111 protein-coding genes, 6 tRNA genes and 1 pseudogene (1 of these 118 only partly in view) are annotated in these 112,964 nt (G+C 60.0%); 31 read left to right on the plus strand and 87 right to left on the minus strand.

What is annotated here, in order from left to right:
* Positions 1-159: 159 nt before the first annotated feature.
* The gene (locus tag C2E19_RS21530; protein ID WP_129394992.1) at positions 160-1,212 is read left to right on the plus strand and encodes an NAD(P)-dependent alcohol dehydrogenase; all 1,053 of its coding nucleotides are present in this window, start codon (positions 160-162) and stop codon (positions 1,210-1,212) included.
* 8 nt (positions 1,213-1,220) lie between these two features.
* On the opposite strand, the gene C2E19_RS21535 is transcribed toward C2E19_RS21530, so the two are convergent.
* From C2E19_RS21535 to C2E19_RS21580, 10 genes are all read right to left on the minus strand, one after another.
* Positions 1,221-2,024 (minus strand): IclR family transcriptional regulator, encoded by an 804-nt coding sequence (locus C2E19_RS21535; protein ID WP_129394993.1) that lies wholly within the window; start codon positions 2,022-2,024, stop codon positions 1,221-1,223.
* A gap of 60 nt (positions 2,025-2,084) precedes the next feature.
* Entirely contained in the window at positions 2,085-3,395 is a 1,311-nt protein-coding gene (locus C2E19_RS21540; RefSeq protein ID WP_129394994.1) for an MFS transporter, read from the minus strand.
* 182 nt (positions 3,396-3,577) lie between these two features.
* On the minus strand, positions 3,578-4,726 hold the full coding sequence (gene dgoD / locus C2E19_RS21545) for a galactonate dehydratase (RefSeq protein ID WP_007903915.1): 1,149 nt from the start codon (positions 4,724-4,726) through the stop codon (positions 3,578-3,580).
* A 45-nt stretch (positions 4,727-4,771) separates the two neighbouring features.
* Positions 4,772-5,392 (minus strand): 2-dehydro-3-deoxy-6-phosphogalactonate aldolase, encoded by a 621-nt coding sequence (locus C2E19_RS21550; RefSeq protein ID WP_129394995.1) that lies wholly within the window; start codon positions 5,390-5,392, stop codon positions 4,772-4,774.
* A 19-nt stretch (positions 5,393-5,411) separates the two neighbouring features.
* Positions 5,412-6,401 carry a 2-dehydro-3-deoxygalactonokinase gene (locus C2E19_RS21555; protein WP_129394996.1) on the minus strand — a complete coding sequence of 330 codons (990 nt, stop codon included), beginning with the start codon at positions 6,399-6,401 and terminating at the stop codon, positions 5,412-5,414.
* Positions 6,402-6,555: 154 nt separating this feature from the next.
* Entirely contained in the window at positions 6,556-7,077 is a 522-nt protein-coding gene (locus C2E19_RS21560; RefSeq protein ID WP_129394997.1) for a hypothetical protein, read from the minus strand.
* A gap of 1 nt (position 7,078) precedes the next feature.
* Positions 7,079-7,807: a hypothetical protein gene (locus tag C2E19_RS21565; protein ID WP_129394998.1), complete on the minus strand. Its 729-nt coding sequence runs from the start codon at positions 7,805-7,807 to the stop codon at positions 7,079-7,081.
* A 5-nt stretch (positions 7,808-7,812) separates the two neighbouring features.
* The gene (locus C2E19_RS21570) at positions 7,813-8,307 is read right to left on the minus strand and encodes a PAAR domain-containing protein (RefSeq protein WP_129394999.1); all 495 of its coding nucleotides are present in this window, start codon (positions 8,305-8,307) and stop codon (positions 7,813-7,815) included.
* Entirely contained in the window at positions 8,304-8,966 is a 663-nt protein-coding gene (locus C2E19_RS21575; protein ID WP_129395000.1) for a hypothetical protein, read from the minus strand. Before C2E19_RS21575 ends, C2E19_RS21570 begins: the two co-directional genes overlap by 4 nt.
* Positions 8,967-9,125: 159 nt before the next feature.
* Positions 9,126-9,605: a GNAT family N-acetyltransferase gene (locus tag C2E19_RS21580; RefSeq protein ID WP_129395001.1), complete on the minus strand. Its 480-nt coding sequence runs from the start codon at positions 9,603-9,605 to the stop codon at positions 9,126-9,128.
* Between the two features lie 220 nt (positions 9,606-9,825).
* Here C2E19_RS21580 and C2E19_RS21585 point away from each other — a divergent pair, with 220 nt between their 5' ends.
* From C2E19_RS21585 to C2E19_RS21600, 4 genes are all read left to right on the plus strand, one after another.
* Positions 9,826-10,479, plus strand: a complete 654-nt coding sequence (locus C2E19_RS21585) for an HD domain-containing protein (protein WP_129395002.1) — start codon at positions 9,826-9,828, stop codon at positions 10,477-10,479.
* Between the two features lie 109 nt (positions 10,480-10,588).
* Entirely contained in the window at positions 10,589-11,785 is a 1,197-nt protein-coding gene (locus C2E19_RS21590; protein WP_129395003.1) for an MFS transporter, read from the plus strand.
* A gap of 82 nt (positions 11,786-11,867) precedes the next feature.
* Positions 11,868-12,209: a hypothetical protein gene (locus C2E19_RS21595; RefSeq protein ID WP_129395004.1), complete on the plus strand. Its 342-nt coding sequence runs from the start codon at positions 11,868-11,870 to the stop codon at positions 12,207-12,209.
* 44 nt (positions 12,210-12,253) lie between these two features.
* The gene (locus C2E19_RS21600; RefSeq protein ID WP_129395005.1) at positions 12,254-12,508 is read left to right on the plus strand and encodes a hypothetical protein; all 255 of its coding nucleotides are present in this window, start codon (positions 12,254-12,256) and stop codon (positions 12,506-12,508) included.
* A 176-nt stretch (positions 12,509-12,684) separates the two neighbouring features.
* Here C2E19_RS21600 and C2E19_RS21605 read toward each other — a convergent pair whose 3' ends face one another.
* The 27 genes from C2E19_RS21605 to C2E19_RS21740 all read right to left on the minus strand — a co-directional run bounded on the left by C2E19_RS21605 (position 12,685) and on the right by C2E19_RS21740 (position 37,683).
* Positions 12,685-13,614 (minus strand): PfkB family carbohydrate kinase, encoded by a 930-nt coding sequence (locus C2E19_RS21605; protein ID WP_129395006.1) that lies wholly within the window; start codon positions 13,612-13,614, stop codon positions 12,685-12,687.
* Positions 13,607-15,073: a cytosine permease gene (locus C2E19_RS21610; RefSeq protein WP_129395007.1), complete on the minus strand. Its 1,467-nt coding sequence runs from the start codon at positions 15,071-15,073 to the stop codon at positions 13,607-13,609. The genes C2E19_RS21605 and C2E19_RS21610 overlap by 8 nt, the downstream gene beginning before the upstream one ends.
* A 172-nt stretch (positions 15,074-15,245) precedes the next feature.
* A complete protein-coding gene (locus C2E19_RS21615; RefSeq protein WP_129395008.1) occupies positions 15,246-16,244 on the minus strand; it encodes an ADP-ribosylglycohydrolase family protein in 999 nt (332 codons plus the stop codon).
* Positions 16,241-16,954 carry a GntR family transcriptional regulator gene (locus C2E19_RS21620; RefSeq protein ID WP_129395009.1) on the minus strand — a complete coding sequence of 238 codons (714 nt, stop codon included), beginning with the start codon at positions 16,952-16,954 and terminating at the stop codon, positions 16,241-16,243. Before C2E19_RS21620 ends, C2E19_RS21615 begins: the two co-directional genes overlap by 4 nt.
* A 298-nt stretch (positions 16,955-17,252) precedes the next feature.
* Positions 17,253-18,221: an L-arabinose ABC transporter permease AraH gene (gene araH / locus C2E19_RS21625; protein WP_129395010.1), complete on the minus strand. Its 969-nt coding sequence runs from the start codon at positions 18,219-18,221 to the stop codon at positions 17,253-17,255.
* 12 nt (positions 18,222-18,233) lie between these two features.
* Entirely contained in the window at positions 18,234-19,778 is a 1,545-nt protein-coding gene (gene araG / locus C2E19_RS21630; RefSeq protein ID WP_129395011.1) for an L-arabinose ABC transporter ATP-binding protein AraG, read from the minus strand.
* Positions 19,779-19,831: 53 nt separating this feature from the next.
* Positions 19,832-20,836: a substrate-binding domain-containing protein gene (locus C2E19_RS21635; RefSeq protein WP_129395012.1), complete on the minus strand. Its 1,005-nt coding sequence runs from the start codon at positions 20,834-20,836 to the stop codon at positions 19,832-19,834.
* 135 nt (positions 20,837-20,971) lie between these two features.
* Positions 20,972-21,790, minus strand: coding sequence for an SDR family oxidoreductase (locus tag C2E19_RS21640; protein WP_129395013.1), 819 nt, complete (start codon positions 21,788-21,790; stop codon positions 20,972-20,974).
* Between the two features lie 270 nt (positions 21,791-22,060).
* Positions 22,061-22,936 carry an SMP-30/gluconolactonase/LRE family protein gene (locus tag C2E19_RS21645; protein WP_129395014.1) on the minus strand — a complete coding sequence of 292 codons (876 nt, stop codon included), beginning with the start codon at positions 22,934-22,936 and terminating at the stop codon, positions 22,061-22,063.
* Between the two features lie 130 nt (positions 22,937-23,066).
* Positions 23,067-23,783 carry a FadR/GntR family transcriptional regulator gene (locus C2E19_RS21650; protein WP_129395015.1) on the minus strand — a complete coding sequence of 239 codons (717 nt, stop codon included), beginning with the start codon at positions 23,781-23,783 and terminating at the stop codon, positions 23,067-23,069.
* Between the two features lie 175 nt (positions 23,784-23,958).
* Positions 23,959-24,519: a DUF1285 domain-containing protein gene (locus C2E19_RS21655; RefSeq protein WP_129395016.1), complete on the minus strand. Its 561-nt coding sequence runs from the start codon at positions 24,517-24,519 to the stop codon at positions 23,959-23,961.
* A 16-nt stretch (positions 24,520-24,535) separates the two neighbouring features.
* Positions 24,536-25,141 carry a DUF4823 domain-containing protein gene (locus tag C2E19_RS21660; RefSeq protein ID WP_129395017.1) on the minus strand — a complete coding sequence of 202 codons (606 nt, stop codon included), beginning with the start codon at positions 25,139-25,141 and terminating at the stop codon, positions 24,536-24,538.
* Between the two features lie 169 nt (positions 25,142-25,310).
* Positions 25,311-26,279 (minus strand): GTP 3',8-cyclase MoaA, encoded by a 969-nt coding sequence (locus C2E19_RS21665; RefSeq protein WP_129395018.1) that lies wholly within the window; start codon positions 26,277-26,279, stop codon positions 25,311-25,313.
* 137 nt (positions 26,280-26,416) lie between these two features.
* On the minus strand, positions 26,417-27,055 hold the full coding sequence (locus C2E19_RS21670) for a TetR/AcrR family transcriptional regulator (protein WP_007908276.1): 639 nt from the start codon (positions 27,053-27,055) through the stop codon (positions 26,417-26,419).
* Positions 27,056-27,499: 444 nt separating this feature from the next.
* Positions 27,500-28,291, minus strand: coding sequence for a TatD family hydrolase (locus tag C2E19_RS21680; RefSeq protein WP_129395019.1), 792 nt, complete (start codon positions 28,289-28,291; stop codon positions 27,500-27,502).
* A gap of 15 nt (positions 28,292-28,306) precedes the next feature.
* Positions 28,307-28,663 carry a PilZ domain-containing protein gene (locus tag C2E19_RS21685; RefSeq protein ID WP_129395020.1) on the minus strand — a complete coding sequence of 119 codons (357 nt, stop codon included), beginning with the start codon at positions 28,661-28,663 and terminating at the stop codon, positions 28,307-28,309.
* Between the two features lie 42 nt (positions 28,664-28,705).
* Positions 28,706-29,689, minus strand: a complete 984-nt coding sequence (locus C2E19_RS21690; protein WP_129395021.1) for a DNA polymerase III subunit delta' — start codon at positions 29,687-29,689, stop codon at positions 28,706-28,708.
* A complete protein-coding gene (tmk, locus tag C2E19_RS21695; protein ID WP_129395022.1) occupies positions 29,682-30,314 on the minus strand; it encodes a dTMP kinase in 633 nt (210 codons plus the stop codon). Before tmk ends, C2E19_RS21690 begins: the two co-directional genes overlap by 8 nt.
* A gap of 19 nt (positions 30,315-30,333) precedes the next feature.
* Positions 30,334-31,515 (minus strand): endolytic transglycosylase MltG, encoded by a 1,182-nt coding sequence (gene mltG, locus C2E19_RS21700; protein ID WP_129395023.1) that lies wholly within the window; start codon positions 31,513-31,515, stop codon positions 30,334-30,336.
* Between the two features lie 3 nt (positions 31,516-31,518).
* Positions 31,519-32,334 (minus strand): aminodeoxychorismate lyase, encoded by an 816-nt coding sequence (gene pabC, locus C2E19_RS21705; protein ID WP_129395024.1) that lies wholly within the window; start codon positions 32,332-32,334, stop codon positions 31,519-31,521.
* Positions 32,334-33,578: a beta-ketoacyl-ACP synthase II gene (gene fabF, locus C2E19_RS21710; protein ID WP_053122604.1), complete on the minus strand. Its 1,245-nt coding sequence runs from the start codon at positions 33,576-33,578 to the stop codon at positions 32,334-32,336. Before fabF ends, pabC begins: the two co-directional genes overlap by 1 nt.
* A gap of 111 nt (positions 33,579-33,689) precedes the next feature.
* Entirely contained in the window at positions 33,690-33,926 is a 237-nt protein-coding gene (acpP, locus tag C2E19_RS21715; protein ID WP_003442511.1) for an acyl carrier protein, read from the minus strand.
* A 196-nt stretch (positions 33,927-34,122) separates the two neighbouring features.
* The gene (gene fabG / locus C2E19_RS21720) at positions 34,123-34,866 is read right to left on the minus strand and encodes a 3-oxoacyl-ACP reductase FabG (protein WP_007908254.1); all 744 of its coding nucleotides are present in this window, start codon (positions 34,864-34,866) and stop codon (positions 34,123-34,125) included.
* Positions 34,867-34,882: 16 nt separating this feature from the next.
* Positions 34,883-35,821, minus strand: coding sequence for an ACP S-malonyltransferase (fabD, locus tag C2E19_RS21725; protein WP_129395025.1), 939 nt, complete (start codon positions 35,819-35,821; stop codon positions 34,883-34,885).
* Positions 35,822-35,944: 123 nt separating this feature from the next.
* Positions 35,945-36,955 carry a phosphate acyltransferase PlsX gene (gene plsX, locus C2E19_RS21730; RefSeq protein ID WP_129395026.1) on the minus strand — a complete coding sequence of 337 codons (1,011 nt, stop codon included), beginning with the start codon at positions 36,953-36,955 and terminating at the stop codon, positions 35,945-35,947.
* A 4-nt stretch (positions 36,956-36,959) separates the two neighbouring features.
* A complete protein-coding gene (rpmF, locus tag C2E19_RS21735; RefSeq protein WP_008152339.1) occupies positions 36,960-37,142 on the minus strand; it encodes a 50S ribosomal protein L32 in 183 nt (60 codons plus the stop codon).
* 13 nt (positions 37,143-37,155) lie between these two features.
* Positions 37,156-37,683, minus strand: a complete 528-nt coding sequence (locus C2E19_RS21740; protein ID WP_007908248.1) for a YceD family protein — start codon at positions 37,681-37,683, stop codon at positions 37,156-37,158.
* Positions 37,684-37,788: 105 nt separating this feature from the next.
* Between C2E19_RS21740 and C2E19_RS21745 the strand changes: the two genes are divergently transcribed.
* Entirely contained in the window at positions 37,789-38,367 is a 579-nt protein-coding gene (locus C2E19_RS21745) for a nucleoside triphosphate pyrophosphatase (RefSeq protein WP_129395027.1), read from the plus strand.
* A 94-nt stretch (positions 38,368-38,461) separates the two neighbouring features.
* On the opposite strand, the gene sppA is transcribed toward C2E19_RS21745, so the two are convergent.
* The 3 genes from sppA to rluC are packed head-to-tail and all read right to left on the minus strand — an operon-like array spanning position 38,462 to position 41,084.
* On the minus strand, positions 38,462-39,451 hold the full coding sequence (gene sppA / locus C2E19_RS21750) for a signal peptide peptidase SppA (RefSeq protein ID WP_129395028.1): 990 nt from the start codon (positions 39,449-39,451) through the stop codon (positions 38,462-38,464).
* A gap of 24 nt (positions 39,452-39,475) precedes the next feature.
* Positions 39,476-40,138: an HAD-IA family hydrolase gene (locus tag C2E19_RS21755; protein ID WP_129395029.1), complete on the minus strand. Its 663-nt coding sequence runs from the start codon at positions 40,136-40,138 to the stop codon at positions 39,476-39,478.
* On the minus strand, positions 40,125-41,084 hold the full coding sequence (gene rluC, locus C2E19_RS21760; protein ID WP_129395030.1) for a 23S rRNA pseudouridine(955/2504/2580) synthase RluC: 960 nt from the start codon (positions 41,082-41,084) through the stop codon (positions 40,125-40,127). Before rluC ends, C2E19_RS21755 begins: the two co-directional genes overlap by 14 nt.
* Before the next feature lie 699 nt (positions 41,085-41,783).
* Here rluC and rne point away from each other — a divergent pair.
* Positions 41,784-45,008 (plus strand): ribonuclease E, encoded by a 3,225-nt coding sequence (gene rne / locus C2E19_RS21765; protein ID WP_129395031.1) that lies wholly within the window; start codon positions 41,784-41,786, stop codon positions 45,006-45,008.
* A gap of 192 nt (positions 45,009-45,200) precedes the next feature.
* Here rne and C2E19_RS21770 read toward each other — a convergent pair whose 3' ends face one another.
* From C2E19_RS21770 to C2E19_RS21825, 12 genes are all read right to left on the minus strand, one after another.
* A complete protein-coding gene (locus tag C2E19_RS21770) occupies positions 45,201-45,797 on the minus strand; it encodes a nucleotidyltransferase family protein (protein WP_129395032.1) in 597 nt (198 codons plus the stop codon).
* Positions 45,794-46,774 carry an XdhC family protein gene (locus C2E19_RS21775; RefSeq protein WP_129395033.1) on the minus strand — a complete coding sequence of 327 codons (981 nt, stop codon included), beginning with the start codon at positions 46,772-46,774 and terminating at the stop codon, positions 45,794-45,796. Before C2E19_RS21775 ends, C2E19_RS21770 begins: the two co-directional genes overlap by 4 nt.
* Positions 46,774-49,095: a xanthine dehydrogenase family protein molybdopterin-binding subunit gene (locus tag C2E19_RS21780; protein WP_129395034.1), complete on the minus strand. Its 2,322-nt coding sequence runs from the start codon at positions 49,093-49,095 to the stop codon at positions 46,774-46,776. The genes C2E19_RS21775 and C2E19_RS21780 overlap by 1 nt, the downstream gene beginning before the upstream one ends.
* Complete coding sequence (locus C2E19_RS21785; RefSeq protein ID WP_129395035.1) at positions 49,092-49,562, minus strand: (2Fe-2S)-binding protein; 471 nt, start codon at positions 49,560-49,562, stop codon at positions 49,092-49,094. Before C2E19_RS21785 ends, C2E19_RS21780 begins: the two co-directional genes overlap by 4 nt.
* A 412-nt stretch (positions 49,563-49,974) precedes the next feature.
* Complete coding sequence (gene murB / locus C2E19_RS21790; protein ID WP_129395036.1) at positions 49,975-50,994, minus strand: UDP-N-acetylmuramate dehydrogenase; 1,020 nt, start codon at positions 50,992-50,994, stop codon at positions 49,975-49,977.
* The gene (locus tag C2E19_RS21795; RefSeq protein ID WP_129395037.1) at positions 50,991-51,455 is read right to left on the minus strand and encodes a low molecular weight protein-tyrosine-phosphatase; all 465 of its coding nucleotides are present in this window, start codon (positions 51,453-51,455) and stop codon (positions 50,991-50,993) included. The genes murB and C2E19_RS21795 overlap by 4 nt, the downstream gene beginning before the upstream one ends.
* The gene (gene kdsB / locus C2E19_RS21800; RefSeq protein ID WP_129395038.1) at positions 51,455-52,219 is read right to left on the minus strand and encodes a 3-deoxy-manno-octulosonate cytidylyltransferase; all 765 of its coding nucleotides are present in this window, start codon (positions 52,217-52,219) and stop codon (positions 51,455-51,457) included. The genes C2E19_RS21795 and kdsB overlap by 1 nt, the downstream gene beginning before the upstream one ends.
* Complete coding sequence (locus tag C2E19_RS21805) at positions 52,216-52,401, minus strand: Trm112 family protein (protein WP_003174668.1); 186 nt, start codon at positions 52,399-52,401, stop codon at positions 52,216-52,218. Before C2E19_RS21805 ends, kdsB begins: the two co-directional genes overlap by 4 nt.
* Positions 52,402-52,423: 22 nt before the next feature.
* Positions 52,424-53,434 carry a tetraacyldisaccharide 4'-kinase gene (lpxK, locus tag C2E19_RS21810; protein ID WP_129395039.1) on the minus strand — a complete coding sequence of 337 codons (1,011 nt, stop codon included), beginning with the start codon at positions 53,432-53,434 and terminating at the stop codon, positions 52,424-52,426.
* Positions 53,434-53,862 carry a biopolymer transporter ExbD gene (locus tag C2E19_RS21815; protein WP_103307264.1) on the minus strand — a complete coding sequence of 143 codons (429 nt, stop codon included), beginning with the start codon at positions 53,860-53,862 and terminating at the stop codon, positions 53,434-53,436. Before C2E19_RS21815 ends, lpxK begins: the two co-directional genes overlap by 1 nt.
* Positions 53,859-54,494 carry a MotA/TolQ/ExbB proton channel family protein gene (locus tag C2E19_RS21820; RefSeq protein WP_129395040.1) on the minus strand — a complete coding sequence of 212 codons (636 nt, stop codon included), beginning with the start codon at positions 54,492-54,494 and terminating at the stop codon, positions 53,859-53,861. The genes C2E19_RS21815 and C2E19_RS21820 overlap by 4 nt, the downstream gene beginning before the upstream one ends.
* 101 nt (positions 54,495-54,595) lie before the next feature.
* On the minus strand, positions 54,596-56,830 hold the full coding sequence (locus C2E19_RS21825) for a DNA internalization-related competence protein ComEC/Rec2 (RefSeq protein WP_129395041.1): 2,235 nt from the start codon (positions 56,828-56,830) through the stop codon (positions 54,596-54,598).
* 135 nt (positions 56,831-56,965) lie between these two features.
* Between C2E19_RS21825 and C2E19_RS21830 the strand changes: the two genes are divergently transcribed.
* A complete protein-coding gene (locus C2E19_RS21830) occupies positions 56,966-57,484 on the plus strand; it encodes a DUF2062 domain-containing protein (protein WP_129395042.1) in 519 nt (172 codons plus the stop codon).
* A gap of 133 nt (positions 57,485-57,617) precedes the next feature.
* On the opposite strand, the gene C2E19_RS21835 is transcribed toward C2E19_RS21830, so the two are convergent.
* The 5 genes from C2E19_RS21835 to C2E19_RS21855 form a co-directional block, all read right to left on the minus strand.
* The gene (locus C2E19_RS21835; RefSeq protein ID WP_129388636.1) at positions 57,618-58,565 is read right to left on the minus strand and encodes a transposase; all 948 of its coding nucleotides are present in this window, start codon (positions 58,563-58,565) and stop codon (positions 57,618-57,620) included.
* A 243-nt stretch (positions 58,566-58,808) separates the two neighbouring features.
* Entirely contained in the window at positions 58,809-59,588 is a 780-nt protein-coding gene (locus tag C2E19_RS21840) for an ABC transporter permease (RefSeq protein WP_129395043.1), read from the minus strand.
* The gene (locus C2E19_RS21845; protein WP_129395044.1) at positions 59,585-60,517 is read right to left on the minus strand and encodes an ABC transporter ATP-binding protein; all 933 of its coding nucleotides are present in this window, start codon (positions 60,515-60,517) and stop codon (positions 59,585-59,587) included. Before C2E19_RS21845 ends, C2E19_RS21840 begins: the two co-directional genes overlap by 4 nt.
* Before the next feature lie 124 nt (positions 60,518-60,641).
* Positions 60,642-61,265, minus strand: coding sequence for a glutathione S-transferase family protein (locus C2E19_RS21850; RefSeq protein WP_129395045.1), 624 nt, complete (start codon positions 61,263-61,265; stop codon positions 60,642-60,644).
* A gap of 43 nt (positions 61,266-61,308) precedes the next feature.
* Entirely contained in the window at positions 61,309-61,968 is a 660-nt protein-coding gene (locus tag C2E19_RS21855; protein WP_129395046.1) for a transglutaminase family protein, read from the minus strand.
* Positions 61,969-62,216: 248 nt separating this feature from the next.
* Here C2E19_RS21855 and C2E19_RS21860 point away from each other — a divergent pair, with 248 nt between their 5' ends.
* Positions 62,217-64,664: an acyl-CoA dehydrogenase gene (locus tag C2E19_RS21860; protein WP_129395047.1), complete on the plus strand. Its 2,448-nt coding sequence runs from the start codon at positions 62,217-62,219 to the stop codon at positions 64,662-64,664.
* Positions 64,665-64,738: 74 nt separating this feature from the next.
* On the plus strand, positions 64,739-65,146 hold the full coding sequence (locus tag C2E19_RS21865; protein WP_129395048.1) for a PA2817 family protein: 408 nt from the start codon (positions 64,739-64,741) through the stop codon (positions 65,144-65,146).
* Between the two features lie 76 nt (positions 65,147-65,222).
* On the opposite strand, the gene C2E19_RS21870 is transcribed toward C2E19_RS21865, so the two are convergent.
* Positions 65,223-66,221 carry a LysR family transcriptional regulator gene (locus tag C2E19_RS21870; RefSeq protein ID WP_129395049.1) on the minus strand — a complete coding sequence of 333 codons (999 nt, stop codon included), beginning with the start codon at positions 66,219-66,221 and terminating at the stop codon, positions 65,223-65,225.
* Between the two features lie 90 nt (positions 66,222-66,311).
* Here C2E19_RS21870 and C2E19_RS21875 point away from each other — a divergent pair, with 90 nt between their 5' ends.
* The 4 genes from C2E19_RS21875 to C2E19_RS21890 all read left to right on the plus strand — a co-directional run bounded on the left by C2E19_RS21875 (position 66,312) and on the right by C2E19_RS21890 (position 70,366).
* Positions 66,312-66,938 carry an alanyl-tRNA editing protein gene (locus C2E19_RS21875; RefSeq protein WP_129395050.1) on the plus strand — a complete coding sequence of 209 codons (627 nt, stop codon included), beginning with the start codon at positions 66,312-66,314 and terminating at the stop codon, positions 66,936-66,938.
* A gap of 91 nt (positions 66,939-67,029) precedes the next feature.
* Positions 67,030-67,800, plus strand: coding sequence for a 2OG-Fe(II) oxygenase (locus C2E19_RS21880; RefSeq protein WP_129395051.1), 771 nt, complete (start codon positions 67,030-67,032; stop codon positions 67,798-67,800).
* Between the two features lies 1 nt (position 67,801).
* On the plus strand, positions 67,802-68,440 hold the full coding sequence (locus C2E19_RS21885; protein ID WP_129395052.1) for a LysE family translocator: 639 nt from the start codon (positions 67,802-67,804) through the stop codon (positions 68,438-68,440).
* 186 nt (positions 68,441-68,626) lie between these two features.
* Positions 68,627-70,366 carry a dipeptidase gene (locus tag C2E19_RS21890; RefSeq protein ID WP_129395053.1) on the plus strand — a complete coding sequence of 580 codons (1,740 nt, stop codon included), beginning with the start codon at positions 68,627-68,629 and terminating at the stop codon, positions 70,364-70,366.
* A 140-nt stretch (positions 70,367-70,506) separates the two neighbouring features.
* On the opposite strand, the gene C2E19_RS21895 is transcribed toward C2E19_RS21890, so the two are convergent.
* From C2E19_RS21895 to C2E19_RS21920, 6 genes are all read right to left on the minus strand, one after another.
* Positions 70,507-70,582, minus strand: a tRNA-Gly gene (locus tag C2E19_RS21895).
* A gap of 2 nt (positions 70,583-70,584) precedes the next feature.
* A tRNA-Glu gene (locus tag C2E19_RS21900) sits at positions 70,585-70,660 on the minus strand.
* A gap of 57 nt (positions 70,661-70,717) precedes the next feature.
* Positions 70,718-70,793 (minus strand) — tRNA-Gly (locus tag C2E19_RS21905).
* Positions 70,794-70,796: 3 nt separating this feature from the next.
* Positions 70,797-70,872: transfer RNA gene (locus C2E19_RS21910), tRNA-Glu, on the minus strand.
* 104 nt (positions 70,873-70,976) lie between these two features.
* Positions 70,977-71,052, minus strand: a tRNA-Gly gene (locus C2E19_RS21915).
* Between the two features lie 2 nt (positions 71,053-71,054).
* A tRNA-Glu gene (locus tag C2E19_RS21920) sits at positions 71,055-71,130 on the minus strand.
* Positions 71,131-71,514: 384 nt separating this feature from the next.
* Between C2E19_RS21920 and C2E19_RS21925 the strand changes: the two genes are divergently transcribed.
* Complete coding sequence (locus C2E19_RS21925) at positions 71,515-72,273, plus strand: hypothetical protein (RefSeq protein WP_174823946.1); 759 nt, start codon at positions 71,515-71,517, stop codon at positions 72,271-72,273.
* 133 nt (positions 72,274-72,406) lie between these two features.
* On the opposite strand, the gene C2E19_RS29440 is transcribed toward C2E19_RS21925, so the two are convergent.
* The 4 genes and pseudogenes from C2E19_RS29440 to C2E19_RS21940 all read right to left on the minus strand — a co-directional run bounded on the left by C2E19_RS29440 (position 72,407) and on the right by C2E19_RS21940 (position 76,827).
* Positions 72,407-73,288, minus strand: coding sequence for a methyl-accepting chemotaxis protein (locus tag C2E19_RS29440; protein ID WP_372238488.1), 882 nt, complete (start codon positions 73,286-73,288; stop codon positions 72,407-72,409).
* Positions 73,268-74,374: pseudogene (locus C2E19_RS29445) on the minus strand (HAMP domain-containing protein); the annotation flags it as partial. The gene C2E19_RS29440 and the pseudogene C2E19_RS29445, both read right to left, overlap by 21 nt.
* Positions 74,375-74,482: 108 nt before the next feature.
* Entirely contained in the window at positions 74,483-75,877 is a 1,395-nt protein-coding gene (locus C2E19_RS21935; protein WP_129395056.1) for a PLP-dependent aminotransferase family protein, read from the minus strand.
* Positions 75,878-76,065: 188 nt separating this feature from the next.
* The gene (locus C2E19_RS21940; protein ID WP_129395057.1) at positions 76,066-76,827 is read right to left on the minus strand and encodes an SDR family oxidoreductase; all 762 of its coding nucleotides are present in this window, start codon (positions 76,825-76,827) and stop codon (positions 76,066-76,068) included.
* A 103-nt stretch (positions 76,828-76,930) separates the two neighbouring features.
* Between C2E19_RS21940 and C2E19_RS29035 the strand changes: the two genes are divergently transcribed.
* Positions 76,931-77,068, plus strand: a complete 138-nt coding sequence (locus C2E19_RS29035; protein WP_164979445.1) for a hypothetical protein — start codon at positions 76,931-76,933, stop codon at positions 77,066-77,068.
* Positions 77,065-78,072, plus strand: coding sequence for an NADP-dependent oxidoreductase (locus tag C2E19_RS21945; RefSeq protein ID WP_129395058.1), 1,008 nt, complete (start codon positions 77,065-77,067; stop codon positions 78,070-78,072). Before C2E19_RS29035 ends, C2E19_RS21945 begins: the two co-directional genes overlap by 4 nt.
* A 125-nt stretch (positions 78,073-78,197) precedes the next feature.
* Here C2E19_RS21945 and pyrF read toward each other — a convergent pair whose 3' ends face one another.
* Complete coding sequence (gene pyrF, locus C2E19_RS21950; RefSeq protein ID WP_161986598.1) at positions 78,198-78,896, minus strand: orotidine-5'-phosphate decarboxylase; 699 nt, start codon at positions 78,894-78,896, stop codon at positions 78,198-78,200.
* Between the two features lie 283 nt (positions 78,897-79,179).
* Here pyrF and C2E19_RS21955 point away from each other — a divergent pair, with 283 nt between their 5' ends.
* The 3 genes from C2E19_RS21955 to xopAW all read left to right on the plus strand — a co-directional run bounded on the left by C2E19_RS21955 (position 79,180) and on the right by xopAW (position 82,079).
* A complete protein-coding gene (locus C2E19_RS21955; protein ID WP_129395059.1) occupies positions 79,180-79,941 on the plus strand; it encodes a response regulator in 762 nt (253 codons plus the stop codon).
* Positions 79,941-80,990 carry a HAMP domain-containing sensor histidine kinase gene (locus C2E19_RS21960; protein WP_129395060.1) on the plus strand — a complete coding sequence of 350 codons (1,050 nt, stop codon included), beginning with the start codon at positions 79,941-79,943 and terminating at the stop codon, positions 80,988-80,990. Before C2E19_RS21955 ends, C2E19_RS21960 begins: the two co-directional genes overlap by 1 nt.
* 231 nt (positions 80,991-81,221) lie before the next feature.
* The gene (gene xopAW, locus C2E19_RS21965) at positions 81,222-82,079 is read left to right on the plus strand and encodes an EF-hand domain-containing protein (RefSeq protein WP_129395061.1); all 858 of its coding nucleotides are present in this window, start codon (positions 81,222-81,224) and stop codon (positions 82,077-82,079) included.
* A gap of 137 nt (positions 82,080-82,216) precedes the next feature.
* On the opposite strand, the gene C2E19_RS21975 is transcribed toward xopAW, so the two are convergent.
* From C2E19_RS21975 to C2E19_RS22015, 9 genes are all read right to left on the minus strand, one after another.
* Complete coding sequence (locus tag C2E19_RS21975) at positions 82,217-83,269, minus strand: AI-2E family transporter (RefSeq protein WP_129395062.1); 1,053 nt, start codon at positions 83,267-83,269, stop codon at positions 82,217-82,219.
* 69 nt (positions 83,270-83,338) lie between these two features.
* Positions 83,339-84,145: a DUF4892 domain-containing protein gene (locus C2E19_RS21980; protein WP_129395063.1), complete on the minus strand. Its 807-nt coding sequence runs from the start codon at positions 84,143-84,145 to the stop codon at positions 83,339-83,341.
* 115 nt (positions 84,146-84,260) lie between these two features.
* Entirely contained in the window at positions 84,261-85,115 is an 855-nt protein-coding gene (locus C2E19_RS21985) for an alpha/beta hydrolase (RefSeq protein ID WP_129395064.1), read from the minus strand.
* On the minus strand, positions 85,112-85,918 hold the full coding sequence (locus C2E19_RS21990) for an alpha/beta fold hydrolase (RefSeq protein ID WP_129395065.1): 807 nt from the start codon (positions 85,916-85,918) through the stop codon (positions 85,112-85,114). The genes C2E19_RS21985 and C2E19_RS21990 overlap by 4 nt, the downstream gene beginning before the upstream one ends.
* Before the next feature lie 277 nt (positions 85,919-86,195).
* Complete coding sequence (locus tag C2E19_RS21995) at positions 86,196-86,639, minus strand: hotdog fold thioesterase (protein WP_095051070.1); 444 nt, start codon at positions 86,637-86,639, stop codon at positions 86,196-86,198.
* A 31-nt stretch (positions 86,640-86,670) separates the two neighbouring features.
* Complete coding sequence (locus C2E19_RS22000) at positions 86,671-88,326, minus strand: AMP-binding protein (protein ID WP_129395066.1); 1,656 nt, start codon at positions 88,324-88,326, stop codon at positions 86,671-86,673.
* A gap of 167 nt (positions 88,327-88,493) precedes the next feature.
* Positions 88,494-88,946, minus strand: a complete 453-nt coding sequence (gene sixA, locus C2E19_RS22005) for a phosphohistidine phosphatase SixA (RefSeq protein ID WP_095188633.1) — start codon at positions 88,944-88,946, stop codon at positions 88,494-88,496.
* Entirely contained in the window at positions 88,943-89,290 is a 348-nt protein-coding gene (locus C2E19_RS22010; protein ID WP_129395067.1) for a DUF4389 domain-containing protein, read from the minus strand. The genes sixA and C2E19_RS22010 overlap by 4 nt, the downstream gene beginning before the upstream one ends.
* A gap of 33 nt (positions 89,291-89,323) precedes the next feature.
* Positions 89,324-90,349: an NAD(P)H-dependent glycerol-3-phosphate dehydrogenase gene (locus tag C2E19_RS22015; protein WP_129395068.1), complete on the minus strand. Its 1,026-nt coding sequence runs from the start codon at positions 90,347-90,349 to the stop codon at positions 89,324-89,326.
* A 196-nt stretch (positions 90,350-90,545) separates the two neighbouring features.
* Between C2E19_RS22015 and C2E19_RS22020 the strand changes: the two genes are divergently transcribed.
* The 6 genes from C2E19_RS22020 to C2E19_RS22045 all read left to right on the plus strand — a co-directional run bounded on the left by C2E19_RS22020 (position 90,546) and on the right by C2E19_RS22045 (position 98,085).
* Positions 90,546-92,669 (plus strand): TonB-dependent siderophore receptor, encoded by a 2,124-nt coding sequence (locus C2E19_RS22020; RefSeq protein ID WP_129395069.1) that lies wholly within the window; start codon positions 90,546-90,548, stop codon positions 92,667-92,669.
* Position 92,670: 1 nt separating this feature from the next.
* Positions 92,671-93,603 (plus strand): ABC transporter substrate-binding protein, encoded by a 933-nt coding sequence (locus tag C2E19_RS22025; protein ID WP_129395070.1) that lies wholly within the window; start codon positions 92,671-92,673, stop codon positions 93,601-93,603.
* On the plus strand, positions 93,600-95,504 hold the full coding sequence (locus tag C2E19_RS22030) for a response regulator (RefSeq protein ID WP_129395071.1): 1,905 nt from the start codon (positions 93,600-93,602) through the stop codon (positions 95,502-95,504). Before C2E19_RS22025 ends, C2E19_RS22030 begins: the two co-directional genes overlap by 4 nt.
* 247 nt (positions 95,505-95,751) lie before the next feature.
* A complete protein-coding gene (gene fabA / locus C2E19_RS22035; protein WP_010211704.1) occupies positions 95,752-96,267 on the plus strand; it encodes a 3-hydroxyacyl-[acyl-carrier-protein] dehydratase FabA in 516 nt (171 codons plus the stop codon).
* A gap of 11 nt (positions 96,268-96,278) precedes the next feature.
* The gene (gene fabB / locus C2E19_RS22040; protein ID WP_008087472.1) at positions 96,279-97,499 is read left to right on the plus strand and encodes a beta-ketoacyl-ACP synthase I; all 1,221 of its coding nucleotides are present in this window, start codon (positions 96,279-96,281) and stop codon (positions 97,497-97,499) included.
* Between the two features lie 397 nt (positions 97,500-97,896).
* Complete coding sequence (locus C2E19_RS22045; RefSeq protein WP_129395072.1) at positions 97,897-98,085, plus strand: hypothetical protein; 189 nt, start codon at positions 97,897-97,899, stop codon at positions 98,083-98,085.
* A 70-nt stretch (positions 98,086-98,155) separates the two neighbouring features.
* Here C2E19_RS22045 and C2E19_RS22050 read toward each other — a convergent pair whose 3' ends face one another.
* From C2E19_RS22050 to C2E19_RS22080, 7 genes are all read right to left on the minus strand, one after another.
* Positions 98,156-98,698 carry a DUF2058 domain-containing protein gene (locus C2E19_RS22050; protein ID WP_129395073.1) on the minus strand — a complete coding sequence of 181 codons (543 nt, stop codon included), beginning with the start codon at positions 98,696-98,698 and terminating at the stop codon, positions 98,156-98,158.
* 25 nt (positions 98,699-98,723) lie between these two features.
* Complete coding sequence (gene mazG / locus C2E19_RS22055) at positions 98,724-99,557, minus strand: nucleoside triphosphate pyrophosphohydrolase (protein ID WP_129396162.1); 834 nt, start codon at positions 99,555-99,557, stop codon at positions 98,724-98,726.
* A gap of 125 nt (positions 99,558-99,682) precedes the next feature.
* Entirely contained in the window at positions 99,683-101,926 is a 2,244-nt protein-coding gene (gene relA, locus C2E19_RS22060) for a GTP diphosphokinase (protein WP_129395074.1), read from the minus strand.
* 101 nt (positions 101,927-102,027) lie between these two features.
* Positions 102,028-103,404, minus strand: coding sequence for a 23S rRNA (uracil(1939)-C(5))-methyltransferase RlmD (gene rlmD, locus C2E19_RS22065; protein ID WP_129395075.1), 1,377 nt, complete (start codon positions 103,402-103,404; stop codon positions 102,028-102,030).
* Positions 103,404-104,306, minus strand: a complete 903-nt coding sequence (cysM, locus tag C2E19_RS22070) for a cysteine synthase CysM (RefSeq protein WP_026000780.1) — start codon at positions 104,304-104,306, stop codon at positions 103,404-103,406. The genes rlmD and cysM overlap by 1 nt, the downstream gene beginning before the upstream one ends.
* 255 nt (positions 104,307-104,561) lie before the next feature.
* The gene (locus tag C2E19_RS22075) at positions 104,562-105,986 is read right to left on the minus strand and encodes a sensor histidine kinase (RefSeq protein WP_129395076.1); all 1,425 of its coding nucleotides are present in this window, start codon (positions 105,984-105,986) and stop codon (positions 104,562-104,564) included.
* Entirely contained in the window at positions 105,973-106,695 is a 723-nt protein-coding gene (locus tag C2E19_RS22080) for a response regulator transcription factor (RefSeq protein ID WP_129395077.1), read from the minus strand. The genes C2E19_RS22075 and C2E19_RS22080 overlap by 14 nt, the downstream gene beginning before the upstream one ends.
* Before the next feature lie 219 nt (positions 106,696-106,914).
* Between C2E19_RS22080 and C2E19_RS22085 the strand changes: the two genes are divergently transcribed.
* Both C2E19_RS22085 and C2E19_RS22090 read left to right on the plus strand, forming a co-directional pair.
* A complete protein-coding gene (locus tag C2E19_RS22085; RefSeq protein ID WP_129396163.1) occupies positions 106,915-109,668 on the plus strand; it encodes a response regulator in 2,754 nt (917 codons plus the stop codon).
* A gap of 83 nt (positions 109,669-109,751) precedes the next feature.
* Positions 109,752-110,741, plus strand: coding sequence for a 2-hydroxyacid dehydrogenase (locus C2E19_RS22090; RefSeq protein ID WP_129395078.1), 990 nt, complete (start codon positions 109,752-109,754; stop codon positions 110,739-110,741).
* 12 nt (positions 110,742-110,753) lie between these two features.
* Here C2E19_RS22090 and C2E19_RS22095 read toward each other — a convergent pair whose 3' ends face one another.
* On the minus strand, positions 110,754-111,227 hold the full coding sequence (locus tag C2E19_RS22095) for a hypothetical protein (RefSeq protein WP_129395079.1): 474 nt from the start codon (positions 111,225-111,227) through the stop codon (positions 110,754-110,756).
* A 133-nt stretch (positions 111,228-111,360) separates the two neighbouring features.
* Between C2E19_RS22095 and C2E19_RS22100 the strand changes: the two genes are divergently transcribed.
* Both C2E19_RS22100 and C2E19_RS22105 read left to right on the plus strand, forming a co-directional pair.
* A complete protein-coding gene (locus C2E19_RS22100; protein ID WP_129395080.1) occupies positions 111,361-111,795 on the plus strand; it encodes a hypothetical protein in 435 nt (144 codons plus the stop codon).
* Positions 111,795-112,199, plus strand: a complete 405-nt coding sequence (locus tag C2E19_RS22105) for an META domain-containing protein (protein WP_129396164.1) — start codon at positions 111,795-111,797, stop codon at positions 112,197-112,199. Before C2E19_RS22100 ends, C2E19_RS22105 begins: the two co-directional genes overlap by 1 nt.
* A gap of 95 nt (positions 112,200-112,294) precedes the next feature.
* On the opposite strand, the gene C2E19_RS22110 is transcribed toward C2E19_RS22105, so the two are convergent.
* Positions 112,295-112,762: a TlpA disulfide reductase family protein gene (locus tag C2E19_RS22110; RefSeq protein WP_129395081.1), complete on the minus strand. Its 468-nt coding sequence runs from the start codon at positions 112,760-112,762 to the stop codon at positions 112,295-112,297.
* 113 nt (positions 112,763-112,875) lie between these two features.
* Between C2E19_RS22110 and arsC the strand changes: the two genes are divergently transcribed.
* Positions 112,876-112,964 carry the 5' end (the start) of an arsenate reductase (glutaredoxin) gene (gene arsC, locus C2E19_RS22115; protein ID WP_129395082.1) on the plus strand. Its footprint extends 265 nt past the window's final position, so 89 of the gene's 354 nt are visible here — the first part of the coding sequence; the start codon lies at positions 112,876-112,878; its stop codon lies beyond the right edge, outside the window.

Raw genomic sequence — 112,964 nt, forward strand, 5'->3', positions numbered from 1 at the left:
GGCATGGAAGCATCATCGCAGATCCTTTTGCCAATGCGACCGATCAAACCCGCATGCCGGAGGATTAGGCATGAGACCCGGAGGAATCGTCATGGCCGGACCGTCAGTCGACGCCCAGAATGCGCCGCCTCACTTGTTCCTGCTATTGCGAGGTTTCACATGTACACCGCCATCGGCTATGCCGCCCAATCGGCCACCACGCCCCTCGCCCCGATGAAATTCGAACGTCGCAGCCCGCGCGCCGACGACGTCGCGATCGAAATCCTCTACTGCGGCGTCTGCCATTCCGACATCCATCAGGCACGCAACGAATGGGGCATTGCCGTTTACCCGTTGATGCCCGGCCACGAGATCGTCGGAAAAGTCACCGCCATCGGTGCGAATGTCACCCGACACAAAGTAGGCGATCTGGTCGGTGTCGGCTGCATGGTCGACTCGTGCCGCAGCTGCGAAGCCTGCCAGCAGAACCTCGAGCAATACTGCCTCGAAGGTCCGACCATGACCTACGCCACCCCGGACCGGGTCGACGGCAGCAACACCATGGGCGGTTATTCGGACAGCATCGTCGTCAGCGAACACTTCGTCGTGCGCATCCCGGAAAAACTGGCTCTGGCCAGCGCTGCGCCGATCCTTTGCGCCGGCATCACCACCTATTCGCCGCTCAAGCACTACGGCGTCAAGGCTGGCGACAAGGTCGGGATTCTCGGCATGGGCGGTTTGGGCCACATGGGCATCAAGTTCGCCAAAGCCATGGGCGCTGAAGTGACGTTGTTCACCCGTTCGGCGAGCAAGGCTGAAGAAGGTCGTCGTCAGGGCGCCGATCACGTGATCGTTTCCACCGACGCCGAGCAGATGAAAGCGGCCGCCGGTTACTTCGACTTCCTGCTCGACACCATTCCGGTGCAGCACGATCTGAACCCGTACCTCGACACCCTGCGTTTCGACGGCGTGCACATTCTGGTCGGCCTGATCGAGCCGATTGATCCGCCAGTGCACGCGGCGAAACTGGTACTGGGTCGCCGGGTATTGGCCGGTTCCTTGATCGGTGGCGTCGCCGAAACCCAGGAAGTGCTGGATTTCTGCGCCGAACACAACATCACCTGCGACATCGAAATGCTCGACATCCGCCAGATCAACGAGGCTTACGCCCGGATGATCGCCGGCGACGTGAAATACCGTTTCGTCATCGACATGGCGACGCTCAAGGTTTAAATCCGCCCTTATACCTTCAAGCCGAGCTCCGCCGATAGCCGGGCTGTGACCCCTTTGATCAGGGGAATCAGCTCGGCCATTTTTTCCAGCGGCATGTACGGCACGGTGCTGGCGATACTGATCGCCGCCACAATGCCTTTGCTCGCATCGCGAATCGGCGCCGCCACGCAGCGGATCGACGGTTCGTTGTCCTCCAGATCGAAGGCGTAGCCACCGGCGACATATTCGGCCATGCGCTGTTCGAGCTGTTCCCACGACTGCTGGGGATGCTGCGGCCAGAACTGACTTTTCCCACCTACCGGCAGGCTGATGTCGTACAGCCGTTGCCAGTCTTTCGGCGAGTCATCGAGCATCAACGCCTTGCCGATCCCGGTACGCGCCAGCGGCATGCGATGGCCGACCCGTGAACGCATTTCCGGACCGTTGCGCCCCGGATTCTTCAGCAGATACAACACCTCATCGCCTTCACGAATGCCCAAGTGCACGGTGTCACCGGTCAGTGCCGACAACTCGTCCAGATACGGTCCGGCCAAGGTCACCAGCGGCAACTCTTCACGCGCCTGAAATCCCAGCTCGATCAGCTTCGGCCCCAACAGGTAACCGACTTGCGGCACCACACGCAGATAGCGTTCATCAACCAGGCAACTGGCCAGACGATGGGTGGTGCTGCGCGTGGTGCCGATCAGCCGGGCAATTTCCTTGAGATCGCGGGCGCCACTGGCCACCGCTTGCACCACCCCCAAGCCGCGCAACAGCGTCTGGGTGCCGGTGGGTGCGGCGTCCTTGGTTTTTTCCGGAGCGTCTTCCTGCATATCCAGCCTTTACCGTTGAGCGAGGGAACGGGCGGCATTATGGTCGCCCGACGCAGACCACTACAACTCGATACGCTCGACCTTGCCGACCAGCAGCACGTAGGACAATGCACCGATCAATGCGAGAACCGCGATATAGGTGATCGCCGGCGCGAACGAATCGCCGCTGGCAAGGAAGCCGATCACGATCGGCGTGGCAATCGCCGACAAGTTACCGATGAAGTTGAACACCCCGCCGGTCAGCCCGAGCAAGCGTGCCGGCGCCAACGTCGAGACCAGCGACCAAGTGATCGAGGCCAGACCGTTGCCGAAAAACGCCAGCGCCAGGAAAGCAATCACCAACGGCGTCGACTCAACGAAATTCGCGCCGATGATGGAAGTGGAAATCAGCAGCCCGCCAATGATTGGCAACTTGCGCGCAAACCCGACGGTGCAGCCGCGCCGAATCAAAAAGTCGGAAAAGAACCCCGAACACAGCACGCCGATGAACGCGGCCAAAAACGGCAACGACGCCAGCAGGCCGGACTTGATGAAGTCCATGCCGCGATATTTCACCAGATAAGTCGGGAACCACGTGAGGAAAAACCACAGCGTCGAATTCAGGCAAAACTGGCCGAGGTAGATGCCCCACAACTTGCGTTTGGTCAGGACGATACCGAGATCGGTCCAGCTGAATCTGGCCTTGACCTTGGCGGTCTCCCGCTGAATATCGACCAGACCACCGCCCTCGCGGATCAGGTCGATTTCGGCGTCGTTGGCGCCTTTGAAATCCCGTGGCTCGCGATACACCGCGTACCAGATCGCCGCCCAAATGATGCCGACTGCGCCGGTCGCGACGAACACCATGTGCCAGCCGAATTCGTGTTGCAGCCAAGCGAGTACCGGGGTCAGGAATGCCAGACCGACGAACTGCCCCGATGTGTAGAAACCAATGGCCGTGGCACGTTCGCGCTCGGGAAACCATGTCGTTACTACGCGGCTATTGATTGGATACGCCGGCGCTTCCAGCGCGCCGACCGCCATGCGCAACACGAACAACGCGATGAAACTGGCAGCGAAACCGAGCATCACCGTGGCAATCGACCACAGCAGGAGCGCGACACTGTAAAGGATGCGCGGCGGCACGCGATCAACCAGCCAGCCGCCGGGGATTTGCATGGCGGCGTAGGTCCAGCCGAACGCTGAGAAGATCAGGCCGACGTGAATCGGATCGATACCCAGCTCACTGGTCAGGGCCGGCGCGGCAATCGACAGGTTGCTGCGGTCGAGGTAGTTGATGACCACGGTGATGAACAGCAACACCATGATGAAAAACCGCTTGCGACTGGGCGTGACTAAAGACGCCTGCCCGGTGAGGGTTTGCGGTTGCATGGGGAGAGCCTCTTTTTATGTTTATTGAGGTCATGACGCAAATCTCCCATCCATGGAGATCACAACTGTGGGAGCGAGCCTGCTCGCGAAGGCGTCGGATCAGTCACATCAATGTCGGATGTGACATAGCATTCGCGAGCAGGCTCGCTCCCACAAGGGATTGGTGTTGAGTCAGGCAGGACTCACCACTCGGCAAAGCTGCCATCGGCATGGCGCCAGATCGGGTTGCGCCAGCGATGCCCGACCGCCGCACGCTCAATCACGTATTCCTCGTTGATCTCAATACCCAGCCCCGGCCCGTTCGGAATCTTCACGAAACCTTTGTCGTAATCGAACACCCGTGGATCCTTCACGTAGTCGAGCAAGTCATTGCTCTCGTTGTAATGGATGCCCAGGCTTTGCTCCTGGATAAACGCGTTGTAACAAACCGCGTCCAGTTGCAAACACGCCGCCAGCGCAATCGGCCCCAGCGGGCAATGCAGCGCCAGCGCCACGTCGTAGGCCTCGGCCATGTTGGCGATCTTGCGGGTTTCGGTGATGCCGCCGGCGTGCGAGGCATCCGGCTGGATGATGTCGACGTAACCTTCGCTCAACACGCGTTTAAAGTCCCAACGCGAGAACAGGCGCTCGCCGAGGGCAATCGGCGTGCTGGTCAGCGGTGCCAGTTCTTTCAGCGCTTCGTAGTTTTCGCTGAGCACTGGCTCCTCGATGAACATCAGTTTGTACGGATCGAGTTCCTTCATCAGCACTTTGGCCATTGGCTTGTGCACGCGGCCATGGAAGTCGACGCCGATGCCGACATTCGGCCCGACCGCATCACGCACGGCGGCAACGTTGGCCAGCGCCAGATCGACTTTCTCGAAGGAGTCGAGGAATTGCAGCTCTTCGGTGCCGTTCATTTTCACCGCGGTGAAACCACGGCTCACCGCCTCTTTCGCCGCACGCGCGGTGTCGGCCGGACGGTCGCCACCGATCCACGAATACACGCGAATCTTGTCGCGCACCTGCCCACCCAGCAGATCACTCACCGACACACCGAGCGCCTTGCCCTTGATGTCCCACAGCGCTTGATCGATCCCGGCCAGCGCACTCATGTGGATCGCACCGCCACGGTAGAAACCGCCGCGATACAGCACGGTCCAGATGTCTTCGATATTGCGTGGGTCTTTGCCGATCAGGTAGTCGGACAATTCTTCGACGGCAGCGGCGACGGTGTGCGCGCGGCCCTCGACCACAGGCTCGCCCCAACCCGTCACGCCCTCATCGGTTTCGACCTTGAGGAAGCACCAGCGCGGCGGCACGATGAAGGTGGTGAGTTTGGTGATTTTCATCTTTTGTCTCTCTTATAGATGTAGCGCACGCAGCGCCAAAAAGTCTTAGCGAAGGGCCTTCCACGCGGCCACGTAGGCCTTGGCATTCACCGCCACTTGCTCCGGCGTCATGCCCGGCTTGAACAGGCCAGAACCGAGACCGAAACCTTTCACACCGGCGTCGATAAACGCCTGCATGTTGTCCGGCGTGATGCCGCCAACGGGCGCCAGCACCGTCCCGGACGGCAACACCGCAAGCCAGGCTTTGACGACCGCCGGGCCCATCTGCTCGGCCGGGAACAGCTTGAGAATGTCCGCACCCTCCTCCAGCGCCGCGAACGCTTCGGTCGGCGTCGCAACACCCGGCGACAGAAACAGCCCCGCCGCTTTTGCTGCGCGCAACACTTTGGCATCGCTGTGCGGCATGACGATCACCTGGCCACCGGCGTCTTTCACCAAGTCGACCTGCTCCGGCGTCAGCACCGTGCCGGCACCGATCAGGCAATCGGCGGGGAGAGCCTTACGCAGGATGCGGATACTTTCGTACGGCGAAGGGGAATTGAGCGGTACTTCGATGACGCGAAATCCGGCCGCGTACAGGACTTCTCCGACAGCGGCGGCTTCCTGCGGATGCAGGCCACGCAGAATCGCGATCAGACCGTTTTGCGCCAGTGCTTGCTTGAGCATGTCAGGCCTCCAGTCAGGGTTAACGGGATGAGGAATCGATCAGTCCGGCGGCCAGCGCCAGTTGCCACAGACCACGCTCAGTGGCCTGCTCGGCCAGCGTCACGTCGGCGAAACCGCAGGCATCGAGGGCACGGCTGTAGCGCGCACAGAGTTGCGCGTTGCCGATGAGGATGATCGAAGGAAGATTGCTGTTGTTGCGGCGACGTCGCTGAACCGTGGCGAGCGCCACCAGTTCATGGCCGATCATCAGGCCGGACAGATAGTCTGCCTGCGCCGTCGGGCTGAGTTCGCCGGTCAGGCCCAGGGTGCGGGCGCTGAACAAGGTCGACAGCACGCCGAGTTCGCCGTCCGCCGACTGCGCACTCTGCACGCCACGGTCAAACGCCTGAGCATCGAACGCTGCGCCTTGCTGTTGAGTGCGACCGAGAATGCTGTGTTCGCTGAGCACGGCGAATACTTCGCCGGTCATGAACGTATCGAAATGAGTGATGCAGCCATCGACCACCTCCACCCACTTGGAGTGGCTGCCCGGCAGACCGATCAGCAGATCATTGCCCGCTTCGACCGGCAGATTCTGCAGAACGCCAAGCACCTGGGTTTCTTCACCACGCATCACGTTCGGCAGCGTCGAGCGCTGAATCACGCCCGGCACGATATGCACGAGTTTGCCGCGAAGACTGACAACTGTTTGTAGGGAGTTTCCGAGATTGGCGACATCTGCCGGCGTCTCGCAATAGGCCGCTTCACGCCAGCCCTGCGCACTGCCGACCATGCCGCAAGCGATCACCGGCAGATCCGGCTGCGCCTCGAGCCAGTCGCCGCACGCTTCATCGAAGGCCAGTTCAAAACCATCGGCGCATTCGCGACCGTTGATGACTCGCGCGGTCTTGGGCAACTGCATGATCCCGGACGACAGCGCGCGCTGCTCCAGCACCACACCGTCCGCCGCGAGTTTGTAAGCACGTAATGAGGTCGTCCCCCAGTCGAGCGCGATCAATTGCGCCAGCATCGCTTCACCTGTTTTGTTTTTGGCAGTGAGTGCGACGGACTATAGACCTCTCAGACGGGAAATCTCAATATGTAATTTTGCATCCCATATTTTGGGATTTTGATTTCTGCCCACCTTCCTCGAACAAATCCGTGATTCACCGTTATCAAGATCCTTACTGACGCTCTATCGCCTGCACGAAAACACTGGCAGGAATACTCATCGATTTTGAGTAATACGGACCGTAAGCGTAGGCCGCAGTCCTGAACTTACATGCCACGACCTGACGCGCGCTCAATACCCTCAACAGTTGTTTGTTATTGAAGTACGTACTCAGCGTTCCGCCGTCCGGCGTATGCACCGCAGAGACCTCAGCCGAATACACATATGGCCCCGCAGCAGATTCATTTAATACCGCTACGACCTCCCCTTCGAGATACCGGGTCAGGTCCTGTTTTGTTTCGAAGAAGCCACTCTCATCCAATGAACAGATCAAGACATTGCCAACCTGATGTTGGCCGGCATTGATTTCGAAAAATCGCAACAGATCAGTCATTGAACTGAAGCGAATATCCAGAAGAGCACTGTCTCCAGGCTTGGCAACAGAAACAAATTCAATTTCGGACTCTGGGACTGGCACTCTTTTTGCGCACGAAGCACACAAACAGAGGACAAGAATTGCAAACAACATTCGCATATCAAGACTCCAGATATTTGATCATTTTTTCAGCGATGAGATCACATGCGGACTGTTCGCCAAGAATCCTCGCCTTGAACATTACGCCTGCATCTTCGTGGTTGGTGTCTACCGCTTTATTGATATCAGGACCCGAAGTCATCATCCAGCGTTCTCCCATCTCGGCGACGTCATCGGACTGATTGGGTTTGGCCGGTGCAGCCAATATATTGATCCAGTACTCTGCACCAGGCTTCGGGGTGGTGGCGTAGATGTCTGAAATCAGCCAGACACCCAATCCGCCGCCCACTGGATCAAGAGTGACCAAGGACTTCACCGTAAATCCCTGTTCTTTGAGTATGGCTGCCAGATGGGCGCCGTTCCATCCTCCCAGACTGTGACCAACGATACTTATATAAATTGATTTATCACCTTTCAGATAACTCAGCACATACTTTTCTATGTCCTTCTTGCCGCGCACATCCTTATAACTAAGGTACACCGACTTCACTTTTTCAATTTGCGCGTCGTTGAATTTCTTAGGCAATAGAACCTGCGCACTGGTTACGTTACCGTGAGGTGGTTGATCTTGATAATACTGTTCCTTGTCTCCAGCCCCGCCAATGAAAAACACCACGATTTTTTTGATTTTGATTGCTACAGATTTTACTGTCTGGTCGGTTTTGCAAGTCAACTCATGACTCGCCACCTCGTTTTTGCAATCTTTGAGTGCAGGGTTTGCAACTTCCATTTCGATCACTCTACAAACAGTTTTATAGTTTCGGCCAAATGAGAGCTGACCATATGAGTAAAGCCCTGCTCATTGGTGATCCCGTGTTCCATGCTCCCATCGCCCCGCTGAATCACATAAGGGTGGTCGGGCACAGGCTCGCCAGTTGCTTCATTCACTACTTGCAAACTGTCCGTAAAATGCACCGGCATCGGCAATAACCCACTAAACGCCGCGCCTCCGCCACTCTGTCCAATAATCACCGTCCCCGAACCACCGACCACGACATTGCCATGGCCGCCGGTACTGTCGAGCATTGCGGCATTCAAGCCGTTGATGAAAACCGTGCCGGAAACTGCCCCGGTAATCGGGCTGCCGCACGCCGATTTATCGGTCATGCGCGCAGCCGCAAGGCCATCGAAGAAGACGTCGGGCGAGCCGGAGACGATCGGGTTGGTGCCATGGCCTGGCAACGGGCAGGCGGTCGGGTCGGTGACGCGTGCAGCGGGTTTACCACTCAATTCAAAGCTCCTTGCTTCGGGGATTCCGGGTGTGGCTGATGGATATCGATGTCGGTTACGGCGAAGCGCCAGCGGTTGTCGACGGGGTCGCACAGGGCGTGGCAATGCTCACGGTTATCAGGGGATGTAGCCGATTGCAGATGTTGCCAGGCTTCCTCGACATGCCACGCCAGCTCGGCAGGCGTCGCGTCGTCCAAATCGTTGAGCCAGGCGTTGTAGTTGCGCAGGTGATTGCGTTCGTAAGTCGATTGCAGCAAATCGGCCATTTGTGTGCCGAGGTGCAGATGATGTTCGGCCGTCCAGTGACCGATCTCGGAATAGGCGTACCAGCCCATCGGCATCAACCCGCCGTCCTTGATCAGCGAATGCCCGGCAGGGGCGACGAAACCGCAACAGATGTGCAGCGTCAGCCAGCCTTGTTGGGCGTCGATAAACGCCGTTGGATCGAAGGTGCGCAGCGGTATCACACGGTACTCGGCGAGCCCGGCGCTGCGCGTCATCAACTCGGCATCAAGGCGTGACACGAACGCACGAATGGCTGTACCGCCTGTGCGATTGACGACGCAGAGAATATCTACCGGTTGACGTTGGGGGTTGTCGGTCGAGCCTGAGTTTTTCACCAGGCCATACAAACGCATTGACGCCCGTAGTCCGCTCATCGCCAGTCACTCGTTGACGCAGCGAAGGCTCCACGGGCGTGGAGGAATTGTGCCAGAGGCATTGCAGGTGTCATCCATGAGCGCGCAAAAATGGCGCGTAGAATGCCGGACTAGAGCGCTGGCGACAATCGAATTAGCATTGGATTGCCATCATTGTTTTCAGCCCTCGGCGAACTCGCGGAGAATCTTGCCATCCATGCGGTAGCGCACCCATTCCTCTTGGGGTTGCGCACCGAGGGATTTGTAGAAATCGATCGCTGGCGTGTTCCAGTCGAGCACGCTCCATTCGAAGCGGCCGCAGTCGTTGTCGCAGGCGATTTTCGCCAGGTGGCGCAGCAGGGTTTTGCCGGCGCCGCCGCCGCGTTGTTCGGGGGTGATGTAGAGGTCTTCAAGGTACAGGCAGTTGCTGCCCAGCCAGGTCGAATAGCTGAAGAAAAACACCGCAAAACCGATCGGCAGACCGTCGCGCAGGCAAATCAGGCCGTGGGCGGTGGCACCTTCGCCGAACAGGCTGCGCTCGATGTCGGCGACGCTGGCGATAACTTCGTGGCGGGCCTTTTCGAAATCGGCGAGTTCAGTGATGAAGGCGAGGATTTGCGGGGCATCGCTGGGGGTCGCCGGGCGGATTTCGATCGTCATGAACGGGCCTTGTCGGAAAAGGAAAACACCATACTAAGGCTGTGGACGGCGCTCGTCACACTCCAAACCTGATGAGGAACCCTGTGGCGAGGGGATTTATCCCCGTTGGACTGCGCAGCAGTCCCATTTTTTAGGGCCGCTTCGCGCCCCAACGGGGATAAATCCCCTCACCACAGAAATATCATCAACTGAAAATCTACGACAGCCAGTAAGGATGCTTATGAACGATGCTGCTTTCGCACCACTGATTTCACTCGCCGCCGAGTTACTGCCCCACGCTCTGGAAATATCGGACGACGGTGCGCACGACCTCGCGCATTTGCAGCGTGTCTGGCACAACGTGCGCACGTTGCACGAAGAAGAAGGTGGCGATCTCCAGATATTGCTCGCGGCCGTGCTGCTGCACGATTGCGTGGCCGTCGAAAAGAACTCGCCGCTGCGCTCACAAGCCTCGCGTCTGGCCGCAGAAAAAGCGTCGTCAGTGCTCGCCGGGCAGGACTGGCCCGGCGAAAAAATCGCCAGCGTCGCCCACGCCATCGAAGCGCACAGTTTCTCCGCCAGCATCACCCCGCTCACCCTTGAAGCAAAAATCGTCCAGGACGCCGACCGTCTCGACTCGCTCGGCATGCTCGGTGTCGCGCGCACGTTCTACATCGCCGGGCGCATGGGTTCGGCGCTGTACGACCCGCAGGATCCCCAAGCGAAGCAACGCGACTACGACGACAAGCGTTTTTGCCTCGATCATTTCCAGACCAAACTGCTGCACCTCGCCGACGGTTTCCAGACCGCTGCCGGCCAGCGTCTTGCGCAAATTCGGCATCAGCGGCTGAAGGGCTTCATGGAGCAATTCATGGAAGAAATCGGCAGCGTCTGATCGTTTACTCCGGTCAATGCTGAAGCTAACTTCGCCAACCTCAGACCTAACCCGCGCAGGCGACGTGTTAAACAGATGACGCTCATTTTTCCGGTCAAGGAACCGCGTCATGTCGCAAGCAACACCCCAGGTCTCAGGCAAGCTGTTCGGCCTGTTCTGCCTCGCCAGTTATCTGTTGTCGCTGTCGTATGGCTCGACGTTTTTGCTGTCGCTGCTGATCGGTTCACGCGGTGGCAATGAACACGATGCTGGCAGCGTGATTTCGGCGGCGATGGTCAGTACGTTTGTCGCGGTGCTGGTGTCCGGGCACTTGTCCGACATGCTCGGCGCAGCGCGTTCGATTGCGCTGTTCGGGCTGCTGCTGATGGCGGCGAGCCTGGGTTTTGCGATGACGCCGGGGTTCGGTCCTCTGCTGCTGTTGTCTGGATTGCTGCTGGGTTTGGGCTGGGGTGTTTTCTACACCTTGGGGCCGATCATCGTCGCCAGTCTGGTGACCCCAGCGCAGCGCGCGAAATATTTCGCCTTGCTCTCCGGCAGCATGATGACCGGCATCGGCAGCGGACCATTGCTCGGGCGCGCAGCCAGCGCGTTGGGCTTGCCGGTGACATCGGCGTTCTATCTGGCGGCGCTGGCCAGCCTGATCGGTGTGCTGCTGTTCTGGCGTCTTGGCGCACGATTGCAAAGTACCCAAGCGACATCAGCCGCGAAAATCAGCTGGCAGGCGACCACGCAAGTACTCGGCTCGCGCGCGGTGTTCCCCATCATCATGGTTGCTCTCGGTGGGTGCGTGTTTGGTGGTCTGTCGAGCTTTCAAACAAGCTACGCCGCCGCCCGCTCGCTGGATTATTCGTTGTTCTTTCTGGGTTTCATGAGCGCGGCCATCAGCAGCCGTATGTTGATCGCAGGCTATGTGGTCAAGCGTGATCCGCTACGTGCATCGTGCCTGTTGTCGGGATTGATGCTCGCCGCCATCGTGCTGTTCGCCTTCGGTGTGCACAGTGGATTCACCTACCTGCTGGCGGCGCTGATGCTCGGTGTCGGTTATGGCCTGACGTATTCGGTGATCAATGGCCTCGCCGCCAATGAAGCACCAACCGGCACCACTTCGCAGGCATTGCTGCTGTTCAGTCTCGCGTACTTTATCGGCGTGTTCGGCTTTCCGTTGCTGGCCGGGAAAATCATCGTTGAACAGGGCATGGCGACGCTGCTGCTCACGGTATTGGCCGTGGCGCTGGCGAACTGGCTGATCACCGTGGGTCGTCTGCTCTGGCGTCGACTCAACGTCAAAACGGCGACGGCGCTCTAGACCGTTCGTCGTTCATCAGGCACCAATCCGATCACCGGGCAGACCAACGACAGGTAAGGATTCCAATCACTGGAGAAGCCCTATGATCTCGTCAAGGTTGACCGCTTTCGTATTCAGCGCCCTGCTCTGCCCTGCGGTTTTCGCCGCATCCGCCACCGCTGCGGGCACCGGCCCTACCGATCCGACCCCGCCCCGCGCGCCCGCCATCAACAGTGCTCCCGGTATGAATACCGATGGCTCCGGCGTGCCCTTGATCAATCAGCCGCCCGCCACCGGTACTGATCCGCGCACCCAGGGCAGTGACCCGGGCCGCCAGGGCGGGATGAACACCCCCGACGCCCCGGCAACGCCAGACAACGCTGGCCCCGGCATCGGCTCGAAAACCACCACAGGTGGGTCCGGTTCCGAAGGCTCCGGGCAGTAGTTCGCCGACGCGAGCGTCCTATTCACATCAATGAAGAGGTAACCATGAACGTCGATAAAAACCTGGAAAAAGAAGTCCTCACCCGCCTGCTGCACGCCCACCCGAGTGGACTGGGCAAGGAGGTGCTGGACAATTACCGGGGCGAAAAGCTCGTGGCCAGCGCCCTCGCCGCCTTGCAGGATCGCGGACTGATTCACCACGGTCATGTGACCTGCAACGAGGCCGGCGAACACTCGTTAAACCTGCCGATCAAGCTCAGCGCGGCCGGAGTTGAAGCGGCGCGAAAACTCGATAGCTGAGCAATGTGATCGTGTGATCGTGTGATCGTGTGATCGTAAATCATGCAGGAGCTGCCGCAGGCTGCGATCTTTTGACTTTGAAGATCAACAGATCGCAGCCTTCGGCAGCTCCTACAGTAAATTTATGTGCGACACAGATCCACTGTGGGAGCGGGCTTGCTCGCGAAGACGGTTGATCAGACGCCGCCGGACTCGCGGATAAACGCATCCACCTCAGCCGCCCCCGGCGAGGTCGCCGGCCCCCAGCGCGTCACCGCCAAAGCCGCCGCCGCATTCGCCCGCCGCGCTGCTGCGTACGCCGTCAAGCCCTGCGCCAACCCGGCGACAAACACCCCGGCATGCGCATCGCCAGCACCATTGCTGTCCAGTGCTTTCACGGCAAACCCCGGCACATGCCGACGCTCGTCGCGCTGATCAATCCAGCAGCCCTGCGGCCCGTCACGCACCACCATCAGCACCTCTTTGGACAGATGCTCCGCGAGTCGATCCAGCGCCACCGCGATGTCTTCAGCACCGGTAAACCGCAGTGCTTCAACACTGTTGCTGGTCCACACATCGATGCGCGGCAGCAACGCCTGCATCATCGGCGAATCCGGTGATTCCACCAACGGGCCCGGATCGAACACCACGTTGATCGAGTCCGGCAGCGCCAGCGTCCAGTCGAGCAGCGCCTGCGCCTTGCCTGCGTGCAGCAGGCTGTAGCCGCTGAGATAAACGTAATCGCCCGCCTCGGCCGCGACACTGTTCAAATCCTCCTCGGTCACCTCACCTTCAGCGCCGATGTAGGAAATGAAACTGCGCTCGGCCGAGGCATCCGTCAGCGCTACGCACAAACCGGTGTCACGCGACGCCGGTTCACCGATGCCGATGTGAATGCCTTCAACATTCATCGCCTCCCGCGCCAGATCGCCGAAACGCCCAGTGCCATGCCGACCGAGATACACCACCGGCAAGCCATTACGCACCGCCGCCGCCATCACGTTGAAACCGCCACCGGCTTCGAAACCCGCCGATTGCGCGAGCACATCGCCACCAATCTGCGGCAATTTTTCCACGGCCATGACCAGGTCGATGATGACCTGGCCGGTGTGCAACATCTTAGGCATGAGCATTCTCGGTTTGCGCGGCGCGGCGATCTTTCGCCCCGCCGAGGACGAAGTAAATGCCACCGGCCACAACGAAGGTCACGATCCAGCCGAGGCCGTTGTGCCCAAGCCACGAGTCGGACAGGAAGCCTTTGAACCAGACGTTTTGCGCCGTGGTGCCGATGGTGGTGAAACTGAAACCGAGCACGATGGCAATCGCCCACGCGCCGAACGCACGCCACTCGATGCCGCCGCGATACCAGTAGGCGCTGCTCGGGCTGACGTCGAGCAGGTCTTTCGGGCTGTAGTAGTGACGGTGAATCAGGTCGACGATGAAGATCCCGACCCACGCGGTAATCGGCACCGCGAGCAGCGAAATGAACGTGATGAACGGACCATAGAAGCTGTCGGCGATCAGCATGAAGTAGATCGAGCCAGCGAAGATCGCGACGATATCGACCACCACCGCATAGACGCGTTTGACCTTCAGGCCCAGCGTCAGCGTGGTCAAACCGGCGGAGTACACCGACAGGTTGTTCGACAGCAGCAGACCACCGAACGCGGTGATCAGGTACGGCACCGCCATCCAGGTTGGCAGCATGTCGCGAATCGCCACGATCGGATCAGTCGCCGAAGCGAGATCGTTGTTGCCAACCGACAGCAGTCCGCCGAGGGTGATCAGCAACACCAGTGGTATGCCCGCGCCGAATGCCGCTGAAGCAACCAGGCGCACGGCTTTGACGCTGCGATGCTGATAGCGCGACATGTCAGCGCCAGCGTTGGCCCAACCGATGCCGGTGCCGGCGGCCATGGTGCCGATGCCGATGATCATTGCGCTCATCGGCGCGGGCGTGGCGTTGAACACCGCGCTCCAATCGATGGTTGCGCAGAGGAAGCCACCGACCAGAAGGTTCAGCGCGCCGAACACGTAGGTCGCCCACTTCTGGATCACCAGCAGCGTCGCGTGGCCGAGGCCGGAGACGGACAGCGTCAGCAGCACGAAAATCGCGATGAAGATCAGCGTCAGCACCGGCGCACTTTTCGCTTCGACCGGCGAACCGAACAGGATCGAGCACAACGACAACAGCACGAATGCGGCGGTGGTGGTGTTGACCGTTTCCCAACCGAGACGCGACATCAGCGAGACCAGGGTCGGGCCGATATTGCCGCGCACGCCGAAGATTGCGCGCGACAACGTCAGGCTCGGCGCGCGACCACGGCGACCGGCAATCGAGATGATCCCGACCACCGCAAACGAACCGGCGGCGCCGATGATCGCGACGATGATTGCCTGCCAGATCGCCAGCCCGCGAAACGCGACCAGCGTGGCGCCCAGCGGCAGACCGAGAATGGAAATATTGGCGGCGAACCAGACCCAGAACAATTGCAGCGGATGACCGTTGCACTCGGCTTCCGGCACCGGTTCGATGCCACGGGTTTCCAGTTGCCCGGCGCTTTGCCCGGCGTTTGCTGAACTCATGAAAAATGCTCCTGTTGCCATTCTTGTGTTTATGGGCAATTCATTAACCTGCACCTCTCCCCTGTAGGAGCTGCCGCAGGCTGCGATCTTTTGATCTTGATTTTGTGGCGCCCCGAAGTCTGCTGAAGATCAACAGATCGCAGCCTTCGGCAGCTCCTACACATGGGTGTCCTCAGCGCAGGGTGAGGAGTCCTTTCACAAGGGGTTCCAGCTCCAGATCATTGACGGTTTTGACTGTCTCGATCATCTCGGCAGGCCAACACTCAAGCCCCAGGCAGGCCCCGAGCATTGCGCCGAGAATCGCCGCGATGGTGTCAGTGTCGCCACCCAGGCTTGCCGCCATGCACAACGCCTCGAACGCGTTCATCTCACCGATCGCCACTTGCTGCGCCAGCGCGAACGAGACCACCACCGACTCCTGCGACGCCACCGATGTACCGATCACGTCGTAGAGCAAATCTGCGAGCAGCGCTTTGTCGCTGTCGACACTGATGCTGCGCGCCCAACTGATGCGCGAACCGATGCGCCCACCGGCGACCCAGTGCCCGTGCGCTTCGGCTTGCTGAGCGATTTGCTGACCGAGGTTCAACGCCTCGCCCAGGTCCACGCCGTTGATACCGGCGGACACCACCGCCGCCACCGCCGCCGCGCTGGAAATGCCCAACGTGGTGTTGTGAGTCACTTGACAGGCCTGCACCACCGCCGCAATAAAACGCTGCGGTTCGGCCACGTCTGCCGCGATACCTACCGGTGTGATGCGCATTGCCGCGCCGTTGGTGGTGCCGTAGCGCCCGGCCTCTTCCGGCGAATGGCCGGCGAGGATCATTTCGATGGCACGCTTGGTCGACGGCCCGAGCAAATCCTGCGAGCCCTTGGCCTGCATCGCGGCTTCCCACTCGATCAGGCGTTGCGCGAGGATCGCCGGTTCGATGCGGCCCTGGCCTTCGACCAGCAACTCGCCGACCAGAATCGCCTGTTCGGTGTCATCGGTGATCGAGCCTTTGGGCATGTTCGCGGCGATCGGTTGCAAGGGACCGGCGTCCTGCAGATCGGTGATCTTGCCGAAACGAACCTTGATGGTTTCGCGATTCAGCGATTGCGTCGGCATGCCCAGCGCATCACCGAGGGCCAGGCCATAAAACGCACCAAGGGCACGGTTGAGCTGGGTCATTTCGATTCTCCAAATTGCAGGTGCAGACGGAAATGCACCGGGTCGAGCAGGCTTTCAACCTGTTCCATGAAACGGTTCTGCCGGTCGTAAGTGGTGCGCAAGGCTTTGAGGAACACCGTGCCTTCCGGACGTCCGAGCAGTTCAGCGTCGATGGCGTTCAACGGCTCGGCGCCGATCCATTGATCACCGCGCTCGCCGATATAACCGTAAGCGGCCAGGGTGATGGTCAGGGAATTGTCGATCAGACCGACGCGCGGCAAGCTTTCCAGGCCTCCGGTCGCCGGCATCAAAGAACGTTCAAGGGACACCAGCGTGCCTTCGGTGGAGCGGCGACGACGGTCGAGGGTGATGAATTGGTCGGTGCCAAAACGCGACAGCAAGTCGGGCCGGGTCACGGCTTCCAGGCGCAACACTTCGGTGTTGATCATCGCGCCGCTGTCGGCCAGCGCCTGCGCCCAGCCGCTGCGTTGATCGAGGGCGACACCGTCAAACGTGACGATCGAGCCAACTCCGCTTTGCGTGGCGATGTATTTACGCCGCTTCAGTTCGGCCAATGCTTCGCGCAACGTGCCACGGCTGACGTTGAATTCTTGAGCCAACTGATGCTCGCCGGGCAACAGAAAGCCGTCCTCCATGAGGCCGCTTTCGATGCGCCGGACGAGTTCGTCGACCACCCGTTGTTTCTTGTCAAATCGTACCTGTCTAATCATGTACAAAGTGATAACCGAAACACACGCGGGCGGGCAAGGAAAATTTGGGGGATCGGACGGAAGGCGGGAAGATCAACAGCACCCTCACCCTAGCCCTCTCCCGGAGGGAGAGGGGACTGAATGGGGGATATTTGGGATATACATCGACCTGAAAGTGCTTCACCGAATCCACAATCGACTCGAAAGTGCTTTGCCGAATCCATAATCGACCCGGTCTTCCAGGTCGATGCAGGAAGCAAGACACCTCGGTCGGCCCCCTCTCCCTCCGGGAGAGGGCTGGGGTGAGGGGCTCTTGATCTCAGCGTTGCTTGAGGCGGTCGATGACCACGGCCAGCAGCAAAATCGAACCGCGAATAACGTACTGGTAGAAGGTATCGATATTCTTCAGGTTCATCGCATTCTCGATGATCGCCAGAATCAACACCCCGGCAATCACATGCCGAATCATGCCAATCCCGCCGCTCAGCGACACCCCGCCCAACACGCAAGCAGAGATCACCGTCAGCTCGAAACCCTGGCCAATCATCGGCTGCCCGGAGGTCATCCGCGACGCCAGAATCACCCCGGCCAACGCACCGATCACCCCATGCACGGCGAAGATAATGATCTTGGTCCTGTCAACGTTCACCCCGGCCAGCAACGCTGCTTCCTGGTTGCCGCCGATGGCCATGGTGTTGCGCCCATAGGTGGTGTAATTCAGCAGCCAGCCGAAAAACAGAAAGCAGACAATGGTGATCAGGATCGGTACCGGCACGCCGAACAACTGGCCGTTACCGAAGACGAAGAACGATTCCTGCGACACGCCCACCGCTTTGCCGTTGGCAAAAATGTACGCCAGACCGCGAACGATCTGCATGGTCGCCAAGGTGGTGATCAACGCATTGACCCGCAACTTGGCGATCACGATGCCGTTGATCAGCCCGACAATCAGGCCCATCACCAATGCCGCGCACACGCCAAGAAACACGCTATTGGTGTCACGCATCACTACGGCTGCGACCACCCCGGCGCAGGCAATCACCGAGCCAACCGACAAGTCGAAATGCCCCGACGCGAGGCAGTACAGCATCGTGCACGCGGCAATCCCGGTAGTGGAAATCGCCAGGCCCAGACCGCGCATGTTCAGCGGCGAAAGGAAGTTGTCGATCAGCAGCGTGCAGGCGATGAAGATGCCGATCGCCGCCAGCAACATCACCCAGTCATCGAGGAAGCGGCGCATGTCCAGTGGTTTGCGCTCGGTCGGCAGGGTTTCTTTCTGGGTTGTCATCATAGTCACCTCTCAGTTCGCCACGCCGTCAGCGCGGTGGCGCGGCAAAGCCATTTGCAGCAAGTTGGATTCATTGGCCTGGTCACGGCTGATTTCGCCGCGCAGGGCGCCTTCGCAGAGCACCAGAATGCGGTCGGAAATGCCCATTACTTCCATCAGGTCGCTAGACACCACGATCACCGAAATGCCCTCGGCGGCGAGGTTATGGATGATCTGGTAGATCTCGGCCTTGGCGCCGATGTCGATGCCGCGCGTTGGTTCGTCGAGCAGCAGGACCTTCATCGGCATCGACAGCCAGCGGCCGAGAATGGCCTTCTGCTGATTACCGCCGGAAAGGAATTTGATCTGCTGGCCGGCGTGCGGTGTTTTCACTTTCAGCGCTTTGATTTGCTTGTCGGCGTTGCCCTTTTCCCAGATGCCGCGCAGCAGGCAACCGAGACCGGAATTGGCCCCGCGCGCACTGATATTGATGTTCTCGGCAACGCTGGCCAGCGGGATGATGCCTTCCTTCTTGCGATCCTCCGGACACAGCAGAATCCCGGCGGCAATCGCGTCGCGCGGAGAGCGCAGCTTCAGTTCATGGCCGCGCAGTTCAAGGCGCCCGGCACTGTGACGTTCCAGTCCGCTGAGCAGGCGAAACAGCTCGGTGCGCCCTGCCCCGACCAGTCCGAACAGGCCAAGGATTTCACCTTTGTGCGCTTCGAAACTGATCGGCTCACGCAGGCCCGGACCGAGCAAACCGTCGACCTTCAGCGCCACGGCGCCGCGTGGGCGATGGCGGTAATCGTAGATGTCCTGAATGTCGCGGCCGACCATGCAGGTCACCAGTTGATCGTGGCTCAACTGGCTCATGTCGTCGAAGGTGCGCACGTAGCGACCGTCCTTGAACACGGTGACGGCGTCGCAGATGCGGAACACTTCTTCCATCCGGTGCGAGACATAAAGCACCACTTTGCCCTCGTCGCGCAGACGGCCGATGATCGCCATCAAACGGTCGATTTCGCGGGCCGAGAGGCTGCTGGTCGGTTCGTCGAATGCGATGACATGAGCGCCACGCGAAAGAGCCTTGGCGATTTCCACCAATTGCCGCTGACCGAGAGACAGGCGTCCGACCTTGGTCTGCGGATCGATTTCGTCGGCCAGGCCTTTCAGGCAATTCAACGCTTGCTGGCGCAGTGCGCCGCGATTGATCAGACCGAAACTGGCCGGCAGGTGGCCGAGAAACAGGTTTTCGGCGACGGTCATTTCCGGCACCAGATGCAGCTCCTGGTGGATCACCGCGACGCCGCTGCCAATGCTGTCGGCGGTCGACTTGAACGCCATGGTCTGCTCGCCGATCTGCAACTCGCCGCTGCTCGGAATGTAAGCGCCACCGAGGATTTTCAGCAGGGTTGATTTGCCGGCACCGTTTTCGCCCATCAAGGCATGAACCTGGCCCGGATGCGCGACGAAGCTGATGGCGTCCAGCGCCTTCACCCCAGGAAAGGTTTTACCGATCCCGTTGAAGCGCAGGCTGCCGCTGGAGCTGTGTTGTTGGGTCTGTACTTGCGCATGCATAAAGCCACCTCTTCACACCGAAAAACGGCCCGGCTGCCCGGGCCGTCGCTGCATCAGTTCCACAAGCCGATTTTTTCCAGCTCTTGCTTGAAGTTCTCGCGGGTGATCAGGGTGACGTCGTCCATCGCGGTGTACTTCGGCGGTTCTTTACCGGTGGTGACCCACTCGAACATCATGCTCGCGGTGTTGTAGCCCTCGATGTGCGGGCTCGGCAGCATCGAACCGAAAAAGCCACTGTTAGGCTTTTTCAGTTCGCCGATGGCGTCGGTGCCGTTGATACCGATACCGATCACATTCGCCGCAGCAAAACCGGCGGCTTCGGTAGCGCGTACGCCGCCGAGTACGGTGTTGTCGTTCATGCCGCCGATGATCAGGTTTTTCGCAGCGCCCGGCAGTTTCACCAGTGCCGAGTTGGTGGCGTCCATGCTGCCCGGTACGTCGAGGGTTTTCAGCGCAGCGAAGAGGATGTGGTCTTTCGGCAGGCCGGCGTCTTCAAGGGATTTCACCGAGCCGTCGGTGCGCTTCTTGCCGGTGTCGAGTTCGTTGTAGGTGTTGACCACAGCGTAAGTGTCTTTCCAGTCCCAGTTACGCTTCTTCGCTTCGGCAACCATCGCGTTGCCCTGCTTCTGGCCAACTTCGAACGCAGCCATGCCGAGGTACGGCACGTCTTCCATGAACTTGCCGTTGGCGTCGACGAAACGGTCATCGACGGCAATTACTTTCAGGTCATTGAGTTTGGCTTTGGCCATGATTGCCGGGCCGAGCGACACGTCCGGCGGGCAGATCACGAAGCCCTTGGCGCCATTGGCAGCGAGGCTGTCGATGGCCGAGAGGGTTTTCTCGCCATCCGGCACGGCGATCTTGATCAGTTCGAAGCCCTTGTCCTTGGCGGCTTTCTCGGCGAAGGCCCACTCGGTCTGGAACCACGGTTCTTCCGCCTGCTTGACCAGAAAACCGATCTTCACGGTGTCGGCAGCGAGCAGCGAACTGCTCAGGCTGAACGCGGTAACCGCGAGTGCGGCACCGCACAGGGTACGAATCCCGAAACGACGTTTCATAAGCTGACTCCTTGTTATTTTTTTTGAGCAATGTTTGAAAAGCGTTAAAGCGTGTTCCTGCAAAGCCTGTTGAAAATAGTCATATCGTATGATGATTGGATTTCAAGCGGACTCATCCACACAAAACCCGTTCAATCAGTCGTGGTACATCACCGAGCGACCACCATCGATGGTGATGCATGACGCGTTGATGAACGGTGCTTCGTCGCTGGCCAGAAATACCGCAGTCATCGCCACTTCGAGCGGCTGGCCGATACGCTTCGGCGGGTGCAGATCGAAGGCGCGCTGGCGCTCAGCGTGCGGGTTGGCGAACCCGTTCCAGTAGTCGACGTTCAGTTGCGTTTCGACATAGCCCGGCGCGATGGCGTTCACGCGAATGCCCTTGGCGGCGTACTCGATCCCGAGCGCGCGGGTCAGGCCGAGCAAACCGTGCTTGGCCACCGGGTACGGAAAGCAGCCGGGGATAATGTGGCTGGAATGGGTCGAAGCGATGTTGATGATGCTGCCAACGCCCTGTTCGATCATTTGCGGCAGCACGGCTTTGCAGCCAAACCAGGCGCCATCGAGGTCGATGGCAAAACAGCGATGCCAGTCTTCATCGGTCATTTGCAACGGATCACGGAATACGTTGACCCCGGCGCAGTTGACCAGCACGTCGATGCGCCCGTGCAACTCGACGGCGCGTTTGGCCATGGTGTGCAGATCGTGCTGACGCGAGACATCCGCCTTCAGCGCCTGCACATCAAAGCCCTGCCCGCGCCAATGCGCGGCAACCTTCTCGACCTTTTCGGCCTGGATATCGCTGATCACCAATTTCGCTTGCTGCGAGGCGAACGCCGCAACGATCGCTTCACCGATGCCTTGCGCAGCGCCGGTCAGCAATACCACCTTGTTTTTCAGACGCTCGCCCTTCGGCGGTGCGGGCACCGGCGGCAGGGAAAGAGGTTCAACCATGGATCTGGACTCCTGTTTCGCAGGCACAAAAAAACCGGGCATCTGACGATGTCCGGTCTGGCAGGCGTTTGAAACAAAACAGGCAGGCGCGACCGACAGCCTGGGGCTGTTGCGAGACGCGGACTCCACACGGGAGTGCGATAGAGATTCGCTGCATCACTTCACCTGTTTTGTTCTTTTTAAGTGTGAGTGCGTGTTACTGCTGGAGCCGACTATAAACCCGACCGCCAAATAATCTCAATATATAATTTTGCATCCCATATTTTGGGATTATCCGGCGAAGCGTGTGCAGAGCTTTCCTGGCCCATCGACGCGCATCGACAGCACTGCACCGTCGAGCGGATGCTCATACGGACTCTTGGCGCTGGTGATGTACAGGGTTTTCAAGTCTTCACCGCCGAAAACACAACTGGTCGGGCGGCTGATCGGCAGGTCGATTTTGCGATCGACCTTACCGTCAGGCGTCAGCCGTAGCAGGCAACTGCCATCCCAGCGCGCATTCCAGATATAGCCCTCGGCGTCCATCGCCGAACCGTCCGGACCACCCTGCTGATCGGGGCCGTACCAGACTTGTGCAGCATCGAGATTGCCATCGGTGTGAATGAAATAACGGTGCAGCGTGCTGTCGAGACTGTCGCCGAACAGCAACGTGGTGCCGTCGTCGCTCCACAACAGCGTGTTGGGAATGCCCAGGCCGCGCAGTAATGGCGTGACGCGCTTGTCCGGATCAACCCGGAACAGGCCACCGGAGCGGCGAGTGATCGGCAGATCCTCGCCGTTTTCGCCGATGTTGTTTTGCATGGTGCCGAGCCACAGGCGACCTTGGCCATCGCAACGCGCTTCGTTTGGACGGTTGCCGGGTTGCGGGTCGGCGACGCAGAACAACGTCAGACGCGGTTCGAGGCCGGGAGAGTCGAGGTCGAGGCGGTAGACGCCGCTGCTCAGGGTCACCAGTGCATCGCCGCCGGCGCAGGGGATGAACGCGGAAACGTGCTCGGGCATCTGCCAGATCTGCACGTTCTGGCCGATCAGGCGCAGGGCCTGCTTGCCGGCGATATCAACCCAGTACAGCGCCTGGGTCGGCGCGTCCCAGAACGGGCCTTCGCCGAGTTGGGCGCGGTGTTGGGTCAGGGCGGTCCACGTCATATCCATTCCTTCTTTGTTGTTGTTTTACTGTGGGAGCGAGCCTGCTCGCGAAAGCGTCGTGTCAGTCGATGCATGAGTTGCCTGATACACCGCCTTCGCGAGCAGGCTCGCTCGCACAGGGAAATTTGTATTAACCGGCTTTTTTGTCGGCCATGACTTTCGGGTAGAAACGTTTGATCGCCAGGTCTGCGTTGTCGATCAGGGTCATGCACGCCCACACGCCGCGAGCGGAATCGCGGGCGACGATGGCGTCGGCCATGTCTTTGTGGATCGGCAACGTGCGGCGCAGTTCATCCGGGTCGGCGGCAGAGACTTCGAACGACACCGCGAGCAATGCGCCGAGCGCCGGGACCATTTGTTCGATGAATTGATTGTGGCTCGCGGCGAGAATGCATTCGTGGAAGGCCTGATCCGCGCGGTTGTAATCGATGCCGCTGTCGACGGCGCGCTCAAGGGCGTTGTAAGCCAGTTGCACCGCTTCGATCTGTTCGAGGGTTGCCCGCTCACAGGCCCAGCGCACGGCCATCGGCTCGATGGTGCGACGCAGGTCGAGCAAGTCATCGACGAAGTTCTCCGGCAAACCGTTGCGCGACAGCCAACCGACGACTTGCGGATCGAACAGGTTCCAGCGCCGCACCGGCAGCACGCGGGTGCCGACTTTCGGCCCGACTTCGAGCATGCCTTTGGCAACGAGGGTTTTGATCGCTTCACGGATGACGGTGCGGCTCACCCCGAGTTGCTCACCGAGGTCGGCCTCGACCTTGATGGTCTGCCCCGGTTTGACCTGGCCGGCGGCGATCCAGCTGCCGAGCCAGTCGACCGTGGATGCATGAAAGCTGCTGGACATGAACACCTCAAAGCGGAACGCGATGGGTGATCAAGCTAATCATCATATGATTAACAGTCAACACAAAACCCAATGTGGGAGGGGGCTTGCTCCCGAAGGCGGCGTGACAGTCACCCAAAATATTGACTGATACAACGCATTCGGGAGCAAGCCCCCTCCCACATTTAATTCTTTATCAGGGTTCGAGGCCGATGCGGAAGAACTCGCCGCCGCTCCACACGCCCAACCAGCGCTGGCCATCAATCTCACGACTGACCGCCAGCTCCACCAGTTGGTAGAAGACATTGCGGTGAATCAGCGCTTCAAGGTTGCTGCGCACATGCACGTAGGGCGCAGGCTCTTGGGTCGCCGGATCGATCTCGACGCGAATCGGATGCTCAGTCCCGGCTTCGGCGGTTTCTTCAACGTTGGTGGTAAAGCGCAACAACTGCGCCTCCCCCTCGCCTTCAACCTCGACGGCAACCGCCACAAACGGCGCATCGTCAACCTTGATCCCAACCTTCTCGACCGGTGTGATCAGGAAATAGTCATCGCCATCGCGGCGCATGATCGTCGAGAACAACTTGACCATCGGCTTGCGTCCGATCGGCGTGCCCTGGTAATACCAGGTGCCGTCGCGGGCGATGCGCATGTCGATGTCGCCGCAGAAGTCCGGGTTCCACAAGTGCACCGGCGGCAAGCCTTTGGTTTTCGGGATCTGTCCCAACAGGTCATTGGCTTTTTGCGGGCCACTCATGGCGTACTCCTTGAAATTACTGGTCGCCGATGCCCAGCAGACTGCGCGCGTATTGCGCCAGCGGCGGGCCGATCAGGTCTTCGGGTTTGCTGTCGTGGAACGTCAGTAAACCGCCACGACTCTTGATCCGTGCAGTATCAATCAAATACTGGGTGCTGGTCTCGATCAACATGATCTGAATCACCCCGCCGTCGATACCGAGACGATCAACTGCCTCCTGATCGAGCCACTCATCGGAGTTGCCGATACGGTCGTCTGCCTTGGCGAAACGGGTGTACAGCAGATAATGCGCACCGGCATCGCGGGCTTCGCCCATCGCCTGGTCGAGGCCTTCCGGCGCACGGGCGCGGCGAACCATCGGGAAGTATTCGACGAAGCCCTTGAAGGCTTCTTCGGCCACTACGTTGGGACGCGGGTAAGAACCGCCCGGCGGGGCAAACGCGCCTTGGGCGATGTAGATGAACGAATCCGGCTGAATGCGGAAGTTGTTCACGCGACGGCTGTCGCTATGGTCCAGCAACCCTGCATCGCTCATCTGGTAGCGAGTGCCCTCGGCCATATCGCTGACAGTCATACAGCCGCCAAGCGCCAAAACGGCCAGCAGCAAAACCAGGCTACGCATCCTATTCCTCCAGAGGCCGGTGACGGAAAACCGGCGAATGGCCATTGGATGCAGCTTTTGCGCCAGCTCTGTTTTTTCGTTGTTAGTTAGATCGTATTCGCGAGCAAGCCCGCTCCCACACGGGAACACATTCCAACGTGGGAGCGGGCTTGCTCGCGAAAGCGGTTTTTCAACCGCCGATGATCTTCATTACTGTGGCGCCGCCGGAAAACGCCACTTCCTGCTTGTCCCCCAACGCTTTGACCAGCAAGCGCTGGAGCGCCGGCAACGCCTGATGGCGCGGCTTATCAAGCAGATCGCCGACGTAATGGCGGTTGCTCGACGACAGGCAACCGTGCAGCCACCCGGTCGACGACAAACGCAACCGCGAGCACGTCCGGCAAAACGGCACGCTCTCGTTGGCGATCACCCCAAAATTGCCCAGGCCGGAAATCGCATAGCGCACGGCGGTGGCGTCAACGGGCGCGTCGGTTTGCGCATACTCATAACGCTCGCCAATCAGCGCCAGCAACTGCTGGAGGCTGACGAACTGTTGCAGGAACGCGTTGTTGTCCTTGGCCAGGTGGCCCATGCGCATCAACTCGATAAAGCGCAGTTCGAATCCGCGCTCCAGGCAGTAATCGAGCAACGGCATGACCTGATCGAGGTTCTGTCCGCGCAACGGCACCATGTTGACCTTGATCTTCATCCCCGCCGCTGCCGCCTGATCCATGCCATCGAGCACAGTGGCCAGATCGCCGCCGCGAGCGATGCTGCGGAACGCGCTGGCGTCGAGGGTATCGAGGGAAACGTTGATGCGGCGCAGACCGGCATTCACCAGCAGCGGGAGTTTTTTCGCGAGGAGCTGACCGTTGGTGGTCAGGCTGATGTCTTCCAGGCCCATCTTGCCGACAGCGGTCATGAACGATTCGAGCTTGGGACTGACCAGCGGTTCACCGCCAGTGATGCGCAGCCGTTCGATACCGGCAGCTTCGATCAGGTACGCCACGCCACGCGCCATGGCTTCGGCCGACAATTCATCCTGCGCAGCCACCAGCCGCTTGCCGTTGGGCACGCAGTAGGTACACGCGTAATTGCAGGCTGAGGTCAGGCTGATGCGCAAATTGCGAAAACGCCTGCCTTGACGGTCAACGATCATGATCACTCCGGCGATAGAATTTCGAGCCGCTAAAACTTGACTCACAAATCAAGTTTTAGCAAGCCCTATGCCTGAGTATATTCCTGCGGTACTGCGTCATGTAGCGAAATCATGGCGCAATAAGGCAGCTGAATGGCTCAGCTGCTCGGGGTTTCCGGGTCGCGCTTGCGCTTGTTGCCCATGCGCACGCCGATGTCCATCAGGAACTGGAAGAAACCTTCCTGATCTTCCAGCACATTGCTCCAGAACGGCGAGTGATACAGCGCAACAGCGCCGTGCACCAGCGCCCAGGATGCGCAGTAATGGAAATACGGCGGCACGTCTTCAAGCTTGCCTTCGCTGATGCGGCCCTTGATCAGCAAGGTCAGACGTTCAAAGTTCGAGGCACGGATCTTGTGCAGTTCCTCGACCATCTCCGGCACCTGATTGCCCTTGACCACCTTCTCTTCGAGACGGTCGAACAGGCGATAGCGTTGCGGATCGCGCATGCGGAATTCGAAGTAGGCGCGGGACAGCGCTTCCTTGTCCTTGTCGACATCCGCCGAATGCAGCAGCTCGTTCAAATCGCGCTCGTAGTCGAGCATCAGGCGCAGATAGATCTCCGCCTTGGATTTGAAGTGCTTGTAGATCGTGCCTTTGCCGATACCCACGGCATCAGCAATCATCTCGACGGTGACACTGTCTTCACCTTGGTCGAGGAACAGCTTGAGCGCGGTATCGAGAATTTCTTGCTCGCGGCGACGAAACTCACGGACCTTACGAGGTTCTTTGTGCATAAGAAAAGGTCTGAAGGGTCAAAATTCGAAGCCGCGTATTATGCCTAACTTGCGCAAAAATGCACGGATCATCCGACCATATCTGTGTTTCTTGTTCGTTTTGAGAACGTTTTGGGCGCAATGAGAACTCAACTGAAGCGAACGTATTCCAAATTTGTTTAAAAACCCCGACCGGCTCACTGGACTGCACGCCAGACTGATCAATACTTGAACTGTCGGGCGACATCTCCCCCAAGTGTCGCGCCGATAAAGGTACCAAGGGACCGCGTGCCTTTGTTTTACTCCTAATGGTCTTAACCCGGATTCACCCCCCAGAACCCGGGTTTTTTTTGCCTGCGATTTGACTTCTCACGCAGCTCGCCCCTGTAGGAGCTGCCGCAGGCTGCGATCTTTTGATCTTGCCTGTCAAAATCAAGAACAAAAGATCGCAGCCTTCGGCAGCTCCTACACGGCAGATTTAACGGAGGCCAGCGGGAACAGGCGCTTGAAGTTCTCAGTGGTCTGCTCGGCAAAGCGCTCGTAGTTTTCACCACGCAGCATCGCCAGGAATTCCGCCACCTCGCGCACATACTGCGGCAGGTTCGGCTTGCCGCGATAAGGGATCGGCGCCAGATACGGCGAGTCGGTTTCCACCAGCAGGCGATCGGCCGGCACCTTGCTCGCGACATCGCGCAACGCATCGGCATTGCGGAACGTGACGATACCCGACAGGGAAATGTAATAACCCATGTCCAATGCCGCTTTGGCCATGTCCCAGTCCTCGGTGAAGCAATGCAGCACACCGGCCTGAGGTAACGCCGCCTCACGCAGCAACTCAAGGGTGTCGGCACGCGCGCCGCGGGTGTGGATGATCACCGGTTTGCCCGTCTGCTGCGCCGCTTGCAGGTGCAGACGAAACGACGCCTGCTGCAATTCGGCAGCTTCGGGTTCGTAGTGATAGTCGAGACCGGTTTCACCGATTGCCACCACTTTCGGATGATCAAGCTCGTGCAACAGCCAATCCAGCGCTGGCGCTGCGCCCGGCTGCACATCCAGCGGATGCACGCCCACCGAGCAATCGACGTCGTCATAACGTTCAGCCAGGGCTTTGACGTCGGCGGCGTTGTCGGCACTCACGCCGATGCACAGAAAGTGCCCTACTCCGCGCTGCCGGGCGGCATCGAGTGCGGCATCCAGCGAGCCGTCATGGGCGGCGAGGTCGAGACGATCAAGGTGACAATGGGAATCTACGAGCATAAAAAAGACGGCTACTTACATCGTATGAGTGGGACGGTCGGACTTCAGCGCTCCGGCCAGATGGGTTTCGATGCGACTGCGCGCGGTGTTGTCGCCATCGTTGAACTGCACGCCGACACCGGCGGCGCGGTTGCCTTGCGCACCTTTCGGAGTGATCCAGGTGACTTTGCCGGCGACCGGAATCTTCTCTGCCTCGTCCATCAGATTGAGCAGCATGAACACCTCATCGCCCAACTTGTAGCTCTTGTTGGTCGGGATGAACAGACCGCCGTTCTTGATGAACGGCATGTAAGCGGCGTAGAGCACCGACTTGTCCTTGATGGCCAGGGACAAAATGCCGTTGCGCGGCCCGGGACTGACAGGCTCATTCATGCTGACCTCCACTGCTGATGTTCAGAGTCTAGGTACACATTGTCATCTTTGGCCAGGCAAACTCGCCCATTGCACCAACAACGCTTCCAGCAGCAACGCCGGATTGAGGTTGGCCTTGCTCATGACCTTCTGCCGCTGGGCGAGAATCCAGTCCTGAATGTCGAGGACTTTGCCCTGCGCGCTTTTCTGCGCCAGATACTGCACGACCTTGCGCATGTCGGTCAGACCCAGGCCTGCCTCGTCCTGAGTCAATTGATAACGCAGGATCAGGCTCGACCAGTCACAGAACCAATCGAACAGACGCAGCATCGGAATGCTTTTCCATTCTTCGGCCAATTGCGTCGGCGATTGCTGCTGCTTGAGCAACTTCTTCACGCCTTCGACCACTTGCGCGCGCTGTTCGCGCACGCCTTGGGATTGCAGATTGACCGCCATCAATGGCGAACCGGCGGCCAGCGTGAGCAATTCGACACGTTCGTCCTGCGAACACTCCGGCAGGGCCTGAGCCAGCCATTGCAGGCTCATCGCCTCACCCGGTAACGGACAGGCCTGTTGCACGCAGCGGCTCTTGATCGTCGGCAACAAACGACTGGTCTGGTGACTGACCAGCAACAAAACGGTATTGCCAGAAGGCTCTTCAAGGCTTTTGAGCAAGGCGTTGGCGGCGTTGATGTTCATCGCCTCGACCGGCTCGATCAGCACCACTTTGCGCCCGCCTAGCTGCGCCGTCTGCACGACGAAACTGACCAGATCACGCACCTGATCGACCTTGATCGCCTTGTCGGCTTCTTCAGGTTCGAGGATGTAGTTATCCGGATGACTGCCGGCCCTGAGCAGCAGGCAGGATTTGCACTCGCCGCAGGCTTGCGGTGTCGGCCGCTGGCACAACAGGCTGGCCATCAGACGCTCTGCCAGCGCACGTTTGCCGATCCCGGCCGGGCCGTGCAGCAAATAGGCGTGGGCGTGCTGTTTACGCCCGGCCAGTTGCTGCCAGAGACTGTCTTGCCACGGATAGGCCTCAGCCACGGGCCAGCTCCAGCAAGTTCGGCAACAAGGTATCCAGCGATTGTTGAACCTTGGCCAAAGGCTGACCGGCGTCGATGCGCACATAGCGCGCGGGATCGGCTTCGGCGCGCTTGAGGAACGCGTTGCGCACGGCTTCGAAAAACGCCCGGCCTTCCAGCTCGAAGCGATCCAGACGGCCACGGGCACTGGCACGCGCCAGGCCGATTTCCACCGGCAGATCGAAAATCAGCGTCAGGTCAGGTCGCAGATCGCCCTGGACAAAGGTCTCCAGCGCCGCGATACGCTCCAGCGACAAACCGCGGCCACCGCCCTGATAGGCGTAAGTCGAATCGGTAAAACGATCGCACAGCACCACCGCGCCACGCGCCAGCGCCGGGCGGATCACTTCGGCCAGATGCTGCGCGCGTGCGGCGAATACCAACAGCAGCTCGGCATCCGGGGTCATGACTTCGTCTGCCGGCGCCAACAGCACCTCGCGAATTCGCTCGGCCAGCGGCGTACCGCCCGGCTCACGGGTCAGCACCACCTCGATACCGGCGGCGCGCAGGCGCTCGGCGAGGTATTCGCGGTTGGTGCTTTTGCCGGCGCCTTCCGGGCCTTCCAGGGTAATAAACAAGCCAGTCACAGGCAGTCCTTAATCAAAGTCATTGCGCGTTTTGTGGAGCGGCGGCTGCCGGTTCCGGAGTCGGCGCTGGCTCCTGCGGCGGAACTTGCGGCAACGCTTCCGGCGCAGTATCCGGAGAGGCCGCAGGAATCGCTTCCTCGGCAGCCGGCGCCGCTTCGGGCGCTGCTGCCGGGGCCGGACTGGAACGGTAATCCGCCCGTCGTTTGAGCTGGAATTCACGCACCGCACTGTTGTGCGCATCCAGGTCATCGGAGAACACATGGCTGCCATCGCCACGCGCGACGAAGTACAGGCTCGTCCCTTCCACCGGGTTCAGCGCTGCGTGAATCGCTTCACGGCCGACCATCGCGATCGGCGTCGGCGGCAGGCCGGGAATCACGTAAGTGTTATACGCCGTCGGCTCCTTCAAATGCGCGCGAGTCAACTTGCCGGTGTAGCGATCACCCAGGCCATAGATAACGGTCGGATCGGTCTGCAACTGCATGCCAAGAGCCATGCGCCGCACGAAGACGCCAGCGATTTGCCCGCGCTCCTGTGGCACACCGGTTTCCTTTTCGACCAGCGAGGCCATGATCAACGCCTGATAGGGTTCCTTGTACGGCGCATCGGCCGAACGTTTTTCCCACTCATTAGCCAACACTTCGTCGAGACGTTCGAAGGCTTTCTTCAGCAGCTCGGCGTCGGACATGCCACGCACGAAACGGTAGGTGTCAGGGAAGAAACGCCCTTCAGGAAACAGGCCCTTATGGCCAATCTTGGCCATGACATCGGTGTCACTCAAACCATTGAGGGTCTGAGTGAGTTTTTCGTCTTTGGCCAACGCCGCGCGCACTTGATGGAAATTCCAGCCTTCGACCAATGTCAGGCTGTACTGAACTACATCGCCACGCTTCCACAAGTCGATCAGACCGTTGACGTTCATGCCCGGCTGCATGCGGTATTCACCGCTGTGGATCGGCGTGCCGGCGAGGTTGAAGCGCCAGTAGACCCGAAGCCAGAACGCGTCCTTGATGACGCCATCGGTTTCGAGTTCGAGGAAAGTACGGGTCGGCGTCGAGCCTTTCGGCACATCCAGCAGTTCTTCCTGCGTGATGTTCAGGGGCTGTTCCAGCGCGGAGTGAATCTTCCAGGCGCTGGCGCCCAACAGCAGCCCTGCCAGAACCAGTCCGGTTTCCAGCAGCAGCAAAAGTTTACGTCTCACGAATCAGGCATCCAGTAGGGCGCGGGCAATGGTTTGCAGTTTACGGGTGAGCGGGCCAACCGGCCAGCTCAGTGCAGCGTAGGCGCGTACCGGCCAGACGCCATAAACGCTGTTGCAGACAAATACTTCATCGGCCCATTGCAGCTGTTCGAGGCTGATGTCGGCGATTTGCGTGGGGATAGCCAATGACTCGGCCTGAAACAATATTTCGGCGCGCATCACCCCGGCCACGCCGCAACGCTTCAAGTCCGGCGTGAGCAACACACCGTCACGCAGCAGAAACAGATTGCTGAAGACACCTTCGATGACTCGACCGGCCTGATCGAGCATCAAGCCTTCGGCGTGCTCGCTGTCCTGCCATTCGGCACGGGCAAGAACCTGTTCCAGTCGATTGAGGTGTTTGAGTCCGGCGAGCAATGGCTGATGAGACAACCGCGTGCTGCACGGAAACAGGCGAATGCCTTGCTCCGCGTTTACAGCGGGATAAGCCGCCGCAGGGTTGCCTTGCAGAATGCGTCGGCCCGGCGCCGTAGGATCGGGCGCATAACCGCGCAAACCGTCGCCACGGGTGAGTATCAGCTTGAGCACGCCCTCACCCATCGCTGCCGCGTAGCTCAGCAGTTCATGGCGAACCAATTGGATATCGGCGGCGATGGCCAGACGCGAGCAGCCATCGGCCAGTCGCGTCAGGTGTCGATCGAGCAGAACGGGCTGGCCGTCATGCACAGCGATGGTCTCGAACAGACCATCGCCGTAAGCCAGGCCGCGATCTTTCAGCGACAGACTGTCAGCCGGTTGACCGTCGACCCAGCTGTCCATCAGCCTGCAAACCGGCGGAATGCCAGGGTGCCGTTGGTGCCGCCAAACCCGAAGGAGTTGGACAGCACGACGTCGATGTCCATGTTGCGCGCAGTGTGCGGCACAAAATCGAGATCGCAGCCTTCGTCCGGCTCGTCGAGGTTGATGGTCGGCGGTGCGACCTGGCTGTTGATCGCCAGCACACTGAAAATCGCTTCGACCGCGCCCGCCGCACCCAGCAAGTGACCGGTCATCGACTTGGTCGAGCTGACGGCCAGTTTGTAGGCGTGCTCACCGAACACCGACTTGATCGCGTTGGCTTCGGCAAGGTCGCCGGCCGGAGTCGAAGTACCGTGGGCGTTGATGTACTGCACCTGATCGACGTTGATTTTCGCATCGCGCAGCGCATTGGTGATGCAGCGTGCGGCACCGGCGCCGTCGGCGGGTGGCGAAGTCATGTGGAACGCATCGCCGCTGGTACCGAAGCCGATCAGCTCGGCGTAGATGGTCGCACCGCGCGCCTTGGCGTGTTCCAGCTCTTCGAGAACCAGTGCACCGGCGCCGTCGGAGAGTACGAAGCCGTCACGGCCCTTGTCCCACGGACGGCTGGCGCGGGTCGGTTCGTCGTTGCGCGTCGACAGCGCACGGGATGCGCCGAAGCCACCCATGCCGAGACCGCACGCGGCCATTTCGGCACCGCCGGCAATCATCACGTCGGCTTCGTCGTACATGATGTTGCGCGCCGCCATGCCGATGCAGTGCGTACCGGTGGTACATGCGGTGGCGATGGCGTAGTTAGGTCCCTGTGCGCCCAGATGGATCGACAGGAAACCGGAAATCATATTGATGATCGAGCCTGGCACGAAGAATGGCGAGATTCGCCGCGGGCCCGTCTCATGCAGGGTACGGCTGGTTTCTTCGATGTTGGTCAGCCCGCCGATCCCCGAACCCATGGCCACGCCAATGCGTTCACGGTTGGCGTCGGTGACTTCCAGGCCGGAATTGCGCACGGCCTGAAAGCCGGCAGCGAGACCGTACTGAATGAACAGGTCGAGCTTGCGCGCTTCCTTGACCGACAGGTATTCCTCGACATTGAAGCCCTTTACCGAGCCGCCAAAGCGGGTGGAATAGGCAGAAAGGTCGGTGTGTTCGATCAGACCAATGCCACTGCGGCCAGCCAGAATGCCCTGCCAACTGCTCGGCACATCCGTGCCCAGTGGCGACAACATACCCATACCGGTGACTACGACGCGTCTACGCGACACAGCACTCTCCTTTTTCAAATGACGACGACTTTGCATCAGACCTAAAGAAAAAACCGCACGCCATGATGGCAGTGCGGTTTTTCCATGACAGCAAACAACGATTACAAGCTATTACGCCTGATGGTTAGTAACGTAATCGATTGCAGCTTGTACAGTAGTGATCTTCTCAGCTTCTTCGTCAGGGATTTCGGTCTCGAATTCCTCTTCCAGAGCCATCACCAGCTCAACGGTGTCAAGGGAGTCGGCACCCAGGTCTTCTACGAAGGAAGCGGTGTTAACCACTTCTTCTTCTTTAACACCCAGTTGCTCGGCAACGATTTTCTTGACGCGCTCTTCGATGGTGCTCATACCTTGTTTTCACTCCTAATGGACAAATTCAGGCAGCTGGCCAGTGGGTAAGTGTATAGAAAGACTTTTCAGTTTTTCAACTGAAAGCTTCACTCCTCAAACCCTGCGGCCCTCTGCCTATAAATAGATTGCAGCTTTATAACGGATTTTAGACAGCTCGTATGACATTTTTTTGAAGCAATCCGTCACATTTTACTTACATGTACATCCCACCGTTCACCGGGATTGTAGCCCCAGTGACGTATGCCGCACCGTCGGATGCAAGAAAAGCGACCACAGACGCGATCTCTTGAGCTTGCCCCAGACGACCCAGCGGAATCTGCGTCTGCAAGGCTTCACGCTGTGCTTCAGGCAGCTCGCGGGTCATATCGGTGTCGATAAACCCTGGGGTTACCGAGTTGACCGTAATCGAACGCGAACCGACTTCACGCGCCATTGCACGGCTGAAACCTTCCAGACCGGCCTTGGCGGCTGCATAGTTTACTTGGCCAGCGTTGCCCATGGCACCCACCACCGAGCCAATACTGATAATTCGACCCCAACGTGCCTTGGTCATACCGCGCAAAACGCCCTTGGACAGGCGGAATAGACTGTTCAGGTTGGTATCGATCACGTCGTACCACTCATCGTCTTTCATGCGCATCATCAGGTTATCGCGGGTGATACCGGCATTATTGACCAGGATCGCCACCGGCGCACCGAACTGCTCCTGAATGCTCGCCAGCACTGCGCTGACCGATTCATCGCTGGTAACGTTCAGCTCAAGGCCAGTGCCCTGAATACCGTTTTCCTTCAGGGTTGCCGCAATGCGCTCAGCGCCCGAAGCGGAAGTCGCGGTGCCAATAACGATGGCGCCCTGACGACCCAGTTCCAGCGCGATAGCCTGGCCGATACCGCGGCTTGCGCCGGTGACCAGTGCAACTTTACCTTGCAGACTCATGCAAGTTTCTCCTGATTCAGGCTTGCGCTGCACGGGCGGCAGCGAAAGCGTCTGGGGTATTGAGGTTGGAAGTCGCGACGCCTTCGGCGCAACGTTTGTTCAGACCGGCCAGCACTTTGCCCGGGCCGCATTCGACCAGATCGGTCGCGCCTTTGGCAGCGAGAGTCTGTACCGACTCGACCCAGCGCACTGGCTTGTAGAGTTGTTCGAGCAGATCGCGCTTGAGGGTTTCCAGATCAGCCGGCACTTGCGCGCTGACGTTCTGTACGACCGGGATCTGCGGCGCCTGCCAGTCGATGGCGGCGATGGACTCGGCAAAACGCTCAGCGGCCGGACGCATCAGTTCGCAGTGCGACGGCACGCTGACTGGCAACGGCATGGCACGCTTGGCGCCACGCGTCTTACAGCCTTCAATGGCGCGCTCGACAGCAGCCTTGGCGCCGGCGATCACTACCTGGCCCGGGGAGTTGAAGTTCACTGCACTGACCACTTCGCCTTGTGCAGCTTCTGCGCAGGCTGCCAGCACGTCAGCATCTTCCAGACCGAGAATGGCAGCCATGCCACCCTGCCCGGCCGGAACGGCTTCCTGCATCAGTTGACCACGACGCTCAACGAGCTTGACCGCGTCAGCCAGTGTCAGGCTGCCAGCGGCAACCAGCGCGCTGTATTCACCCAGGCTGTGACCGGCAACAAAAGCCGGACGCGCGCCACCTTCAGCCAGCCACAGACGCCACAGGGCGATCGAAGCGGTCAGAATGGCCGGTTGGGTCTTGTCGGTTTGATTGAGCAGCTCTTCCGGACCCTGCTGGGTCAGCGCCCACAGGTCGTAACCCAGAGCATCGGATGCTTCTTTGAAAGTTTCGAGGATCAACGGGTATTGCGCGCCCAGCTCGGCCAGCATGCCGAGGGACTGCGAACCCTGTCCTGGAAAGACGAATGCGAGGGAAGCAGACATGTAACAAGCCCCTAATGATCTTGTCGTCGGAAAATGACGCCCCACTTGGGGACGCAAGAAACTGACAGTTGGATGGCCCTTTGAACCGGGCGGTCACATTTAAGCATTGTCCGACGAAAACGCCTAAGACAACAAATCCTCCAGGCGACCGTGGAGGCGCTCGGGCAGATTCTCCTGAATCTCGATCAGCGCCCGCTGGATCGCACTTTGAAAGCCCTGAACCCCGGCCGAACCGTGACTTTTCACGACGATGCCCTGCAAGCCGAGAAAGCTTGCGCCATTATGTCGCGCCGGCGCCAGGTCCGCCTGCAAGCGCTTCATCAATGGCAGCGCCAAAGCACCGACAACACGTGAGGCGAAGTTCTTTTTGAACAGCGCCTCGATACGCGCAGCAATCATCGTCGCCAGACCTTCGCTGGACTTGAGCAGGATGTTGCCGACAAAACCGTCGCACACCACAACATCGGCCTCACCACGATACAGGCCATCGCCTTCGATGAAGCCGATGTAGTTGATGCCACGAGCAGCCTGCAACAACGTCGCCGCGAGCTTGACCTGCTGATTGCCCTTGATGTCTTCAGTGCCGATGTTCAGCAGCGCCACACGCGGGCGGTGGATACCCAGCGTCTGCGCCGCCACCGAGCCCATCACCGCAAACTGCAGCAGATGCTCGGCACTGCAATCGACATTCGCGCCCAGATCGAGCAACTGACAAAAACCCTTCTGTGTCGGAATCGCCGCCACCATCGCCGGGCGATCAATACCCGGCAAGGTTTTCAGCACAAATCGCGACAGCGCCATCAGCGCACCGGTGTTACCGGCACTGACACACGCCTGAGCCTTGCCGTCACGCACCAGTTCGAGAGCGACACGCATCGACGAATCCGGCTTGCCACGCAGGGCCTGGGCAGGTTTTTCGTCCATGGTGATGACTTCGCTGGCCGCAACAATCGTCAGGCGCGCGCGATCGGCAGCCGATTGGCCGTGGATCAGTTCTTCAAGAAGGGAGGGTTGACCGACGAGGGTCAGGTGCAGCGAGGGCGTAGCAGACAGGCAAGCAAGGCTGGCCTGAACAATGCTGCGGGGACCGAAGTCCCCGCCCATTGCGTCAATCGCGATGACTTGAGCAGACAAGTGATTACTCGTCAGCGCCCTTGTCGATCACTTTACGGCCACGGTATACGCCTTCTGGCGATACGTGGTGACGCAGGTGAATTTCACCGGTGGTTTTTTCTACAGACAGAGTGCTTGCCGTCAGGGCATCGTGCGAACGACGCATGTCACGGGCAGAGCGGGATTTTTTGTTCTGCTGAACAGCCATAATTGATTAACTCCTAAACGTTTGGGTCACGCTTTAACTGCGCCAATACACTGAACGGGTTGGACCGCGTTGACTCGTCCTCGCTCGGTTCGGGCTCATCGAGACCCGCCGGCTGCTGGCATTCTTCCGGATGATGAGCAGGCACAATGGGCAAGGCGAGCAGAAGCTCCTCCTCGATCAGTGACTGCAGATCCAATGGATCTTCGCCCAGTTCCAGCACGTCATAACCTTTCGGCAACGACTGGGTATTCGCACCCTCTTTCACCACAGCATAACTGCATTCGCTGTGGATCGGCAGGGTGACCAGCTCAAGACAACGCTGGCAAACCATTTTGACCTCGGTGTCGATAAAGCTGTGGATAACCACAGATTTACGTTCATCTCGTTCAAAAACGAATTTCGCCTGCACCGTACCGACATTGTCGGAAAGCGGGTCGCAGAGTCTCTCCAAATCGGCCAGCAGCATTTCACCTTGAAGGGTGGTGCCACGATCAGCCAATTTGCGCGGGTCAACGTGAGGTGGAATCGGGTCATTCAACATAGGCGCAGCATTATAGGGATGCACCCACCCATGTCAAAGGAAATTGTGCCCTGTCCGTCACTTGCGTGCCTCCGCTAGAATTCGCACCTGCCTCAGGAGACGCGAATGCTGCCTTTATTACTCGCTTCAAGCTCGACCTATCGTCGCGAATTGCTCGCCCGCCTGCACCTGCCGTTCGTCTGCAGCTCGCCGGATATCGATGAAAGTCATCGCCCGGGCGAGTCCGCCATCGAACTGGTCAAACGCCTTGCCGAGCAAAAAGCCCGGGCATTGGCTGACAGTCACCCCGCCCACCTGATCATCGGCTCGGACCAGGTGGCCGTGCTCGGCAAGCAGATCATCGGCAAGCCGCATACCTTCGAGAAAGCTCGCGAGCAACTGATGGCGGCCAGCGGCGCCAGCGTGACCTTCCTGACCGGCCTGGCCCTGCTCAACAGCCAGACAGGCGAGTGCCGGGTCGATTGCGTGCCGTTTACCGTGCATATGCGCCAACTCGACCAGGCGCGCATTGAGCGCTATCTGCGCATCGAGCAGCCGTATGACTGCGCAGGCAGCTTCAAGGCGGAAGGACTGGGGGTGAGCCTGTTTCAGTCGACCGAAGGCCCGGACGCGACCAGCCTGATCGGTTTGCCGCTGATTCGCCTGATCGACATGTTGCTGGCTGAAGGTGTGCAGATCCCTTAAAGCAAAAGATCGCAGCCTGCGGCAGCTCCTACAGGGATTTACCTTCCCATGCAGGAGCTGCCGCAGGCTGCGATCTTTTGACCTTTACAACGAATCAGCGCAACGAAGGCCCGTGGAAACCCATCCACATCGCCAACTGCTCAGCCACACTGGCACCGAGCTTCTTCGAGAACCGATCAAACGGCGATTCCTGAACGGTGAAGTCCACCAGCTCCTTCTCGCCAATCACATCGCGCGCCACCGAGCTGGCATTGCCCAGCCCGTCGATCAAGCCCAGCGGCAGCGCCTGCTCGCCTGACCAGACCAGCCCGGAGAACAACTCCGGATGTTCTTTGTCCTTCAAGCGATCGCCACGCCCCTGCTTGACGCTGTTGATGAACTGCTTGTGCGTCGTATCCAGCACACTCTGCCAGAAGGCCGTCTCTTCAGGCTTCTGCGGCTGGAACGGATCGAGGAACGACTTGTGCTCGCCCGAGGTGTAGGTGCGACGCTCAACGCCTAGCTTCTCCATGGTGCCGACAAAACCATAACCCGCCGCCGTCACACCAATGGAGCCGACCAGACTCGCCTTGTCGGCGTAGATCTGATCCGCTGCGCTGGCGATGTAATAGGCACCGGACGCACCGAGATCGGAAATCACCGCATACACTTTGATATCCGGATGCAGGCCACGCAGACGCTTGATCTCGTCATAGACATAACCCGACTGCACCGGACTGCCGCCAGGGCTGTTGATGCGCAGGATGACGCCCTTGACCTTCTTGTCCTCGAACGCGGCACGCAGGCTGCCGACGATGTTGTCGGCACTGGCCGGTTCCTTGTCGGCGATCATTCCAGTGATGTCGATCAACGCGGTGTAGTTCGGCCCGCGCGTGGCGCTTTTTTCCATATCCATCAGCGGCGTGAACAGAATCAACGCCACAAACAGATAAACAAACGTCAGCAGCTTGAAGAAAATCCCCCAGCGACGCGAACGACGCTGCTCCTGCACGCCAGCCAGCAGCGTTTTTTCCAACAGCTTCCAGCTTTTCTGGTCACCGTCGTCGGCACTTGCCTTGGCCGGTGCTTTCCATTCGTCGGTCATGCCATCCACCCCAGCAAAAACGTATTAAGCCCGCTGCGCCAGCCAGGCATGCAATTCAGAAAAACGGTCGATCGACAGGCGCGGTTCGAACTGCTGCAGCGATTCGATCGATTGCGCGCCGTAACTGACCGCCACCGAATCCATCCCGGCGTTACGCGCCATCAGCAGATCGAACGACGAGTCACCAACCATCAATGCCTGCTCCGCACGCACACCACAATGCGCAAGGATCTGTTCCAGCATCAGAGGGTGCGGCTTGCTCGCAGTTTCATCGGCAGCACGGGTGATATCGAAATATTCTTCCCAGCCATTGGCCTTGAGCACGCGATCCAGCCCGCGACGATTTTTGCCGGTCGCCACAGCCAGGTGATAACCCTGCTCGCGAAAGGACGCCATCGACTCGACGACGCCTTCGAACAACGGCGAAGGCACGGCTTCGGCGGCGATGTAGTGATCGGCGTAATACTCGCGAAACAAGGTCATTTCAGCGTCGCTGATTTGCGGATACAAGGTGCGGATCGCCTCGGGCAGACCCAGGCCGATGATGCCTTTTACGGCGAAATCATCACGCAACTCGAAGCCGGAACGCCCGGATGCAGAGTGCATCGCCTCGACGATCCGATGAATTGAATCGGCCAGCGTGCCGTCCCAATCGAAAATCAGTAGCTTGTAATCAGATGGGCGCACTCAATCGCTCCACGGTCTTGGCCCACATTTCGTCGACCGGTGCTTGCAAGGTCAGCTTGCCACCGTCCGGCAGCGGCACGGTCAGCATGTAGGCGTGCAGAAACAGACGCTTGCCGCCCAGGTCGCGAATTTCCTTGGTGAAACCTTCATCGCCATACTTGCTGTCGCCAGCGATGCAATGGCCGGCATGCAGAGTGTGCACGCGAATCTGGTGGGTACGACCGGTAACCGGTTTGGCCTCGACCATGGTGGCGAAATCACCGAAGCGGCGCAGCACCTTGAACATCGTCAGGGCTTCTTTGCCTTCTTCGTTGACCTCAACCATCCGCTCGCCAGAACGCAAATTGCTCTTGAGCAATGGCGCGCTGACTTTCTTGATCGAGGTCGCCCAGTTGCCGCGCACCAGCGCCATGTAGCGCTTGTCGACGCCGTCGCCACGCAATTGTTCGTGCAAGTGGCGCAACATGCTGCGCTTTTTCGCGATCATCAGCAGGCCGGAGGTGTCACGATCGAGACGGTGCACCAGTTCCAGCTCTTTGGTATCGGGGCGCAACTGACGAAAGGCTTCGATGACGCCGAAATTCAAGCCGCTGCCACCGTGAACCGCAATGCCTGCGGGCTTGTTGATCACGATCAGGGCTTTGTCTTCGAAGACAATCGAGGCTTCCAGGCGCTGCAACAGGCCTTGGGCCAGTGGCACCGGTTCGTCGCGCTCAGGCACGCGAACGGGCGGCACGCGCACGATATCGCCGGCCTGCAGCTTGTATTCGGGCTTGATCCGACCTTTGTTCACACGCACTTCGCCTTTACGCAAAATCCGGTAAATCAAGGTCTTGGGCACGCCTTTGAGCCGGGCGAGGAGAAAATTGTCGATTCGTTGGCCGGCATACTCCGGCGAGACTTCAAGCAATTGAACGCCTGGAGTCGAAGGGGCAGTAGTTGTCATGCCGCGGATGATAACAATTTTTATGGAATTGAAGCACTTAATCATTGCTGCTATAGTCGCGAACGCCGCCAAAAGCGGCCTGGACAGAGGAATAACGGTCAAAAACCGGCCCTGACCAACGCAATTCACCAGGACGCGAGGCCGTCCTACGGGGCTTTCGCTACGTAACGGTGGAGTTTGCAGTTGTAACAAGCGCAGGTGACATGAGGCCTGAATTACACCGTCGAGCAGAGTTTTTACTCGCCTGACAGGCACACATTCAAGGCCAGTTCACAAAGTGCAGTCAGCTGCAGATGACCCCGAGCGAAAGCTTCGGAAACATCGCCTGAATTAGCCATGATGCGTGACCTCCCCTATCGGAGCTCACGGTAAATGCCAACCCGCTGCGGATTCTGCGCGCGGCAGCACCCGAATTATCAGGGATACGTGTAGGGTGGAGATGCACAACCGCTGGACTGTGTAGCAATAGGCTTTATCAAGACGCTTCATCTCGTCCACAGCCGCTGGTTGATTCCTCCTCCTGACTGAGTGCTTAAGTAGCCACAGCAAGCAGGACGCGTACGTCGCGATATCGGCCCAATTGGTCGCACATCGCTGGACACGGGAATGGCCAACCACTCCCGACGCACCTGACACCGACCGTGAGAAGTCGTGTGTGCCGAACGCCGTTTCCGGCAGCCCGGAAACCGACGGTACTACATGAAAAGAATGCTGATTAACGCAACTCAACCCGAAGAGTTGCGTGTTGCACTGGTAGATGGCCAGCGCCTCTACGACCTGGACATCGAATCCGGTGCACGCGAGCAGAAGAAGGCCAACATTTATAAAGGCCGCATCACTCGCATCGAACCAAGCCTTGAGGCTGCCTTTGTCGATTTCGGCTCTGAGCGCCATGGCTTCCTGCCCCTCAAAGAAATCTCCCGCGAATACTTCAAGAAAGCCCCTGAAGGCCGCGTCAACATCAAAGACGTCCTGAGCGAAGGCCAGGAAGTCATCGTTCAGGTCGAAAAAGAAGAACGTGGCAACAAGGGCGCAGCCCTGACCACCTTCATCAGCCTGGCCGGTCGTTACCTCGTGCTGATGCCGAACAACCCGCGTGCCGGCGGTATCTCCCGTCGCATCGAAGGCGAAGAGCGCAATGAACTGCGTGAAGCGCTGAACGGCCTGGTTGCACCGGCCGACATGGGTCTGATCGTGCGCACTGCAGGCCTTGGCCGCAGCAGCGAAGAAATGCAGTGGGACCTCGATTACCTGCTGCAACTGTGGACCGCTATCAAAGAAGCATCGCTGGATCGTTCCGCGCCATTCCTGATCTACCAGGAAAGTAACGTGATCATCCGCGCCATCCGCGATTACCTGCGCCAGGACATCGGCGAAGTGCTGATCGACAGCGTTGAAGCTCAGGACGAAGCCCTGACCTTCATCCGCCAGGTAATGCCGCAGTACGCCAGCAAGATCAAGCTGTACGAAGACAGCGTGCCGCTGTTCAACCGTTTCCAGATCGAAAGCCAGATCGAGACCGCTTTCCAGCGCGTCGTTGAACTGCCTTCCGGCGGCTCCATCGTTATCGATCCGACCGAAGCCCTGGTGTCCATCGACATCAACTCGGCGCGCGCCACCAAAGGCAGCGACATCGAAGAAACCGCTCTGCAGACCAACCTTGAAGCCGCCGAAGAAATCGCCCGTCAGTTGCGCCTGCGCGACATCGGCGGCCTGATCGTCATCGACTTCATCGACATGACCCCTGCCAAGAACCAGCGCGCCGTGGAAGAGAAAGTCCGCGAATGCCTGGAAGCCGACCGCGCTCGCGTGCAGATCGGCCGTATCTCGCGCTTCGGCCTGCTGGAAATGTCGCGTCAGCGCCTGCGTCCATCGCTTGGCGAAAGCAGCGGCATCGTCTGCCCGCGTTGCAACGGCACCGGCATCATCCGTGACGTTGAATCGCTGTCGCTGGCGATCCTGCGCCTGATCGAAGAAGAAGCCCTGAAAGACCGCACCGCCGAAGTTCGCGCACAAGTGCCGATCCCGGTGGCCGCGTTCCTGCTCAACGAAAAACGCAACTCGATCACCAAGATCGAACTGCGCACCCGTGCTCGCATCGTCATTCTGCCGAACGATCACCTCGAAACGCCGCACTTCGAAGTGCAGCGTCTGCGTGACGACAGCCCGGAAGCCGCGACCAACCAGTCCAGCTACGAAATCGCTGCTGCCGCTGCCGAAGTCGAAGAAGTCCAGCCAGCCGCTGCGACCCGCACCCTGGTTCGCCAGGAAGCCGCGGTCAAGACTGCACCGGCCCGCGCCAACGCTCCGGTTCCAACCGAAGCCGCCGCCGCTCCGGCTGCACCGGCACCGGCGCCAGTGGCCGTGCCAGAGCCAAGCCTGTTCAAAGGCCTGGTGAAATCGCTGGTCAGCCTGTTCGCCACCAAAGAAGAGCCAGCCGCTCCGGTTGCCGTTGAAAAACCGGCTGCCGAGCGTCCGGCCCGCAACGAAGAGCGTCGCAACGGTCGTCAGCAGAGCCGCAACCGTAACGGTCGCCGCGATGAAGAGCGCAAGCCGCGCGAAGAACGAGCACCACGTGAAGAACGTGCACCGCGCGAGCCGCGTGAAGAGCGCGCGCCACGTGAAGCCCGTGAGCCGCGTGAAACTCGCACCGAAGCACCGGTAGCCCGCGAAGAGCGCGCACCACGTGCCCCACGTGAAGAACGTGCACCACGCGCTCCGCGTGAAGATCGCAAGCCACGTGGCGAGCGTGAAGAACGCGTACGTGAACTGCGCGAGCCACTGGACGCCGTTCCAGTTGCTGCAGCTGCCGTTGCCGTAACTGCTGAAGAGCGTCCAGCCCGTCAGCCACGTGAAGAGCGCGCACCGCGTCCGCCGCGTGAAGAGCGTCAACCACGCGCCGAGCAGGCCGTTGCTGCCGTTGCTGAAGAAGAAGTGATCACTGCTGAAGAGCAACTGCCGGAAGACGGTTCGGAGAACGCCGAAGGCGATCGTCCACGTCGTCGCTCGCGCGGCCAGCGTCGTCGCAGCAACCGTCGTGAGCGTCAGCGTGATGCCAACGGCAACGTGATCGAAGGTTCGGAAGAATCCGAATCCGAGTCCGAAAATGCTGAAGAGCCAAGCACTGCCGATCTGGCTGCCGGCCTCGCAGTAACTGCCGCGGTTGCCAGCAGCGTGATCAGCGCTCCGGCTGAAGCACAGGCCCACGAGCAAGCTGAACGCGCCACTGCCGCTGTGCAGGAAACTGCGCCAGTGGAAGCGCCGGTTGTTGAAGCGACCACTCCGGTAGAAGTGATTGCTGCTCCGGAAGTCGAAGTGGCACCGGTTCAGGAAACCCTGCCTCAGGTCGAGCCAGCACCCGTTGTGGTTGCCGAGTCGACGGTTGAAACCGTTGCTGAAACCGTGACCGAAACCGTGCGTGAAGTTCGTGAAGAACAGACCGCCTTCAACTGGGTTGCCGAGCCGGCTGTGACCGAAGCACCAGCACCTGTTGCTGAAGCTGAAGTCCCGCAAGCCATGGTTTCCGAGCCAGTGGTTGCGGCCGCCGAACCTGCTCCAGCGCCAGTCGTTGAAGCTCCGGTGGTTGAAGCGCCTGCAGTTGAAGCGCCGGTAGTTGCCGAAGCCCCAGCTCCAGCAGTTGAAGCACCGGCTCCGGTCAGCGCCCTGGCAGCAAACGGCCGCGCGCCAAACGATCCACGTGAAGTGCGTCGTCGCAAGCGTGAAGAAGAGCGTCTGCAGAAGGAAGCCGAACAGGCTGCCGCTGCTGCTCCGGTTGCTGAAGTGGTCGAGGCAGCTCCTGCCCCGGTCGCTGAAGAGGCGGTTGTTGAAGCGGTCATCGCTGAAGCACCACGCTCCGTTCAGGACGCGGTAGAGCATCACCAAGAGGCCGAGGAAAAACAACACGAGCCTAAACCTCTCGTGTAATTCCCGAAGCCGTTAAAAAGCCCCGCCCGGTGAAAACCTGGCGGGGCTTTTTTATGCCTCAACTTTAAGCCAAAGCGCTATCCAATGTGGGAGCGGGCTTGCTCGCGAATGCGGTGTATCATCCACCATTATTGTTACCGGCAGACCGCATTCGCGAGCAAGCCCGCTCCCACAGGGAATTTGTGTGAAAGTTCAGGTATGGGGGAAAACCAATGCCTGCGGTACATCGATATCCCACAACACCCCGGGATCATCCACCGTCACCTCAATCACCCGGCCCTGCTCGAACAACGGCCGAGCCCCGCGATCACCGCTCAGCGCCAGCAACCCCGCACCAAACGACCGGCCAAACCCCACTGGATGCCCAAATTCGCCATCCTGCACCGGCACGCTCACCGCATCATCAGCTATGGCTGCGATCACCCGCTCAATACTCGACGGCAAGATAAACGGCATATCCCCCAGCACAATCAGCCAGCCATCCGCCTGAGGACAAGCCGCGACACCGGCCGCAATGCTGTCGCCCATCCCGGTCGATTCAATCGAGACGACATCGCAACCATAAGCCTGCGCCATGCGCATCGCCTGCGGTCGCGCCTCGGTCGTCACCAGCACCCGCTTGTCGAGAGCGGCCGGCAGATTCACCAGCACCTGCTCGATCACTGAACGCACCGCGCCGTCGCGACCGGTGCAATCGGCCAGCAACTTGTCCTTGTCAGCACCCGCCACCTGACGAAAGCGACTGCCCTCGCCCGCCGCCAGCACAATCACTGCGATGGATCGACTCATGCGTCCTCCATTGATTTTTTCTGTTTCAACTCGACGCCGTTCTTGATTGCGACGATTTCCGCCAGCAAGGACAAGGCGATCTCCGCCGGCGAATGACTGCCGATATGCAAACCGATGGGGCCGTGCAATCGATCAATCGCCTCCACCGACAAGCCTAGCTGAGCGAGATTCTCCCGGCGCTTCAGACTGTTGACCCGCGAACCGAGCGCGCCGACATAAAAGGCTGGCGAATCCAGCGCCGTGAGCAGTGCCATGTCATCCAGCCGTGGGTCATGCGTCAACGCGACAATCGCCGTACGTTCGTCGGTCTGAATGCTCAGCACCGCTTCATCCGGCATGCCTGCAACGAAACGTCCGTGATGCTCTTCCCAGCCATAGACGAACTCGGTACGCGGATCACAGATCAGCACTTCAAAATCCAGCAGTCGCGCCATGTCCGCCACATAGCGCGACAATTGCCCGGCACCGATCAACAACAATCGCCAGCGCGGGCCGTAGATCGCGCGTAAGGTCTTGCCGTCGAATTCGAGCGAATCGGTTTTGCTCGCCGCCGACAGCGCAACCTCACCGGTTTCGATGTTCAGCTCACGGGCGACGATTTCATGCGCCTCGCAACGCGCCAGCAACTCGGCGACCCAATGGGGATCGCCGACCCGCTCCTCGGTTAAACGCAATGTACCGCCACACGGCAAACCAAACCGCGCAGCTTCTTCACGGGTGACACCGTAGGTGATCAGTTGCACCGGCGGCCCGTCGACAGCAATCCGCCCGTCGTGCAGACGCGCGATCAAATCATCTTCGACACACCCACCCGACACCGAGCCGATCACCACGCCATCCTCGCGCAATGCCAGCGTCGCACCGGGCGCCCGGGGCGCGGTGCCCCAGGTCTGCACGACACTGAACAGCACCACCCGTTGCCCGGCGCGGCGCCATTCGAGAACGCTGCGCAGGACATTGAGGTCGACGCTGTCCATTACGCCTCTGCCTTCTGCCAGCCTTGCAACTGATAACGCACCGGCAGATTGCGGATGCGCTTGCCGGTAGCGGCGAAGATCGCATTGCACAGCGCCGGCGCAATCGGCGGCACACCGGGTTCACCAACACCGCCCAGCGGCACGTCGCCCGGTGGCGTCACCAGGTGCACCGCGACCTCCTTCGGCGCCAGCGACATGCGCGCTACTTCGTACATGTGGAAGTTGTCCTGCTGGACCTTGCCGTCCTTGAAGCTGATTTCACCCAGCACCGCATTACCCAGGCCCATTACGCAAGCGCCTTCGAACTGCGAGCGAATGCGCTCAGGGTTGATCTGCGGCCCGCAATCCACGGCGATATCTGCCTTGTGCACGATCAGCGTGCCGTCGTCTTTAACTTCGACTTCGATCACCGCCGCCACGTAAGTAACGAAGCTGTAATGCACTGCCAGCCCGAGACCACGGCCCTTGGCCAGTTTGCGCCCCCAACCGGCAGCTTTCGCGGCAGTTTCCAGCACGGCGCGCATACGCCCGGTATCGATCGGATAACGCTCGGGAGATTCACCGTAGTTCCACTCCTCGCTCAGCGTGCGCGGGTCGATCTGGCGATCAGGGCCAAGGAGTTTGATCTGGTACTTGAGTGGATCTTCACCGGCCTTGTGCGCCAGTTCATCGACAAAACTCTGGATCGCGAAACCATGGGGAATGTTCGACACCGAGCGATACCAGCCAACCCGCGTGTGCACGCTAGCCTCGGGATTTTCCAGGCGCACATTGGGGATCGCATAAGCCATGTTGGTGAAGCCCATGCCCAGCTCGAATGCCGCTTCATGGTTCATGCCCGGCGCGAACAGCGCGGTGATGCTCGGCGCCACGGTGCGATGCAACCAGCCGGACGGCATACCGTCCTTGCCGACGCCAGCCTTCAGGTACTCGGCAGACACGGTATGAAAATACGAGTTGTGGATGTCGTCCTCGCGCGTCCACTGCACCCGCACGGCTTTGCCGGGAAACTCCTTGGCGAGGACCGCCGCTTCGACAACGAAATCGGGTTTCGACTTACGCCCGAAACCACCGCCAAGCAGCGTGACATTAAAGGTGACGTTGTCGAACGGCAGGCCAAGGCGCTCGGCAATTCGCTCGCGGGTGACTTGCGGCGCCTGACTCGGCGCCCACGCTTCACAGACGCCGTCCTTGTAGCGGGCGATAGCAACCATCGGCTCCATCGGTGCCTGCGCCAGATGCGGCAAATAGTAGGACGCTTCGAGGGTGCTGGCCGCGCTGCTCAAGGCCTTGTCGATATCACCGGTGTTGCGCACCACTTTGCCGGGTTTCAGCGAAGCGGCTTCCAGCTCCTTGCGATAGGCAATCGAGTCGTAACTGGCATTCGGGCCGTCATCCCATTCGATCTTCAGCGCCTCACGGCCCTTGATCGCTGCCCAAGTGTTGCTGGCCACCACGGCCACACCACCTAGCGGCTGAAACTCGGAAGGTAACGGACGGCTTTCGATCTGGATAACTTTGAGCACGCCGGGGACTTTCAGCGCGGCGCTGTCGTCGAGCGATTTGACCTTGCCGCCATACACCGCCGGACGGGCAATGGTCGCGTACAACATGCCGTCGAAATGCACGTCGGCGCCATAGACCGCGCGCCCATTGACGATGTCTGCACCGTCGATGGCCTTGGTGCCTTCTTTGCCGATGTAGCGAAATTCCGACGGCTGCTTGAGGCGCAGACTGTCACGCGCTGGAACCGCCAATGCGCTGGCTGCAGCGGCCAGTTCGCCATAACCCAGCTCGCGCCCGGACGGTGTATGAAGGACTTTGTGCAATTGCGCGCGGCATTCGCCGACAGGGACTTGCCACTGCGCAGCCGCAGCCTGCTCGAGCATCGTCCGCGCTGCTGCGCCACATCGCCGCATCGGTTCGTACCAGTGACGCATGCTGCGCGAACCGTCGGTGTCCTGGTTGCCGAAACGCACTTCATCGCCCGGCGCCTGCTGCACTTTGACCTTGGCCCAATCGGCGTCCAGCTCATCGGCGACAACCATGCTCAGACTGGTGCGCACGCCCTGACCCATCTCCGAGCGGTTGCACACGACGGTAACGCTGCCGTCGGCGGCAATGCTCACATAGACTTTCGGATCGTCGATCCAGCCATTGGGCATGCCATCGGCGCCGAACTGCTTCGGCTTGTCTTCGGCCAATGCGTCCTGCCAGCCCCAACTTGCGGCCAGCACCAATGCGCCCGTCGCGCCGACGCCCTTGAGGAAACCCCGGCGACTGAGATTGCTCAGGGCGAAATCATTCGGCAGACGGCTCATGCCTTGGCCTCCTTCAGATGCGTGGAAGCCTGGCGGATCGCGGTTTTGATGCGGTTATAGGTGCCGCAGCGGCAGATGTTACCGACCATCGCTTCTTCGATCTGCTCGTCGCTCGGGTTCGGGTTGGTCTTGAGCAACGCCGTGGCCGACATGATCTGGCCGCCCTGACAGAAACCACATTGCGCGACCGCCGTGTCGAGCCAGGCTTGCTGAACGACTTGCCCGATCGGGTCGGCATGCAGGTTGTCGATGGTGGTGACGTTCTGCCCGATCACCGAGCCGATCGGCGTGATGCAACTGCGCGCCGGCAAGCCGTCGATGTGGATGGTGCAGGCGCCGCACAGGCCCATGCCGCAGCCGAATTTGGTGCCGTTGTAGCCGGCGACGTCACGGATTGCCCAGAGCAGCGGCATGTCTTCCGTGACATCGAGTGGATGGTCCTGGCCATTGAGTTTCAGGGTAATCATGGGCACGCCCGCATATTTTTGGTGGTTATGGGGTCGAGCAATCTGCCGCCGTTGAATCAGCGGTGGTTCACGCAGATCGACTCAGGCTAATCGGCCGATACACATCAGTGAAGCTGAACACTGAACCTGTGGCGAGGGAACTTGCTCGCGCTGAACTGCGCAGCAGTTCTCTGCTTTGAGCGAGGGGCGCTACGCGTCCCAGCGGGAGCAAGCTCCCTCGCCAAAGAATTCATTGCTTGCTGATCTGCATCTGACCGGAGGCTCTCTTGTGCCGACGCGAACGTCTGCAACGGGCCTTTGGTGGAGCAAATGACGGTTATCGTTAGCTCGCTAAGTTAACCCAGCGTTAACAAAAAAGCCCTGCACTTTTTAATCAGTGCAGGGCTTTGGATGGCGCCTTGAAAGCGTAGCCTCAATACCGATTGGGCTCCATCTCCAGGTCGACATTGAAACGTTCGGCAATGTCTTTCTGGATACGCTGCGCCAGATCGAGCAATTGCAGGCCGGTTGCCGCGCCGTAATTGACGAGCACCAGCGCCTGCAATTTATGCACGCCGGCGTCGGCTTCGCGGAAACCTTTCCAGCCAGCACGCTCGATCAGCCAGCCGGCGGCAAGCTTCATCCGCCCGTCCGCTTGTGCATAGGCCACCACGTCCGGGTGCTGCTGTTTGATCTGCGCGACGATGGCCGGCGACACCAGCGGGTTCTTGAAGAAGCTGCCGGCATTGCCGAGTACCGCCGGATCCGGCAGTTTTTCGCTGCGGATGCTGCAAATGGCACGGCTGACGTCGGTCGGCGTCGGTTGTTCGATGCCCTGCTCGGTCAGGCGCTGACGCACCGGGCCGTATTCCAGGTGCAGATGAGCGACGCGATCCAGTTTGAAACGCACGCGCAGAATCAACCAACGCCCCGGCTGCTGTTTGAACAGGCTGTCGCGGTAGGCGAAGTTGCATTCTTCGAGCGTAAAATCGCGCAGCTCGCCAGTCTGGCGATCCAGTGCAGTCAGCCCGGCGAACACATCCTTGATCTCGACACCGTAGGCACCGATATTCTGCATCGGCGCAGCGCCAACGGTGCCGGGAATCAGGCTGAGGTTTTCCAGTCCGGAAAATCCTAGCGCCAGCGTGTGCTGCACAAACCCATGCCACGGCTCGCCCGCTTCTGCCTCGATCACCACGCGGTTGCCGTCATCGCTGACAACACGAATGCCACGGGTGGCCATGCGCAGCACCAGCGCCGCAATGTCGGCAGTCAGCAGCAAATTACTGCCGCCGCCGATCACCAGCAACGGCACGTCGTGAGCAGTGGCATAGGCCAGTGCTTCACGGACATCGGCGTCGCTATGGGCTTCGGCGAACAGTTGCGCGCGAACATCCACGCCAAAACTGTTGAACGGTTTCAGGGAAACCTGCGGTTGCACCTGCAAACTCATAACCGGCCCTTCACTTCGATCAACAATTGGTCACACGCAGCTTCAATCAGATCGAGCACCTGCTCGAAACCTTGATCGCCGTCGTAATACGGGTCCGGCACTTCATCGACCAGACCGGCATAGCGACGCAAGAACAAATCCAGTTCGGCCTTGCCGGTGGAAGGCTGCAAAGCCTTGAGGTTGCGCAGGTTGCTGTTGTCCATCGCCAGAATCAGATCGTAACTGGCGAAATCGGCGCGAGTGACCTGCTGCGCGCGTTGCGCCGACAGGTCATAGCCGCGCACCTTGGCCGCGGCCTGGCTGCGTTTGTCCGGCGGATTGCCGACGTGCCAGTCACCGGTGCCGGCGGAAGCCACTTCGACCTGATCCGCCAGCCCCGCAGCGCGCAGCTTGTGGCGCAACACACCTTCGGCCGTGGGCGAACGGCAAATATTGCCCAGGCACACAAACAGAACGCGCATCAGGCCTCCAGCAGGCGACGAACGCGCTCGAGGTCTTCAACCGTGTCGACACCGGTCGGCGGCGCGATCAACGCATCGGCGACATGAATACGCACGCCGTGCCACAGGGCACGCAATTGCTCCAGCGATTCGGTGTTTTCCAGCCAGCACGGGCCCCAGCTCACGAAGTCCTGGAGGAAACCGGCGCGGTAGGCATAAATGCCGATGTGACGACGGTACGGCACGCCTTGCGGCAATTGCTCGCGGCTCTTGGCGAACGCATCGCGCGCCCACGGCAAGGTCGCGCGGCTGAAGGTCAGCGCCAGACCGTTGATGTCGCTGACCACCTTGACCACGTTCGGATTGAACAGAGTGTCGACGTCCTCGATCGGCTCGGCCAGCGTGGCCATGCGCGCTTCGGTGTGGGCGGCCAGATTGGCGGCGACCTGATCGATCACGCTCGGCGGGATGAGCGGCTCGTCACCCTGCACGTTGACCACGATCGCATCCGGCGCAAGGCCCAGTTTCGTCGCGACCTCGGCCAGACGATCAGTGCCGGAATTGTGATCTTCACGGGTCAGCACCACTTCGGCGCCAAAAGCCTTGCAGGCTTCGACGATGCGCGCGTCGTCAGTGGCGACCACCACACGACTGGCGCTGCTTTTGCTCGCCTGTTCCCAGACATGCTGGATCATCGGCTTGCCGGCGATGTCCAGCAGCGGTTTGCCCGGCAGACGGGTCGAGGCGAAACGCGACGGGATGACAACGGTGAAGGCGGTGGTCATTTATCCAGACGCTCGTCGGTGGTCAAGGTGCGCGCTTCGCTTTCGAGCATCACCGGGATGCCGTCGCGGATCGGGTACGCCAGGCCGGCACCCTTGCTGATCAGTTCGGTCTTGTCGGCGCTGAGCTTGAGCGGGCCTTTGCAGATCGGGCACGCGAGGATGTCGAGCAATTTGGTGTCCATGAACATTCCCTGGATAAAAGAGTTAAGGCAAAAGCCGATCCGGCAGCAGGCGCATCAACTGTGTGTCGAACCAGGCCACGAAGGCCGGCGACGGCACGGCATCGACCGCCAGATACCACCAGTCGGCAGCAGCGAAGGCACGGCACTTCACCGCGTCCTTTTCGGTCATCACCAACGGCAACGACGGTGTGAAATTCAAGGCCTGCACGCTGTATTCGGCGTGGTCGGCAAACGCATGCGGGACTGCTCGCCAGTCTAGCGCTTCGAGGGTATTGAAGAAACGTTGCGGATTGCCGATCCCGGCGACCGCGTGTACGGCCTGACCCGACGGAAAATGCTCGAGCGGCTGGCGCTCGCCACTGCGCAAATTGACCAGCGCGGTGGGTTGCAGGCGGAAAGCGAAGCCGTCGTCGCGGTCTTCAGTGGCACCGTTGAACAGTACGCCGTCGACGCTTTGCAGACGTTCGATCGGCTCACGCAACGGCCCGGCCGGCAGGCAGCGTTTGTTGCCGAGACCACGGGCGGCGTCGATCAGCACCAGCTCCAGATCCCGCGCCAGACGATAATGCTGCATACCGTCATCAGAGAGGATCAGATCCAGCGGTTCGCTGGCGAGCAAGGCTTTGACGGCGGCGCTGCGATCGGGGTCGATCATCAACGGCACGCCGGTGCGCTGGACGATCAGCAGCGGCTCGTCACCAGCGATGTCAGCGGTTTGCTCGGCTTCAACGCGCCATGGCAATTGCGGCGGCTTGGCGCCGTAGCCACGACTGACCACACCGACGCGCAAACCGCTGCGTCGGCAGTGTTCGATCAGCCACAGAATCATCGGTGTCTTGCCGGTGCCGCCAACAGTGATGTTACCGACCACAATCAAAGGCACCGGTGGCTGATAGATCTCACCCTCACCGTCGAGAAAACGCTGACGTTTGTTGACCACCACGCGGCGATACAACAGTTCCAGCGGCCGCAGCAGCGCCAGGGCCGGGTGCCCCTGATACCACGCGGCGAGCAAACGATCGGCCAGGCTCATCAGGATTTCGGCGCCGCCTCAACCGTGGTCATGCGCAGATGGCTGAAACCGAGCTTGCCGGCCGCGTCCATGGCGGTGATCACTGATTGATGCTGAGTCTTGCCATCGGCACTGATCGACAACGGCATGTTGGTGTCACCGTTGGATTCTTTCTGCATCGCGTCCATCAGGGTCGCCAGATCGTTTTTCGGCAGAACCTTGTTGTTCACCGAAAACACGCCTTCAGCGCTGATGGCCACGTCGATCTGCTTGAGTTGCTGATCTTCGGCCGGCGAGCCGCTGACCGCTTCCGGCAGATCAACGCGCAGCTGGGTTTCGCGGGTAAAAGTCGTGGTCACGACGAAAAACAGCAACAGGATAAACACCACGTCGATCAGCGACGCGAGGTTGATGTCTATCGTTTCCCGAGGTTTGCGACGGAATTTCACGCGCGCCCCTCGGTCAGGTCGACGTCACGGTCGCCCTGCACCACTTCAACCAGTTTGATCGCTTCCTGTTCCATGCCCACCACCAGCTCATCGATGCGGCGTTGCAGGAACCGATGGAAGAACACCGCTGGAATACCGACCATCAGGCCTGCAGCGGTGGTAATCAGTGCCTTGGAGATACCACCGGCCAAAACCGAAGCGTTGGTGGTCATGCCGGAACCGGTGAAGGCGCTGAAAATATCGATCATGCCCAGCACGGTGCCGAGCAGTCCGAGCAACGGCGACATGGCGGCGATGGTGCCCAGCGCGCTGACGTAGCGCTCGAGTTCATGAATCACCCGCGCGGCGGCCTCTTCAATGCACTCTTTCATGATCTCGCGACCATGCTTGGAGTTGGCCAGACCGGCGGCGAGGATTTCCCCCAGCGGCGAGTTGGCGCGCAATTCCTTGAGTTTTTCTTTATTGAGCTGTTTGTCCTTGATCCAGACCCAGACCTGACCCAACAGGTGCTCGGGGGTGACGCGACTGGCGCGCAGGGTCCACAGGCGTTCGGCGACAATCGCCATCGCCGCGATGGAACTCAGAATGATCGGCAACATCATCCAGCCGCCGGATTTGACCAATTCCCACACAGTGACAGTCCCCTCGAAAAAGTGCGCCACTTTACCATACCGGTCAGCGATTAAGACCCGCCGCCCCGACGACCGTGACGGGGTATTCGCCGGCGCCCCGATCAACGGGCGACTGCGGGCGGATCTCGCCAGAAACGCCGCTGTTGACGCATCGTCCACGGCGGTTTGAAGCGGCCCAATTGCAGATGAATGGCGCCTTGTTCAGCGCTGTCATAAATGCGCAGACCCTGTTTGCGATAACGCGCGAGCACGGTCGGGTGCGGATGGCCGAAGGAGTTGCCGTGGCCCCGGGAAATCAGCACCGACTCGGGCTGCAACGTTTTCAGCAGGGCCATGGATGAAGAGCTGCGGCTGCCATGATGCGGCGATTGCAACCATTGCGTCGGCACCGCCAGCGGGCTGTCGAGCAGGCTACGTTCCGCGTGGGTATCGATGTCGCCGGTCAGCAGGATGCGCTCGCCATTGGCTTCGATCTGCAATACGCAAGAACGCTGATTGCTGTCCTCGGCATCCGACCATTGCCAGAGCTGAAAATGGACGCCGTCCCATTGCCATTGCCGGCCGGTTTCACACTCTTCGGCACGCAATGCGGCGGGCAATCCCGGAGGATCGCCGCTGACCACCCGACGCAGGTTGATCCCGCGCATCAGCACCAGCGCGCCTCCGGCATGATCGGCGTCCGCGTGGCTGAGCAACATCAGATCAAGTTTTGCCACGCCCAGCTTGTGCAAGGCTGGCAATACCACGCGCTCGCCGAGGTCGAACTCGCCAAAGCGCGGGCCTGCGTCGTAGAGCACGGTGTGATGACGGGTACGGATCAGGATCGCCAAGCCCTGGCCGACATCGAGTTGCCAGATGTCGGCCATTCCTTCGGCGAGCCGTTCGCGCGGCGGCATCAGCAGGATCAGCAGCAACGGCCAGCCCAATACACGCATCGGCACACCGCGCGGCAACAGCAACAGCAAGGCGCCGAGACTGCCCAGCGCCCAGACCCACACCGGCAATGACGGACCAATCCAAGCGGGCCATTGCCCGGCGATCACAGCCAGGCCGCGAAACAGCCAATCGACTAAGCCACCGGCCAGCCACAACAAGCCTTCGCCGACATAAGGCACCGGCAACAACAGCGTCCCGAGCAATGCCGGAGGCAGTACCACGAGACTGACCCAAGGCACCGCGAAAAGATTGGCCAGCGGTCCGCTCACGCTGATCGGCAAATTCAGCGCCAGCAACACCGGGCACAGGCCGATCGCAATCAACCATTGCGCCCGCGTCCAGGTCTGCCACCAGCGCCACGCGCCCAGCCGCGCGCCAAACGTAAAAATCAGCACCGCCACCGCAGCGAAGGACAACCAGAAGCCGGGACGCAGACTCGCCAGCGGATCGAACAGCAGCACCGCGTTGAATGCGAGCAACAATGGCCACCACGCACCGAGATGGCGAAAACGCAGACGCCACAGCAGCACCAGCGCGACCATCACGCAGGCGCGCTGCACCGGCACGTCGAACCCGGCGAGCAATCCGTAACCGAGCGCTGCCGCCAATGCCAGACCACAGGCCCACGGCAGCCAGGGCCAACGCAATGGCCATATTCCTAGGCGCGCCAGCCCGGCAATCAATCCGTACATCAGCGCCGCCAGCAAACCGATGTGCTGGCCGGAAATAACCAGCAAATGCACAGTGCCGGTGTCCTGCAGAACTTGCCAGTCTTCGCGACTGAGGCCCGAACCGTCCCCCAGCACCAGCGCGGCCAGTGCGCCGCCGCGCCCTTGCGCATCCACCTCAAGCAAGCGCTGCCGGATGCTGTCCCGCCAGGCGCCGCGAGCCGGCGCCAGACGCTGGCCATCCTTGATCGTCCCGGTCGCACCGATGCGTTGCGCCAACAGCCACGCTTCATAATCGAAGGCGTCCGGATTGAGCAAACCCACGGGACGTTTCAGCTTCACCGCCAGTCGCCAACGCTCGCCGCTGTTGACCGCAGGCCCGGCGTACCACGCCAGACGCATTAATCTCGGCAGCTTGTCGTGACGCGAGCGTGCATCAGCCAACTCGAAACGCACCACGCCGTCGCCGTTCTGCGGCAGCCCGACCACTCGTCCTTCCAGCCAACGGGTCTCGCCATCCAGTGCGACGGGCAAACTATCGTCCAGCGCCCACTGCGCGCTGACGCACGTCCACGTCAAACCAAACAACAGAAAGGCCAATGGATAGCTGCGAAATTGCAGCACCAGCAAACCTGCGACCGGCAACGCCAGCATCAACCAGACCGGCGGTAAGGCCGGCATAAAAACCGGGGCCAGCAAACCGACTGCCAGCGCCATCATCCCTGTGCGCATAAGCCCGTCCTTGAGAGTCCCGCACTTAGGCATAGCGGGTGTTCGGCAGGAGCGTCGTCAACAATTGTCACAAAGTCTGAATGGGCCGCTCGTAGAATCCAGACATACTGCCGCCTTAACCGACCGAGAAGCCTTATGCCCCGGCGCTTATTCAAACGTTACATGCCCGACCCGACGAGCATCAGGGAACACAAATCCTTACGCTTTCTCGGCAAGTTGCTGCATGACCCGAACCTCTGGCACCTCAATCGCCACTCGGTCGCGCGGGCGATGGCGGTTGGCCTGTTTGCCGCGTTCCTGCCGATTCCCGCGCAGATGCTGGTGGCTGCAGCGCTGGCCATCACGGTGCGGGGGAACATGCCGATTGCCGTCAGCCTGGTCTGGCTGACCAACCCGATCACCATGCCGGCGGTATTCTTTTGCACCTATCAGGCCGGGGCGTGGTTGATGGATGTACCCGCGAGGCATCTGCCCGATGAGTTGACCTGGGAATGGATCAGCAGTCAGCTGTCGACGCTGTGGCAGCCGTTTTTGCTCGGTTCGGTGGTGTGCGGCCTGGTACTCGGTGCGCTGGCCTACTTCGTGGTGATGATGTATTGGCGCTGGTGGGTGGCGCGGCAGTGGGCGCGGCGCAAGAAAAACCGAAAGCCCTGAACGCAAAACGGCCTCCGCAAGGGAGGCCGTTTTGTTTTGTGGCGTCTGCATTCGCGAGCAGGCTCGCTCCCACAGAAGATCTTCAGCACAACATAGATCTAATGTGGGAGATTCTATGGTTGAGGGGAAGCCCTCAACCTCCCTTCGGCTGGTATTCGCTTTGCCCCTTCAGCAGCGCGAATACGACTCGCGCAAGCTTGCGAGCCAATATCACCAGCGCCTGTGTCGTACTGAACCCACGGTTTCTTTGCTCCTCGTAGAAGCTTTTCCAAGCCGGTGTACGGCTGGCCGACATGGCTGCGTTATGGAGCAGTCGCCGGGCCTCTGGGTCTCCGCGTTTGGTCAGGCTCCGGCGACCGTCCTTTTGTCCTGACTGCGACACGCGCAAATCCATCCCCAAAAACGCAATAAATGCATCCGCGTTTTTGAAGTCGCCCCGCTGAAATGTTGCGATCAAACGGGCTCCGGTCAAAAAACCAATACCTTCAACTTTTGTGCAGCGCTTCAGATCTGCGAGCAGCCCAGCCTCTTTTAATTGATCGTTGATCATCTTCTCGACCAATGTTTCGAGCCTCTGCATTGAGGCCACTTGCTCAGCAAACGCGCTTTTGAGCAGCGGTTCATTCGCCCAGCTTTGCACCAGACCAACCCGTGCCTGAACCAGCGCTGCACGACGGCGGAAAAGGCTCAGAAGGCGGCGATATAAAGGCGATGGCGGGATCCAAGGATGAAGCTCTTCGTATTCGTTTTTTAGATAACGAGCGAGCAGCTTGGCGTCCAGCGCATCGGTTTTGGCGCGAACTTTCACCCCTATTCGGTAATGACTCAACGCGTAGCCATCGACCATGTAAATCGTGCACCCGGCTTCATGGGCCAGATCGGCGAACGCCAGGTGATAGATGTTGGTCGATTCGATAGCCAAATCAACAGGTGCAGGCAAGGCTTTCAGCCATTTTTTGATGGCTGTCTTGTCATTGGAAATAGTCTCGAGCAGATCCAGCTCGGCCTGATAGATGACCAGTTCATTCTTGGCGACATCCACGCCCACAATAGGCTTTACGACAGAAACCGGCATTGCCATTGAACATCCCCCGAGATATGGTTTTGAACACTTGAAGGGCTCACCCAGGGGCGCAGGCTTGTTCCTATCGTCGGTCCTGGCCAGATGCATTCTTTATCGGCGCTTGGGTGAAAGGAGGAGGGGCGAAATCTCCCACGGATCTGTACTGCGTCAACAGTCAGAATCTGGCTTTGTCCCTCCTCCTCCCTTCAAGTCCCAGCATACAAGCGAGCCTGCTCGCGAAGAAGTCGACGCGGTTTTGGATCAGGTACGCATCCCGCGCCCACTCACCAGCAGCCGTGCACAACCGAGATACAGCACCACCGTCGCCACCAGCATGAAGGTGATCGCAATGCCGATCTTGATATCCGACACACCGAGAATGCCGTAGCGGAAAGCGTTGACCATGTGCAATACCGGGTTGGCCAGCGACACGGTCTGCCAGAACGGTGGCAGCAAGGTGATCGAGTAGAACACGCCACCCAGGTACGTCAGCGGGGTCAACACGAACGTCGGGATGATCGAGATATCATCGAAATTGCGCGCAAACACCGCGTTGATGAAGCCCAGCAACGAGAAAATCGTCGCCGTCAGCACCACTACCAGAATGGTCACACCGAGGTGATGCACCTGCAAATCGGTGAAGAACATCGACAGAATCGTCACGATCACGCCGACCATCAAACCGCGCAGCACGCCGCCACAGGTGTAGCCGATCAGAATCGTGTGCGGCGACACCGGCGAGACCATCAACTCTTCGATAGAACGCTGGAACTTGCTGCCGAAGAAACTCGAGACCACGTTGCCGTAGGAGTTGGTGATCACCGACATCATGATCAGCCCCGGCACGATGTACTGCATGTAGGTGAAGCCACCCATGTCGCCGATCTGCCGACCGATCAGGTTACCGAAAATCACGAAGTACAGAACCATGGTGATCGCCGGCGGCAGCAGGGTCTGCGGCCAGATCCGCGTGAAGCGTTTGACCTCGCGGTAAACAATGGTCTGCAGGGCGACGAGGTTGGGACGGAATTCGGAACTCATACCGCCACCTTCGACAGATTTTTCTCCACCAGGGACACGAACAGCTCCTCGAGGCGATTGGTTTTGTTACGCAGGCTCAGCACTTCAATATTCTGCTGCGCCAACTGGGTGAACAACGCCGTGATGCCCATGGATTTGTCGACCTGGACTTCGAGGGTATGGCCATCGATCAACCGCGCAGGGTAGCCGAGCAATTGCGGCGTGGCGCTCAGGTCGTTTTTAAGGTCGAGCAAGAAGGTTTCCACGTGCAACTGGCCCAGCAATTGTTTCATGCTGGTGTTCTCGACGATGGTGCCGTGGTCGATGATGCCGATGTTGCGGCACAACTGCTCAGCCTCTTCCAGATAGTGCGTGGTGAGGATGATGGTGATGCCTTTCTGGTTCAGCTCGGTGAGGAACGTCCACATCGAACGGCGTAGCTCGATGTCGACGCCTGCGGTCGGTTCATCGAGGATCAGCAGGCGCGGTTCATGTACCAACGCGCGGGCGATCATCAAGCGCCGCTTCATGCCGCCGGACAGCGAACGCGATGGCACGTCGCGCTTGTCCCACAAGCCCAGTTGGGTCAGGTACTGCTCGGCGCGTTCCTTGGCGATTTTCGCCGGAATGCCGTAGTAACCGGCCTGGGTCACGACGATGTCGAAGGTCTTTTCAAACTGGTTGAAGTTGAATTCCTGCGGCACCACGCCGATCGAGCGCTTGAGCTGCGCAGGATTCTTGTCCAGGTCATGACCGAAGATATTCACCGTGCCGCTGGTCTTGTTGACCAGGGTCGAGAGGATGCCGATGGTGGTGGATTTGCCGGCGCCGTTAGGGCCGAGCAAGGCGAAAAAGTCACCTTCGGCGACGTCCAGATCGATACCACTCAAGGCCTGGAACCCGTTGCCGTAGGTTTTGGTTAGCTGCCGGATGGACAGAGCGGAACTCATATCTGATTTACGCACCATTGAAGGGATAAAAGGAGACGGCGGCGATGAATCGAACCGCAGCGCAAGTGCGCAATGGTGCTTGCCGCCGCCGCACAAGTACAGTCAAGTGTGTCGATAGTAGGTATTAAGTCAACGCGGTCATGACCGCTTTTTCGTAGGCCGGGCGTTGCTTCAGGCGCTCGTACCAGGCTTGCAGATGCGGTTGCGGCGCGCGCTCGATAGGCATCTCGAACCAGGCATAAATGAAACTGCCCAATGGAATGTCGCCCATGCCGATGTCTTGACCGGAGAGATACGCTTGGCTGACCAACGCCTCGTCGGCCATGCTCAGCAACTCGTTGCATTCCTTGATCGCGGCATTGATGGCCGGCCAGTCCTGCTTGTCTGCCGGCGTGCGCAGAACACCCCAGAATACGGTGCGGAACGGACCGGCAAAACTCGACGTGGTCCAGTCCATCCACTTGTCAGCGATGGCGCGGGCTTGCGGATCCGCCGGATACCAGGCGCTGTCGGGCGCATGTTTGGCCAGCAGGTAACGAACGATGGCATTCGATTCCCACAGCACGAAGCCGTCATCCTCGATCACCGGCACCCGACCGTTCGGGTTCATCGCCCGGTACTCTGGCGTGTCGACTACACCGAAGGCGCCACCGGCATCGATCGCTTCGTAAGCCAGACCGAGCTCTTCGGCAGCCCACAACGGCTTCCTGACATTCGATGAGTTTTTCCGTCCCCAGATCTTCAGCATGACCGGCTCTTTTCAAATGAGTGGGCAGGCAGCATACGCCGGATCAGGCACCGCTCAAATCACTCTGCATATCGCCGAGCAATTGCGGCTGCAGATCGGTGAACAGATGCGGATAGCACTTTTGCAGATGTTCGAAGAAGAAGGTTTCCGGGACATCGGCGAATTGCCCGTGATCGACCAGATATTCCATCAATGGCGCACCGTCGCGGTTGAACGGATGGAAAACGCTGTGGTTGACGCCGTCGAATTCCAGCGGCGCAACGTTGAACAATTCGCAGAGTTTCTGGTTGAACGCGGGTGTCGCTTTTACCCAGCGTTCATTGAGGAAAAACTCGGTATAGCCGTGCATGGCGAACATATCGCTTTTCAACAATTCGAGCAGACGTGGCGTCGATAAATGATTCTTCACGTCGGCCAGACCGATGCGCGCCGGGATCCCGCAATGCCGTGCACAACCCGCGAGCAGCGTGGCTTTCGGTACGCAATAACTCTCCCGTGTCGCCAGCGCATAACTGCCGCGCAAGGTCTGCGGATCACGGCTGAAGGTGTAGGGGTTGTAGCGCACTGCCTCACGCACCGCGTAATAAAGATTGATCGCCTGCGCGAGCGGATCGCGGCTGGCCCCACGGTGCTGTTCGGCGAACTCCACCACCGCCGGGTGGTCACTATCGATGAAGCGGCCGGGACTCAGATACTCGTGCATGACGACAATCTCCTGAATGAGTCTGGAGTCTAGCGACAGCTTCAGCACAGAGATAACGACGTTTCGGCCAAACTTGGACGCAAAGACGCGGATCGACCGAACGATTTCTTACACGTGTTGCCCACCGAACCTACGAAAACCATCCGGGGTTTCCCACGATTTCAATCACCTTGGTCTGACCACCCGGTTTTGCAGATGCCGTCTAAGCTCTGGAGGGTCGATTTGCCTTGGTTCACGGAGGACTGAATATGCTGTTGTTGTGGATACTGGTTTTGATTGTCGGCGTGGCCTATCTCGCCCACCGGCGTATTTCGCCTCTGCCTGCATTGGGCATCGTCGCGGTCTACCTTTTGGCGATGGGTATTTTCAGTCACGCGCCGGGCTGGCTGTTGCTGGTGTTGTGGGTCGTGCTGGCGGTGATCGCCGCGCCGTTGTTGCTACCTGACCTGCGCCGCAGACATTTCAGCGCGCCACTGTTCAACTGGTTCCAGAAAACCCTGCCGCCGATGTCGCAGACCGAACGCGACGCGATCGATGCCGGCACTGTCTGGTGGGATGGCGAGCTGTTCAGCGGCCGTCCGGACTGGGAAAAACTGCTGGCCTATCCGAAGGCGCAACTGAGCGAAGAAGAACAGGCGTTCATCGACGGCCCGACCGAAGAACTCTGCGCGATGGTCACCGACTGGCAAATTGGCCAGTCGATGGACCTGCCGCCCGAAGCCTGGGCGCATATCAAGGAACATGGTTTTTTTGCCCTGATCATCCCGAAGGAGTTTGGCGGTAAAGGCTTCTCTGCCTATGCCCACTCGCAGGTGGCGATGAAACTCGCCACCCGCAGCGGCGACCTCGCCTCCACGGTCATGGTGCCAAACTCCCTAGGCCCGGCCGAACTGCTGCTGCATTACGGCACCGACGAACAACGCAATCACTACCTGCCCCGTCTGGCCCGTGGCGATGACATTCCGTGCTTCGCCCTCACCGGCCCACTCGCCGGTTCCGATGCCGGCGCGATGCCCGACACCGGAATCATCTGCAAAGGCGAATGGGAAGGTCAGGAAGTCATCGGCCTGCGCCTGAACTGGGAAAAACGCTACATCACCCTCGGCCCTGTCGCCACCCTCCTCGGCCTCGCGTTCAAGGCGTATGACCCGGAACATTTATTGGGTGACAAGGAAGATCTCGGCATCAGCCTCGCGCTGATCCCGACCGATACCGCCGGTGTCGAAATCGGTCGTCGTCACTTGCCACTGGGCGCGGCATTCATGAACGGCCCGAACTCCGGCAAGGACGTGTTCATCCCGCTGGACTTCCTCATCGGAGGTCAGGAGATGCTCGGCAAAGGCTGGATGATGCTGATGAACTGCCTGTCGGTGGGGCGCTCGATCTCGTTGCCGGCCGTCGGCACTGGCGCAGCCAAATTCACCAGCCTGGTGACCGGCCAGTACGCGCAGATTCGTGAACAGTTCAACGTGCCACTGTCGGCGTTCGAAGGCATTCAGGAAGCCATGGCACGCATCGGCGGCAACGCGTGGATGATGGACGCCGCGCGCATGCTCACCGCCAACGCGGTGGACCTCGGCGAAAAACCGTCGGTACTGTCGGCGATCCTCAAATACCACCTGACCGAACGCGGTCGCGAATGCATCAGCCACGCCATGGACGTGCACGGCGGCAAGGCGATCATCATGGGCCCGAACAATTACCTCGGGCGCAGCTGGAACGGTGCACCGATCTTCATCACCGTGGAAGGCGCGAACATTCTTTCACGCAACCTGATGATCTTCGGTCAAGGGGCGATTCGTTGCCATCCGTTCGTGCTCAAGGAAATGGCCTTGGCCGGTCGCGAGGACAAGGACCAGGCGCTGAAAGAGTTCGACGGCCTTCTGCTCAAACACATCGGTTTCGCCGTGAGCAACGCCGCCAGCACGCTGGTGTTGAACCTCGGCTTCGGCCATTTCGAGCACGCACCGGGCGACAAGATCAGCCAAGGCTACTTCCGTGCACTCAATCGTCAGGCAGCGGCATTTGCCATGCTGGCTGATTTCAGCATGATGCTGCTCGGTGGCGAGCTGAAACGCCGCGAACGCCTATCGGCGCGTCTGGGTGACGTGTTGAGCAACCTGTATCTGGCCTCCGCTGCGCTCAAGCGTTATCACGATCTGGATTCGCCGGCGTACATGGAGCCACTGTTCCGCTGGGCGATGGAGGAAAGCCTCGGTCAATCGGAACGTGCGCTGGATGAATTGCTGCGCAACTTCCCGAACAAGGTCTTCGGCTGTCTTCTGCGCGTTATCGTCTTCCCGTTCGGTCGTCGCCACACCGGGCCCTCAGACAAACTCGGTGCCGAAGTGGCAGGCGTGATCGGTCGGGCCAAGGGCGATCCGGCGCTGGAAGAGCTGCTCGCCGGCTGTTACCGCCCGCAATCGGCAGACGATGCGGTCGGTGCGTTGCAACACGCCAGTGATCTGCTGAATGCTGCGCAACCGCTGCACAAAAAACTGCATACCTCGCTGAAAAGCGGTCAGGTCAAACCGGCCGCAGGCGAACACGCCATCGATGCAGCGCTGGAGGCTGGCGTGTTGCAACCGGTGGAAGCGCAGAGCCTGCGCGATGCCGAAGCGGCGCGGCGCAAGGTCATCGATGTCGATGATTTCGACAAAGAGGAACTGAAACAGGCAGAGGGCAAAGTCCGCTGATCCTGAGACCCATGTCCAAGCGGGCGCAGGAGCTTTATACTCCCGCGCCCGTTTTGCTCTTGAGGACTTATCTCGTGTCCAACGTCGTTGCCGATCATCTTGTGTTGCTCGACCACCTGCGCAGTATCCTGGTCGCCGTAGGTGAGGCCGAACAGGTTCCCGAAGAAAGCCATGCCCTGTTCCTGGAGCGCTTCGACGAACTGCTGGCGTCGCTACCGATCGAACCGATCGAAAGCCAATACCTGGGCCAGGACATCCTGACTCAAGTGATTACCCGTTACCCGCAAATTGCCCACCTGATCCCGCGCGATCTGTTGTGGTTCTTCGCCGGTGATTGCCTGCACTACCTGTCCGATGAAGAAATCGACATGTATCAGGCGCTGGAAGAACGTCGCTACGAAGCCGAACAGAACGATGAACCGTTCGACTGGAACCAGGAAAAGCAGTTGCTGGCGATGTCTGCTCAGGACAGCAAGCACTGATTCATTCGTTGATTGAAGTCAAAAGATCGCAGCCTTCGGCAGCTCCTGCAGGGGGCTGCGATTTTTTGCTTTTGCGTTACAACAATCCCTCGCTTTCCGGCAGCTCGTACGCCATCGCGGCGTTACTCGCACTGCCCGACTTCCCCGGCTTGCTAAGCGTCGGTTCTTTCTCCAGACACTCCACCAGATAGTCGATAAACACCCGCAGTTTCGGCGGCAGATAGCGCGTCGGCGAATGCAGCAGCCAGAGCCCGCCGTGGTAGGAAGCCAGGAACGTCCAGTCCGGCAACACCTGCACGACCAACTTCTGCTCCAAGGCATAACGCGCGGTGAAATACGGCAGGCTGCCAATACCGATGTGCTGCAACACCGCGCCCAAGCGGACGCCGGTGTGGTTGGCGGCGTAACGACCGCGCACCCCGACCGTGACGGCTTTGCTGCCTTTCTTGAATTTCCAGCGCGCATCGCTCGGCGTTTCGCCCAGATAAATGCAGCTGTGGTTAAGCAAGTCATGAGGATGAGTCGGTGTGCCGTGTTCAGCCAGATATTGCGGTGTGGCGCAGAGCAAATGGTCGATGGTCAGCAGCTGACGACCCACCAGACCCGCCGGTGGTCTATCGGTGATGCGGATCGCCAGGTCGACATGGTCGTCAATCAGATCAATTTGCCGATCTTCCAGCAACAACTCGACGTCGACCTTGGGGTAGCGCCGCAGAAACTCGGGCATGTGCGGATGAACCACAAAACGCCCCACCGCTTTCGGCACACTGACGCGCACCAGCCCTTCCGCTTCATGGGTGAACTGGCCGCTGATTTCCATCACGGACTTGGCGGCGCTGACCATCTCCTGGCAGCGCTTGAATACCTCTTCGCCACCATCACTCAAACGCAACTTGCGCGTCGTGCGTTGCAGCAACCGCGTGGCCAAGGCTTTTTCCAGTCGAGAAATGCTGCGACTGACCGCTGAGGGTGACGAACCGAGCTGTCGGGCGGCTTCTGAAAAGCTGCCGGTCTCCACGACCTTGACGAAAATCGCCATTTCACCGAGTAGTGGCAGCGGTAGATTTATGCTCACAGCGCACAAGTCCTTTGATGTTTGAACGGATTATCACGTTATTACACGATTCATATAATAAAAATAGAAACTTTAATAAGGGCATGGAATATGACGCTTCGCCTCTTTTTCCATAGTGATGACCTCAAGGCCAATGTGGAAGTCCTCGACTGCACGCCCCACGAGAACGAATTTGCCGTAGTGCTGCGCGCCACGCTGTTCCATCCGCAAGGCGGCGGCCAGCCATGCGATACCGGCTGGATCGGTGAAGCCCAGGTGCTGCGCGTGGTCCAGGATCCAGACCGGATCATTCACTTTGTCGACCGACCGGTTGCGCTGGGCATGACTGCTATTCGGGTTGATGAAGAGCGCCGCCGCTTCAACACCCGCATGCATTCGGCCGGGCATCTGATCGGGCATTTCGTCCAGGCCATGGGCTGGATGCCGATCAAGGCGCACCACTGGCCGGACGAAGGGCGGGTGCAATTCAAACCCGGCGATGGTGCTCAGGAAGTCGACGCCCAAACCCTTCAGATCGGCATCGAGCAATGGATCGCACACGATCTGCCACGCCTGACGTCCCTACGCGAAGGCGCGCGGGAAATCGGCTTCGGTGAACTCCCGGCTTATGGCTGCGGCGGCACCCACGTACGTAGCCTGAAGGATCTTGGCACAGTCACGATCGCGTCCCTTTCGCAGAAGAAAGGCACGTTGTCCGTCCACTACAGCGTGGATTGAGCATTTTCGGACGCTGCCCTCGCGCAGCGTCCGGCGCCGGGGAACCGCACTCGCAGGTTCCGTTGACTATCGATAGATGGACCTAAATAACATGATGCTAGACGTCGAGCGTCTCGATGAGACGTGCATAAAAAAACTGGCCAACGAAGAAGTCCTCGCCATCCGCGTCAAAGGCTTTCTGCCCGAGCCGCTGGCGATCGAGATTGGCGACAAGATCCTTGCTCCAGGCTTTGAGGGCTACATCAACGCACCCAGCATCGGCCGCATCGGCATGGCGTTTTACGAGGCGGAAAACCAGCCGCTGCTGATCGAAGACTACTTCGAGCGTGCCACCAGCAACATCGCCGAACTGCGCAATCGCTGTGCGCCCTACTCGTCGCCGGTAGACACCTTGCGCTGCATGTTCGACGAATCATGGCCGGCCGGTGCGCATCTGGAAAACCTCTACGGACGCAAGATGTACGTCGGCCTTTCACGCGTGGTGAAGCCCGGCGTGTGCTTTCTCGCCCACCACGACATCTTTGCCAAAGATGCGCCGGACAGTTTCCAGGCCCGCAGCCTCGAGGCGCAGTTCGCCTGCAACGTTTACCTGAACATGCCGACTGACGGCGGCGCATTGCAGATGTGGGACGACGACATCACCCCGGACCAGTTCGACGAGATGCGTGGCGACAGTTACGGCATCGACCCGGCGCTGCTCGGCCCGCCAACCCTTGAGGTGCGGCCGCAGCCCGGCGACTTCATCATGTTCAATTCGCGCTGCATGCACTCGGTGACCCCGGGCGTGGCGGATCCGCGCTTGAGCCTTTCCTTCTTTGTCGGCTATCGCGGCAATGCTTCACCCCTGACCTTCTGGAGCTGAGATGTATTCGAATTACCTGGGCGAGTTTCTGGCGCTGGCTACTATCCACTTTCTCGCCGTGGTTGCTCCCGGCCCGGACTTCGCCGTGACCATCCGCCAGAGCGTGCGCTTCGGGCGGCTGGTGGGGATTTGCACGGCATTGGGCATCGGTGCGGGGATTTCCGTGCACGTGCTGTACACCCTGCTCGGCGTTGGCGCGCTGATGCACACCACCCCGTGGTTGCTGACCGTGGCCAAAGTGGTGGGCGCTGCCTACATTGTCTACCTCGGTGTCAGCCTGATCCGCAGCAAACCGAAAACCAGCCTTGAAGGTGAAAAAGCTGCGGAAGAACCGCTGGTTGAGCAATCGTTGTTCAAGGCGTTCAGTACCGGTTTCCTGACTAACGCCACCAACCCCAAGGCCACGCTGTTCTTCCTGGCGATCTTCACCACGATCATCAGCGCCAGCACACCCCTGCAAATCCAGGCGTTCTATGGCTTGTGGATGTGTTTTGTAAACGCCTTGTGGTTTGTGATCGTCGCGCTGTTTTTCTCCAGCAACAAGGTGCGACTGCTGTTCATGCGCATGGGCCACTGGTTCGAACGCAGCATGGGGGTGATCCTGATTCTGTTCGCCGGGCGCTTGATGCTGTCGATGTAAATCACCAAAAAAGTCCCGGCACACTCTGCCGGGACTTTTTCATTTCTGCGCCTCTTTTGCATTTCTGTGCGACAGATCCCGTTTCGAGACTCCCTCGGCACTCCCTCACGGTGTTAGTTTGCAAAACGTTTCAGACGCTTCCGTCAGAAACTTCTTATCAACTGCCTGCCAAGGAATGCCTCCGTAATGGATTTCTCCCTCAAGCAACTGGCCGCCGCTACCCTGATGCTGGCCAGCCTCGCGTCATTTACCACCGCCGCTCAAGCCAACATCACGCCACAGCAAAGCGCGGTCATCCTGAAATCCTTCGACGATAAAAGCGTGACGGATTTCCGCGAGTTTCTGGGCAGCCTGGCCAAGAGCGACATCGCCAAAAGCGACAATCTCGGCCCGGCCATCAGCGCTTTCCTCGACAATAAAACCCTGACCGCTGAACAGCAGAACGAAATCCATCGCCTGCTGGGCATCTACACCCGCGTCAAATACGGCAAGGCCGCGCTGGAAACCTTGCGTGAACTGGTCGAGATTCCAACCTTCCAGAAGGAAGGCGTGGCGCAGCACGACAATCCTGAGTTCATCAAGATTGCCGGCAAGATCCAGAGCCTTGCCGAATCGTTCAACCTGAACTTCCGCAACATCGACAACCGCGTCTACGAAATCTCCCTCGAAGGCCAAGGTGATGAAGTCGTCGGCATTCACGCGCACGCCGACGTGGTGCCGGTGACTCCGGAAAACTGGGTGCTCAAGGACGGCACCAAGCTTGATCCGTTCAAAGTCACCCTGATTGGCGATCGCATGTACGGTCGTGGCACCGAGGATGACAAGAACGGCATCGTCGTTGCGATGTACGCGATGAAAGTGATCAAGGAAGAAAAACTGCCGCTGGCGCGCAACTTCAAGCTGCTGGTCGACACCACTGAAGAAACCAGCGGTGACGCGATCCCTTATTACTTCGAAAAAAACCCGACGCCGGCCTACAACATGGCGCTGGACGGTGGTTACCCGGTAGTGATTGCCGAGAAAGGCTACGGCACCGTGATGGCCAAATTTGTCAAACGCCCAGCTGAAGGCAAAGGCGCTGAAATCACTTCGATGACCGGCGGCCTGGCGACCAACCAGATTCCGTCGGCCTCGGTCGTCACCTTGCTGACCGACAAGCCTGCCGAACTGGCTGCCAGCCTGCAAAAGGCCGGCAACGAGTTTGTCAAACACAATGGCGGCAACTTCGAAGTGGCAGCCAAGGTTGACGGTAAAGACGTCAAACTGACGGTGACCGGCGTTTCCGCGCACTCCTCCGAACCGGAATCGGGGGTTAACCCGGTGGCGCGCATGCTGGTGTTTATCAATAGCCTGAACGGTAAGGTGGCGCTCAAGCACAACCAGTTCACCGACGCAGCCCGTTACGCTGCCGAGAACTGGGGCCTGGATTACCTCGGTAACACCTTGAAGGTGGGCTTCTCCGACAGTTTCATGGGGCCGCTGACTACGTCGCTCACCTACGTCGGTGAGGATGACAAAGCCTTCAAACTGGCGGTGAACCTGCGCGTTCCGAAGGGCAAGTCGCCGGAAAAACTCAAGGCTGAAATCGCTGACAAACTCAGCGCCTGGACCAAGAAAACTCACGTCGCCGTGGACTTCGATTACTCGGTCGCCGAACCGATGTTCCGCAACCCGGAAGGTGAATGGGTCAAGGCTTTGCTGGCCGTGTCGACAGAAAACCTCGGCATGAAGCACGAGTTCGGCACCTCTGCCGGTGCGACGTCGGTGCATGAACTGCCTAACGGCGTGCAATTCGGCCTGGCGCGTCCCGAGGTGAAATACACCGGGCACACCGATGGCGAGTTCAAGACCGTTGACCAGTTCTTGCTGGACCTGCAAATCGTCACCGAAATGATGGGCCGCATCGGGCAACTGCCAAAGCTGTGATCGATCGCTGGAACCCGGTCAGCGCATGACCGGGATCTGGCACATACAAAAAAGGACCGTGAGGTCCTTTTTTATGGGCGACGACAAATCGCGCACAAACAAAAACGCCGATCATCACTGATCGGCGTTTTTGTTGAATATGGAGCGGGAAACGAGACTCGAACTCGCGACCCCGACCTTGGCAAGGTCGTGCTCTACCAACTGAGCTATTCCCGCAATGGCGTCCCCTAGGGGACTCGAACCCCTGTTACCGCCGTGAAAGGGCGGTGTCCTAGGCCACTAGACGAAGGGGACACAGGCTACAACTTTCACTAATAAAAACGCCGCTCACTGAGCGGCGTCTTTAGAATTTGGAGCGGGAAACGAGACTCGAACTCGCGACCCCGACCTTGGCAAGGTCGTGCTCTACCAACTGAGCTATTCCCGCAAATGGCGTCCCCTAGGGGACTCGAACCCCTGTTACCGCCGTGAAAGGGCGGTGTCCTAGGCCACTAGACGAAGGGGACACGCTACCCGGAACACATGGTGTGTGTTTCGGTGTCCAGATCCGCGTCCGAAGACTTGGTTCCGGTTTCACTCAGCACCGCCCGAAAGCACTGCTGTTTAAAAATGGAGCGGGAAACGAGACTCGAACTCGCGACCCCGACCTTGGCAAGGTCGTGCTCTACCAACTGAGCTATTCCCGCAATGGCGTCCCCTAGGGGACTCGAACCCCTGTTACCGCCGTGAAAGGGCGGTGTCCTAGGCCACTAGACGAAGGGGACACGCTACAACATTCACTCCCTGCCGCGCTTCGCTGTGTGCTTTACGCTGCAAGTGGCGCGCATTCTATGGATGGATTGAGAGGTCGTCAACCCCCAGATATAAATTTATTTAAATCAATGACTTCGACCTGCTTTACGGGAGCAATCGGGCTTTTCCGTCGCCCGAGTCCTGACGCCTATATTCCGCCACTCGCCAAGGCGTTATAGTCCACCGCACGGTGATGGCATTCTGCACATCAAGCGCCAGCATTCATATAAACAGCCGGCGGCCGATACAGATTGAACCAGCCGATCCAACTCGTCGAGCCGCGCTAGGCGCATGAAAGCCCAGCCACTACACTCGCATGCGAACCCTATAAAGAGGTCTTACCGGTGACACCACTCATGATCACCCTGCTTGTCATAGCCGGGATCGCAATTCTGATCGCCATTGGCTACATGAACCATGTGGTGGAAAACAACAAACTGGAGAAGGCCCGCACCAAAGTCGAACTCAACGACCGCCTGCGTCGTTGCGGCGAGCTGACCGAGACTTTCCCCGGCCAATTCATGACCCCGGCCCTGAAGCTGTTGTTGACGCGCCTGGAACTCAACGTTTGCCAGCGCCTGTTGAACCTGGAAAAGACCAGCGCAACCACCAAGGCGCGCATCACCGAACTAAGTGCTCTGGTCGCCCAAGGCGAGTCGATCCCGGTCAACAACCCACCTGCACCGATCATGACCGAAGCCAAGGCCAAAGACGTACGCTTCCTCCTCGAAGCCCTCCACGGCCAAATCACCCGCGCTGCCCACGACGGCTTCCTGCCACCGAACGAAGCCAAGCACTGGGTGCGTGAAGTCCGGCACATTCTGGTGTTGCTGCACATCGAATTCTTCAACAACCTCGGTCAACAGTCGCTGCAACAAAACCAGCCCGGCCAGGCCCGCCTCGCCTTCGAACGCGGCGTGCAATACCTGCGCAAGCAGCAGAACCCGCAGATCTACTCCGAACAGCTGCAGTACCTGGAAAAATTGCTGGCCCGCGCCAACGCCCAGGTCATGGACAAGATCGCCCCGGTTGAAGGCGAAGAAAACCAGCTGACCGCCGGGCTGAAGGATGTCGAGGCTGATGCGGACTGGAAGAAGAAAGTGATTTACGACTGATTGTCGATGCTGAGAGAGGAGCCACCGAGAGGTGGCTTTTTTGTGGGGTGCGATCTAGTAAATCAAAAGATCGCAGCCTTCGGCAGCTCCTGCATGAGGTGGGGTGGCCGGATCTGAAGATCGTCGCCGAGGCTCAAAGTCGGAAATGCCCAACCATCCCACGCAACTCTCCCCCCAACTGCGCCAGTTCAACGCTCGAAGCGGCATTCCCGCGCATCGCAATCGACGACTGATCCGCACTCGCGCGAATACTCGTGACACTGCGATTGATCTCCTCCGCCACCGAACTCTGCTGCTCCGCCGCCGCCGCAATCTGTTGATTCATCTGCTGAATCAACGAAACCGCTGCCGCAATACTGCCCAAGGCACTTTCGGTCTGCAGCGCATCACAGACCGCCAGCTTCACCAACTCTCCACTGCTCTGAATCTGCTGCACCGACGCCTGCGCCGCCGCGCGCAATGCACTGACCAACCGTTCGATTTCCTCGGTCGACTGCTGCGTACGCCGCGCCAGCGCGCGTACCTCATCGGCCACCACCGCAAAGCCCCTGCCCTGCTCGCCGGCGCGCGCCGCTTCGATTGCCGCGTTGAGCGCGAGCAGATTGGTCTGTTCGGCAACACTCTTGATCACTTCAAGCACCGTGCCGATATTCTGAATCTCGGCACTGAGGCTCTCGATACTGCTACTCGCCGACGTCGCCGAATCCGCCAGTTGCTCGATGCGCGCCATGCTCTGACGCACGACCTGCTGACCCGTCTCGACCTTGCCATCCGCCGTCTGCGCCGCCAGTGCGGCCTCTTCGGCATTGCGCGCGACATCGTGCACAGTCGCGGTCATCTGATTCATCGCGGTGGCTACCTGTTCGGTCTCCTCCTTCTGACTGCTGACCTCAAGATTGGTCTGCTCGGTCACCGCCGAGAGCGACTGCGCGGAACTGGCCAGCTGCTCGATACCGGCCTGCAAGCCGCTGACAATCGTGCTCAACCCTGCGCCCATCTGCTGCATCGCCGACATCAACTGACCGATTTCATCCCGGCGCGTCACAGCAATCGTCGCGCTCAAATCACCGGCAGCAATCTGTTGGGCAACCAGGATCACACTGCGCAACGGCGCAACGATCAATCGAGTGATCACCCAGGCCGCGATCAACCCGACCAACAGCGCCAATGCCGAAGAGCCGATAATCAGCAATGAATTCTTCTTCAGTTCTGCCTGCATCGCGCCATCTTCGGCGACATAGGCCTGATCCACCCGCGCCACCACTTGCGCGGCACGCTGGTGCAATTGTTCGTAAACGGTTTTTTCCTGCGCCAGCAACCCGGTGTATTCAGCCAGTTTGTCGTTGAAACCGGCGATGTGCCCGGACACCTCATTAAGCACCGTCAGATAACCCTCATCCTTGACCGTGGACTTCAGCTCTTCCGCCTGTGCCTGCGCCTGCGCGGCCTGCTCGATATTGCCTTTGCCGGCGCTGTCGGCATCGCCCTTGCGACTCTGATCCAGACGAATCCGCGCTTCGTTCATGGCCTGCAACATCAAGCGCGACACCTGGCTGACCTGACTGGCCTGCTCGATGAACTGTGCACCGTCCTTGCCCTCGGTCTCTTTCAAGGTATAAGCGCCGTCATCGGCCAGCCCGGCCTGCAACACGTCAAGGTTGTTGGCCACGCTGGACACCGACCAACTGGCCATTTCCAGCGCGAGATCCTTGGCCTGGGTCAACGAGACAAACTCGTCGAACGCCTTGCGGTAGGCGTCAAGCGACTGCTCGACATCGCTCATCACCGGCACATTCGCCGGCGATTGCGCCTTGAGTTCGTTGGCCAGGGCAATCAGGCCAACTACGCCTTCACGCAAGGCATCGGCGGTTTTCGGATCACCACGCAAGGCGTACTCCTGCTCCAGCAGGCGCACGTTGAGCAGGCCACTGTTGAGCGAAGACATCTGCTTGAGCCCATCAAAACGCTGACTGATGGTTTGCAGGGACCAGACACCAATCGCCGCCACCAGCGCAGTCAACAGCAGTACGAGCACAAACCCGATAGCCAGTTTTTTTGCCATACCGAGGTTGGCAAAACGTCCTTGCACGGCCGAAATCATTGCGCGAAGCCCTCTGCCAAAGTGTGTGGACGAAGATTCGCAATGGCCATGCACCCGCACAAGTCTCTGGCGTCGGAATAATGGCAAAAAGCTACGCCCGCGTCGTTTTCAGAACGCTTGAGGTCGATCCACGCGGGTGCTGCGGAAAAACTGCCGGGCACGGGGGTCGCAGGCGTACGCGACATTGATCCGCTGCCACTCGCAGACTTCGCCACTGGGACTGAATGCCCCCGCCGCAGCAAGCGCTACACCGTTGCCGAGCGCCTGACGACGCAAACGGGCGGGATCGGCAACTGGCGAACGCGCCCAGATGAACAAGCCACCGCACGGCTTGCCGAATACCTCCCATTCGGCGTCTTCGAGTACTTGCAACGCGGCGGCACGGTCGACATTCAAGCGCTGGCGCTGCCGATGCACCAGCTTGCGGTAGGCGCCGCTGGCCAAGAGGTTGGCCAACACCGCCTCGTTGAAACCTGAACAGCCGGAACTGCTGATCATCTTGACCCGCGCCAGCCGAGCGATCAGTTCAAGGTCGGCAAATACGAAACCCACACGCAATGAGCTGCTCAGGGTTTTCGAAAAACTGCCGATGTAAATCACTCGTTGATCCAGTGCCGCCAACCGAGTGCCGTTGCCATTGTGCAAGTCGGCGTAGACATCGTCTTCGATCAGCCGCACATCACTGGCATTGCACAACTGCAGGATCCGCTCGGCCACGGACGGACTCAGACAGGAGCCGGTGGGATTGTGATGATGACTGTTGATGAACATTGCCACGGGGCGGAACTGCTCCAGCACGCTTGCCAGTGCAGCCGTGTCAGGCCCGTTCGGGGTGCGGCGGACTTCGAGCAGATGTACACCGTGCAATCGCAGAAGATCGAACAGTGGCGCATACCCAGGGTTCTCGACCACCACGTAATCACCGGCCTTGAGCAGCGTGCGCACGATCAGATCAAGGGCTTGGGTCGCGCCGCCAGTGGTCATGATCTGCGCTTCGCCGGCCTGGACACTGATCATTTTCAGGCGCTTGACGATCTGTTCGCGCAGCGCCGGCAGACCGAGTGACGTGCTGTAGTTGAACAGGCTGCTCATGTCCGTGCGAGCGACCTGACCAATCGCATAGCTCAAGTCGTCGGACTCACGCCAGCTTTCAGGCAAGCCGCCATCACCGAGATTCAGCTTTTGCGCTAAACCATAAGCCTTTGCCGCCTCTGGTCGAACCCGATCAAGACTCGCCGGCAGCGGCGCATTGACTGCACAACGCGGCGCAGCAGCGACCATGAATCCCGAGCCATGTCGAGGCGCCAGAACCCCTTGTGCCACCAGGCGTTCACAGGCCTGAGCGACGCACGACTGACTGAGCAGATTGCTGCGTGCAATTTCCCGTACCGAAGGCAAGCGTGTAGCGGGTGGCACGGTACTTCGCGCGATCCAGTCGATCACTCCGTCAACAATCTGCTGTACGACTGGCACCATTGCCTGTCGGTCAATTCTCAATTCCATGAGCACGCAAACTCCTGTCCGTTTTGCTGGCGGCAGTAAATCACAGCCATGCCACACAGCCTGTGCGACAAAGCCGTCAAAAGCGACCTTTCTAACCATTTGATACACATTGCTTGGCGGATTCACGGAACTGAACGACAGGCATGAAAAAGCCCGCACGAATGCGGGCTTTTTCCTTGCATAAATGCTCAGAACGCAGTGACGCCACCGTCCACCGCCAGCGAATGACCGGTGGTGAATGCCGCGCCATCGCTGCACAGATACAGCACGGCGCTGGCGATCTCCTCGACCTTGCCGATGCGGCCGACCGGGTGCATGGCATTGGCGAACTCAGCCTTCTTCGGATCAGCCTCGTAGGCGCGGCGGAACATATCGGTATCAATCACCGCCGGGCACACCGCGTTGACGCGAATTTTCTTCTTCGCGTACTCGATCGCCGCAGATTTGGTCAGGCCAATCACCGCGTGCTTCGACGCCGCGTAGATACTCATCTTCGGCGCCGCGCCCAGGCCGGCCACCGACGCGGTGTTGACGATCGCGCCACCGCCCTGGGCCAGCAACAGCGGCAACTGATACTTCATGCACAGCCAGACGCCTTTGACGTTGACGCCGATGATCGCGTCAAACTCGTCCATCGAACCTTCGGCCAGTTTGCCTTTCTCGATTTCGATGCCGGCATTGTTGAAGGCGTAGTCGAGACGGCCGTAGGTATTGATCACCTCGTCCATCAGATTTTTCACTTCGCTCTCGACGGTAACGTTGCAACGGACGAAGGTCGCTTCGCCGCCGGCTGTACGAATCAGCGCCACCGTGCCCTCGCCCCCTGCGGTATCGAGATCGGCGACCACCACCTTCAGACCTTCGGCAGCAAACGCCTGGGCGGTTGCTCGGCCGATGCCGTTAGCCGCGCCTGTGACTACGGCAACCTGACCGGAAAACGTCATGCTCATTGTTGTGTCCTCGAACGCAAAGATGCAGGGGATGCTTAGCGTTGCAGCATAGCCACAGCGGGTTGTCCGGCGTCAGCACTATCAAAAGGCTGTTTATGTGCCCATGCGTGGCGGTGATAAACCGGTGGTGGTGATCATCACTGCACTGGATCGGCGTGCATTCGCCTCATCAGCCAACCTTGCGACATCGGCGCTTAGGGTCTATCAACAAGGCTTCATTCAATTCGAGTGCCTGCCATGACCTCCCAGACCAATCGCCAGTTCCTGCTCGCCAAACGCCCGGTGGGCGCCGCGACCCGCGAGACCTTTACCTATCAGGAAGTACCGGTCGGCGAACCGGCGGCGGGACAGATTCTGGTCAAGAACGAATACCTGTCCCTCGACCCGGCCATGCGTGGCTGGATGAACGAGGGCAAGTCCTACATCCCGCCGGTCGGTATCGGAGAGGTCATGCGCGCCTTGGGTGTAGGCAAAGTCGTCGCGTCGAACAATCCGGGCTTTGCGGTCGGCGACTACGTCAACGGCGCCATCGGCGTGCAGGATTATTTCCTCGGCGAGCCAAGAGGCTTCTATAAAGTCGACCCGAAACTGGCACCGTTGCCGGTGTATCTGTCGGCATTGGGCATGACTGGCATGACCGCCTACTTCGCCCTGCTCGATGTCGGCGCACCGAAGGCTGGCGACACCGTGGTGCTGTCCGGGGCGGCGGGTGCGGTGGGCAGCATTGCCGGGCAGATCGCCAAGATCAAAGGCTGCCGCGTGGTGGGGATCGCCGGCGGTGCCGACAAGTGCAAGTTCCTCATCGATGAGCTGGGTTTCGACGGCGCCATCGACTACAAGCACGAAGACGTAATCGCCGGCCTCAAGCGCGAATGCCCGAAAGGCGTGGACGTGTATTTCGACAACGTCGGCGGTGACATCCTCGATGCAGTCCTGAGTCGCCTGAACATGAAGGCACGCGTGGTGATCTGCGGCGCCATCAGCCAGTACAACAACAACAAAGAGGCGGTCAAGGGCCCGGCCAATTACCTGTCGCTGCTGGTCAATCGTGCGCGCATGGAAGGCTTTGTGGTGATGGACTACGCGGCGCAATACGCGAGCGCGGCGCAGGAAATGGCCGGCTGGATGGCCAAGGGGCAGCTCAAGAGCAAGGAAGACATCGTCGAAGGCCTGGAGACCTTCCCGGAGACGCTGATGAAATTGTTCAGCGGGGAGAATTTTGGCAAGTTGGTGCTGAAGGTTTAAAGCCACCACAAAACCAAGGTGGGAGTGAGCCTGCTCGCGATAGCGGAGTGTCAGTCAACATTAACGTTGTTTGACACACCGCTATCGCGAGCAGGCTCACTCCCACAGGGTTATGCGGTGCTTGCTTAGGCGATTTCGGCTACGACCGAAGCCAGCGCCTTGGCCGGATCGGCCGCCTGGCTGATCGGACGGCCGATCACCAGGTAATCGGAACCGGCGTCCAGCGCCTGACGCGGGGTCAGGATGCGGCGCTGATCGTCCTGCGCACTGCCCGCCGGGCGAATCCCCGGAGTCACCAGTTGCAGCGACGGGTGCGCGGTTTTCAGTGCCGTGGCTTCCAGCGCCGAACACACCAGACCATCCATCCCGGCCTTCTCGGCCAGTGCCGCCAGACGCAAGACTTGTTCCTGCGGCTCGATATCCAGACCGATCCCGGCGAGGTCTTCACGCTCCATCGAGGTCAGCACGGTGACGCCGATCAGCAGTGGCTGCGGGCCGCTGCGCTTGTCCAGCTCTTCACGGCAGGCAGCCATCATGCGCATGCCGCCGGAGCAATGCACGTTGACCATCCACACGCCCATCTCGGCAGCGGCTTTCACGGCCATCGCGGTGGTGTTGGGAATGTCGTGGAATTTCAGGTCGAGGAATACTTCAAAACCCTTGTCACGCAGGGTGCCGACGATTTCCGCGGCGCAACTGGTGAACAGTTCCTTGCCCACTTTGACCCGGCACAGTTTTGGGTCCAACTGGTCGGCCAGCTTCAGTGCGGCGTCACGGGTGGGGAAATCCAGGGCGACGATGATAGGAGTCTGGCAGGCGGACATGAATGGGCTCTCAGGCAGGTCGAAATCGGCGCGCATTGTAGCGGAACCGGCGGCGGCGCGGCACCCGATGATCGGTAAATCGTCGCACCAACCGTGATCAGCATAGCGCCCGCTGCTATTGTGTCGACTCCGATACACAACCGACATGCCAGCAACAAGCACCGGCGCTAGCCTCGCCAGCCGCAACACGTCCTTACATCAGCACTTCCCGCCTCACGGCCGGACGCCTATGCTGAAACCACAACCTCGCAGCCCATCTTTGTGGTTGGCGGCCTACTGGCAGATGAACAGCCCCATGCACAACACCCAAACGACCGCGACTGATGAGCCTAAAGACGACAAGCGCTGGAGCATTCGTGCGCTGATCGTCGACGATGACGTGCCGATCCGCGAGCTGATGATCGACTACCTCGCGCGCTTCAACATCCACGCCAGCGGCGTCACCGATGGCGCAGCGATGCGTCAGGCGATGCAGGCCGAACATTTCGACGTTGTCGTGCTCGACCTGATGCTGCCGGGCGAAGACGGCCTCTCGCTGTGCCGCTGGCTGCGCGCCGAATCGGACATCCCGATCCTGATGCTCACCGCCCGCTGCGAACCCACCGACCGCATCATCGGCCTCGAACTCGGCGCCGATGACTACATGGCCAAACCGTTCGAGCCGCGCGAGCTGGTGGCGCGCATCCAGACCATCCTGCGGCGGGTGCGTGACGACCGTACCGAGCAACGGGCGAACATTCGCTTCGACAACTGGCGCCTGAACAGCGTGCTGCGCCAATTGATCGCCGACAACGGCCTGGTGGTGCCGCTGTCCAACGCCGAATTCCGCCTGCTCTGGGTGTTTATCGAACGCCCGCGCCGGGTACTCAGCCGCGAACAACTGCTCGACGCCGCCCGAGGTCGCTCGATCGAGGCCTTCGACCGCAGCATCGATCTGCTGGTCTCGCGCCTGCGCCAGAAGCTCGGCGACGATCCGAAAGCCCCGCAGTTGATCAAGACCGTGCGCGGTGAAGGTTACTTGTTCGACGCAAGAGACATTGGCTGATGCGAGCGCGCTTCGACACGCTGTTCGGCCGCCTGTTTGGCATGCTGTTCGCGGCGATCGTCCTGGCGCACTTGCTCGCGTTCACCTGGTTTCACCTCTACGGCCCGCCCCCGCCGCCACCGCCGCCGGAGTTTTCCCAAGGTGTCGAAGGGCAACGGCCGATGCCGGATCCGCGTTACCCGCAACGACCTCCGCGGCCATGGTTCGGTGGCCCGGTGGTGCCGCTGACGTTTCAGTTCATCTCGCTGATGATCGCCGCGTGGTACGGCGCCAAACTGTTGAGTCGACCCATCCAGCGCCTGAGCGACGCCGCCGAACGCCTGAGTGAAAACCTCGACAGTGCACCGCTCGACGAGTCTGGTCCGAAAGAAGCCCGGCAAGCGGCGCACACTTTCAATCTGATGCAGCAACGTATCCGCGAACAGGTGCAGCAGCGTGCGCGCATGCTCGGTGCGGTATCGCACGACCTGCGCACGCCCCTGTCACGCCTGAAACTGCGCCTGGAAAACATCAGCGATGAAAAGCTGCAAGGCCAGATGCGTCAGGATCTGGACGACATGATCGGCATGCTCGACGCCACCCTCACCTACCTGCACGAACAACGCACCAGCGAAGCCTTGCAGTTGATGGACGTGCAGGCGTTGGTCGAGTCGCTGTGCGAAAACGCTCAGGATCAGAACGCAGACGTGCAAGTCAGCGGCCATTGCGCCCCGCTGCCGGTACAGCCGATGGCGCTGCGTTCGTGCATCAACAACCTGATGGACAACGCTCTGCGCTATGCCGGGCAGGCACGGATTGAACTGCTGGATCAGCGCGAACAACTGCTGATCCGCGTGATCGACCACGGCCCGGGGATTGCCGAGGACAAGCGTGAAGCCGTGTTCGAGCCGTTTTATCGCCTGGAAGGTTCGCGTAATCGCAATTCCGGTGGCGTGGGCCTGGGCATGACCATTGCCCGCGAGGCGGCGCAACGACTGGGCGGACAACTGAACCTGGAAGAAACCCCCGGCGGCGGTCTCACGGCCATCATCCGCCTGCCACGATCCTGAGAACACCACTACCCCCTTGTGGGAGCGGGCTTGCTCGCGAAGGCGATGGGTCAGGCCACAATGATTTGACTGACACACCGCCTTCGCGAGCAAGCCCGCTCCCACAGAGTTGTGGTGGTCCGGCTGTCTGTGTACCAACCGGTACAAATCTCACATACCGCCGACAACTTGCGCCCTGACGCTGCATAAGCCGGTACACCCACCGGTTTTCCATTCCAGGGAGTGAGTCCGATGATCGGTAGCGTCAGCAACTACACGAGCTATACCAGCACCAGCAGCAACGCCACGCAAAACTCGCGCAGCCAGCAACTGCAAAAAGAACTGTTCGCCAAGCTCGACAGTAACGGCGATGGCGCAGTGGATCAGGACGAACTGAAAAGCGCCCTGTCGCAGAAGTCCGACGACGGCCTGCTGGTCAATCTGAGCAAACAATTTGGCGATCTCGACAGCGACGACAGCGGCAGCCTCAGCGCCGAAGAAATGACCGCCATGGCGCCGCCACCGCCGCCGCCACAAGATCAAGCACCGAACACCGACCTCGCTGACGCCCTGATCAGCGCCCTCGACACTGACGGCGACGGCGCCATCAGTAGCGACGAACTGAGCAGCGGCCTGACCAGCGCCGGCAGCACCGCCGACAGCAACGAAATCTTTTCCGCCCTCGACAAGAACAAGGACGGCACCGTCAGCCAGGACGAACTCACCGCCAGCCTGACCCCGCCACCGCCGCCACCGCCACAAATCAACAGCGGCGAACTGTTCAGCCAACTCGACGCCGACGGTGATGGCAACGTAACCGCCACCGAACTGAACAGCGCGCTGCAGGCCAGCGACAGCAGCACTGCAACGACCAGCACCGATACCAGCGCAGCATTGCTCAAGGTTCTGGATAGCGACAGCAGCGGTGGCGTCAGCAGCGACGAATTGAAAGCCGCTTTACACGCCGGCCGCGAACGCCCGGATGAAGAACAGACCGCCGCGACCCAAAGCACCACCGAAGCGCTGAATCGCATGATCGCCAACCTGAGCAAACAGTACTCACTCGACAACACTGCCTCGGTCGGCAAATACCTCAACGTCGCCACGTAAAATCTGCCCCTGTAGGCGCTGCCGAAGGCTGCGATCTTTTGCTCTTGCTATTGAAAACCAGGATCAAAAGATCGCAGCCTTCGGCAGCGCCTACAGGGAGGGATGTGCAAATGCCGTGTTCCCAACCTGGTTATCGGTTACCGCCGTTCCTCGACCCGCCCCTGGCTCTTGCTCCAGTCCGTCAACAAGCTATAAGCCACCGCCAATAACGTAGGCCCGATAAACAGCCCGATAAAGCCAAACGCAATCAACCCGCCGAACACCCCAAGCAACACAATCACCAACGGCAAATTGCCCCCGCGGCTGATCAGATACGGCTTGAGCACGTTATCCACGCCACTGATGACAAACGTCCCCCAGATCCCGAGAAACACCGCCATTCCATATTCACCTTTCCACGCCAGCCAGGCCGTAGCGGGCACCCACACCAACGGCGGGCCCATCGGAATCAGGCTCAGCAGAAACGTCACGATCCCCAACACCAGCGCACCCGGCACCCCGGCAATCAAAAACCCGATCAATGCCAGAATCGCCTGCGCCGCTGCCGTGCCGATGACCCCGTTGACCACCCGCTGCACCGTACCGGCCACCAGTTCGATGTAATAGCCGGCGCGTTCACCGATCAGGCGCTGCAGCAGGCTGTGCACGAAAGCGGCCAGGCGCGGACCGTCACGGTAGAAAAAGAACACGAAGACAATGCTCAGCGTCAGCTCGAGAATCCCGCCGCCGATCTGCGCACTGCGCGCCAGCAGCCAGTTGCCGACCTGCCCCAGATACGGTTTGACCGAGACCATCAGTGCCGCGCCCTGCTGATCGATGCTGTTCCAGAGGCCGACCAGCCGCTCGCCGACAAACGGCACAGTCCCCAGCCATACCGGCGCTTCCGGCAAGCCATCGACCTGCACATCCTTGATGAACGCTGTGGCATCGCGCACATGGTCGGCCAGGTTGAACCCCAGCCAGACCAGGGGTGCCGCCACCAGCAGCATCCAGCCCAAGGTCAAAATCGCCGCCGCCAACGATTCGCGACCATTCAGCCAGCGGGTCAACAGGCGCATCAGTGGCCAACTGGCGAACGCCAGCACCGCGCCCCAGAACAGCGCCGACCAGAACGGCGCCATCACCCACAGGCTGGCGCCGAACAACACCAGAAGCAGGATCTGCACCAGCAGGCGATCGTTATTGAGCATGTAGGATTCCGAAAAAGTCAGTCAGGCCAAGAGTAGGCGAACACGCCGCGCGTGCTCGCCCGGCAGAGCTTACCGCAACAGGTCGATGCGCAGACCGGCACCGTCGACACTGGCGGTTTCCATCCGCGCAGCACGCACGCCCTGATTGATCAGGGCCTGGCGCCAGGCTTCGGCCTTGGGCCCGGAAACCGTCACGCGCAATGTCGTGTCGAGGTTCAGGCCACGGGAAATCAGGCGCAACCAGGTGTCGTCGGGATCATTCACCAATTTCGGGAAATCCAGTTCGCCGGTACTTTTGAGTTGGCGCAACAGGGTCGCCGAGGTCGGCAGCAACTCGCCCAGCGGTGCCACCGCTTCGAACTGCTCGACATGCAGATAGGCTTTGCGATTGCCGCGAGTGATGCTGTAGAGCGCCACCAGCGTGTTGTCTTTCGGCGCCGCCAACCTCAGCAACAGATACGCCTGCTGCTCGTCGGCGCCGTACAGCTTGGAATTACCGAACACTTCGTTGGCCCACAGGCTGCTTTCGCCACAATCGCGGGCCTGACACCAGAACAGCAACTCGGCGTCCTGCTTTTGCAAGGCTTCGCGGGCAGCGGTAAAGGCCTCGGTGGCGGAATGTTCGGGTGGCAACTCGTAGGTCACCGAGGTGGTCTGGCCACGCGCAGTGACCTGGCCGTCGAAGCGTAACTGGCCGCTGATCTTGCGGATCGCGCCCAACGGATAGATACGCTCCAGCTCGGCCGGAGGGCGATAGTCGACGATTTGCGCATCGGCCAGACGTGGCACGATCTGCAAATCCTGGCTGCCCGACACATCGGCAGCGAACGGAAGGGAACTGAAACAGCACAGCGCCAGCAGACTGAGTGACCGCATGGGCAGCCTCATCGGATCGGCATGGCTTGGCTAGGCGGGGTCGTAGCGGTATAGATATCCATCGTGGTTGTCTCCCATTTCAACCCGCCCAGCCTCGACAGTTGCCAACGGCAAGTCAAGGAATGGCGAAGAAGCGATTGAAACAGTCTGCGACAAGACTCGCGCCGGCCTCATCGTTCAGGTGCAAATGGTGCCCGCCCGGCAGCTGTTCCCTGCTAAAGGGTAGACGTTCCAGCAGCTGTGGATGTTTGGCCAGCATGCCGTCGGCCGCGACCACCAATTGCGCCGGACAACCGATGCGCGCCACGAACGCCATCGCCTGTTCCTCGGTCAGCCGCAGCGGGGATGCCAGGGTCAGGCGATTGTCGCTGCGCCAGGTGTAGCCGCCAGGTACCGGCATCAATCCGCGCTGCGCCAACAGTTCCGCCGCCTCACGACTGACCGCGACCAGCCCTTTCATCCGCGCTTCGATGGCGCGGTCGAGGGTGCTGTAGACCGGTTTGCGTTTCTCACGCAGATCCAGCTGCGCCTGTAGGGCCATGCCCATGCGCTCGGCAGCGTTTTCGCCTTTGTCTGTAGGAGGAATCACGCCGTCGATCAACGCCAGATGGCTGATGCGCTCCGGCATCGATCCCGCCAACACCATGGACACGATCGCGCCCATTGAATGCCCAAGCAGGCCGAAACGCTTCCAGCCGAGTTGTTCGGCGACTTGCAGGACGTCATGGGCGTAATCCCACAACGCATAACCGGCGCCCTTTGGCCGATGCGCGGAATGCCCGTGTCCGGCCATGTCCAGGGCGATGATGCGCAAGCCTTTGAGCTTCGGCGCCAACCGCGCGAAGCTGTTGGCGTTGTCGAGCCAGCCATGCAGGGCAATGACCGGCAAACCGTCCTCGGGGCCGAACAAATGCGCCGCCAGCTCGATATGCGGCAGGCTCAGGCGCACTTCTTCGAAGGTCGGGCTCATGCGCAATCCTTGTCCAGACGGTTTTCCCAACGGGCAAACAGGTTCTTCAACAGCCGCGCGGTGTCCTGCGGACGCTCCAGCGGGAACATGTGCCCGCCGGGCATGCTCAACGCCTCGCCTTGTGCCAGACGCGAAACGAAGCGGGTGTGATGACGCATGACCACGCGGCTCTTGTGCCCGCGCACCACCGCCAGTGGCACCTGCAATTGTCGGGTGCGGCCTGGGCTGGTGTGTGGCACGCCACGATAGATGCTGATTTCAGTGGCTGGATCGAAACGCAGGCGCAGCTTGTCGCCGACCTGGTGCAAGCCGTGTTGCAGGTAGGCATCGAAGCATTCCGGATCGAATCCCCGAAACAGCGTTTTACCGGCAAAGTAGCTGCGCGCACTGTCGAGATCGGCGAACTCTTCACGCCGGCCCAATGTGCGCCCGGCCGGCGTCAGTTTGTCGATGAAACCAAAGCGCTTGGCGGCACGGATCACCCATTGATCGGTACGGGTCAGCACTGGCGAATCGAGCATCACCACGCCGCGATACAGCTCAGGGCAACGCAGCGCCGCGTGCAGATGCAGCACACCGCCGAAGGAATGGCCGACACCCCACACCGGTTGATCCTGCTGTTGCAGGTGATGGATCAACTCATCCACCAGGTTGTACCAGTTGTCGTCCGCCGGAAAACGCGGGTCATGGGCGTGTTGCTCCAGATGCGCGACCCGGTACTCGGGCGCCAGCGCCGCGAACAACTTGCCATAGGTGCCCGAAGGAAACCCGTTGGCGTGGGCGAAAAAGATCGGTTGCGACATACCGGAGAATCCATGAGCGGAGAACGTGGCGTTGATTGTCCGTAAGACCGCGTCCCACAGCAACGACCGTAACTGCCAGGAATGATGACAGTCCGGTCAGCGTGATGGTGTGTCAGGGAGATTGCTTCCCCCCTCACCCCAACCCTCTCCCCCAAGGGGGCGAGGGGGAAAGGGAGCAGATCTGCATGAATTTCAAAACCTGAGTTCGGCTCGATAACTCAGGTCGGCACAACTCGAACATCCAGCCCGTTCAGTCCCCTCTCCCTCTGGGAGAGGGTTAGGGTGAGGGTGGCTGCTCACCCAGCGGCACCACAGCCATGGTCAACCGCGACACACAACTGGCCTTGCCCTCATCGCTGGTCAAGCGGATATCCCACACGTGCGTGGTCCGCCCGATATGAATCGGCTTAGCCACCGCCGTCACCCGCCCACTGCGCAAGCCGCGCAAATGGTTGGCATTGATCTCAAGCCCCACGCAATAAAACTTGCTGGCATCGATGCACAGGTAACTGGCCATGGAGCCGACGGTTTCCGCCAGCACCACCGACGCGCCGCCGTGCAGCAAGCCGTAAGGCTGGTGTGTGCGATGGTCGATGACCATGCTCGCGGTCAGCGATTCTTCGTCGAACGCTTCGAAGCGGATGTCCAGCACTTCACCGATGGTGTTCTTCTGGATCGCGTTCAACTGCTCGATGTTGGGAGTGGTACGCCACAAGCTCATCGCAGACTTCCTTGGTTGTTTTGGTCGTCGCTCAATCCTGCCACAGCACCGCCTCACTGCGCTCGCTCCATTCCTCGAAGCGGGCGCCGTAAGTGTCTTCAATGACGTTGCGTTTGATTTTCAGGGTCGGCGTGAGAAAGCCGTTCTCCACTGCCCAGCTGTCCTTGACCACCACCAGCCGGCGCAGGCGTTCGTGCTTGTCGAGCACGGCATTGACCTCTTCCAGGAGTTTTTCCAGGCTCGAATGCAGGCTCGCCCGGCCCTCCTCCTGACTGACCGTCGACAGCACGCACAGCCCCAGCGGCGCGCTCAGGCCATCGCCGACCACGCACACTTGTTCGATTCGCGAATGCACCGCCAGCCGATTCTCGATCGGCGCCGGGGCGACGTATTTGCCTTTGCTGGTCTTGAAGATTTCCTTGAGCCGTCCGGTCAGGCGCAGACTCCCTTCGGCATCCTGCTCGCCCTTGTCGCCAGTGCGCAGAAAGCCGTCGCTGGTCAGGGTCTCGGCGGTTTTCTGCGGCTCCTTGAAGTAGCCGAGCATGTTCGCCTGACTGCGCACCTGCACCTCTCCGGACTCATCGATGCGTACCTCGACATCCGGGCACGGTTTACCGATCCAGCCTTGTTTGTATTGCCCCGGCAGGCAGATGTGCGAATAACCGCAGCTCTCGGTCATGCCGTAGACCTCTAGCACGTCGAGCCCGAGTTTCTGATACCAACCGAGCAAGGTCTGCGGCACCGGCGCCGCGCCGGACAACGCCACGCGCAAAGCGTCCAGCCCCAGACCGGCGAGTACTTTGTGCCCTACCCGTTTGCCGATGAAAGGCAGGCCAAGCAGAAAATCCAGGCGCTTTGCCGGGATCTTGCTGTACACGCCCATCTGGAATTTGGTCCAGATTCGCGGCACGCCAAACATCGCCGTCGGCCGTGCACGCTTCAGGTCAGTGATGAAGGTGTCGAGGCTCTCGGCAAAGAATACGGTCTGTCCGGTGTAGATCGACGCCAATTCAACGAACATGCGTTCGGCGACGTGGCACAGCGGCAGGTACGACAGCAGCCGGTCATTCTCATTGAGCCCGAACAATTGCGTACCGCGCGTGGTGGCAAAACCGAGATTGGCAAAGCTGTGCATCACGCCTTTCGGCAAGCCTGTGGTGCCGGAGGTATAGATGATGGTCGCCAGTTGCTCGGCGGCAGGACGCGGATCGTCCTGAATCGGCGAGCTGCGTTGCAAGTCCGCCCAGTTGAAATCGAAATCGCCCGGTGGGTGCAGCGGCAGGCTGATGGTCGGCAGATCGGCCGGCACGCCTTTGGACATGCTCGGCCAATCATCAAGCTTGCCAATAAACGCCAGCACGCTTTCCGAGTGCGTGAGCACTTGCGCCACGGACTCGGCGGTGAGGTTGGGATACAGCGGCACCGAGACATGCCCGGCCATCCAGATCGCGAGGTCGGCGATGATCCAGTGTGCGCAGTTTTTCGAGATCAGGGCGATATGGCTGCCTTGCGGCAACTCCCGCGCGCGCAACCAGTGTGCGGCGCAACGGGCCTGGTGACCGACATCCGCCCAAGTCAACGTCTCGACCTGCCCGCCGCCGATCGGTTGCACGAGAAAGCGCTGACGCGGGTGCCGCGCTTCACGTTCGTAGAACACGTCCAGCGGCAAACGGAATGCGGCAGACATGCGACTCGCTCCTGTTTTTTGGGTCTGGAGCAAGCGTAGTCAACCAAGCAAGTGCTTGGTTGGATTTTTTTACCTGTGGAAATAAAGTCAAAAGATCGCAGCCTGCGGCAGCTCCTACATTGGAATGCATTTTCCTGTAGGAGCTGCCGAAGGCTGCGATCTTTGCTTTAAGGGTGTTTGAGGCTGTTAAGGGTCATCGAGCCAATCAGCAATTCAGGGCTTTCCAGCTCCGCCAACCCGGCAGTGCTGACCTTCTCCGGCGGATACCCGGCGCCATGTTGCAGATAGCTCAGCAGATTGCCCACCAGCGGGTTATGGCTGACCAGCAGCACATTGCTCACCGAGACCAGTTGATCGGTGACCTTGTCCGGATCAACCTCCGGCGTCAGCCACTCGACCGTACGGATCTCCGGCTCGAACCCCAGCGCCTCGCGAACAATCTGCGCGGTCTGTTGTGCGCGCAGATAAGGGCTGGCGTAAATCGCCGTGAGCGGCTGGCCGATCAAGCGCGCCGCGCTGCTCAAGGCTTCTTTGCGACCGTGATCGGTCAGCTCCCGTTCGGAGTCGGGGCACGAGCCGTAAGGCACGGCCTCACCGTGACGCAATACCCAGAGTTTCATAGCTTGGGTTCCTCATCTCGAACCGGATGCGGCGCTGGCGGCACGGCGTGCGGCGCTTCACCTTCCGGTGTACGCGGCGCTGGCCAGTCGGCGAACGGCCAGGGTTTCTGGTCGCTGTGAAAGCTGCCGAAACGGCCGATCTGCGCCAGGAACTGGCTCAGACTGTCGCCGAAATTCATCAAGCTGGCGCTCGGCGCGCCATAGATCAAACGATAGATCAGTTGCACCAGCACCACCGCGCCGAGGATGAACTGCGCCACTTGCCAGACCAGCACGTAGACGATCATCCACAGCACACGCAGGAGGATGGATTCGTACTTGGCTTCGGTTTTCGGATCGTTCATGGCTTGCTCCCCTGTCCGTAGATAAACGCTGAATCAGTTGAAACCGCTGGTGGAAATAAAGTCGACGTCGGTTTTCGGTTCGGCCCGCATCAGTAGACCGATGACCTGCTCCAGCGTGCGTCCTTCGAACAGGATCGCATGCAGCCCGGCGACCAGCGGCATGTACACGCCGACCTCTTGGGATTTTGCCTTGAGCACTTTCAGGGTGTTAACCCCTTCGGCGACTTCACCGAGGCGCGACACCGCCTCGTCAAGGCTCAAGCCCTGACCGAGGGCGAAACCGACCTGATAGTTGCGGCTCTTCGGCGACGAGCAGGTGACGATCAGATCGCCGACGCCGGCCAGCCCGAGGAAAGTCATCGGGTTCGCGCCCTGATTCACCGCAAACCGGGTCATCTCGGCCAACGCGCGGGTGATCAGCATGCTCTTGGTGTTCTCGCCCATCTCCAGTGCGACGGCCATGCCGGCGATGATCGCGTAAACGTTTTTCAACGCCCCGCCCAACTCGACGCCGAAGCGGTCGGAGCTCGCGTAAACGCGGAAGGTGCGACCGTGCAAAGCGGCTTGCACTTGCTTGCAGAGTTCTTCGTCTTCGCTGGCGACCACCGTCGCGGTCAGCGCATGTTCGGCGATCTCGCGCGCCAGGTTCGGCCCGGACAACACGCCGATGCGTGCCTGCGGGGCGATCTCTTCGAGGATCTGGCTCATCAGTTTGAAGGTCTGCGCTTCGATGCCCTTGGTCAGGCTGACCAGCATCTTGCCGCGCAAGCGCTCGGCGTGAGCGGCCAATACCGTGCGCAACGCGCTGGACGGCAGCGCGACAAAGCACAAATCGCAGGCGTCGAGGGTCGCTTGCAGGTCAGTGACAGCGGTCACGCCTGGCAGAATCTTGATGCCTTTGAGGTAACGCGGGTTTTCGCGATTGACGCGGATGGCCTCGGCCTGCTCCGGGTCACGCATCCACTGCAGGACTTGATGGCCGTTCTCGGCCAACAGGTTGGCCACGGCGGTACCAAAACTTCCGCCTCCCAGGACCGCAATCGGGCGCTGTTCAGTCATATGCAATCCGTTAATCCATACCAGTGGCGATGCCGGCATTATACGGGGCGACCGAGTCGCGGCCAGCCCCAGCAACAATTACCGACACTTGTAGGCAGAAGACCAATAAAACCGAGGAAAATGCCTGCAACGTGACTGGAAAAGTCGCTGCCCTCGGTTAACATGCGCGCCAAATCTTTACGATCAAGGCTGCGTTGTGTTTTTTGCTCCTCCCCCACCGCGTTCGTCCCTGCTGCTGGCGCTGCTGTTCAGCCCGCTGGTGCAGGCGGACGATCTGTTTGTCGACAGCGAAACGTTGCCGCAAGTGCTGACGGCCACGCGCCTGAAACAGACACCGGCAGAAGTGCCCGGGAGCATGACCGTCATCGACAGCGAATTGATCAACGCCAGCGGCGCCCGCGACATCAGCGAATTGCTCCGGCTGGTACCGGGGATGATGGTCGGCAACATCAGCGGCAATCAGGCGGCGGTCAATTACCACGGCACCAACGCCACTGAAGCGCGGCGCATGCAGGTACTGATCGACGGCCGCTCTGTGTACCGCGCAGGGTTGGCCACGGTGGACTGGAGTGACATCCCGGTGGCCATGGAAGACATCGAGCGCATCGAAGTCTTTCGCGGCCCGAACACCGTCAGCTATGGCGCCAACGCGCTGATGGCGGTGGTCAACATCATCACCCGCAACCCGGCGGACAGCCACGGCACACGCCTGAAATACAGCCGTGGCCAACGTGGCATCAACGATTTCTACGCCAGTCAGGGCACTGGCTGGGATGGCGGCGATTTACGCCTGTCGCTGTCCGGTCAGGAAGACGACGGTTTCGATACTGATCGCAGCGGCGCCGATTATCGTGACAGCCGCCGTCTGAACCGTTTCAGTCTTGCGGTCAGCCACAGCCTCAACGACGACCAGAGTCTCGACTGGCAGGTCAACGCCAAAGATGGCAGCAACCAGCGGCCCTACACCTACCGTCCAGTGTTCTCGGGGATTACCGCCGCTGGCAACAATTCCGACGTGGTGGCCAAGGATTACGCCGGATCGGTGCGCTGGAATCTCGACATCAACCCTGAACACAGCCTTTATATACAAGGCTCGGCGCAACACTGGGATCGCCAGCAAACCTGGCGCGCCTGTGACGCCGAGGTGTCGTTCAGCCCGGAGTTGACCCAACTGTGGCAACTCGATCCGAATTACACCGAACGCCTGGCGCGCAACATTACCCGGTTTACTGGCCCCGGCGCGGCGCCCGGCACGCCGCAGGAAATGGCCCTGGCGAATCAGGTGCTCGATCAATGGCGCAACGGTGCCAGCCAGACCCTGTGCGGCGACATCGACCAGAGCGCCCGCGAATCGCGCTACGACCTGGAATTGCAGGACACCCTCAGCCTGTCCGACAGCCTGCGTCTGGTCAGCGGCATGAACTATCGTTACGACCGCGCCGACTCCGAAACCTATTTCAATGGCACGCTGGACGACACCACGTGGCGCGCGTTCGGCCAACTGGAATGGCGCGCCACTGAACACTGGCTGTTACAGGGCGGGGCGATGTTCGAAGACACGCAACTGATCGGCAGTTCGCTGACGCCGCGCTTTGCCGTCAACTATCTGATCAATCCGCGCCATGGCCTGCGCGCGGTGTACTCGGAAGCGATCCGCTCACCAGACATGTTCGAGAACAATGTCAACTGGAGCTATCAGGTCAACAACCTGCGGCCCTCGGCCTACGGACAGTCTTCGGCGCGTTACTTCGTCAAGACGCGCGGCCCGGGCGATCTTGATCAGGAACACATGCGCTCGCGCGAGCTGGGCTACAACGGCTATTTTGCCGAACTCGGCCTGGCACTCGACGTAAAGCTGTTCTACGACGAAATAACCGGGATGATCAGCGAGCCATTGCGCAATAACCAGTACATCGCCAGCAACGCCAACAGCTCACGTTTTCGCGGTACTGAAACCCAGCTCGACTGGCGCGTGAGCCGGGCCGACCGCTTGCGTTTCACTTACGCCTTTGTCGATGCCGAGGCGAGCAATCCGCTGGATCAGCAATTCACTTCACGCAACAGCGGTTCCGCCGGCTGGCTGCGCGACTGGGGCCACGGCTGGAACAGCGCTCTCTTCTATTACGGTGACAACGCGCTCAATGGCTACCGCTTCGAACGCGTCGACACACGCATCGCCAAACGCATCCCGCTGGGCAAGGCACAGTTGCAATTGGCCGGAGTGCTGCAACAGCGCCTCGACCACGAGCCGACCACCTTCGTCGATAACAACTACGACGAACGCCGGGTGATGTACTTCAGCGCCGAGCTGGAGTTCTAGGATGCGCAACGGCCTGTCACGGAAGACGCCAACCCTGGGCCACTGGCTGGCCGGGGTCTGTCTGTTTTTGACCGCGTGGCTGCACGGTGTCGCGGTGCAGGCTGCGGACATTCTGCTGACCGGCGCCGAGGAAAGCCCCGGCGTGCAAGCGTTCGTTCAGGCACTGAGCGAATTGCGTCCGACCGACAACGTGCGTTTCCAGCCGCTGGCCAGTCTGCCGGCACCGGGCAAGCTGCCGGCCAGCCTGCGCCTGATCCTGCTCGATCTGCCGAGCCTCGATTGGCGCCTGCAGGATTCCAAAGGCCCGGCAACGCTGGTGCTGCGCATCAGTCGCCTGCAAGCCCGCCAGCGTTTTGGTGACGCCGAACCTGCACACTTGAGCCTGCTGTGGAGCGATCCGCCGCTGAGCCGGCAACTGCAATTGATCCGAAGGATTTTGCCGCAGGCACGGCGGGTCGGCGTGCTGTTCGATCAGCACAGCGAGTTTCTGCTGAAAGAACTGAATCTGGCCGCACAACCGCTGAATCTGCAGATCGTCAGCCAGCGCTGGGACAACACCCTCGACAGTCGTCCGCTGCAAGCCGTGCTGAAAAACAGCGACGTGTTGCTGGGCCTCGACGATCCCGATCTGTACAACCCGAAGACCGCGAAAAACCTCTTGCTCAGCAGCTATTCGCGGCAAGTCGCGCTGGTCGGGCCCAACGTCGCCTTCGTCCGTGCCGGCAGCCTGGCCAGCAGCTACAGCGATCAGAACGATTGGCTGGCGATCCTCGATCAATTGCTCGACCAGCCCTCGGCTACATGGCCGCGATCGCTCTACCCCGCACGTTTTAACGTTTCAAGTAATGCGCAGGTGGCTCGTTCACTAGGTATCGAACCGCTGAACGATGCGTCTGTCGCCAGAGCGCTGGCTGAAGGAGAACGCCGCCCATGAGTTTCCGTCGCCGTTGGGACATCAACACCCGCACTCAGCTGATCAGCCTGGGCCCGGCGTTGTTGCTGACCTTGCTGTTGATCAGCTTCTTCACCTTTGTGCGCATCCAGGATTTGCGCCAGGAGCTGAATCACACCGGCCAACTGATCGCCAACCAACTCGCGCCCGCCACCGAGTACGGGGTGATTTCCGGCAACAACGAAGTGCTGGAGAGTCTGCTCAAAGCCACGCTGGCCACGCCCAATGTGCGTTTTCTCGAAGTGCAGGACAGCGCCAACCGGATTCTGGTGTACGTTGAGCAACCAGCGGACACGCACAATCGCCCGCATCAGGTCGAAGTGTTTCAGGCGCCGGTACGGCTGCAGCGAATCTCCCTGCACAATGATTTCTTTCAGGACGGCAAAGTCAGCAATGGAGCGGCCGCCGAGGATTATCTGGGACGCGTGATTGTCGGTCTGTCCAACGATGCCTTCAGTCAGCGCCAACAGGAAATTCTGCTCAAGGCCGGGATTCTGGCGCTGTTCGCCCTGCTCTTTACCTTTGTCCTGGCGCGGCGTCTGGCCGGCAGCCTGTCGCAGCCGATTCGCGACATCGGTAATGCGGTCAAGGCGATTCAGGACGGCGACTATAAAACCCCGCTGCCGATTGTCGATGACACCGAACTGGGCGCCTTGTCGCAGCACATCAACAACCTCGCCCAGGCGCTGGAGCAGGCCAGCCGCGAACAGCATCAGGCCATGGCGCAATTGATCCAGACCCGCGAAGAAGCGGAAAAGGCCAACAACGCCAAATCCGATTTCCTCGCGATGATGAGCCATGAACTGCGCACCCCCATGAACGGCGTACTGGGCATGCTGCAATTGCTCGAAACCACTGAGATGACCGAGGAGCAGATCGAGTATGCCGCTCTCGCGTCGGAGTCCACCGAGCACTTGCTGAAGGTCATCAACGACATTCTCGACTTCTCGCGGATCGAGCGTTCGGAACTGGAACTGGAGCACATACCTTTCAACCTCACCGAGCTGATTGGTGCCTGCGCGCAGTCGTTCCAGCACAGTGCGGTGCAACGCGGCCTGGCATTGCACCTGCAAATTCCCGACGACATGCGCGGTTTGCAGGTGCAGGGCGATCCGACACGGATCCGGCAGATTCTGGTCAACCTGGTCGGCAACGCGCTGAAGTTCACCGAACAGGGCCGGGTCAGCATCGAGGCGCAATGGCAATCGCTGGACCACGAGTTGCTGTGGTTCACCTGCTCGGTGCGCGACAGCGGCATTGGTATCTCGTCGGCAAGCCTGGAGCTGATGTTCAACGCCTTCCAGCAGGCCGACAGCTCGATTTCGCGGCGTTACGGCGGCACCGGCCTCGGCCTGCCGATCGCGCGCACCCTCGCGGAACGCATGGGCGGCACCTTGCGCGCGCAAAGCGAGGAAGGTCGCGGCTCGGTGTTCACCCTGGAAATCCCGCTGGCCCTCTATAAGCAGGCGCTGCCGCCACTGGCCGCGCCACGCGCGCTCAACGGCAAGGCCCATGGCGAAGGTCGCAATGTCTTGCTGGTGGAAGACAATCCGGTCAATCAGACCGTTATCGAAGCGATGCTGCGCAGTCTGGGCTTTACTGTCAGCGTCGCCACCGATGGCGCGCAGGCCGTGAGCAGCGCTGCAGACAATGATTTCGAAGTGATTCTGATGGATTGCCGCTTGCCGATCATCGACGGCTACGAAGCCACGCGACAGATCCGGCGCCTGCCGGGACGCAGCGAAGTGCCGATCATCGCCCTGACCGCCAACGCCTTGCAGGGCGACCGCGAAACCTGCCTGGCGGCGGGCATGAACGATTATCTGGCGAAGCCGTTCAAACGTAATGATCTGCAGCAGATTCTGCAGCGCTGGGTGTCGTAGTGTGGGCCTTTCGACCATCTGCGACTGGCGTGAAAAGCGAAAGTGCGGCAGTCTTAGGCACCCGAACAAGCCTCAAAAGGGGCTTGAATAAAAATTTCAGTGCACAAGTGTACATTCATGTCCTTGGTGCTGTGACTTTCACCACAACGCAATAGTCTATGAGTAGGCTGCCGGTTCGAGGCATGAACGCGTCGATCGGTCGGGAAGATTTGCCCCACCTGCCGCATGGGATTATTGAGGAGCTCGCATGACCAAACAAAACGCCTTTACTCGGGAAGATCTGCTGCGCTGCAGTCGCGGTGAGCTGTTCGGCCCAGGTAACGCGCAACTGCCCGCCCCGAACATGCTGATGGTGGATCGCATCACCCATATCAGCGAAGAAGGTGGCAAGTACGGCAAAGGTGAATTGGTCGCCGAGCTGGATATCACCCCTGACCTGTGGTTCTTCGCCTGCCATTTCGAAGGCGATCCGGTGATGCCGGGCTGCCTGGGTCTGGACGCCATGTGGCAACTGGTCGGCTTCTTCCTGGGCTGGCAAGGCCTGCCGGGCCGTGGCCGTGCGCTGGGTTCGGGCGAAGTGAAATTCTTCGGTCAGGTGCTGCCGACCGCCAAGAAAGTCACCTACAACATTCAAATCAAGCGCGTCCTCAAGGGCAAGCTGAACCTGGCCATTGCCGACGGTTCGGTGTCTGTTGACGGTCGCGAAATCTACACCGCCGAAGGCCTTCGCGTCGGCGTGTTCACCTCCACTGACAACTTCTAAGGGTTATTCGCATGCGCCGCGTCGTTATCACTGGTCTGGGCATTGTTTCGTGCCTGGGCAATGACAAAGAGACCGTCTCCGCTAACCTGCGTGCAAGCCGCCCTGGCATCCGGTTCAACCCGGAATATGCTGAAATGGGTCTGCGTAGCCAGGTTTCCGGCTCCATCGACCTCAACCTTGAAGAGCTGATCGATCGCAAGATCTATCGCTTTGTCGGCCACGCAGCGGCTTACGCCTACCTGGCCATGAAAGACGCCATTGCTGACTCCGGCCTGACCGAAGAGCAAGTGTCCAACCCGCGTACCGGCCTTGTTGCTGGCTCCGGTGGTGCTTCCACGCTGAACCAGATGGAAGCGCTGGACATCCTGCGCGAGAAAGGCGTGAAACGCGTTGGCCCATACCGTGTAACGCGGACCATGAGCAGCACCGTTTCCGCTTGCCTGGCCACGCCATTCAAGATCAAGGGCCTGAACTACTCCATCGCTTCTGCCTGCGCCACCAGTGCTCACTGCATCGGTACCGCCATGGAACAGATCCAGATGGGCAAGCAGGACATCGTCTTCGCCGGTGGCGGTGAAGAAGAGCACTGGAGCCAGTCGTTCCTGTTCGACGCCATGGGCGCTCTGTCCAGCAAGCGTAACGACACCCCGGAACAGGCTTCCCGTGCCTACGACAAAGACCGTGACGGTTTCGTCATCGCTGGTGGTGGCGGCATGGTCGTGGTTGAAGAGCTGGAACACGCTCTGGCCCGTGGCGCCAAGATCTACGCCGAAATCGTTGGCTACGGCGCTACGTCCGATGGCTACGACATGGTTGCCCCAAGCGGCGAAGGCGCGATCCGCTGCATGCAGATGGCGATGTCCACCGTTGATACCCCGATCGACTACCTGAACACCCACGGCACCTCGACTCCGGTCGGCGACGTCGCGGAAATGAAAGGTGTGCGTGAAGTGTTCGGCGACAAGGCTCCAGCGATCAGCTCGACCAAAAGCCTGTCCGGTCACTCCCTGGGCGCTGCCGGCGTTCACGAAGCGATCTACTGCATGCTGATGATGGAAGGCAACTTCATTGCCGGTTCCGCCAACATCGACGAGCTGGACCCTGAAGTGGCCGATCTGCCAGTGCTGACCAAGACCCGCGAGAACGCCACCATCAACACCGTGATGAGCAACAGCTTCGGCTTCGGCGGCACCAACGCCACGCTGGTACTGAAGCGCTGGGAAGGCAAGTAATTCCCCCCGCTTGAGCCACACATGAAAACGCCCCGACTGGTTCGGGGCGTTTTTTTTCGTCTGCAGAAAACTCACGGCCGACACAAACTCCTTATGTAGGAGCTGCCGAAGGCTGCGATCTGTTGATCTGATCGTTCCCACGCTCTGCGTGGGAACGATCAAGATCGCAGCCTTCGGCAGCTCCTACAGGGGGATTGGGTGTTCTGGAGATGAAACTTCTGTCATGAAACTTAGCGGCCTGCGACCGAATGTCGCGGATTCCGTGGGCTGTAGCACTGTTGCGGTTTTCGCAAAAATACATTGCACAAACTGAGCGTTTACTTAGCAAGCTAACAAATCATATAAAAGAGTCCTGCACACGCCTTGCTGCAGATAACTTGAGATTTGGAGCTAGCAGATGACTGTAAAAGTAACTGAACGCGACGATTCACACATGTCCCACGAAGGCGTAGCCGCCGGTATCCGCATCTGGGATGTGCATCAACAAGACTTGCTGGTCGGCATGTTCCACAACGAGATCGATGCCCACAACTACAAGGCCGAACTGGAAGTGCAAGAACAACAGCGAGACACCCGCTCCTCCTGATTCAACCACAGCATTGAAAACGACAAACCCCGCCATGAGCGGGGTTTGTCGTTGTTACGGCTTTATCGATTTACCACATCAGATCATCAGGGATCTGGTAGGCCGCGTACGGATCGTCCTCGGCGTTGACCTCTTCGGTCTGCACGTTGAGCTGGACGATGCGCTGCGGATCACGCTCCTGGATCTTCAGAGCCGCTTCACGCGGGATCACTTCGTAGCCGCCGGCATGGTGCACGATCGCCAGCGAACCGCTGCTGAGCTTGTTGCGCATCAGCGTGTTGACCGAGAGGCGCTTGACCTTCTTGTCGTCGACGAAGTTGTAGTAGTCCTCGGTCGTCAGCTTCGGCAGACGCGAGACCTCGATCAGTTGCTTGACCTGCGCCGCACGCGCCTTGGCATCCGCCTTCTCTTTCTGCTGGCGGTTCAGCTCCTGATCACGCTTGACCTTCTCGGCCATGGCTTCCTGAGCGGCGCGTTGTTGCGAGTCATCCAGTTCGACCTGACCTTTGTGGGCCAGGCGTTGCTGCTTCTGCTTGTCTTTGCTGACCTGCTTGGCCTGCTTTTGGTTGACCAGACCTGCTTTGAGCAACTGGTCGCGAAGGGAAATACTCATCGGGCTTACTCACTAGGGCAGTTGCTCAGCCGCAGCTGGGCGCATTCTTTTCCTGACGTTTGGCTTCGCCCCACAGGGCGTCCAACTCTTCGAGGGTGCAATCTTCTATGGGACGGTGGGTGTCGCGCAATGCCTGTTCGATAAAACGGAAACGTCTTTCAAACTTGCCGTTGGCGCCACGCAGTGCGGTTTCCGGATCAACCTTCAGATGCCGGGCCAGATTGACCACGGAAAACAGCAGGTCGCCGATCTCGTCAGCCACGGCCACCGGATCGTTTTCAGCCATCGCTTCGAGCACTTCATCGAGCTCTTCGCGCACCTTGTCGAGCACCGGCAAGGCGTGCGGCCAATCGAACCCGACCTGCCCGGCACGCTTCTGCAACTTGGCTGAACGGGATAATGCCGGCAACGTTGCCGGCACATCATCGAGCAGTGACAGTTGCTCGGGCGCGGCGGATTTCTCCGCGCGCTCTTCGGCCTTGATCTCTTCCCAACGCTGCTTGACCTGTTCTTCGGTCAAGCGCGGTACATCCAGTGGCGCGTAAAGATCGCCAGTGGGGAACACGTGCGGATGACGACGGATCAGTTTGCGGGTGATGCTGTCGATCACCCCGGCAAATTCGAAGCGCCCTTCTTCCCGCGCCAGTTGGCTGTAATACACCACCTGGAACAGCAGATCACCGAGTTCACCCTGCAAATGATCGAAGTCACCGCGCTCGATGGCATCGGCCACTTCGTAGGCTTCTTCGAGGGTGTGCGGGACGATGGTCGCGTAGGTTTGCTTGATGTCCCACGGGCAACCGTATTGCGGATCGCGCAGACGGCTCATGAGGTGGAGCAGGTCTTCAAGGCTGTACATCATTTCTCTGTCTCACACAAAACCATTGTGGGAGCGAGCCTGCTCGCGAAGCGGTGTGCCTGCAACTATGTTGTCGACTGACACGCCCTCTTCGCGAGCAGGCTCGCTCCCACAGTGAAGCCACATCACGGGGTACGGTTACGCCGCGTTTCGATGATGTTCGGCAACTGCGATATACGCCCGAGCAACCGCCCCAGTGCATCCAGGCCCGGGATCTCGATGGTCAGGGACATCAACGCGGTGTTGTCCTCTTTGTTCGAGCGGGTGTTGACCGCCAGCACGTTGATGCGCTCGTTGAGCAGCACCTGCGAAACGTCACGCAGCAGACCGGAACGGTCGTAGGCGCGGATGACGATGTCCACCGGATAGGTGAGCACCGGCACCGGCCCCCAGCTGACCTGAATGATCCGCTCCGGCTCACGCCCGCCCAGCTGCAGCACCGAGGCGCAGTCCTGGCGGTGAATGCTCACGCCACGACCCTGAGTGATGTAGCCGACGATCGCATCGCCCGGCAACGGCTGGCAGCAGCCGGCCATCTGCGTCATCAGGTTGCCGACACCCTGGATCTGAATGTCGCCGCGCTTGCCCGGTTTGTACCCCGTAGCCTTGCGCGGAATCAGCTCCAGCTGTTCGTTGCCGCGTTCCGGCTCGACCAGCTGCTGCGCGAGGTTGACCAGTTGCGCCAGACGCAAGTCGCCGGCACCGAGGGCGGCGAACATGTCCTCGGCGGTTTTCATGTTGGCCTTGTCGGCCAGCTTGTCGAAATCCACCGCTGGCAGACCGAGGCGCGTCAGTTCGCGTTCGATCAGGGTTTTACCGGCGGCAACGTTCTGGTCGCGCGCCTGCAACTTGAACCAGTGAACGATCTTCGCCCGCGCCCGCGAGGTGGTGACGTAACCGAGGTTCGAGTTCAGCCAGTCGCGGCTTGGCGTACCGTGCTTGCTGGTGATGATCTCGACCTGCTCACCGGTCTGCAGGCTGTAGTTGAGCGGCACGATGCGCCCATTGATCTTGGCGCCACGGCAGTTGTGGCCGATCTCGGTGTGCACGCGGTAGGCGAAGTCCAGCGGCGTCGCGCCTTTCGGCAAGTCGATGGCGTGACCGTCGGGAGTGAAGATGTAGACCCGATCCGGCTCGATATCAACGCGCAGCTGTTCCGCCAGACCACCGATATCGCCCAGCTCTTCGTGCCACTCGAGGACCTGACGCAGCCAGGAGATTTTCTCTTCGTAGTGATTCGAACCGGATTTGACGTCGGTGCCCTTGTAGCGCCAGTGCGCGCAGACGCCGAGCTCGGCTTCTTCGTGCATCGAGTGCGTACGGATCTGTACCTCAAGCACTTTACCCTCAGGGCCGATTACCGCCGTGTGCAGCGAGCGGTAGCCGTTCTCTTTCGGGTTGGCGATGTAGTCGTCGAATTCTTTCGGGATGTGCCGCCACAAGGTGTGGACGATGCCCAGCGCGGTGTAGCAGTCGCGCATTTCCGGGACCAGCACGCGCACCGCACGCACGTCGTAGATCTGGCTGAATTCCAGACCCTTGCGCTGCATTTTGCGCCAGATCGAATAGATGTGTTTGGCCCGGCCGCTGATGTCGGCATCAACCCCGGTGGCCTGCAATTCGTCCTTGAGCTGGGTCATCACGTCGGCGATGAACCGCTCACGATCGAGCCGTCGCTCGTGGAGCAACTTGGCGATCTGCTTGTACTGATCCGGCTCCAGGTAACGGAAGGACAAGTCCTCCAGTTCCCATTTGATATGACCGATGCCGAGCCGGTGCGCGAGCGGCGCATAGATGTCGAAGACTTCCCGGGCGACACGGTTACGCTTCTCGTCGTCAGCGGTTTTCACTGCACGGATCGCGCAGGTGCGTTCAGCGAGTTTGATCAGCGCGACACGCACGTCGTCAACCATCGCCACGAGCATCTTGCGCAGGTTCTCGACCTGCCCTTGCGTGCCCATGACCATCGACTGACGCGGGCTGAGGCTGTCACTGATAGCCGCCATGCGCTGCACGCCGTCGATCAGCTTGGCCACCACCGGACCGAAGCGCTGGCCGACGGCCGCGAGTTCGATCTGGCCCTCGCGTACGCCGCGATACAGGACCGCCGCGACCAGCGAATCCTGATCGAGCTTGAGGTCGGCGAGGATCTCGGCGATTTCCAGACCGGTACTGAAACTGCCCGAGCCTTCGGCCCACAGATTCTTCTTGGCATTGGACTGTTGTTCGGCCTCGCGAGCGAACTCGCAGGCTTCTTTCAAGGCTTCGCGATCCAGTGCCAGATCGACACTGACCGCGTGATCGAGCCAAGCCTCGAGATTGATACTGCCGTCAGTGTTGATCGGCTGGTGTGCTCTCACCTGTACCATCTTGCTTTACCTTCCCTACGACGCAGATTCAATGCGTCAAATCGCTGACCTTCAGTGTCCGTTTGCGCTCGCGGGGCTAATGCGAGCGCTGCGCGGACAGATCAGACGGATTCAGACGAGCCATCCTGGCTCGCTTCAAATAACGCCATGGCCTCGACATGTGCCGTCTGAGGAAACATATCGAGAATCCCGGCACGTTTTAACCGGTAGCCCTGCTTGATCAATTCGACCGTATCGCGCGCCAGCGTTGCCGGGTTACACGACACATACACCAACCGTTTGGCACCCAGGGTCGCCAGCTTGCGCACCACCTCGAAAGCACCGTCACGCGGTGGGTCCAAGAGTACCGCAGAAAAGCCGTTTCCGATCCATTGGGCATCGCTCAAAGGCTGGGATAAATCGGCTTGAAAAAACTTTGTGTTATGCAAATTGTTACTAGCGGCGTTGGCTGCGGCGCGCTCGACCATGGTCTGCACACCTTCGACCGCCACCACTTCGCGCACGGCTTTGGCCAACGGCAAAGCGAAGTTGCCCAGGCCGCAGAACAGATCCAGCACGCGCTCCTCGCTACGTGGCTTCAGCCAGTCCAGCGCCTGTGCCACCATCGCTTCGTTGACGCCGGCATTGACCTGGATAAAGTCGCCCGGCCGATACGCCAGATCGAGATCCCATTGCTCCAGGCGATAGCCCAGCGACTGGGTGGCATCGACCGGTTGCGGTTCGCCTTCGCCATGCAGCCACAATTGCGCTTCATGGAATTGGCAGAAGTCCTTGAGGATGGTCAGATCCGCTTCGGACAACGGCGCCATGTGCCGCAGCAACACCGCCAGCGACGAGCCGCTGAACAGCTCGACATGACCCAGCGCTTGCGGCTTGCTCAACCGACGGAGCATCTCCGGCAAACGGGTCATGATCGGTTGCAAGGGCTGTACCAGCACCGGGCATTCGCTGATCGCGACAATGTCCTGGCTGCCGGCCGCGCGGAAACCGACTTCGAGTTTCTTCGCCTTCATGTCCCAGCGCACCGCGATCCGCGCGCGACGGCGATAGCCGAACTCGGGGCCGGTCAACGGCGCTGCCCACTCTTCCGGTTCGACACCGGCAACGCGCGACAATTGCTCGGCGAGCATGCGCTGTTTCAGGGCGAGTTGTTCGTCATGGGGCAAATGCTGAACGCTACAACCGCCGCAGCGGCCAGCTTGCTGACACGGTGCCGGGCGACGCAATTCGCTGGCCTTGAACACACGTTCGGTGCGCGCCTCGACCACTTTGCCGTGGGCGCCGAGCACCCGCGCTTCGACCTCTTCACCGGCAAGGGCGCCAAGGACGAACCAGGTTTTGCCTTCGAAAAACGCGATACCGCGACCGTCATTGGCCAGGCGTTCGATAGTCAAACGCTGCTTCTTGCCGGTCGGAATTTGCGCGGCCTTGCTGCCGCCGGTGGGCTGGAAGCGCAGGCCTCTCTCGTGCTTGGCCATCAGTTTGGCGCGTCGAAAATGCCGGTCGACAGGTAACGGTCGCCACGGTCACAGATGATCGCGACGATCACCGCGTTTTCAACTTCTTTGGACAGGCGCAGCATCGCTGCCACCGCACCGCCCGAGGACACGCCACAGAAGATGCCTTCTTCGCGGGCCAGACGACGGGTGACGTCCTCGGCCTCGCTTTGTGCCATGTCGACGATGCGATCAACGCGGTCGGCCTGATAAATCTTCGGCAGGTATTCCTGCGGCCAGCGGCGGATACCGGGAATGGCCGAGCCTTCCATCGGTTGCAGACCGACGATCTGCACGCTGTCGCTCTGCTCTTTCAAGTAGCGCGAAACGCCCATGATGGTGCCGGTGGTGCCCATCGAACTGACGAAGTGAGTGATGGTGCCCTGGGTCTGACGCCAGATTTCCGGGCCGGTGGTGGTGTAGTGCGCTTCAGGATTATCGCCGTTGGCGAACTGATCGAGCACCTTGCCACGGCCTTCGGCTTCCATACGCTGCGCGAGATCGCGCGCGCCTTCCATGCCTTCTTCCTGGCTGACCAGAATCAGCTCGGCACCGTAAGCGGTCATCGCCGCTTTGCGCTCGGCGCTGGAGTTGTCCGGCATGATCAGGATCATCTTGTAACCCTTGATCGCGGCAGCCATGGCCAGGGCGATTCCGGTGTTGCCCGAGGTCGCTTCAATCAGCGTATCGCCGGCATGGATCTGCCCACGCAATTCGGCCCGGGTGATCATCGACAGCGCCGGCCGGTCCTTGACCGAACCCGCCGGGTTATTCCCTTCGAGCTTGAGCAATAGGGTGTTGCTGGTAGCACCGGGCAGGCGCTGCAAACGCACCAGCGGAGTGTTGCCGACGCAATCGGCGATGGTTGGGTACTGCAGGGTCATGGCGTATTCGCAATCCAGACGTGCGGGGGCGCCTATCATACCGGCAAACCCGCGCAGGCCATATCACGCAAAGTGCGGTGCTTATGGTTTATAGGAATAAGCAAACAAAAGTCGCACCAGTGGTGCGACTTTTGATGTGTACCTTTGAATTTCTATGTAATGCAGATGGCCTCTTCGCGAGCAAGCCCGCTCCCACAGGGGACGGTATCGCTCAAAAAAAAGTGTCAGCAGTGCTGACACTATTTTCAGTGTTGCTCACACGATCTGCGGTGTACGCAAATCCAATGTGGGAGCGGGCTTGCTCGCGAAAGCGTCTGTCGCTGCACCGCAATCATCCGCCAACAACCGCAAATTCAGCCGCAACCCCGCCCCGCCATTCTCCGCCCAAATGCTCCCGCCCTGGCGCTGCACGGCATTGCGCGCAATGCTCAGCCCCAAGCCAAACCCGCCGTCGCCAGGCCGCGAGCCGTCGAGGCGGGTGAACGGCAGGAAGATCCGCTGCAGATCGGACTCAGCCACGCCGCCGCCCTGGTCTTCCAGCCACAGGTGCCAGTAATCACCATCGCGGCGCCCGTCGAGCTGGACGAAGCCGCCTTCCGGCGAATGACGAATGGCATTGCGCAAAATGTTTTCCAGGGCCTGCGCCAAAGTATTCAGATTGCCGCGCACCCAGCACGACGCTTCCACCGAGCACTGCAAGCGCTGGCTCGGCCAGCCGCTTTCGTAACAGGCATTGTCCGTAAGCATTTCCCACAGTGCCTGAACTTCGATCGCCTCGTCGGGAAGTGGCGTGCGTTCAGTGTCGAGCCAGGCCAGTTGCAGGGTTTCTTCAACCAGCCGCTGCATGCCGTCGACTTCCCGGCCGATACGCTCGCGCAATTGCGCCAGGCCTTGTTCGCTTTCGCTGGCCACGCGCAAGCGGCTCAGCGGCGTGCGCAATTCGTGGGACAGGTCACGCAGTAGTTGCTGTTGCAGGGCGACGGTCGATTGCAGGCGCTCGGACATCGAGTCGAACGCCCGGGCCAGTTCACCGAGCTCATCCGGGCGCTGGGTAATGCCGCTCGACAGCCGCACATTCAGTTGATCGGCGCGCCAGGCGTTGGCCTGTTCGCGCAGGTTGTTCAACGGCACCACCAACAGACGATAGAGACCGACGCACAACAAAAACGTGAACAGCCCCGGAATCACCCCGTTGGTGATCACGCGCCAGAACAGGCGATATTTACCCGGCAAAAAACGCTCGGGCAATTCGATCACCAGACTGCCGGCGGAAGGATCTTTGGGGAACGGAATGCGCAACCACGGCCGCCCCTGTTTGTGAATCGGCCAATCGAGCCCGCGCAAAAAGGTCAGGTGCTGGATTTCCTGCTCGCTCAGCGGATCACTGCCCAGCGATTGCAAATTGCCGCCGATCACCCCAACCCAACTGGCTTCGCGCAACTCCATGCTCTGCAACCAGTCATCAATTCCATTGCGCCCACCGCGCTGCCAGGCACGCTCGGCCTCGCCGGCATAACGCGCCAGCGTGCCGCGCGCCTCGTCGGAGAGGAACTGATTGCGCTCCTCCATATAACGGCCCCACGACCAGCTCAGCCAGATCATCAGCAGGCAGAACGCGACCAGCAAACAGGCGAGTTTCCAGAACAGCGAATGCCGCCCCGGCAGTTCAGACAGTTTCATCGGCAGCGCTCAAGACATAGCCCTTGCCCCACACCGTGCGCACTTCCCGCTCGGTGTAACCGATGGCTTTGAGTTTGCGGCGAATCTGGCTGATGTGCATGTCGAGGCTGCGATCGTGCGCGGCATAACCGCGTTGCAGGACATGCTGATAAAGGAAGGCTTTGCTCAGCACTTCCTCGTCATTGCGATTGAGGGTTTCCAGCAGACGAAATTCGCTGCGGGTCAGCCCGGCCGATAGATCGCGAAAGAACACGTCGCACTGTTCATCGTCGAAGCGCAGCGTGCCTGTCGCCACAGTCGGGGCAGTGGCAGACGGCCGACGATCAAGCGCCACTCGCCGCAGGATCGCTTCGATGCGCACATGCAGCTCAGCCATGCTGAAGGGTTTTGGCAAATAGTCGTCGGCGCCCAGGCGGAAACCGCTAATGCGATCCGCCTCGGCCCCCAGGGCTGACATCAGCAGCACCGGCGTCGAATGACTCTGGCGCAATTGTGTCAGCACGTTCAAACCGTCCATGCCCGGCAACAGAATATCCATCAGCACTACATCGAACGGCTGGCGCTTGGCGATGTTCAGGCCTTCCTGACCGTTCTGGCACCAGGTCACCTGAAACCCGCTGCGACCCAGATGCTCGTGCACATAGGCGCCGAGCACCGGATCGTCTTCGATGGAAAGTATGCGTGGCTGGCCAGCGGAAACAGGAGTCATGAGTATCTGCAAGTAATTCTCAGTTGAGAGTGATTATTCAAGATTGCCGGGCATCGGGCAACCCAAGGTTGACCCAACAGACAAACGCACACCTGCGCCCTGACCCACCGCGAGCGCATTTTTCCGGAGATTGCCCGCGAGCAAATCGCTACACTGCGCCAATGTCGCGTGCCGGATGCACGTATGAGTCAACAGTTCAGCGGGATGCAGGAGATAGGTGTGCTCAAGAAACTGGGAATCAAAGGTCGTGTGTTATTGCTGACCTTGTTGCCGACCAGCCTGATGGCGCTGGTGCTGGGTGGATATTTCACTTGGGCGCAGCAGTCCGACTTGCAGACCCAGTTGATGCAGCGCGGCGAAATGATCGCCGAGCAACTGGCGCCGCTGGTGGCACCTGCAATGGGCCACGGCAACAATGAGCTGCTCGAACGCATCGCCACGCAATCCCTCGAGCAACCGGACGTGCGCGCCGTCACGTTTCTTGCGCCGGATCGCTCGCCGCTGGCCCACGCCGGCCCGACCATGCTCAATCAGGCACCGAGTGGCGACAGCGCGCAATTGCAACGGCGCAGCGGCAATGACGCGACTCGCTACCTGATGCCGGTGTTCGGCAAGCACCGCAATCTTGCCGGTGAACTGATCCCGGAAGAATCCGATCGCCTGCTCGGCTGGGTCGAACTGGAGCTGTCGCACAACGGCATGTTGCTGCGCGGTTACCGCAGTCTGTTTGCCAGTCTGTTGCTGATCGCCGCCGGTCTTGCCGGGGCGGCGTTGCTCGCGTTACGCATGGGCCGCACCATCAACCGCCCGCTGAGCCAGATCAAACAAGCCGTCGCGCAACTCAAGGACGGCCACCTCGAAACCCGTCTGCCGCCGCTCGGCAGTCAGGAGCTGGATGAGCTGGCGTCGGGCATCAACCGCATGGCCGGAACGTTGCAGAACGCTCGCGAAGAACTGCAGCACAGCGTCGATCAGGCCACCGAAGACGTCCGGCAGAATCTGGAAACCATCGAGATCCAGAACATCGAACTGGACCTGGCGCGCAAAGAGGCGCTGGAAGCCAGCCGGATCAAATCCGAATTCCTCGCCAACATGAGCCACGAGATCCGTACGCCGCTCAACGGCATTCTCGGTTTCACCCATCTCTTGCAGAAAAGCGAGCTGACCCCGCGCCAGCTCGACTATCTGGGCACCATCGAAAAGTCCGCCGACAGTTTGCTGGGGATCATCAACGAGATCCTCGACTTCTCGAAAATCGAGGCCGGTAAATTGGTGCTCGACCATATTCCGTTCAACCTGCGTGATTTGCTGCAGGACACCCTGACCATTCTTGCGCCCGCCGCGCACGCCAAACAGCTGGAGCTGGTCAGCCTGGTCTATCGCGACACGCCGCTGTCGCTGGTCGGTGATCCGCTGCGCCTCAAGCAGATCCTTACCAACCTGGTCAGCAACGCGATCAAGTTCACTCGCGAAGGCACCATCGTTGCCCGCGCGATGCTCGAAGAAGACCACGAAGACAGCGTGCAATTGCGTATCAGCATTCAGGACACCGGCATCGGTCTGTCCAGTCAGGATGTCCGCGCGTTGTTCCAGGCTTTCAGTCAGGCCGATAATTCGTTATCGCGCCAACCGGGTGGCACCGGCCTCGGGCTGGTGATTTCCAAGCGCCTGATCGAGCAGATGGGCGGCGAAATCGGCGTCGACAGCACGCCGGGCGAGGGCTCCGAATTCTGGATCAGCCTGAGCCTGCCGAAGACCCGCGACGATGCCGAAGACCTGCCTTCGGCGCCGCTGCTCGGACGCCGCGTGGCGGTGCTGGAAAACCACGAACTGGCGCGCCAGGCCTTGCAGCATCAACTGGAAGACTGCGGCCTCGACGTCACCACCTTCAATACCCTCGAAAGCCTGACCAATGGCGTCACCGCCGCGCATCAGACCGATCAGGCGATTGATCTGGCGGTGCTTGGCATCACCAGCAACGACATGCTCCCGGAACGTTTGAACCAGCACATCTGGGACCTCGAACATCTCGGCTGCAAAGTGCTGGTGCTGTGCCCGACCACCGAGCAGACGCTGTTCCATCTGTCGGTGCCGAACCCGCACAGCCAGCTCCAGGCCAAACCGGCATGCACGCGCAAATTGCGCCGCGCGCTGTCGGATCTGGCCAACCCGCGCCAGCCGCGCAATGAGCCCGGCGAACCGCTGTCGAGCCGTGCACCGAAAGTACTTTGCGTCGACGACAACCCGGCCAACCTGCTGCTGGTGCAAACCCTGCTCGAAGACATGGGCGCCAAGGTTCTCGCTGTGGAAAGCGGTTACGCCGCCGTCAAAGCGGTGCAGAGCGAATCTTTCGATCTGGTGCTGATGGACGTGCAGATGCCGGGCATGGACGGCCGCCAGAGCACCGAAACCATCCGCCAGTGGGAAAGCGAACGGCATTGCACACCGCTGCCGATTGTCGCCCTCACCGCCCACGCCATGGCCAACGAAAAACGCGCGCTGCTGCAAAGCGGCATGGACGATTACCTGACCAAGCCGATCAGTGAACGGCAACTGGCGCAGGTGGTGCTGAAATGGACCGGGCTGGCCTTGCGCAATCAAGGCCCGGAGCGCAGCAGCGACAGCGCCTTGGGCAATCATGAATTGCCGGTGCTCGACCACGAAGAAGGTCTGCGTCTTGCTGCCGGCAAGGCCGATCTGGCGGCGGACATGCTGGCGATGCTGCTCGCGTCACTGGAAGCCGATCGCGAAGCCATCCGCACGGCACGCGACAATCACGACCAGAATGCCCTGCTCGAACGCGTTCATCGCCTGCACGGCGCGACTCGTTACTGTGGCGTGCCGCAGTTGCGCGCCGCCTGCCAACGCAGTGAAACCCTGCTCAAACAGGATGATCCGAAAGCGTTGATGGCGCTCGATGAACTGGAGCGGGCAATCAATCGTCTGGCCACGCAGGCGAAGATCAGCGCCTGATCCACGGCAATGCCGGCAACGCTGCCGGACGCTACAGTTGTCGCGGGTGATGGGGGCCCGCGTCGATGCTCCAGGAGGATTTCATGCGCACGATCGTTTTCAGCAGTCAGACCTACGACCGCGACAGCTTCCTCGGCGCCGCTTGCCCGGCCGGGATCGAACTGCATTTCCAGCCCGCTCGGCTCAGTCTTGACACTGCTGCGCTGGCCGATGGTCATGCAGTGGTTTGCGCGTTTATCAATGATGACCTCAGCGCGCCGGTGCTGGAACGCCTGGCCGCTGGCGGCACGCGCCTGATCGCCCTGCGTTCGGCGGGTTACAACCATGTTGATCTGGTCGCGGCAAAACGCCTGGGGCTGGGTGTCGTGCGCGTCCCGGCCTACTCGCCGCATGCCGTGGCCGAACATGCTGTCGCGCTGATTCTGGCGCTCAATCGCCGTTTGCATCGCGCCTATAACCGCACCCGCGAAGGCGACTTCAGCCTGCACGGTCTGACTGGATTCGATCTGGTCGGGAAAACCGTCGGCATCGTCGGGACCGGACAGATCGGCGCGACGTTCGCCAAAATCATGCACGGCTTTGGCTGTCAGTTGCTCGCTTACGATCCGTATCCGAACCCGGATGTCGTAGCCTTGGGCGCGCGTTATCTGAGCCTGCCCGAACTGCTCGCGCAATCGCGCATCATCAGCCTGCACTGCCCGCTCAACGAACACAGTAAGCACTTGATCAACCGCGATTCGCTGGCGCACATGCAGCGGGGGGCGATGCTGATCAACACCGGGCGCGGTGGTCTGGTCGACACGCCGGCGCTGATCGACGCGCTGAAAGAGGGACAACTCGGTTATCTGGGGCTGGATGTCTACGAGGAGGAGGCACAGCTGTTTTTCGAGGATCGCTCCGACCTGCCGTTGCAGGACGATGTGCTGGCGCGCTTGCTGACTTTTCCTAACGTGATCGTCACTGCGCATCAGGCCTTTCTGACCCATGAAGCATTGGGCGCGATTGCCGCGACCACCCTGCACAACATCGCGACCTGGGCGGCAGGTGCGCCGCAGAACCAGGTCGAGGGTTGATCGCCAGACGGTTTACTTTGGTGACAGCGTCGACGCGAGGATCAACAGCGCCAGCCAGCCAAAGCCGAAAAAGCGCTGCTTCATCGAGTGACCGCTGCGCAGCAGAAACCAGACGAACATCATCGGCAACAGAAACACCATGATCTTCAGCCAGCCCTCTACCGGGCGGCTGCCATCGGCGTTGGCCTGCGTTTGAAACGCTGGTGCCGATTGCTCGCTTGCCTGCCGGCGCCGACGCCCCGCCGCTGCCGGCATGACTTTCGGCAGAGGCTCCGGCGCAGGGGCTGGCGCCACGACCTCGGGGACTGACTTGTTGCGCGGCAGGCTGCCGAAAGAAATCGTCGAAGACTGAGCCGTTGCCGGTGCCGCGACTTTCTGTGCGTGAGCGTGAGCGATATGCTCGGCCATCGGCGCCCCACAATGAATGCACACCAAGGCTTCGGAGCTGATGCTCCGCTTGCATTCATAACATTCGATCAGCGCCATGTTCCGTTCCTTCAGAGTCGAGGCCGGCAGTTTGCCATGAGCGCCTGTCGATTTGAACCGGATCGAAGGTCGCAAGCGCGCATCATCCTGCAATCGAGCCCGTGCTAGCATGTCGCGCATATTTGGAGGACCCATGGTCGAACACGATTTCCGCTACACCCTGATGAACCCGCAACACACCCTCACCGAATGCCGCGCCCTCGTTCCGGGCCGCTATCAGGTCACCGGCAACGGTGGTTCGATTCGCATCGGTGACGCTCTGCTGGTGACCCTTAAAGGCAGCAAGGATTTGTCCATGCGCCTGACCGTCGAAACCGTCCGCCACCTGATCAACCCGCCGGGCCAATGGACCGCGATGACCACCGGCCCGGTATTCGGCGAACTGGCGATCCACACCTGGCAGGTCAACTGCGACAGCTGCGCCAAAGAGCTGAGCTTTGAATTTGCGGTCGATGCCAAACTGGGCAAAACCGCAGAAAAACCGGCGGCCACTGCGCGCATCGCCGAGCTGGGCTGGAAAGCACTTGGCGACAAGCACCTGTGCCCGAAATGCCAGGAGCCGGCATGATGAAACGCCTTGCCCTGACCGCTTTGGTCAGTGTCGGTCTGGTCGGTTGCGCGGCGGAGCCTGTGCAACTGCAACAGAACCGCAGCTACATTCTGGAGTGGATTGGCGAACGGCCATTGATGGATTACAGCCATCTGACCGTGACCCTCGGCGATGATGGTCGCGCCTACGGCAACGGCGGTTGCAACCACTGGTTCGCGCCGTACACGCTGGACGGTGACAAACTGACCTTCGGCAAGATCGGCAAGACCCGCAAGCTCTGCGCACCGGCGCTGATGGAGCAGGAGCAGCGTTTCCTGCAGGCGCTGGAACATGTCGAGCGCTGGGACATCTCGCCGATCGAGCAGATGCGCTTCTGGCCGGCTGAAGGCAAGCCGCTGCGCTGGTGGCTGGAAGAGGGTTGAACCGCAAAAGATCGCAGCCTTCGGCAGCTCCTACATGGATCGTGTATACCCTGTAGGAGCTGCCGAAGGCTGCGATCTTTTCTTCCACTAACGACCTATTGGGTCGCCTGCAACGCTTCGAGTTTGGCCAGCACTCCCGCCGCCGTCTGTTCACCCATCAACTGTTCACGCACCTTGCCCTTGTTGTCGATGATGTAGGTCACCGGCAAGGCCTCACTGCGCGGCACGTCAAACAGCTCCGCCGGATCTTGCGCCAGCACGGTGAACTTGATGCCGAGTTTTTCGCTGGCCTCCTTCAGTTCCGCACCCTGCACGTTGTCGAAATTGACCCCGAACACCCCGACATTCTTGCTCTTCAGCTCATCCGCCAGATGGTTGAGCTCGGGAATTTCCGTGCGGCACGGGCCACACCATTCGGCCCAGTAGTTGAGCACCACCCATTGCTTGTCCAGACGCTCGGACGCCACTTTCTGGCCGTTCTGGTCGATCCCGTAATCGTTGCCGCAGCCCCCCAGCATCAACGCCCCGATAATCGTCAATGCCGCTGCCAATCGCCGTGTCATGTCGTGTCCCTTGTGAAAATTTGAAAGCGCCTGCGACCCATCGCCTCTGACGGTTCTGGATTGCGCGCTGCACAGTTAGAATAGCCGCCACTTTACGCCAGAAGCGACCCGCCATGACCGATCTGACGCTTTATCACAATCCGCGCTGCTCGAAATCCCGCGGTGCGCTGGAACTTCTTGAAGCCCGCGGCCTGACGCCAAA

Origin of the sequence: Pseudomonas sp. DTU12.3 (assembly GCF_004124275.1) — a bacterium.
In the GTDB taxonomy this organism is placed as follows: domain Bacteria; phylum Pseudomonadota; class Gammaproteobacteria; order Pseudomonadales; family Pseudomonadaceae; genus Aquipseudomonas; species Aquipseudomonas helmanticensis.

What these genes read in the sequence shown, in the direction of transcription:
- C2E19_RS21530 (WP_129394992.1), top strand. Translation starts at nt 160, where the DNA reads ATGTACACCGCCATCGGCTATGCCGCCCAATCGGCCACCACGCCCCTC.
- C2E19_RS21535 (WP_129394993.1), bottom strand. Translation starts at nt 2,024, where the DNA reads ATGCAGGAAGACGCTCCGGAAAAAACCAAGGACGCCGCACCCACCGGC.
- C2E19_RS21540 (WP_129394994.1), bottom strand. Translation starts at nt 3,395, where the DNA reads ATGCAACCGCAAACCCTCACCGGGCAGGCGTCTTTAGTCACGCCCAGT.
- dgoD (WP_007903915.1), bottom strand. Translation starts at nt 4,726, where the DNA reads ATGAAAATCACCAAACTCACCACCTTCATCGTGCCGCCGCGCTGGTGC.
- C2E19_RS21550 (WP_129394995.1), bottom strand. Translation starts at nt 5,392, where the DNA reads ATGCTCAAGCAAGCACTGGCGCAAAACGGTCTGATCGCGATTCTGCGT.
- C2E19_RS21555 (WP_129394996.1), bottom strand. Translation starts at nt 6,401, where the DNA reads ATGCTGGCGCAATTGATCGCGCTCGACTGGGGGACGACCTCATTACGT.
- C2E19_RS21560 (WP_129394997.1), bottom strand. Translation starts at nt 7,077, where the DNA reads ATGCGAATGTTGTTTGCAATTCTTGTCCTCTGTTTGTGTGCTTCGTGC.
- C2E19_RS21565 (WP_129394998.1), bottom strand. Translation starts at nt 7,807, where the DNA reads ATGGAAGTTGCAAACCCTGCACTCAAAGATTGCAAAAACGAGGTGGCG.
- C2E19_RS21575 (WP_129395000.1), bottom strand. Translation starts at nt 8,966, where the DNA reads ATGAGCGGACTACGGGCGTCAATGCGTTTGTATGGCCTGGTGAAAAAC.
- C2E19_RS21580 (WP_129395001.1), bottom strand. Translation starts at nt 9,605, where the DNA reads ATGACGATCGAAATCCGCCCGGCGACCCCCAGCGATGCCCCGCAAATC.
- C2E19_RS21585 (WP_129395002.1), top strand. Translation starts at nt 9,826, where the DNA reads ATGAACGATGCTGCTTTCGCACCACTGATTTCACTCGCCGCCGAGTTA.
- C2E19_RS21590 (WP_129395003.1), top strand. Translation starts at nt 10,589, where the DNA reads ATGTCGCAAGCAACACCCCAGGTCTCAGGCAAGCTGTTCGGCCTGTTC.
- C2E19_RS21595 (WP_129395004.1), top strand. Translation starts at nt 11,868, where the DNA reads ATGATCTCGTCAAGGTTGACCGCTTTCGTATTCAGCGCCCTGCTCTGC.
- C2E19_RS21600 (WP_129395005.1), top strand. Translation starts at nt 12,254, where the DNA reads ATGAACGTCGATAAAAACCTGGAAAAAGAAGTCCTCACCCGCCTGCTG.
- C2E19_RS21605 (WP_129395006.1), bottom strand. Translation starts at nt 13,614, where the DNA reads ATGCCTAAGATGTTGCACACCGGCCAGGTCATCATCGACCTGGTCATG.
- C2E19_RS21610 (WP_129395007.1), bottom strand. Translation starts at nt 15,073, where the DNA reads ATGAGTTCAGCAAACGCCGGGCAAAGCGCCGGGCAACTGGAAACCCGT.
- C2E19_RS21615 (WP_129395008.1), bottom strand. Translation starts at nt 16,244, where the DNA reads ATGACCCAGCTCAACCGTGCCCTTGGTGCGTTTTATGGCCTGGCCCTC.
- C2E19_RS21620 (WP_129395009.1), bottom strand. Translation starts at nt 16,954, where the DNA reads ATGATTAGACAGGTACGATTTGACAAGAAACAACGGGTGGTCGACGAA.
- araH (WP_129395010.1), bottom strand. Translation starts at nt 18,221, where the DNA reads ATGACAACCCAGAAAGAAACCCTGCCGACCGAGCGCAAACCACTGGAC.
- araG (WP_129395011.1), bottom strand. Translation starts at nt 19,778, where the DNA reads ATGCATGCGCAAGTACAGACCCAACAACACAGCTCCAGCGGCAGCCTG.
- C2E19_RS21635 (WP_129395012.1), bottom strand. Translation starts at nt 20,836, where the DNA reads ATGAAACGTCGTTTCGGGATTCGTACCCTGTGCGGTGCCGCACTCGCG.
- C2E19_RS21640 (WP_129395013.1), bottom strand. Translation starts at nt 21,790, where the DNA reads ATGGTTGAACCTCTTTCCCTGCCGCCGGTGCCCGCACCGCCGAAGGGC.
- C2E19_RS21645 (WP_129395014.1), bottom strand. Translation starts at nt 22,936, where the DNA reads ATGACGTGGACCGCCCTGACCCAACACCGCGCCCAACTCGGCGAAGGC.
- C2E19_RS21650 (WP_129395015.1), bottom strand. Translation starts at nt 23,783, where the DNA reads ATGTCCAGCAGCTTTCATGCATCCACGGTCGACTGGCTCGGCAGCTGG.
- C2E19_RS21655 (WP_129395016.1), bottom strand. Translation starts at nt 24,519, where the DNA reads ATGAGTGGCCCGCAAAAAGCCAATGACCTGTTGGGACAGATCCCGAAA.
- C2E19_RS21660 (WP_129395017.1), bottom strand. Translation starts at nt 25,141, where the DNA reads ATGCGTAGCCTGGTTTTGCTGCTGGCCGTTTTGGCGCTTGGCGGCTGT.
- C2E19_RS21665 (WP_129395018.1), bottom strand. Translation starts at nt 26,279, where the DNA reads ATGATCGTTGACCGTCAAGGCAGGCGTTTTCGCAATTTGCGCATCAGC.
- C2E19_RS21670 (WP_007908276.1), bottom strand. Translation starts at nt 27,055, where the DNA reads ATGCACAAAGAACCTCGTAAGGTCCGTGAGTTTCGTCGCCGCGAGCAA.
- C2E19_RS21680 (WP_129395019.1), bottom strand. Translation starts at nt 28,291, where the DNA reads ATGCTCGTAGATTCCCATTGTCACCTTGATCGTCTCGACCTCGCCGCC.
- C2E19_RS21685 (WP_129395020.1), bottom strand. Translation starts at nt 28,663, where the DNA reads ATGAATGAGCCTGTCAGTCCCGGGCCGCGCAACGGCATTTTGTCCCTG.
- pabC (WP_129395024.1), bottom strand. Translation starts at nt 32,334, where the DNA reads ATGGACAGCTGGGTCGACGGTCAACCGGCTGACAGTCTGTCGCTGAAA.
- acpP (WP_003442511.1), bottom strand. Translation starts at nt 33,926, where the DNA reads ATGAGCACCATCGAAGAGCGCGTCAAGAAAATCGTTGCCGAGCAACTG.
- fabG (WP_007908254.1), bottom strand. Translation starts at nt 34,866, where the DNA reads ATGAGTCTGCAAGGTAAAGTTGCACTGGTCACCGGCGCAAGCCGCGGT.
- fabD (WP_129395025.1), bottom strand. Translation starts at nt 35,821, where the DNA reads ATGTCTGCTTCCCTCGCATTCGTCTTTCCAGGACAGGGTTCGCAGTCC.
- rpmF (WP_008152339.1), bottom strand. Translation starts at nt 37,142, where the DNA reads ATGGCTGTTCAGCAGAACAAAAAATCCCGCTCTGCCCGTGACATGCGT.
- C2E19_RS21740 (WP_007908248.1), bottom strand. Translation starts at nt 37,683, where the DNA reads ATGTTGAATGACCCGATTCCACCTCACGTTGACCCGCGCAAATTGGCT.
- C2E19_RS21745 (WP_129395027.1), top strand. Translation starts at nt 37,789, where the DNA reads ATGCTGCCTTTATTACTCGCTTCAAGCTCGACCTATCGTCGCGAATTG.
- sppA (WP_129395028.1), bottom strand. Translation starts at nt 39,451, where the DNA reads ATGACCGACGAATGGAAAGCACCGGCCAAGGCAAGTGCCGACGACGGT.
- rluC (WP_129395030.1), bottom strand. Translation starts at nt 41,084, where the DNA reads ATGACAACTACTGCCCCTTCGACTCCAGGCGTTCAATTGCTTGAAGTC.
- rne (WP_129395031.1), top strand. Translation starts at nt 41,784, where the DNA reads ATGAAAAGAATGCTGATTAACGCAACTCAACCCGAAGAGTTGCGTGTT.
- C2E19_RS21770 (WP_129395032.1), bottom strand. Translation starts at nt 45,797, where the DNA reads ATGAGTCGATCCATCGCAGTGATTGTGCTGGCGGCGGGCGAGGGCAGT.
- C2E19_RS21775 (WP_129395033.1), bottom strand. Translation starts at nt 46,774, where the DNA reads ATGGACAGCGTCGACCTCAATGTCCTGCGCAGCGTTCTCGAATGGCGC.
- C2E19_RS21780 (WP_129395034.1), bottom strand. Translation starts at nt 49,095, where the DNA reads ATGAGCCGTCTGCCGAATGATTTCGCCCTGAGCAATCTCAGTCGCCGG.
- C2E19_RS21785 (WP_129395035.1), bottom strand. Translation starts at nt 49,562, where the DNA reads ATGATTACCCTGAAACTCAATGGCCAGGACCATCCACTCGATGTCACG.
- murB (WP_129395036.1), bottom strand. Translation starts at nt 50,994, where the DNA reads ATGAGTTTGCAGGTGCAACCGCAGGTTTCCCTGAAACCGTTCAACAGT.
- C2E19_RS21795 (WP_129395037.1), bottom strand. Translation starts at nt 51,455, where the DNA reads ATGCGCGTTCTGTTTGTGTGCCTGGGCAATATTTGCCGTTCGCCCACG.
- kdsB (WP_129395038.1), bottom strand. Translation starts at nt 52,219, where the DNA reads ATGACCACCGCCTTCACCGTTGTCATCCCGTCGCGTTTCGCCTCGACC.
- C2E19_RS21805 (WP_003174668.1), bottom strand. Translation starts at nt 52,401, where the DNA reads ATGGACACCAAATTGCTCGACATCCTCGCGTGCCCGATCTGCAAAGGC.
- lpxK (WP_129395039.1), bottom strand. Translation starts at nt 53,434, where the DNA reads ATGAGCCTGGCCGATCGTTTGCTCGCCGCGTGGTATCAGGGGCACCCG.
- C2E19_RS21825 (WP_129395041.1), bottom strand. Translation starts at nt 56,830, where the DNA reads ATGCGCACAGGGATGATGGCGCTGGCAGTCGGTTTGCTGGCCCCGGTT.
- C2E19_RS21830 (WP_129395042.1), top strand. Translation starts at nt 56,966, where the DNA reads ATGCCCCGGCGCTTATTCAAACGTTACATGCCCGACCCGACGAGCATC.
- C2E19_RS21835 (WP_129388636.1), bottom strand. Translation starts at nt 58,565, where the DNA reads ATGGCAATGCCGGTTTCTGTCGTAAAGCCTATTGTGGGCGTGGATGTC.
- C2E19_RS21840 (WP_129395043.1), bottom strand. Translation starts at nt 59,588, where the DNA reads ATGAGTTCCGAATTCCGTCCCAACCTCGTCGCCCTGCAGACCATTGTT.
- C2E19_RS21845 (WP_129395044.1), bottom strand. Translation starts at nt 60,517, where the DNA reads ATGAGTTCCGCTCTGTCCATCCGGCAGCTAACCAAAACCTACGGCAAC.
- C2E19_RS21850 (WP_129395045.1), bottom strand. Translation starts at nt 61,265, where the DNA reads ATGCTGAAGATCTGGGGACGGAAAAACTCATCGAATGTCAGGAAGCCG.
- C2E19_RS21855 (WP_129395046.1), bottom strand. Translation starts at nt 61,968, where the DNA reads ATGCACGAGTATCTGAGTCCCGGCCGCTTCATCGATAGTGACCACCCG.
- C2E19_RS21860 (WP_129395047.1), top strand. Translation starts at nt 62,217, where the DNA reads ATGCTGTTGTTGTGGATACTGGTTTTGATTGTCGGCGTGGCCTATCTC.
- C2E19_RS21875 (WP_129395050.1), top strand. Translation starts at nt 66,312, where the DNA reads ATGACGCTTCGCCTCTTTTTCCATAGTGATGACCTCAAGGCCAATGTG.
- C2E19_RS21880 (WP_129395051.1), top strand. Translation starts at nt 67,030, where the DNA reads ATGATGCTAGACGTCGAGCGTCTCGATGAGACGTGCATAAAAAAACTG.
- C2E19_RS21885 (WP_129395052.1), top strand. Translation starts at nt 67,802, where the DNA reads ATGTATTCGAATTACCTGGGCGAGTTTCTGGCGCTGGCTACTATCCAC.
- C2E19_RS21890 (WP_129395053.1), top strand. Translation starts at nt 68,627, where the DNA reads ATGGATTTCTCCCTCAAGCAACTGGCCGCCGCTACCCTGATGCTGGCC.
- C2E19_RS21925 (WP_174823946.1), top strand. Translation starts at nt 71,515, where the DNA reads ATGATCACCCTGCTTGTCATAGCCGGGATCGCAATTCTGATCGCCATT.
- C2E19_RS29440 (WP_372238488.1), bottom strand. Translation starts at nt 73,288, where the DNA reads ATGTCGGCGATGCAGCAGATGGGCGCAGGGTTGAGCACGATTGTCAGC.
- C2E19_RS21935 (WP_129395056.1), bottom strand. Translation starts at nt 75,877, where the DNA reads ATGGAATTGAGAATTGACCGACAGGCAATGGTGCCAGTCGTACAGCAG.
- C2E19_RS21940 (WP_129395057.1), bottom strand. Translation starts at nt 76,827, where the DNA reads ATGAGCATGACGTTTTCCGGTCAGGTTGCCGTAGTCACAGGCGCGGCT.
- C2E19_RS29035 (WP_164979445.1), top strand. Translation starts at nt 76,931, where the DNA reads ATGCGTGGCGGTGATAAACCGGTGGTGGTGATCATCACTGCACTGGAT.
- C2E19_RS21945 (WP_129395058.1), top strand. Translation starts at nt 77,065, where the DNA reads ATGACCTCCCAGACCAATCGCCAGTTCCTGCTCGCCAAACGCCCGGTG.
- pyrF (WP_161986598.1), bottom strand. Translation starts at nt 78,896, where the DNA reads ATGTCCGCCTGCCAGACTCCTATCATCGTCGCCCTGGATTTCCCCACC.
- C2E19_RS21955 (WP_129395059.1), top strand. Translation starts at nt 79,180, where the DNA reads ATGAACAGCCCCATGCACAACACCCAAACGACCGCGACTGATGAGCCT.
- C2E19_RS21960 (WP_129395060.1), top strand. Translation starts at nt 79,941, where the DNA reads ATGCGAGCGCGCTTCGACACGCTGTTCGGCCGCCTGTTTGGCATGCTG.
- xopAW (WP_129395061.1), top strand. Translation starts at nt 81,222, where the DNA reads ATGATCGGTAGCGTCAGCAACTACACGAGCTATACCAGCACCAGCAGC.
- C2E19_RS21975 (WP_129395062.1), bottom strand. Translation starts at nt 83,269, where the DNA reads ATGCTCAATAACGATCGCCTGCTGGTGCAGATCCTGCTTCTGGTGTTG.
- C2E19_RS21980 (WP_129395063.1), bottom strand. Translation starts at nt 84,145, where the DNA reads ATGCGGTCACTCAGTCTGCTGGCGCTGTGCTGTTTCAGTTCCCTTCCG.
- C2E19_RS21985 (WP_129395064.1), bottom strand. Translation starts at nt 85,115, where the DNA reads ATGAGCCCGACCTTCGAAGAAGTGCGCCTGAGCCTGCCGCATATCGAG.
- C2E19_RS21990 (WP_129395065.1), bottom strand. Translation starts at nt 85,918, where the DNA reads ATGTCGCAACCGATCTTTTTCGCCCACGCCAACGGGTTTCCTTCGGGC.
- C2E19_RS21995 (WP_095051070.1), bottom strand. Translation starts at nt 86,639, where the DNA reads ATGAGCTTGTGGCGTACCACTCCCAACATCGAGCAGTTGAACGCGATC.
- C2E19_RS22000 (WP_129395066.1), bottom strand. Translation starts at nt 88,326, where the DNA reads ATGTCTGCCGCATTCCGTTTGCCGCTGGACGTGTTCTACGAACGTGAA.
- sixA (WP_095188633.1), bottom strand. Translation starts at nt 88,946, where the DNA reads ATGAAACTCTGGGTATTGCGTCACGGTGAGGCCGTGCCTTACGGCTCG.
- C2E19_RS22010 (WP_129395067.1), bottom strand. Translation starts at nt 89,290, where the DNA reads ATGAACGATCCGAAAACCGAAGCCAAGTACGAATCCATCCTCCTGCGT.
- C2E19_RS22015 (WP_129395068.1), bottom strand. Translation starts at nt 90,349, where the DNA reads ATGACTGAACAGCGCCCGATTGCGGTCCTGGGAGGCGGAAGTTTTGGT.
- C2E19_RS22025 (WP_129395070.1), top strand. Translation starts at nt 92,671, where the DNA reads ATGCGCAACGGCCTGTCACGGAAGACGCCAACCCTGGGCCACTGGCTG.
- C2E19_RS22030 (WP_129395071.1), top strand. Translation starts at nt 93,600, where the DNA reads ATGAGTTTCCGTCGCCGTTGGGACATCAACACCCGCACTCAGCTGATC.
- fabA (WP_010211704.1), top strand. Translation starts at nt 95,752, where the DNA reads ATGACCAAACAAAACGCCTTTACTCGGGAAGATCTGCTGCGCTGCAGT.
- fabB (WP_008087472.1), top strand. Translation starts at nt 96,279, where the DNA reads ATGCGCCGCGTCGTTATCACTGGTCTGGGCATTGTTTCGTGCCTGGGC.
- C2E19_RS22045 (WP_129395072.1), top strand. Translation starts at nt 97,897, where the DNA reads ATGACTGTAAAAGTAACTGAACGCGACGATTCACACATGTCCCACGAA.
- C2E19_RS22050 (WP_129395073.1), bottom strand. Translation starts at nt 98,698, where the DNA reads ATGAGTATTTCCCTTCGCGACCAGTTGCTCAAAGCAGGTCTGGTCAAC.
- mazG (WP_129396162.1), bottom strand. Translation starts at nt 99,557, where the DNA reads ATGTACAGCCTTGAAGACCTGCTCCACCTCATGAGCCGTCTGCGCGAT.
- relA (WP_129395074.1), bottom strand. Translation starts at nt 101,926, where the DNA reads ATGGTACAGGTGAGAGCACACCAGCCGATCAACACTGACGGCAGTATC.
- rlmD (WP_129395075.1), bottom strand. Translation starts at nt 103,404, where the DNA reads ATGGCCAAGCACGAGAGAGGCCTGCGCTTCCAGCCCACCGGCGGCAGC.
- cysM (WP_026000780.1), bottom strand. Translation starts at nt 104,306, where the DNA reads ATGACCCTGCAGTACCCAACCATCGCCGATTGCGTCGGCAACACTCCG.
- C2E19_RS22075 (WP_129395076.1), bottom strand. Translation starts at nt 105,986, where the DNA reads ATGAAACTGTCTGAACTGCCGGGGCGGCATTCGCTGTTCTGGAAACTC.
- C2E19_RS22080 (WP_129395077.1), bottom strand. Translation starts at nt 106,695, where the DNA reads ATGACTCCTGTTTCCGCTGGCCAGCCACGCATACTTTCCATCGAAGAC.
- C2E19_RS22090 (WP_129395078.1), top strand. Translation starts at nt 109,752, where the DNA reads ATGCGCACGATCGTTTTCAGCAGTCAGACCTACGACCGCGACAGCTTC.
- C2E19_RS22095 (WP_129395079.1), bottom strand. Translation starts at nt 111,227, where the DNA reads ATGGCGCTGATCGAATGTTATGAATGCAAGCGGAGCATCAGCTCCGAA.
- C2E19_RS22100 (WP_129395080.1), top strand. Translation starts at nt 111,361, where the DNA reads ATGGTCGAACACGATTTCCGCTACACCCTGATGAACCCGCAACACACC.
- C2E19_RS22105 (WP_129396164.1), top strand. Translation starts at nt 111,795, where the DNA reads ATGAAACGCCTTGCCCTGACCGCTTTGGTCAGTGTCGGTCTGGTCGGT.
- C2E19_RS22110 (WP_129395081.1), bottom strand. Translation starts at nt 112,762, where the DNA reads ATGACACGGCGATTGGCAGCGGCATTGACGATTATCGGGGCGTTGATG.